Genomic DNA, 115,343 nt, shown 5'->3' with positions numbered 1-115,343 from the left:
CTGGAGGTACATATAATTATGAATTGCCAATCTCAGGATTCAAAGCAACTCAATATGGTAATGTAAATGTTACCTTGGGGATGATGGCAGGAGAGGGAGATCGTATGATTTCAGGAGATTATTTTGAAATTAAGAGAGGAACTGAGTTTGACAGATTAAGTCACAGTGGTAACACAACGGGCAACTTCTTTAATTCTTCAATTGCGGTTGGTAATACACCTAGGAATCCTAATTTAGTCAATAACACAGGATTTGATATTGCTAAATTTGATTTAACTAACACCAACAATAAGTATATTGCTAACAATGCAACAAACGCAACTTTCCGTTATGGAAGTACACAAGATACTTATGTAATTTACAATATGGTATTTGCTGTAGATGCGTATGTACCCGAAATTGTCGGAGAAAATAAAGCCACTAGTTTTGGAGGAAATACTCCTTTAAATAATGGTATTATTACGCCAGGTCAGGAATTTGAGTTCGAATTGGATGTTTATAATAAAGGAACAGAGGCGGTAAATAGTTCAAAAATTGAAATACCAGTACCCTCTAATTTACATTATTCAGGTTCTACTGTTATTGGAGGTTTACCAGCAGGTGGTACGGTTGCTTGGATACCACCAGTTGGAGCACCAGCAGGAACAACTTCTGCAGTTACACCAGGAGGAACTATTGTATGGAATATCGGTACTTTACCGTTAGATGCAACCAAAACAAAACTATTAGCTAAATTGAAATATCGATTTAAAGTATCGGATAATTGCATTTTATTAACTACCAATGTATGTGGTTTAGAGGTGAGAATCAACGGTAAAATTTCAGGTACAGGTGCTACTTCACAAACACCAGTGGGGTCTGATTTAGTGAGAGACTATGGAAATGATGCTTGCGCTGGACCTGTATATGATGATTTTATGTCAACGATTACAGTAAGTGCAGATTTCTTGCAAAATTGTAATCCACCTGTTGAAAATGGAGTGATGCAATTTAGAGCTTTTTGTTCTGTACCAACCGGTGGTTTTTCTAGAGCAGAAGTGGTTGCTAAATATCCTTCAGGGACAAAGTTTTTCAATGTTGTGCCAACATCGTATAATTCAAATGTAGGACTAGTAACGGGTAATTTCCCAGTGAATGCAGACGGAAGTAAAAAGATGTACTATGTGATGGTGCCTGGTATGGAGGCTAACTGCTATGCGAAACTAGAAATTAGTGTTGAAATAGTGACTACATCTCCTACAACTAAAAATGTTACTTTATGTTATGGGGAAACCATCAGTTTAGAAAATAAGCTTTCTCAAACGGGTGTAAATAAACAATATGAATTAGTTTATTTTGATGCAGCTAATAACCCAATAACAGGGACTCCTAATCCTACAGCAGTAGGTACACATCGCTATTTTGTAGCAGAAGGAAAAGATGGATGTGTAGGGCCTAAAAAGGAATTTACGATTACAATTAATGCATTGCCTGAGTTGGCTATTGGAGTACAGAATATTGAAGTTTGTACAAACTTCGATTATTCTACAACGTTAGTAGCATCAACAGGAGCAGGTTTTAGTTATACTTGGGAATATTCCACAACAGGGGGAGCAACATGGGAAACCCTAAATAATACTACTTTTTCAAATAAGGTAGCCCTTACAAATAATAAAATAGAAGTTAAACACGCTGAAAGCCAATTAAACGGTACTAAAGTGCGTTTGAGTGTAAGTAACGGTCAGTGTACAGTTACGTCTAATGTATTTGAAATTATAGTGAAAGATTGTCCTGCTATGACAAACCCAATGTTATTAAATCCAGCTATCCAATAATTAAAAACGAAGTAATATGAAAAATATATATAGTAACCGTTTACTTTTTCTAAGTTTTTTAGGAATTAGTGGTGCAGTATGGGCTCAAGAGAATCAAGCGTCTTTTGTGAATCAAGGTCAAATATCTGTAGCCAATGGGGGAGTACTCTCTACGCTTTATAGTTTTGATAATCAAAATAAGGCATCTGTGCTTAATGATGGTACAGCGTATTACTACCGCGATTTTAATAACGATGGAGATTATACATTTACGATGCAAAATAAAAATAGTGCAAGTACGGCTGTTTTTATGCGTTATGAAAATGAAACAGGTCCTCAAGTAATTAGCGGGGTTTCTATTTCGGAGTTTAAAAATGTAGAATTAAATAACAAGACGGATAAAGTTGCTTTCGATTTAAAAAACAACATGGATATCCATGGAATCATGGATTTTCAAGACGGTATTGTAAAAATTGATTCGCTAATTAATCCACGTACAGATTTATCTAATGGGATGTTGAGCTTCCAAAAAGGAGCGACAGCAACTAGTGTAAGCGATCGTTCTCATGCGGAAGGTTTAGTTGAGAAAAAAGGAAATGAAAGTTTTCAATTCCCTAAAGGTGATAAACAAAAATACCGCTATGCGCGTATTTCTGCACCAAAAGATCAAAACGATATTTTTGTAGGTCAGTATGTAGAAGCAGATCATCGATTCTTCAAAGCTCGCCCTACAGCAGCAGGCGTTATCAAAGAATTAGATAGAAATGAATATTGGTTGATTGATAAAAGCAACAATACACAAAGCGATATCCTATTGACGTTAAGTTGGGATGAACGCACTACACCAGCAGAATTGTTGAAAGATCCTGAAAATGAACTACATATTGTTCGTTGGGATGCCAAGCAACAATTATGGGTAGATGAAGGTGGAGTAGTAGACATGTCTGCCAAAGAAATTACAACGATTTCTACGGTAAAAGGCTACGGATTTTTTACCTTAGCGACAGTGAAAAAAGATTGGTTATTAGATGGCGATGTTGTGATTTACAACTTAGTTACGCCTGATGGGGATGGCAAGAATGATTATTTTATCATTGACAACATCCGCAAATATCCAAACAATACCGTAGAAATTTACAACCGTTGGGGTGTAAAAGTATATGAAACGAAGGGGTACGATCCGCTTGGAGATGGAAGTTCAAATGTGTTCAAAGGGTATTCAGAAGGTCGTGTAACTGTAGATAAAAGCAAGAAGTTGCCAAGTGGTACCTATTACTACGTAGTTACCTATGAATACAAAGATGACAACGGAAGTCGAATGATTAAGAAAGCTGCAAATTTACATTTGGAGACGAATTAAATCTAAAAATTAGATGAAACTAAAAAGCACAATAAAGACAATCGTTCTTGGGGGCATAGGTTTGCTAAGTATAACGCAAACCTATGGGCAACAAGATCCACAATATACCCAATACATGTACAACCACTCGAATATTAACCCCGCTTATGCAGGGAGTAGAGAGGGTTTAAATATTTTTGGACTTTATCGCACCCAATGGGTCGGATTAGAAGGGGCACCTAAAACCGCTACTTTATCTGTAAATACTCCTTTGGGAGATTCAGGTTTAGGTTTAGGTGTAAATTTTGTCAATGACCACTTAGGGGTAATGGATGACAATACGCTATCGATTGATTTATCCTATGCTATCGACCTGAATTATACCTATAAATTGGCATTTGGATTAAAAGGATCTGCTAATTTACTCGATGTGAGTTATAGTAAATTGCGCATTTATAATCCCTCAGACCCAGTTGCAGAGGATGATGTGAAAAATAAATTTACGCCAAATATTGGTGCGGGATTATTTTTGTATTCAGATAAAGCGTATGTAGGTTTATCTGTACCTACATTATTGAAGCATTCTCGGTATGATGACAACAGTATAAAAACACTTCGTGAGAAAATGCATGTATATGTAACCGGAGGTTATGTATTTGATGTGAATACCAATGTGAAGTTCAAACCTGCAGCCATGGTAAAAATGGAACAAGGTTCTCCTTTGCAAGTAGACTTAACAGCAAACTTTATGTTTGTAGATAAATTTACTATTGGAGCTGCATATCGTTGGGATGCCTCAGTGAGTGGACTTGTAGGCTTCCAAGTTTCGGATAATGTTTTTGTAGGGTATAGTTACGATGCAGAAACTACAAAACTAGCGAATTACAACTCTGGTTCACACGAGATTTTTATGCGATTCACTTTGTTTAATAGCTACACGCGTGTCACTGCGCCTAGGTTCTTCTAATAGTAAAAGTACTATGATAAAACAATTTATACAACTGGGAATACTGAGTATTGCTTTGAGCTTTAGTGTTTCGGGATACAGTCAGATAAAAAAAGAAAAACAAGCCGATAAAAGCTTTGATCGTTTAGCGTATGTAGATGCCATTAAAGTGTATGAACGCATCGCTAAAAAGGGATACGTGAATACCTCTATTTTGCAAAACTTAGCCGATGCTTATTATTTCAATGGTAAGCTAGTCGAAGCCAATACTTGGTATACCGAATTATTTGAAGGAGATTATGAAGATAAAAATCTATCCGAATTGCCTTCAGAATATTATTACCGCTATGCGCAAACCTTAAAAGCAGTTGAAGATTATAAAAAATCACAACAACTGATGGATCAGTTTGCAACCTTAGAACAAGCAGATTCAAGAACCGATTTGTATGCAAAGAATCGCGACTATTTGGCGCATATTGAAAATCATTCGGATCGTTATGATATTAAATTGTTAGACTTGAATACGGCGTATTCAGACTATGGTGGAACAATGCTCAAAGATCAATTTATTTTCACCTCTGCAAGAGCTACGGATCACCAAAGCGGAAAAAAGATTCACACTTGGACCAATGAGAGCTATACGAGTTTGTACAGCTCGACAATTAGTCAAGATGGATTTGGAGAACCCGTGCTTTTTGCACCAGAGATCAATTCGAAAGTCAATGATGCAACTGCGGTTTTTACCCAAGATGGTACTACGATGTATTTCACGCGAAATAACTCTAAAACCAGCGGAAGTAGTAAACAAAATAAAGACAAAACCTCTTTATTAAAATTATACAAGACAGTAAAGCAATCGGATGGGAAGTGGGGACTGGTAGAGGAATTGCCTTTTAATTCAGACAATTTCAATACAGCCCATCCTGCTTTAACTCCTGATGATAAATGGTTGTACTTTGCATCTGATCGCAAAGGTACCTTAGGTCAATCAGATTTATTTCGAGTAGCCTTATATGAAAATGGAGGATATGGAGAAGTAGAGAATTTAGGAAAAGAAATCAATACCGAAGGTAGAGAGAGTTTTCCATTTATTTCTTCGGATCATCAGTTGTATTTTTCATCGGATGGACATCCAGGATTAGGAGGAATTGATATCTTTGTAACTAAGATGTATCCAAATGGAAGTTTTGGCCCTGTGGTTAATATGGGAACGCCAATAAACAGTAGTTTGGATGATTTTGGTTTCTATTTGGACCCAAAACAAGGCAAAGGATTTATCAGTTCAAATCGCGCGGGAGGGAAAGGATCAGATGATATTTATTTCTTAGCTGAAAAACCGTGTAAACAAAGTATAGAAGGAACGGTATACGACAAGGATACCAACGAAGTATTAGTAAATGCACGAGTAGTTATCTCAGATGCTTTATATCAAAAATCAGATACAATTTATACCAACAACAAAGGATACTATATTACGTCTCTATTAGACTGTGGACATAAATACCGCATCAAAGCAGAGAAAGAATTATACAATACCGTTGAAGTTGCGTTTAATGTAAATAGCGAGCCTGGTGTTAAAACCGTGAATATCGGATTAGAGAAAACAGAAAAACCATTAGGCGTAAATGATGATTTATTTAAGAAACTAAAACTCCAACCGATTTACTTTGACTTTGATAAATCGAATATTCGCAGAGATGCTTCGATTGAATTGATGAAAGTTGTGGAAGTAATGAAGGAATACCCAACCCTAAAAATCGATGTTCGCTCACATACGGATAGTAGAGGTAATGATGCTTACAACTTGAGTTTATCTGATCGACGCGTAAAAGCAACGATTAAATGGATGATTGAACAAGGTATCGACCCAAGTCGTTTGACAGGTAGAGGCTATGGTGAAACACAATTGCTAAATAAATGCAGTAATGGAGTACCATGTACGGTCGAAGAACACCAATTGAACAGACGTAGTGAGTTTATTATTTTAGATATATAATTCAAAAATATAACAAACAACAAAACAATTTTTTTTCGATAATCCTGCTGTAGGATTCTAAACTAGCAGCACCAAGCCCAGAAGAGCACTCGATTTCGAGTGCTCTTTTTTTATTGATAATACATAAAAGAAGTCATACTTAAAGAACCTCCAACATAAGCATCATTAAAGAAAATTAATTCGTCTTTTGCCTCCTTTAATCCCATATTGTATACCATTGGAATATAATGTTCTAAAGTGGGCACAGCCAACTGGATTTGAGAATGGAGAGTCTCATAGGCTAGTAAACTTTTGTAATCGTAATCGGTGATCGCCTTCTGAAGTATTGCATTAATCTCTAAAGCCCAATCAAAACCATAATTGTCGTTCATCTTATCCCAAGAAAGTAAACGAAGGTTGTGAATCATATTGCCACTTCCTAAAATCAAAACACCCTTCCTTCTCAATTCATGCAATTGTAATGCCAATCGATAGTGATAATCCAAAGGCTTATAATAATCAATACTCAACTGTAAAACGGGAATATCAGCTTTTGGAAACATATGTTTGGTAACAGACCAAGTACCGTGATCTAAACCCCATTCATGATCCAAATGCAGATCAAACGGCTTGACTAAGTTTTGTGTTTCTAAGGCTAAATTAGGATGGCCAGGAGCAGGGTATTCTACATCAAATAGCGGTTGTGGAAAACCTCGGAAATCGTGTATCGTCTCTGGAAAATCCATAGCCGTAATATAGCTCCCTTTCGTAAGCCAATGGGCAGATACAACCAGAATAGCTTTTGGTGTTGGAATGGACTGACCAATGCTATGCCAATTCATAGAGAATACAGTATCTTCAATGGCATTCATAGGCGAACCGTGTCCGATGAATAGCGTTGGCATGATTTGATCGCTGTATTGTAGGGTTTGAGAAAAACGATAAAGATCTTGTAGTGAATGCATAACACAGTATTTTAGATTGAAGTAAAGTTCATGTATTTATTTCTTAAAATAGATACAGATCCACGTATTTTAACTTCTTTTCTTTTAACTTCTCTTTTTTTTATTTCCTTCTATGATGTAAATAAAAATTCTAACCGCTCTGTGCTATCGAGGTTGAAATGCAAAAATTAACAAAAGACTTAAGTGTACATCACTACATCTTATACTTTAATTAAACAAATAAAACAAAGGAATTGTTGTTTTTTTAAATATTATTCTTAAAATTTAATCGTAAAATTAGCTTAAAACAGTGGTGTTTTTTACTCACACATAGATTATTCAAGAACTATATTATTTTATAATTATAGTTTTTCTATTCTTATATTTCATTCTTTTCTTTTTTGATTTTTAGATAGATAGGCTTATTTGTTTTGTTTATTTTTCGTTGAAAACCTTGAATTAATTTTGATTCATCAACTAATCAATTTTAAGAATGAATTCAAAATTAAGGTGTATCTATTTAAGTGTATTTTGCTTGTTGTTTCAATTGGTACATGCACAAGAGAAGGAACTCTCCGGAGTTGTAACAGAAAGTGGAATGCCTTTACCAGGTGTTACTATACGCATTCAAGGGACTCAACAAGGAACCCAAACAGATTTGGATGGGAAGTATACGGTAAAAGCAAAAAAAGGAGATGCCCTTGTATTTTCTTTTATTAGCATGAAAGAGGTGCATTATACGATGGCAAATCAAACGGTATTTAATGTACAAATGCATCCCATCGAAGAAATGCTGGACGAAGTAGTAGTTACTGCTTTGGGCATTAAAAGAGACAAAAAAAAGTTAGGCTATTCTTCTCAAGAAGTTAAAGGAGAGGATCTGTCAAGCGCCGGGAAAAACAATGCAGTGAATGCCTTATCCGGAAATATAGCGGGCTTACAAGTTACTGCACCATCCTCTATGGGAGGGTCATCGCGCATTGTATTGCGAGGAGTGAAGTCTGTGGTAGGAAATAATCAACCGTTAATTGTTATTGACGGAATACCCCTAGACAATAGCAATTTCGCTGATATAAACATGCAACGAGGAGCTGGGGGACGCGATTACGGAGATGGTTCGGCCGATATTAATCCCGATGACATTGAATCGGTAACCGTGTTAAAAGGAGGACCCGCTTCTGCTTTATATGGGAACAGAGGAGGAAATGGCGTAATTATTTATACTACGAAAGCAGCAAAAAACGGAAGAACAGAGATTGAATTAAATTCAGGTATCGCATTTGAATCCGTTAATATTATGCCCAAATTACAGAATAAGTATGGTGGAGGTTCTTCAGATTCATTTACACAGCAAGAGATTAAGGGTAAAATCTATAATATTCCCCAATATATTGTCGATGAAAGCTGGGGCCCAAAATTAGATGGTTCTTTATATTTACCTTGGTATGCATTTGACCCAGAATTTGAAAGTGACTACCTCAAAGAAGTACCTTGGGTCAAATCCAAACACGATGTCAGATCTTTCTTTCAAACAGGTGTTTCTTACAATCAATCCGTATCTATTGCAAAATCTTTCAAAGAAAGCAATGTGAGAATGGCCTTTAATAATAATGTAACGGAGGGAATTGTTCCCAATTCGAAATTACAACGCAACAATTTTACTGTTAATGCAGCTACTCAACTCAGTACAAACCTAAAAGCCGAAACAAATATTAATTTCGTTCGCACCAAAGGATTTAATCGACCCGAAATTGGCTATGGTGATAATTCAGTAGCTGAGCGATTCTTCCAATGGGGACAAAGACAGGTCGACTACCAGACCTTAAAAGACTACAAATTACCGAATGGCAATCAACGCTCATGGAATAGAACGTCTTGGGATAATGGAATGCCAGCCTATTCGGATAATCCATATTGGGTTATTCATGAAAATACTTCCGAAGATATTCGAAATAGATTCTTTGGAAATGCAAAACTAACGTATAATTTTTCGGATAACCTCTATGCGGTAGGAACCGTATATGGCGATCAATACAGTTTGAGTATTGCAGAACAAATAGCAGTAGGTTCTCAAACGACGTCTTCTTACAAATTGATGAAGCGAAATGTTTCAGAATACAATTACGAAGGACGCTTGCACTATGATGATACGTTTGAAAATATTGGATTAAATGCTTTTGTTGGGGTTAATAGAAGTGAAAAACGCAACGACTTTCTTCAGGGAGAATCTGTAGGAGGATTAAACTTGCCTGGCTTGTACAATTTAGGTAATAGTGTTTCTCCTGCCAAAGCAACCAATAAAATGGTGCATTCACGTACTAATTCCGTATTTGCCTCAGTAAGTTTAAATTATAAGGAATTCCTGTTTTTAGAAGGAACCACACGTACCGATTGGTTCTCAACCGTGAAAAAATCAGTCACCTATCCTTCTGTAACTGGAACATTTATCTTTTCCAATGTATTACCTCCAATCGATTGGTTGAGTTTTGGTAAAATTAGACTGGGTTGGGCTCAAGTGGGGAATGATACTGAAGCCTATCGAACCGCAAATTACTACACCGTCAATGGTGCCTTTTTAGGTGATCCCACCTATTCACTCGACGATACCGCGAATAATCCAGACTTAAAACCCGAAAGAATGACAACCAAAGAAATTGGCTTAGAAGCCGCTTTCTTAAATAATCGACTTGGTTTTGAAGTGTCTTACTACGAAATTAAAACCCAAGACCTAATCACACGCGTCCAATATGATGCGGCTACTGGATTTGCCTATCGTTGGATGAATGCTGGAGATATGCAAAACAAAGGAATTGAAGCAACGGTAAACGCAACACCAATTAAGACCCCAGATTTTTCTTGGCAAATTACCTGGAATATCTCTCATAATAAAAATACATTAACCCGTTTGGCAGAAGGCGTAGAATCGGTCGAAATCGCTAAAGCTCCTTTCAGAGTATCCTTACAAGGAAAAATAGGAGAAACCTACGGGCAAATCTATGGAACCGATTATGTATACGACAAAAACGGCAATAAAGTGATTGGCGATGATGGACTCTATAAAGCAACAGATGTCAAAGCGCTAGGTTCTTATTTACCAGATTATAATATGGGAATTCGCAATAGTTTTCGATACAAAAACCTTACGATAGGCGTATTACTTGATATTCAAAAAGGAGGAAAATACTTTTCTACAACCCATATGTATGGCATGTACTCCGGGATGCTTGAAGAAACCGTAAATGGAGATATTCGAGAAACAGGATTGATTTTAGATGGTGTAAAAGAGGATGGAACGAAAAACGATCAAGTCGTTACCGCTATTGATTGGGCAAAAGGACATAATTCATCCGTAGATGCACAAAATGTCTTTGATGCGGACTATATGAAGCTAAGAGAAGTAACCTTAGCCTATGATTTGCCAATGAAATGGCTAGGCCCTTTTAAAGGAATAACGATTTCCTTATTTGCGCGTAATTTATTTACTTGGAATTTAGCATGGAAGGGTATGGATCCAGAAATGGCGTCGTACGGAAGTGGAAATATTCAAGCCATCGAAGGGGCTTCGTTGCCTTCTACGAGATCATACGGAATGAATGTTAAATTTAAAATCTAATCTAATGAAAAATTATATAAGCCAAGTAGTGTTGATACTCAGTTTTATTACCTTAACCAGTTGTGATCGTGATTTAGAACAGATAAATACTAACCCAAATCAACCTTCAACGGTTACAACTAGTGGGTTATTTAACAACACCAACAAGACCTTGATGACTAAAACAAGAGGTGGTTTTCCCTCTGGACGAATGGCTCTACCTTGGATTCAATACTCGGCACAAAGAAACTATACGGCTGAAGACCGTTATCAATTTAGAGTGGAAGTGAATAATACACTATACAGTGCTCTTTTTTTAGCCGTAAAAGGATATAAAGAAATTATTGACCTTGTTGAAGATCCTGCGAATGCAACAAAAATAGTGACCTATGGAGATCCCGTTAATCAACTCGCAGCAGCGCGTATTATGATTGCCTATACCCAATTGCAATTGGTAGATGCCTATGGAGATGTTCCCTATTTTTCCTACGGAGCGAAGGATCCCGATTTTCAAGCGATGACTTTGGGTACAAAAAATGAAATAACAACACCTAAATTTGCTCCCCAAGATAAAATCTATACAGATCTTATGAAGGAATTAAAAGAAGCTGCGGAATCCATAAATACAAACACAGGTACCGTATTCACCTCTGGAGATTTCTTATTTAAAACACCTGAGAAACTAAAGAGATTTGCCAATTCTCTGCGCCTGAGAATTGCTAATCGCGTAAAAAAGGTAATTCCTGTTGCCAATCAGCATATCGCAGAACTAACGGCACATGTAGATGATTTAATGCAATCCAATGCGGATAATGTAGGGCAACAATTTCAAAATGATAGAGTAAATCCAGCTCCCTTTTATAACGATGCTATTATTGGAAAAAGAAATGACTTTTCCCCAACAAATACATTTGTAGAGTTATTAAAAGGAGAGAGTCAAATCGGTCATGCAAATCCATTTGCCGGAAATATTGATCCGCGGTTGTACAAGATGGTAGCTCCTATAAGCCAACTCGAAAAAAATGAGGCAGGAGATGAGGTTGAAGTTACACTTGCTTTTTTCTATAATGCATCAAAAAATTCGCCAAGTATTGAAAGGGGCGATTACATCGATCGAACAGCGGAGCATTATCGAGGTATGCCGCTGGGAATTGAAGATGCTTATACAGGAAGTCAAGCGGGCTATGCTTCACAATTTAGCGCTCTGATCTATAAAGCAGATTATACAGAGATGCTGATGGAATATTCAGAAGTAGCCTTTATTTTAGCCGAATTAGACATTAACCCACAAGAAAATTACAAAAATGGAATTAAAGCTTCTATGGAAAAATGGAAAGTAGAAGCAAGAGATATTGAGGCATATTTAACAAAAGTAAACACCGTAAATCAAGAAACCATACTGACTCAAAAATACATTGCTTTGTATTTACAACCCTATGAAGCTTGGGCTGATTATAGACGAACAAAATTTCCTAAAACAGTATTACTACCAGGGCAAACACACCAATTAATTGCTCCAGGTCCTCAAAAGCAAACGGAGTATACATTCACCCCTTTGAATGGATTGAATGATTTACCAGAGCGAATCACCTATCCTTCGGATCTTAATTTGATTAACAAATCCAATAAAGAGGAAGCTTCAGCAAGAATGGGAGGAGATTTGATGAATACTAAATTAATTTGGGCGAACTAAGAAGCTGTACCAACAAAAAAGGCTATCTCTTAGAAAGAGATAGCCTTTTTCATCGTAAGAAATAGACCACCAATACCACATAGCATGTCTACCGTGAGGCACGAAGTGTCGCATCCTATAATCCTACTTACTTATGCCCAGTATGTCCCTGAAAATAAAAAAGCATTTCAACAACTATCCTGAGGAACGAAGGATCGCATCCTAACGTATTTTTTGTGATTTGATAGAGCGGAAAATCAATTAAACTTTCTTTAAAAGGAAAGTTTAATAATACGATCTAATTGCTTTTTATTAATAGCTGTAGGAGCTAATTTGTAAAGTTCTAATTTTAGAAGAGATACGATAGCAAAAACATCCGTAGCCACAACGTTATAGTATATTTCAAAATCTTGTTCTGATTTGTTTTCTATACTTTTAATTCGTTTGCTTTCTTCCATTAAATTACCCACAGATTCAAGGATTTTTTCAAAAGTGTCTGCGGAAGTGTGCATTTGTAAAAAACCAAATTCAAACAGTAAATCTTGTAAACTATTTACTTCTCTTTCCAATGTTTTATCACGACTTAAGTGAAGCGTAAGCTTTTCCTTCTGCAAAATAGTGTTCAATTGAGTTAGAAAGTGAAAAAATACCGCTTGTTTTTTTTCGAAAACCATTAAATTTCGCTCTCTAGATTCTTCGCTTTTTGTTTGTCCTTGTAAAAGTAAAACCGTTATAATAGCTGTAATAACAACGCCTAATAAGGTACCGAAAAATTGGGCGGGTAAAGAACTGAGTTCAAAAATTTCAAAAGTAACGGCTGTAAGTAAAAACACAATAGTCAATAGGAGTACGGCTGCACGATATAAATTGGATCTTAACTTCATTATCAAAGGATTGAATACTAAAATAAATGTGAATTGTTTCAGGTTTAAGGTACAACTTATTTTAATTCTTATGCGAACTTTGTAGAAGTAAGCGCATATGAAAAGCTTAAATTAGTTGATTCTCAAAAATAGAGACTTGTTTTTATACTTCATATAATAAGATAGAATTTTTTACGTTTAATATGGGTAATTACCTAAAAGTATGAAGTATTAAAAAAATATTAAAATATAGACCTGAAACTTGATTTGAATAAAAAAAGAAGTATGTTTATATGGAAGTAAGATTTTAAATTATAGAGTTATGAAAACAAGAATAATGTTGAGCTATGCAAAAACGGTTCTCGAAAGCGTTAGTTTTGATTCAAAATTGTTTTATAAAGAGTTACAAAAAGCATTAAATCATTTAGTGCCTTATGATGTTGAACAGCTAGGTAAATGGGTGAATAGTTTTGTACAAGAAAAACCAGAACTAAGCGAATCACTGCATTTGTTAAACGTATAAAAAAAAGCCATCTGTCAGATGGCTTTTTTTATGGCCACTTCTGAGATAGTAGAAGAGAAGCATTCGATTGTTAAACACATTGTGCTATCTTTGAGTGTAAAATAAAAGTTATGGTAAAAATACGCTCGTATAAAGAAACAGATAAAGATGCCTTAATACAATTGCTTGAAGCAAATGTGCCTCTCTATTTTTCAGTAGAAGAAATAGCGGATTATAAACAATATCTAGAAACAGAAATAGAGCAATACTTTGTGGCTGAAGAAGATGGAGTGCTTCTAGGAGGAGGAGGAATTAATATTTTAGAAAACCAAAACGAGGGAAGAATAAGTTGGGACGTTATTGCTCCTTCATCTCAAGGAAAGGGGATTGGTAGAGACTTGCTTTTATATCGATTAACTATTTTAAAAAACACACCTGCTGTACAACAGATACGTGTACGTACTTCTCAAGTTGTATATCCATTCTATGAAAAAAACGGTTTTGTACTTAAGGAAATTCAAAAAGACTTTTGGGCAGAGGGATTGGATTTATATGATATGTACTATGAACCAAAAAAAGAATAATAGCATGAAACTGTTTGTAAAAAATATGGTTTGTCACCGGTGTATATTAGCTGTAGAACAGATTTTGAAAAACATGCAGTATACGCCCCTTTCTATTCAATTAGGAGAAGTTGAATTGCAACAAGTAGTAGGTGTTGATGAATTACAAAAAATTAGTCAAAAACTAGAAGAAATAGGATTTGAATTACTCAATGACAAAGAGCATCAGTTGGTTACTCAAATAAAATCCCTACTTATCGAACTACTTCAAGCTGAACAACTGGCATTAGAAACTCCCTTATCCCTGTACTTAGCAACGCAATTGCAAAAAGATTATTTGTATTTGACTCAGCTTTTTTCACAAATCGAATCAACTACGATTGAGCAGTATTTTATTGCCCTCAAAATAGAGAAAGTAAAAGAACTGTTGCTATATGATGAATTGAGTTTAAAAGAAATTGCGTTTAGATTAAACTATAGTAGTATAGCGCATTTAAGTACGCAGTTTAAAAAAATAACAGGAATGACTCCTACTGCTTTTAAACAGCTTACATCACCCCATAGAAAGCAAATTGATCACTTATAAAAATACAAAAGCCCTATTAATTAGGGCTTTGTTATATCTAGTAGTTTTACTTTATCGGTATAATTGACCATTTTAATCGTAATGGGATCATTATTAGCTGTACGTCCACTAATAACGTATAACTTGCCATTTTCAAAATTTACATTACTTTGATCAAAATCTATTTTGCCATATTGTAAAGATTTTCGAATATCATCCTCAATAACCCAACCTTCTTTTAGTTTGGTTTCAGCATCGGAACTATATTGAACAGGTTTACTTCTCAATTCTTTTAGAACTCTACAATTGGGTAAATAACAAAACTCTGTTTTCTTTTCTCCAAAAAAGTAAAATAAAAACATACCACCTATTAAGAGGCCAAATAAATAATATGCAAGTCTTTGTATAAAACTCATCTTTTTAAAATTTGTACAAAAATAGCAATATAGCGTTGTAAAACTAAATAATTGGCAAAAAATTAGAACGCAAAAAGTCGAATGTCTCTGTAATCTAAATTAAACCAGTCAGCTACCACTTTATTTGTAATTAAGCCTTTATAGGTATAGATACCTGATTTTAGAATATTATCCGTAAATACAGTTCCCTCTAAACACCCACTATCAGCAAAATTTAAAAGAAAAGGAGTTATCACATTGCTAATAGCCATTGAGGCTGTTTTACAATAACGAGATGTGATATTGGGCACTCCATAATGGATAACCTCATATTTTCGTTTAGTTGGATGTTCATGTGTAGTGAGTTCAGAAGTTTCAAAACATCCCCCATTATCAATGGCTACATCAATAATAACAGCATCTTTTTTCATGTGCTCTACCATGGTTTGAGTCACCACAATAGGAGATCTATTTTTTCCTCGAATAGCACCAATAGCTACATCACAACGCATCAACGCTTTCAAAAGAATTTTATCCTGAATGGTAGAAGTCGATACTGGAAAAGGAAGATTATTCTGCAAACGTCTTAATTTCTGAATCGAATTATCGAAAATTCGAACATTAGCTCCCATACTAATCGCTGTTTTTGCAGCGTATTCTGAAACAATACCCGCTCCTAAAATTACAACTTCGGTCGGCATAACACCTGTTATATTTCCCATCAATAATCCCTTGCCCTGATTGGTAGTAGTCATTAATTCTGACGCAATTTGTATAGAGGCAATCCCCGCAATTTCACTTAAAATACTAGTAGCTGGGAAGGATCCGTTTTTATCTTGAATAAATTCAAAACCAATAGCTGATATTTTTTTCTTAGCTAACGCTTTAAAATAAGCAGGCTCTAAGGTCTTCAATTGAATGGTTGACCACAATACACTGTATGGAGCCATAAGCTTTATTTCTTCTAACGTAGGCGGAACTGCCTTAACGACAATGGGACAGCCTAATACTTTTTTTGTATCTGTGGTAATTTCAGCTCCTGCCTTACTGTATTCTAAATCGCTATAACTCGCTGCTTCGCCAGCCCCTTTTTCAATCAATACCCGATGTCCATACGCATAGAGCGTTTGCACGGCCTCTGGTGTAATGCAAATTCTCTTCTCAAGGGTAAAGTTTTCTTTGGGAACTCCAATAAACAATTCACCTTTACGCGGCTCTACAAGTAAACACTCTTCTTGAGGAATCAGTGTTTTTTTTGAAAAAGGAGACAATTTAGCCATAGGTTACTGTTTATATAGAGGTGATAATTAATTTTCTTGTATTGCTATCTAAGCTAACAATTTCTATTGTTGTATGCGGATCAGGAATTAAGTTTGGCACTTTGTCTGGCCATTCTATAAAGCACCAATTACCACTGTAAAGATATTCTTCAAATCCAAAATCATACGCTTCTTCTTCTTCTTTTAATCGGTACAAATCAAAATGATACAAAGCATCCTTTGAATCGGGAATTTGATAGGCATTTACAATAGAAAAAGTAGGACTACTAGTCATTGCTGTTATATGTAGTTGCTTGGCTAAAGCTTTAATAAAAGTGGTTTTTCCAGCTCCCATAGGCGCATGAAACAAAACAATCTTATGGGATAATAAAGGTAAAACTTGAGCTGCTATAGTATCTATTTCTTCTAGTTGATACGTGAATTCCATTTATTTAGGATTTAAAATTATAAAAGGAACAATCATTTCTTCTAGCGAAATACCACCATGTTGATAGGTATTTCTAAAATAGGATACATAATAGTTGTAATTATTTTGATACGCCAAGAAACAATCGTTCTTTGCAAAAATATATGAACTACTTAGATTTATAGAAGGAAGCTGAATCTTTTTTGGATCTTTAACTAAATAGACATCCTTTTTCTCAAAGGTTAAACTCTTACCTGTTTTATAACGTAGATTTAAACTTGTGTTTTTATCGCCAATTACTTTAGAAGGCGTATTGCAGTTGATAGTACCGTGATCCGTAGTAATAATAAGTTTAAAACCTGCTTGTTGAGCGAGTTGAATCACATCCAATAACGTAGAATTTTTAAACCAACTAGTCGTTAGCGAGCGATACGCTTTGTCATTGGAAGCTAATTCTTTGATAACTTCCATTTCAGTTTTTGAATGAGAAAGCATATCAACAAAGTTGTACACAATCGTAATTAATTGATTGTGTTTTATCGCATTGAAATTATCAACTAATTTCCGACCCTCTTTCTGGCCTACAATTTTAAAATATTCATTGGGAATACTTAAGCGCAAGCGCTGTAGTTGGGCTTGTAAAAAATCGTTTTCATGTAAGTTTTTCCCACCTTCTTCTACATCATTTTTCCACCAATTCGGATGCATTTGCTCCATTTGCAAAGGAGTTAAACCCGAAAAAATAGCATTTCTAGAATATTGAGTTGTAGTGGGTAAGATAGAGAAAAAGGTGTGTTCTGTTTCTATTTTATAGTGATTAGACACAATAGGTTCAAAGGAACGCCATTGATCATATCGCATATTGTCAATCACGAGAAATAGAATTTTATTGTTTTCTTTCTTTAATTCTGGAACAACCCATTTTTTAAAAATCTCATGTGAAAAAGTAGGCTTATCTGTGGTTGAATTAATCCATGTTTCATATTTTTTCTCAATAAACTTGCCAAATAAACTATTGGCTTCGCTCTTTTGACCTTCCAATATATTAATCAAATTTTGATCTTCAATGTCTTCGAGTTTGCTTTCCCAAAAAAGAAGCTTTCTATAAAGAGAAATCCAGTCTTCATAAGTATTAATAGCCATTAAATCCATAGCAATATTGCGAAACTCTTTTTGATAGCTCAAAGAAGATTTCTCCGATACAATTCGCGAATCATCTAGGTTCTTTTTTAAACATAAAAGGATCTGATTCGGATTGACCGGTTTTATTAAATAATCCGCTATCTTGGCACCAATAGCTTCTTCCATAATGTATTCTTCCTCACTTTTTGTAATCATTACAATGGGAAGACTATTTTTGATGCTTTTGATCTCATTAAGTGTTTCTAAACCACTTAATCCGGGCATATTTTCATCGAGAAAGACAATGTCAAAATGCTGTTGATTGACTAATTCTATGGCATCAGTTCCATTTGTAGTAGTGGTTACCGCATAGCCCTTTTTTTCTAAAAAAATAATATGAGGTTTTAATAAATCAATTTCATCATCAACCCAAAGTATATTAATTGCATTCATATAATAAAAATTCAAATTTTTAAATCATTTATAATCGGCTGTTGTGCTTTTTTTTATAAAGCTCACAGTTTATAACGCAAAAATTATAAATAATGTATATAAATATAAGGAGTAAATTTTGTAATCCAATTTAGGAAGCAATATTTTTGTGGCTATATTAAGAAGATCATGTATTATTCGTTTATTATACCTGTTTACAATCGACCAGATGAAACAGATGAATTGTTGGCTAGTTTAGCGAAGCAAACTTACCAAGGCGAGTTTGAGGTCGTGTTGGTAGAAGATGGATCAACAATAGATTCTAGATCTGTGGTTGAGAAGTATCAAGATCAATTGGATATAGCGTATTACTATAAAGCAAACTCTGGTCCTGGGGATTCTAGAAATTACGGTATGAGAAAGGCCAAAGGCGATTATTTTATCATCTTGGATTCGGATTGTATTATCCCCGAAGATTATTTGCGTATCGTAGATCAATATCTACACGAAGGGTATGTAGATTGTTTTGGTGGACCTGACCAGGCTTTAGCGAGTTTTTCTGAAGTGCAAAAGGCAATTAATTTTTCGATGACTTCTTTTTTAACAACAGGAGGAATACGAGGAGGGTCTGAGCGATTGAGTAAATTCCAACCCCGCAGTTTCAATATGGGGATTTCAAAAAAAGCCTTTTTAGCGTCTCAGGGCTTTGGAAAGATACATCCAGGTGAAGATCCCGATTTGACGATTAGACTTTGGAACCTGGGGTTTGATACAGAGCTCTTTCCGAAAGCCTATGTCTACCATAAACGAAGAATTGACTGGAGAAAATTCTACGTTCAAGTAAATAAATTTGGCAAGGCAAGGCCAATCCTCAATCAAAGGTACCCGCAATATGCCAAAATGACGTATTGGTTTCCGTCTTTATTTATATTGGGGCTGATAGGAAGTGTTTTGCTTGTTTTTTTAGGAATTAATTTACCTTTTTCTCTTTATTTAGTGTATTTTTTATTGGTTTTTGTGATATCTTTGAGTAAAGAAAAGAACTTTAAGGTGTCAATTTTGTCAATTTGTGCTGTTTTTGTACAATTTTATGGATATGGTATAGGTTTTGTTAAATCTAACTATATCTTGCATATTTTAAAACAAAATCCTGAAGAGGGAATGCCAGAAATGTTTTTTAAATAAAAAGAAGAATGAGTATTATTGTTGGTTTAACAGGTGGAATTGGAAGTGGAAAAACAACCGTAGCCAAATTGTTTGAAAAACATGGAATTCCAATTTATATTGCAGATGATAAAGCGCGATTACTCATGGATCAACCCGAGGTAATAGAAGCCGTACAACAAATATTTGCAACTTCCGTTATAAATGAATATGGAAAGTTAGATCGAACGAAAATCAAACAATTGGTTTTTGAGGATAAAGAACAGTTAGAAAAACTAAATCAAGTCGTCCATCCCAGGGTAAAAAAAGATTTTGATCAATGGGTAGAACAACATAAAGAATCGCCCATTGTCATCAAAGAAAGTGCTATCTTATTTGAAAATGGATTGGATAAAGCCTGTGATCTAGTTCTTTTAGTTGTTGCACCAGAAGAAGTTAGAATTAATAGGGTGATGATGCGAGATGGAGTCTCTAAAGAACAAGTACGAAAAATTATAGATAATCAAATGAAAGATGAAGAAAAGGCCAAAAGAAGTCAATATATAATTGAAAATAATAACAATAAATCACTAGAAAGTAATATTATTGCTATAATACGTGATATTAATTTAAAAAATCATTTAATTTAATCGGTTAATTTTATGTTAACTACTAGGGAATGTATATTATTAATCATAATTTTGAATTGCGATGAATAAGTTACGATTTAGAGTACTTGTCGGTATAATGAGTTTTTCATTAATTGGAATCATCATCGTACAATTATATTGGATTGTTAGCTCATATAGAAATAATGACGAACAGTTCAAATACCACGTCCAACAAGTTATTGGAAATGTGTCAAATGCCATCGAACAAAATGAAGCGATGGAGTTTTACAAATTGTATAATAATTTAAAAGACAGTATTGGCGAACCGCCAAAAGAAAGTGAATTAAAAGAGATAGTCATTGTAGAACGTGATCCACGGACGAATGAATCTATATTTTATTCGAACACATTAGTGCTGGAAGATTTTAATTTGCGAAGCTCGTTCTTTGATAAGAGAGCCGATAGCACAAATATTAAAAATTTTGTTGCAAGGCGAAAAACAGAGATTCATAGAGGTAACTCTTTTGATCGAGGTTCGGATAATTTACACCAAAATTATCCAGATGAGGTGATTGAGAAGTCAGGTAATTTAGATGTGCTTGATAAAGCGCAGTTTGAAATTTACTTTAAAGATATCGTAGCCTTAAAACGAGTAGATGAAAGAATATCGAAAGAAAAATTAAAGGAATTGCTAGAAAATGAACTCCATCAATATGGAGTAAATGCAAAATTTGAATTCGGTGTTTACAATAAGGGATTGGCAACTAAAATTAAGTCAGATGATTTCGAATACAATGAGGGATCGACTTACGGTGTGCCTATTCTAAAGAATAATGATGGAAAGAGTAAGTATCATTTATATGTTACTTTTCCTGAAAAAAGTAAGTATTTATTTTCCTCATTAATCGGTATTACCTTTTTGTCTATTTTGTTTACGATAGTCATTATTGCAGCTTATTTAAATGCAATTAATCAGCTGATTAAGCAGAAGCAAATTTCAGAAATGAAAACGGACTTTATCAATAATATGACGCATGAGTTTAAGACGCCAATTGCAACAATTAACCTCGCCTTGGATGCCATTAAGAATCCAAAGGTAATCGGAAATGCCGAGATGGTCGAAAGGTATCTTAATATGATCCGGGAGGAAAATAAACGCATGCATGCGCAAGTAGAAAATGTTCTTCGAATTTCTAAATTAGAAAGAAAAGAGTTCGAATCAGACAAGGAAGCAGTAGATATTCATGAAATTATTGAATCTGCAGTTGACCATGTGGGGCTAATCATACTAGATAGAGGCGGAGAAATCAACCTACATCTCGATGCTAGGCGATCGGATATCTTAGGGAATGATTTTCATCTAACAAGCGTGATGGTAAATATGTTAGACAATGCGATTAAATACTCTAAAGAACACCCTATAATTGATGTGTATACAGAAAATATCAAAGATTTTATCTTGATAAAAGTAGTAGATCAAGGAGTGGGAATGAGTAAAAATGCACAAAAAAGAATTTTCGATAAATTTTATCGTGAACATACAGGAGATTTACATGATGTAAAAGGACACGGATTAGGGCTGGCTTATGTACAACAAATTATAGAAGACCATAATGCGCAAGTATATGTTGAAAGTGAAAAAGGTAAAGGAAGTACGTTCATTATTAAAATGCCATTAATAAATTAATCAATATATGGAAACAACAAACAACAAAAAGATTTTATTAGTAGAGGATGATCCAAATTTTGGTGCAATCCTAAAAGATTACTTAGCAATTAACGATTTTGAAGTTACTTTAGCTAAAAATGGAATGGAAGGATTTGAAAAGTTCAAACGCGATACTTTTGACCTTTGTATTCTAGATGTTATGATGCCTTATAAAGACGGATTTACTTTAGCTAAAGAGATTCGTGATAAAAACAAGGAAGTGCCTATTATTTTCTTAACTGCAAAATCAATGAAAGAGGATGTGTTAAGAGGATATAAAGTAGGAGCAGATGACTATTTAAATAAACCTTTTGATTCAGAGGTTTTATTAATGAAAATCAAAGCTATTATTCATAGAAAAACATCTGAAGTAAAAACGGATAATACTAAATTTGAATTCCAAATCGGTAAGTTTCATTTAAATTCTAAATTGAGATTCTTGACTTTCCAAGATCAGGAACCAATTAAGTTATCCCCAAAAGAAAATGAATTACTGAAATTATTGGCAATTTATGAAAATGATTTAATGCCAAGAGAAGTTGCTTTAACAAAAATATGGAGAGATGATAATTATTTTACTTCTCGTAGTATGGACGTTTATATTGCAAAATTGAGAAAATATTTAAAACTAGACGAAGCAGTTGAAATTTTAAATATTCACGGAGAAGGATTCCGTTTAGTAGTAAAAGTAGAAGGAGAAGATTAATTTTTTCCAAACAAAATAAAAAGGAGCAAGATTTTTTCTTGCTCCTTTTTTTGTATCATGGCTACTCTTCCTCGTTTTATAAATCAAGTATCAAAGTAAGGAGAAACTCCTGAAATTTCAAGTACAATGCCAATCCCAAGGTAGTGACGGGGTATATGGAATACGCCCATCTACTGGCTTTGTACAGCAGATAAATACAGCGAGGTTATTTTTTTTTAGGACTAATTATTTTTACATCTTGAAAAGCAATCGCACCGCGAATGATACTTAATATTGTTTCATGTAAAGCCTGGATAATTTGCAATTTTAAATCATTGGTTGTATGAATTAAACTGATTTCTCTAGCAGGTTGAGGTGATTCAAATTGGATAAGATTTTTTTGATCTTCACTATTGAGTTGTAACGTATGTAAGTAAGGTAAAAGAGTATAGCCTAATCCTTCTTTTGACAGTTGAATTAACGTTTCAAAACTACCACTTTCTAAAGAAAAAGGACGTTCTGTATCTGTATTTGTACTCTTGTTTTGACAAATATTAATAATGCCATCTCTAAAACAATGCCCATCTTGTAGAAGCAATAGCTTTTTTAAATCCAGTTGTTCGGTTTTTAATTTGCCCTCAAAATTGCTTTGAAAGCTTTTGGGAATATAACCCACGAAAGGTTCGTAGTATAGTACTTTTTCAGTAATGTCTTCAAGGTCTAAAGGAGTTGCAGCAATGGCTGCATCTAAATAGCCTCCGCGTAAACGCGTGATTATTTCTTCGGTTGTATATTCCTCTATAATTAAATGGACTTTTGGAAATCGGGTTACAAACGTTTTAATAAACATAGGAAGCAAGGTTGGCGTAACGGTTGGTATAATACCTAATTTAAATTCTCCACCTACAAAACCCTTTTCTTGATCAATAATATCTTTGATTCGATTTGATTCGTTGACTATTTTCTGCGCTTGCTGAATAATTACCTTACCAAGGGTCGTTAATTGAATCGGTTTGGTAGTACGATCAAAAATTTGCACCCCTAATTCCTCTTCTAATTTTTGAATTTGCATACTCAAGGTCGGCTGAGTTACAAATGATTTTTCTGCTGCTAAAGTGAAATTTTTGTGTTCCGCAACAGCTAAGGCATATAATAATTGTGTGATTGTCATAGTTTGAGCATGAAAAGTAAAATGAGTATCAAGATACAAATTTAATCTTCTATCTGCTCTAGATCTTTGTAATTTTTCATTAAACGCTTAATTAGAATGCCATATACAATTCTGTAATACAACCAAATAATTCCAAAAAATACCAAGCAAACCAAAAAGAATAAACCAATGGCAACTAGAAAGAATTGTAACCCATGGGTAGGATCAGAATCCATGCTCAGAATGCTGGTAATAGCAAAGACAAATAAACATAAAATCAAAGAAATATTAATAGCGATGTAGTAGTTTACTGTTTTTTTAGTTTGCAGAATCTGTTTCATGAGATTTTTAGTATTATCCGCAACACATATTTTTCTGTATTTCATGTAGAAGAGAATAATAAATACAACAGAGATTAATCCACTGAAGTAATCAATATTATTTACAATATACTCAAAAACCTCACTATTGTTTGTTTTTAGATCGCTATCTTCATTAAAAAGAAAAAAACTAGCGAGATTCAAACATAAAAATTCAATGATACTGATGATGAATATCCACATAACGATAGAAGATGATTTTTTGTGAATCATCTCTTTAATTTCGTCCTTTGAAACTTTCGGAAAGTTATGGTTGGCGTTCCAATGCTTTTTTAGTAAGTCAAGTTCATTCATGGTATATGGGATCCTTACGGATTTAATATTTTTTTTAATTTATTTTTAATTCGATTCATTTTTACCCGAGCATTTACTTCACTTATCCCTAGCGTTTCGGCTATCTCTTCATAGGTTTTGCTTTCGAGGTACATAAAAACTAGCGCCTTGTCAATGTCATTTAATTGATGAAGAGATCGGTACATTAATTTGAGTTGTTGTTCTTCCTCTTCATTGTATTCTTGGTATTCAAAGTGATGAATGATAGGATTAAAGCTAGTTGTATTAATCTGTCTATTTTTCTTTCGAAACAAAGAAATCGCAGTATTCAGTCCAATCCGGTAGGCCCAAGTGGTAAACTTCGATTCACCCCTAAAACTGGGATAGGCTTTCCAAAGTTGTATGGATATTTCTTGGAAAAGATCTTTGTGAGCCGATTCCTCATCCGTATAAAGACGACAAATTTTATGAATGAGATTTTGGTTCTCTTCCAATAGATTAACAAAATCTAGCTCTAAATTCTTTTGGTTCATAATTAATTAGAGATTCAAATATGATATTTGTTACATTTTTTTGCAAATATTTTTTTTAATTTCAATTTTTCAAGATAATCTTTTTACCCGAAACAAAATACTTTTTGCACAGGGATTTAAAAGGTAATTTATAATCATTATGTATTGTTTTTTTATTACTTAAAATAATTTAATTTTTTAATAAATAATTAAATTAATTGGTAATTTTAATGCTATATAAAAATATTTTAAGTTATAAGCTTCGAAACTTTGCCTATATGGTATTTTGTTTATAAAATCAAATAAACCTAAAACAAAGTTTTTTTGGTACTATTTATGTTGTTGCTATAGAAGAACATGAAAGTAAGGATATTACGCAATTTGAATTAATTATTAAAACAAAAATAAGATGAATACACTCTCAAGAAAGATTGTAATGGCGGGGACTGGGTTGTTTCTGTGTTTCTTTTTACTTATTCACTTTTTAGGTAATACACAGTTGTTTCTAGAACCTGAACATGCGCAGCTAAGCTTTAATGCTTATTCTCAATTTTTGACCGGTAATCCCTTGGTCAAAGCGGTATCCTATGTGCTTTATTTATCCATACTAGGGCATGCCATTTATGCACTTATTATTACTTCCAAGAATCAAAAAGCGGGCGGAAGTTACAAACGTGACAATAGAGGTAGAGCTAGTAAATGGTATAGCAGAAATATGGGCGTTTTAGGGGTTATCATTTTAATTTTTCTCGTACTGCATTTTCAAAATTTTTGGTATGTCTATAAATTTGGAGAAATTGGAATTGATCCGCAAGGGAATAAGGATTTGTATACTGTAGTTGTTACTGCTTTTCAAGAGTTGTGGTTGGTTGTAGTTTACGTGATTGCTATGATAGCGCTGTTGTATCACTTAATTCACGGAATAACAAGTGGCGTTAGAACACTAGGGCTATTTCATCCTAAATATGTAAGATGGATTAATGTATTCGGTATTGCATACGCTGTTATTTTATGCGTAGGCTTTGCGCTTATGCCTATTTATATTTATATCACCCATTAATAAACGTTGTTATGAAATTAGATGCGAAAATTCCTACAGGACCATTAGAAGATAAATGGTTTAACTATAAAAAGAACGCTCGTTTGGTTAATCCAGCGAACAGAAAAAAACTAGATGTTATTGTAATTGGAACTGGATTAGCAGGTAGTTCTTTAGCAGCCTCTTTAGGGGAAATGGGATATAATGTGAAATCTTTTTGCTTTCAAGATACGCCTCGTCGGGCACACTCTGTTGCCGCACAAGGAGGGGTAAATGCAGCGAAAAATTATAAAAATGATGGAGATAGTATTTACCGAATGTTTGTAGATACATTAAAAGGAGGTGACTTTAGAGCGAGAGAAGCCAATGTGTACCGTTTAGCCGAATGTTCCGTTAATTTAATTGATCAGGCTGTTGCACAAGGTGTTCCGTTTGGAAGAGAATATGGAGGCTACTTGAACAATAGATCTTTTGGAGGCGTTCAAGTAAGTAGAACTTTTTATGCGCGCGGACAAACAGGACAACAATTGTTATTGGGTACGTATCAAGCGTTAATGCGTCAAGTAAGCAAGAAAACCGTTGCGTTGTATTCCTCCCATGAGATGCTAGATGTCGTTTTGATTGACGGAAAAGCACGTGGGGTAATTGTTCGAAATTTAGAAACAGGTGAAATTGAAAGACATGCTGCTCATGCAGTAGTTTTGGCAACAGGAGGTTTTGGTAAAATATATTATTTATCAACGCTAGCTATGGGATGTAACGGTTCTGCAATCTGGAGAGCACATAAAAAAGGAGCCTTTTTTGCCTCGCCAAGTTGGACGCAAATTCACCCAACTTCTTTACCTCAATCGGGAGATTATCAATCGAAACTGACGTTGATGTCAGAATCATTGCGTAACGATGGCCGTATTTGGGTACCTAAAAACTTGAACGAAACAAGAGAAGCAAATGCAATTCCTGAAGAAGAAAGAGATTATTACTTAGAGAGACGTTATCCTGCCTTTGGAAATTTAGCCCCCCGAGATATCTCTTCTCGTGCCGCTAAAGAACGAATTGATGCAGGTTATGGTGTAGGTCCTCTGAAAAATGCCGTATACCTAGATTTTTCTAAAGCAATTAGAGAACAAGGACAACCTAAGATTGCTGAAAAATATGGCAACTTGTTTACGATGTATGAGAAAATTACCGGTATAAATGCCTATAAAGAACCTATGATGATTTCACCGGCAGCTCACTTTTCAATGGGTGGATTATGGGTGGATTATGAATTGATGACTACTATTCCTGGCTTGTTCGCTTTAGGAGAGGCTAATTTTGCAGATCACGGCGCGAATAGATTAGGTGCCAACTCTTTATTGCAAGCTTCAGTAGATGGCTATTTTATAGCGCCTTATACTATCGCTAACTATTTGGCAGATCAAATTAGAGTGGGTAAAATCGAAACGAGCCATCCTGAATTTGAAAAAACGGAGCGTGAAGTAAAAGAAAAATTAGAAAATCTTTTAAAAATTAAAGGAGATAAAACCGTCGATTATTTCCATAAGAAGCTGGGGAAATTACTTTACGATTATTGTGGTTTGGCACGAACTAAAGAAGGATTAGAATTTGCTATAGAAGAAATTAAAAAATTACGAGCAGAATTTTATCAGAATGTACATGTTCCAGGTACGAATGCAACGATTAATTCCGAATTGGAAAAAGCAGGACGTGTAGCGGATTATTTGGAAATAGGAACCTTAATGTGTTATGATGCCTTAACGCGTGATGAATCCTGCGGAGCTCACTTTAGAGAGGAATATCAAACAGAAGAGGGTGAGGCCGCTCGTAATGACGAAAAATTCCAGTTTATTTCCGCTTGGGAATGGCCAGGGTCGCTAGATCAAGAACCTATTTTGAACAAAGAAGAGTTAACATTTGAATATATAAAACCAACTATCCGTAGTTATAAATAATAAGGGCTATGAAATTGAATCTTAAAATATGGAGACAAAAAGATCGTAAATCGGAAGGTAAACTTGTTGATTATGCGATAGATAATGTAAATACACATATGTCTTTTTTAGAAATGTTGGATACTTTAAATGAAGCGTTAATTTCTAAAAAAGAGGAACCTGTTGAATTTGATCACGACTGTAGAGAAGGCATTTGTGGACAATGTGGAATTGTGATTAATGGAAATGCACATGGCCCTTTAGAGAATACTACAACTTGTCAGCTGCATATGCGGGAATTTAAAGACGGAGAAACGATTTTGATTGAGCCTTTCCAAGCGGCAGGTTTTCCCGTTAAAAAAGATTTAAAGGTGGATCGCAGTGCCTTTGACCGAATTATTTCGGCGGGAGGTTATGTTTCTGTGAATACAGGACAAGCACCAGAGGCTAATACAATTCCTGTATCACATGAAACAGCAGAAGCTGCTTTCGATTCGGCCGCATGTATTGGTTGTGGAGCCTGCGTAGCGACTTGTAAAAATGGTAGTGCGGCTTTATTTACTTCTGCTAAAATCACCCAATTAGCGCTATTGCCTCAATCACAACAAGAGCGCAAAGAACGTGCGTTGCATATGATTATGCAAATGGATGAAGAAGGCTTTGGTCACTGTTCGAATACGGAAGCATGTGAAGTGGAATGTCCACAAGGTATTTCAGTACTGAATATTGCACGCATGAATTACGAATACAATCGAGCGAGCCTTCTCAAGTTTAAAAAGAAGTGAAAATGAAAAAGAATATAAAGGTCATGAAATGCCTATTCCTCTGTGGAATAGGCTTGCTAACTGCATTTAGTAGTTTTGCCCAAGACCAAACAATTGCTCAAGACACTATTCGGGTGTTTGAAGATAAAATTATTTTACATGATGCAACACAAAAATATCCGCAGTTTAAAGTAGGCGGTATGTTTCAAATGCGCTATCTGGATAATTTTAAAAGAGGTGTGAATATTGATGGACTACATTATGGCGATGGAGAAGGAACGAATAATTCCTTTGAAATTAAGCGAATGCGGGTTTCTATGAATGCAAAGGTAACTGAGAATTTGGAAGTGGTTGCTTTGGTAAATCTCGCAGATTTTAAATCAGATCCCAAAACAAAAGTACTTGAAAATGCGTATGCAAAATATACCTTAAATCGCTATTTTCAATTTACTGTTGGACAGTTTAGACCTTTATTTGGAATGGAGGAAACGTATCCTGTGGATATTGTGAAATCGATTGATTATTCGAATTCGTACTATTTATTTGGGGATAATGGATGGACGAGCTTTCAAATTGGAGCAGCGATTACAGGTAGTGTTGACCTAGGTAAAATTCCAATGAGTTACGGGGTTTCTGTAACGAATGGAAATGGAAAAAACAAAACGGATAATGATGATGGAAAACATTATTCCAGTAGATTATTGTTCAATGTAGATCCCAAACATAAAATTAATTTGGGAATTAGTGGAGGTGTTGGAGAAGTGCAAAAACAAACCGTTTATGCTGTAGGAGCTGAAGCTTCTGCTTTTTTCTCTTTGGCAGATCGCTGGAGTATAGATTTTTATTTAGAAGCTAAACAAGGGATAAATCATCAATTGTATTATACCCAACCCATCGATCAACGAATAGGAGACGTAGATGATTATAAAATCAAGAGTTTTTACATCTTGCCTAATATTCGATATGAATTAGGCAAACAGCGACTTCGAGCGATTGAATTTGCGTGTCGTTATGAATACCTAGATGGCAATGCTCATCTGAATTCAAATGGTAGACAAACTTGGGTTCCCATGGTAAGCTTAGAGTTTTTAAAGGACTATGGAGCTAGATTACAAGTTGGTATGCAAATTGACAATTTTAAGACAAATATCGAACATACAAAGTCTTATAATTCAAACCTTGCTTTTATCCAATTTCAATGCAGATTGCAATAATTAATTCAAACTTATTCTTACTATGAAAGAAGTGAATTTAAAAAATTTCGGAATAACTGTAGTAGTAGGAATAATACTGTGGTTTTGCCCCATTCCTGAGGGAGTAACACCAGAAGCCTGGCATTTGTTTGCTATTTTTGTTAGTACAATTTTGGGTATTATCCTAAAAGCAGCTCCCATGGGAACGATGTGTATGATTGCTGTAGGACTTACTGCTTTTTTCCAATTGTTAGCTCCTGGAAATGCGGGGCAATCTATTACCTTGAGTTTAAAGGGATTTGGTGATAAAGTGATCTGGTTAATAGGAATTTCATTTTTTATTGCCAGAGGATTTATCAAAACGGGTTTAGGCAATCGAATTGCCTATTTGTTTATTCGTGCTTTTGGTAAAAGTACATTAGGACTTGCCTATGGATTGGGACTCGCTGACTTGGTTTTAGCACCCGCAATTCCAAGTAATACAGCACGTGGAGGAGGAATTATTTACCCCATCATGAAATCTATGGCGATGAATTTTGGATCAGATCCTTCGAAAGAAGAAACAAAAAAGAAAGTAGGGTCTTTCTTGACACTCAATTGTTATTATCTGAATTTAATTACTTCGGCTATGTTTTTGACCGGGACAGCTAGTAATCCGATGTGCCAGAAATTTGCAGCTGATATTGGAATTAATATTAGTTGGATGAATTGGGCTATTGGAGGCTTTGTACCTGGAGTAATTGCTTTTATTGTTACCCCGTTTGTTTTATATAAAATTTACCCCCCTGAATTAAAAAAAACAGGAGATGCACCTAAAATTGCAGCACAAAAATTAAAAGAAATGGGGAAATTAACAGTACCAGAAAAGTTGATGTTACTGACCTTTTTTATTTTATTGTTTTTGTGGATTACGGGGGATTTATTTACAATCGACGCGACAACGACTGCCTTTCTCGGCTTGTCTATTTTATTGTTGACTTCCGTTTTAACTTGGAATGATATTAAATCAGAAAAGGGAGCTTGGGATACGATTGTATGGTTTGCTGTACTGGTTATGATGGCTAGTTCACTAAATACCCTTGGTTTTATAGGTTGGTTTAGCGATTTAGTAAAAACACAGATGGGAGGAATTGATTGGCATTATGCTTATCCGTTAATTGTTGTAGTTTACTTTTTGAGTCATTATATATTTGCGAGTGCAACGGCTCATGTAGCTGCTATGTATGCGGCCTTATTAGGTGTAGGTGTTTCACTAGGTGTGCCTCCGATGTTATTAGCTTTAACTTTGGGGTTTACGGGATCTATTTATGGTACTTTAACCCATTATGGACATGGTCCAGCTCCTGTATTCTTCGGAAGTGGGTATGTTGAGCTGAAATCTTGGTGGACCTATGGTTTAATTATTGGCTTATTACTTTTAGCGATTTATTTGATTGTTGGCACAACATGGCTGCATATTATAGGCTATTTTTAAAATAAAAAAAGCTATATTTAAAGACCTTTTATTAACACTAATAAAAGGTCTTTTTTATGAGATTTACTGTTATGAAAGAAATTGTACTATTCTGGTTTAGAAGAGATATCCGTTTAACGGATACTGTAGGTTTGCATCAGGCCATACAATCAGGCTACGAAGTTTTACCTGTTTTTATTTTTGATACAGCAATTTTAGAGCAATTCCCAGATAAAAAAGACAAACGAGTATCGTATTTATATCAAGCTTTACAAGCGATTGATCAACAGTTACAACTCTATAACAGTGGGATATGCTTTTTTCACGATACTGTTTTACAGGCTTTTGATACGCTCGTAAAAACGTACAAGATTAAAGCCGTTTATACCAATGCGGACTATGAACCTTCAGCAATACAAAGAGATACTGAAGTATACCATTTTCTGGCTTCTAAAAATATTGATTTTTATGCCTATAAAGATCAGGTTATTTTTCAAGGAGATGAAATTTTGAAGAGCGACCAAACGCCTTATAAAGTTTATACGCCTTATGCTAAAATATGGAGAAGTAAACTTGTGGAACAAGATTTACAAGATTGGTCTGTCCCGCTAAAAGAAGCGTACTTTGTTGGGAGACAAGAGGTATTTAAGCGTCCTACTTTAGAACAGTTAGGCTATAGGGAATCAGAAGATTTATATTTTACTCCCCCTGTATTTGATGCAACTATTATCCAAGAATATACACAAAATAGGGATTATCCCGCTTTAGATGCAACAACCCGTTTGGGCATTGCGTTGCGATTTGGAACGGTATCAGTTAGAACTTGTGTGAAACAAGCACTTACATTTAATGATACCTGGTTGAGCCAATTAATTTGGCGTGAATTTTTCACTTCAATTCTGTATCATTATCCACATAGCGCAAGGGAATGTTTTAAAAAACAATATGAAAATATAATTTGGCGAAATAACGAAGCGGAATTTGATGCCTGGTGTAAGGGAGAAACGGGATATCCTATGGTGGATGCTGGAATGAGAGAGCTAAATCAAACGGGGTATATGCACAATCGCGTGCGAATGGTTGTAGCTAGTTTTTTGGTGAAACACTTGTTGATTGATTGGCGTTGGGGAGAAGGGTATTTCGCCCAAAAATTGAATGATTACGATTTGGCCTTGAATGTAGGAAATTGGCAATGGGCCGCGGGTTGTGGTTGTGATGCCGCTCCCTATTTTCGAATTTTTAATCCTTCGGAACAACAAAAAAAGTTTGATAAGGATTTGAAATATATCAAACGATGGATTCCCAAGTATGAGGAATCTACCTATATCACGCCTATCGTAGAGCATAAGTTCGCTAGAGAACGCGCTTTATTAGCTTTTAAACGTGCCTTAAAATAAAAAACACATAAAAATCTCTAACTATGAAAAAATGGAAAATTTGGGTAGCTAATTTAGCTTTAGCAGCATTTTTGTTACCCTTTGCATCAGAGGCTTATGCTTGTACACGTATAGTGTATAAAGGCCCTAATAATACAATTATCACGGCGCGTTCGATGGATTGGAAAGATGCCATGTATTCTAATATTTGGGTGTTTCCAAGAGGAATGGAACGCACAGGAGAGGTAGGTAAGGCTTCAGCTAAGTGGAAATCAAAATACGGAAGTGTGATTGTATCGGCTTTTGATATTGCTACCTCAGACGGTATGAATGAGAAGGGACTTGTATCTAATATTTTGTGGTTGATTGAATCCCAATACCCAGATTATGACCCTAATGGAAGTGTAAAGCAAAAAGGAATGAGTTTGGCTTTATGGGCACAGTATGTTTTGGATAACTATGCGACGGTACAAGAAGCAGTTGCTGATTTACAAAAAAATCCCATTACTATTGTGACGGCGAATACGCCTGGTAGGAATTCATTGGCAACCGTGCATTTATCTATTTCAGATGCAAAAGGGGATAATGCTATTTTAGAATATATTGATGGAAAATTAATGGTGTACCACGATCCTTCCTATACCGTATTAACAAATTCACCTACATACGATAAGCAATTAGCTATTAGAAATTATTGGGAATTTTTACCAGGAAACTTAGTATTACCTGGAACAGGAAGATCAGAAGATCGCTTTGCAAGAGCGTCTTATTATGCAACAGCTGTTGAACAAAGCGATGATACAGTAATTGCGGTAGGATCAGCGTTTAGTGTAATTCGAAACTGTTCTGTTCCTTATGGTGTACATATCGAAAACCAACCCAACTTATCTACAACAAGATGGAGAACGGTTTCAGATCAAAAAAACTTAGTGTATTATTATGAAGATCCTTTGACTTTAGCTCCTTTATGGTTGGATTTGAAAACCTTGGATTTTAGCGAAAAAGCATCGGTAAAAAAATTAGATGTTTCAAACAAACAACAATATTTTGGTTTAGCTAATGCGCATTTGGCAAATACTAAACCTTTCCAATTTATGGGAATTTAGTTTTTATTTGATTCGATATAGAAGAAGCAATGCTTAACCGGCATTGCTTTTTTTATTGCCATTGATGAAAAATGGAAATAGAATAGAAATGCTTAACTTTGAGAGAAGTAATACAAACAGAGTTATGAAGAATTATAAAATACTTTGTGTAGTAGGAGTCATGGCTATGCTGACGAGTTGTTCATATAAACATGCCTATCAACCGATAGTATTCTCAGAATTAGATACACAAGAAAATTACCAAACCTTATACGAAAGCTATGCTGGCGGAGAGGAAAAAAAGGAATCACCAAGTACAAAACAAAAGGAATTATTTCTAGCAGCCAATAAAGACGTAGCCATTAAGGATGTTTCCAATGTTCGTGAATTAGGGGGAATTATGACCAAAGATGGACGGGTCATTAAATCCGGACAATTTTACCGCAGTGGGCACTTAGGGAAATTGAAAAAAAAGAACTTTGCTACATTAGAACAATATTCCATTTCTCAAGTTATTGATTTGAGAACGGATAAAGAAATTAAAAAACACCCCGATCATTTACCAAAATCAATTCAATATTTTAATTATCAAGCTTTTGATGATTCAGAAGATAGATTTAGCAAAGCAAAAACTGAGGTGTTAAAAGGTAGAGTCACCGTAGAAGAATCCAATGCGGGAGTAGAAGAATTTTATGGCATTTACGTATTGGATGATCCGATGAAGATTCGAGAAATTATCGTGTCTATTTTGGATAATGAACAAGCAACCTTGGTTCATTGTTCTGCTGGAAAAGATCGTACGGGGATGATTAGTGCTTTAATTCTAAGTATTTTAAATGTAGATCGTCAAACTATTTTGGAGGAGTACTTAGTCTCTAATAATGAACGTATTGCCGATGTATCCAGTCGGATGAAATTGGCGAAATTTGGAAAGATTTTATACCCTAAAATAAACTATGAGGTGATTGAAAACTTTACGTGGATTAAACCCAATTATTTAGAAGCTATGTTTACTGCTATCGACGCAAAGTATGGATCAATTGATGAGTATATTAAAAATGGCTTAGCAATATCAGACGAACAACGACAAGCGTATGTTGAGAAACATACCAATTTTTTAAAGTAAATTTGTAATTCACTAGTTTGAAAATAAAGGATATGAATTTTTTAAAACAGGAACACCTAGCCCTTTTAAAACAGATAGATAAAAACAACAATAAACCTTGGTTCGCAGAAAATAAACCGCAGGTAGATGCTGTTTTTACGGAAGTAAAAGGCTTTTTTAAAAACGTATTTGATCAAATGGCAGTTGTCGATGAGGTAGATTTATTTCACGTACATCGTTTATATAGAGACGTGCGTTTTTCAAAAGATAAAACCCCTTATAAAACGTATTTTGGTTTGCATATCGGTAGGAAGAAACCTTTGTTGAGAGGAGGATACTATATTAGTATAGAACCAGGAAAGAGTTTTGTAGGCGGTGGTTTTTGGGAACCTAATAAAGACGATTTACTGCGAATCCGAAAAGAGATTGAGCTAGATGATTCGGAATTGCGTGCTATTATCGCGAATCCCGTGTTTGTAAAAGCTTTTGGTGAATTAACAGGAGAGGAGCTAAAAACAGCACCCAAAGGGTTTGATAAAGAACATCCAGCCATTGATTTATTGCGTAAAAAACAGTTTTTAGTGATGCGTTCTTTTACAGATAAAGAGGTGCTACAGCCTAATTTTATAACGGAAGTTATTCAAACATTTGAAGCAATGAAACCCTTTTTTGATTATATGTCAGATATTCTAACTACAGATGTAAATGGGGTTAGCTTATATGAATAATATTCAATAAATAGAAATGTATAGGACTGATTCAGTCCCAAAAGGAAAGTTAAAAAAAACGTGATGCCATTTAGTAGTATCACGTTTTTTATGTTTTATATTTTGTTATTTAAGCAGTTTAATTTCAAACATTTTATCCCAGTTTTTACCAGTTACAAAAAAAGTATCCGTCTTAGCATTATAAGCAATGCCGTTTAACACATCTAAATCGGGATGTTGATCTACAAAATCATAAAGCTGAGAAAGATCAATAACACCTTCTACCGCTCCAGTTGTAGGGTCAATGATAGCAACGCCATTATATCCATAGAAATTAGCATAGATTTTACCCTTTACCCATTCTAATTCATTGATATTTGGGAATGTAGCTTTTTGATTTGCAACAACTATTTCATCGAGTTTTTCAAATGTATCTGGATTGAGTTTATATATTTTTTCTGAACCATCGGTCATGTACAAGTATTGCCCATCATTACACAAGCCCCAGCCTTCGGTTTTTTTAAAGTAAGGAATCGTCGCTATTTTTTCGAAAGTATCTGGATTGTATACATAAGCCTCATTGTTTTTATAGGTCAATTGATATAACTTATTGTTTAGAATGGTACAGCCTTCACCAAATATTTCCATTGGAAGTTCCTTTATTTTGATAACTTCACCTGTTTTTGGATTAATTTGACGTACACTCGATACGCCTTTGCTATGGGTTCCTACTCCCTCACCATTACCTGTACTTTCAAATAAAATTCCGTTGTGAAATTCCAACCCTTGGGTATACGCTTTTTTATCGTGTGGAATTGTATTGACAATGGTGTAATTAACTAGCTGTGGCGTAATAGAAGAAAGTAAGCTAATATGTGAAGAAACGTCTTTGCTCTCTTGGTTGAGATAAGCCGTCCCCTTGAGTGTATAGGCGCCATATTTTTGACCTTTTAGAGGGACTGTTAGTATTTCATTGCCTTTTACCGCCCCTAGGCGAATATCGTTTAAATGGTATACAACAGAGTCTAGCTCGGTGTTTGGAGCAAGGTTTAAGCTTAATTTTATAGTCTCTTTATCGTTATAAACCTGCTTTAATTCAGAAGTATTTAAAGAAATTACATTTTTTTCTAAATTATTTTTCTCAGAACAACTGAAAATAGCTAGTGATAAGGCTAAGGGTATAAGCATGTTAGATTTTTTCATCGGTAATTTTAATTTTATTACAATATACAAAAGATATTATAATAGTACGAAACACTTGGAAAAATATAAAATCGTTGTATATTTGCAACGGCAAGTCCTACACGACCAGCTCCCTCAGAATCCTCCAGGGTGGGAACGCAGCAAAGGTATGTGGTTGTAGCGGTGCGATGTAGGTAGCTTGCCATTTTTTTCTTCAATCTCCTAGTTAGGGGATTTTTTTTTGCCTTTAATTGAAGTATAGGAAATGAGAGAGAATAGTGAAATTTCACTCTTCACCCTTTCACTCTTCGCTATTTACAAAAAACGCAAGCGATGTTTCGGTAAATTCAGTGCATTTTGCGTTTGTGTTGGTTTTATCTTTTCCTCCAAATTATATCTAGGGTCTGGCATAAAAGGAAGTTTAGCCATTTTAAGTATATGTAGGGTAGGAACATCGTATTCAATCTGGATCGTTCCCAACAACAAATAGCAACCACTCCCTTGAAAAGGATACTGTTGTAAACTAGAAGGAAAATGTACACTGTCAAAATAATCGCCTTGAGCATCAATCCACGTGCCAAAATACATCAAACCACTTTTGATTTGAATAGGCTTTAAAGCGATTAAATAGCCCACTAAGCGCGTATTTTGGTCTTTGTGATAGCAGAAGTCTTTAGTTGTGATTTCTCCTCTAAATTTCGTTTGTAATAAGCTAAAAGGGCTACAAGTAACCGGAAAACCTAAATATTCCAATTCATCAAAAGCATCTTCTTCAACGGTTCGCTTCAATTGTGGAAATTGAAAGGTTTTAATTGGTTCCTGTAACAACTGTAACGTAGGTCTAGCTTTCGCTTTATTGAATAGCAGTTTCGCTTGAATTAAAAGTTCATTTTTTTGAAGACCTGTAAATTGAAAAGAACCAATAAAAATAAGCGTTTCCAGTGCATCTAAAGGGATGCGAACGCGTTGAATAAAATCAGCAAGGGAGGTATAATTGCCATTTTGTTGTCGTTCAGTAAGGATAGTATCAATTAGAGCAGAATTTAAGTTCTTTACCAATTGAAAACCTAAAAATATATCTCGTTTTCTCAAGGTTGCTTTTTGACTGCTTCGGTTGATGCAAGGAGGGAAGACACGTGCGCCAGACATTTTAGCTTCGTGAACATATACTTCTGTACGATAAAATCCCCCTTGATTATTGATAACCGCTACAATGAATTCCAAAGGATAATGTGCTTTTAAATACAAACTTTGGTAACTTTCAATTGCATAAGAAGCGGAATGCGCTTTACAAAAGGAATAACCTGCAAAAGATTCTATTTGGCGGTAGATTTCCTCACTGAGAGCTTGGGGATGTCCTTTTTCTTGACACAAGGCAAGAAAACGTTGACGAACCGCTTGTAGTCCTTCTTTTGAACGACTCTTTCCGCTCATCGCGCGACGGAGTATATCTCCATCTTCAGCAGGTAAGCCTCCATAATGCAAGGCAATTTTAATCACGTCTTCTTGGTAAACCATGATTCCGTACGTTTCCCCTAATTGATCTTTGAAAACCTCATGAAAGTAGTCAAATTGATTGGGGTTGTTGTGTCTAAAAATATATTCTTGCATCATACCGCTTTGGGCAACTCCAGGTCTGATAATAGAAGAAGCTGCAACTAATGTTTTGTAATTATTACACTTTAATTTTCTCAATAAACCGCGCATAGCGGGGCTTTCAATATAAAAACAGCCTATGGTGTTTCCTGCCTGTAAATAGGTGTTCGATTTGCTTTCATTTTTAGAAAGGGAGATATCTTGTATATCCAGAGAGATGTTTTGATTTTGTTGAATCAACTCCACGGCTTCATTGATATGTCCAATGCCGCGTTGACTTAAAATGTCGAATTTTTCAAAGCCAATATCTTCTGCAAGATGCATGTCAAATTGAGCTACAGCATACCCTTTAGGGGGATAATCCAAAGCCGTAACGCGGGTTAGTTTTTCTTGTGAAATAATAATTCCGCAAGCGTGCATGGTGCGTTGATTTGGGAAACCTTCTAGCATCTGTCCATAGTGATAAATGAGCTGTACAATAGAATTGGTATCTGTTTTTTCTGCGGAATAGCGATTGGTCAGCTGATCGAGTTCTTCTTTGGCTAAACCATACACTTTGCCAATTTCTCTGACAATTGAACGAGATTTGAACGTTGACATGGCGCCACAAAATGCGACGTGATCTTCGCCATACTTGGCAAAGATATAAGCAATGATTGCATCGCGATCCGTCCAGGACCAGTCAATATCAAAATCAGGCGGTGATTTTCGATTGACATTTAAAAAGCGTTCAAAATACAAATCAAGTTCTAGCGGGCAAACATTGGTAATACCGATGCAATAGCCAACTAGACTATTGGCTCCACTGCCGCGACCAATATGCATAAAACCGCGTTGGGTACTATAGACAATAATATCCCAAATAATTAAAAAATAACTGGCAAAAGACAGTTTTTCAATGACGTCTAACTCTTTTTGCAAGCGTATTTTTGCCTGCTCGTGGGTTGCTCCATATAGACGATGTAAGCCTTCATGTGCTAGTTTGGAAAGCAATTCTAAATCCTGAGATTTGCTAGTTGTAAAATGGGTTTTGTTTCTACTTTTTTTAAATTCAAAAGAAAAATTAGCCGCTTGTACGATGTGTTTTGTATTGGCAATTAGCGACGGAAATAGTTCGAAATGCTGTAGAAGTTCATCTTCAGTTACAAGAATTTCATTCGGTGAAGCACAGGTTTGAGCCTCTAATTTGCTCAATAGTGTATTTTGATCAATGGCTTGTAATATGCGGTGTAATTCGTATTCTTCAGGATGTTGAATTGTTACAGGGTGTAGGATTACCATTTTAGGCAACAACTGTTTCCATTGCTCTTGAAACAAGAGATTGCGTTGATGCATTTTAATACCAATGTATTCATTATCCGCCAGGGTTTGCGGACAGTTTTCAAGGGGATAGATGATAAAAGTATCGCTAAAAGCAGGTGCTTTTTTGGGAAAAGGTTGTTTGGTTTTATTGTGTTGCGTAATGTATTGATTCATCGCTGTAAATCCCACTTCACTTTGGGCGATACCAATATACTGCACTTGGTTATTGGTGCGAAATTCAGCACCTATTAGCGGTTTAATACCTGCTTTTTGACATAAGCGCATAAAGTCATACACCCCATAAAAAGTATGTATATCTGTGAGAGCCAAAGCTGAAATATGCAATTCTTGAGCTGTAGAAACTAATTGCGCTAACGGAATTGTGCCGAAGCGCAAACTATAATAGGAATGACAATTTAACAACATATTTATTTCTTTTTGGGTTTGAGTATGGCACTGGAACAACGGTGAACTGCATGCATGCCGTATTGTTTTTTAATTCGATCCATAGCCTCGTATAAGGCCATTATTTCCTGTGAGTCTTCAAATAAATTAATTTGATAATTTCCGCGTACTAATCCACTGAAATTAATGCCAATCAAACGCAGACGCATACGACGCTGGTATTGTTTTTCAAACAAGTCAAAGACATAGGCATTGAGTACGTGATCCGCTGAGGTGTAGGCAATTTTACATTGTTTGGTTTCTGTATCGAAATTTGTATAGCGTATTTTAACAGAAACAATAGAAGTAAGCCAGCCTTCCGTGCGCAATTGAAATGCTAATTTTTCAATCATACCTAATAATGTGGTTCTTAATACAGTCAAATCGATGGTATCTTGTGAAAAGGTATGTTCCGCAGATATCGATTTGCGTTCTCGGTACGGTTCAACGGAGGAGTTATCAATTCCATTGGCCTTTTTCCAAATATCTAACCCATTTTTACCTAGCAATTGAAACAGAATGTCAGAAGGCATATGTGATAGCGTTTCAATGGTTCGAATGCCCAAACGCGCAAGTGAATCATAAGTAGCTGGTCCGAGCATGGGAATTTTTCGAATCGATAGGGGATTGAGAAAAGGTTGTACCTCTTTTTCAGAAATAATAATTGTCCCTGAAGGTTTGGCTTCATTAGTACCCATTTTGGAAACCGTTTTATTAACGGATAATGCATAACTCAGAGGTAAATGCGTTTCTTTTTTTATTTTAGTTGCTAATTCCGACGCCCATTGATGCGTACTGAAAAAACGATCCATACCTGTTAGGTCAAGATAGAATTCATCAATACTCGCTTTTTCCATAACAGGGGCTTTTTCGGCTATAATTTCAGTTACTTCCGCAGACATTTTACTGTACAGTTCCATATCTCCTTTAATAATTTTTGCTTGCGGACACAAACGCATAGCCATGCGAATAGGCATAGCAGAACGCACGCCGAAAGCACGCGCTTCATACGAACAACTTGCTACAACACCGCGATCTCCTCCACCTATAATAAGTGGAATTCCAGTGAGTTGTCGATTCGTTAATCGCTCACAAGAAACAAAAAAACTGTCTAAATCTAAATGTACTATTGCGCGTTGCATCTTTTTGAATTACAAATTATTTAAACAAAATTACTACGTATGTTAGCAAAAAGTATTATGTTTGATGCTATAAATAATAGCAAATGTCATACTTATCAGATAACATCAGGTATTTGCGAGCACAGAAAGAATTGTCTCAGCAAAAAGTAGCCGATTCGTTACTTATTACACGGGCTCGTTATTCGAAATACGAAGAAGGAGCTTCAGAACCTCCTTTGGAGATTTTGTTGAAAATTTCGCGCTATTTCCATGTTAGCGTAGATTTACTCATTTCAGTTGATTTGAGGAAAGTGCCCATGCAAGACTTGTTAAAATTGGAAGATAATCGCATTTTATTGCCTATTATGGTGGATCCCAATGGGAATAATTTTATTGAGATTATTCCACATAAAGCTCGCGCAGGGTATTTATCAGGATATGCCGATCCAGAGTTTATTCAAAATTTAGATCAAATCTCTTTGCCTTTTTTGCGAGAAGGCAAATACAGAGCTTTTCCTATAGAGGGTGATTCTATGCCTCCACATCAAGAGGGTTCTTTTATTATTGGCAGTTATATTGAACAGTTGAGTTATATTCGAAATGGACATACCTATATTGTGATGACCGCCAGTGAGGGGGTAGTCTACAAACGCGTATATCGCCTGGATGAAGAAACCTATGAATTGCATTCAGACAATACCTTTTATGAACCTTATCGCATTAAGGCTTATGATATCTTAGAAATATGGGAATATGCTTGTAGTATAGCTACCGAAGAGTTTAAGCCCGAAGATTTAGGTGAAGCAGATACGAAAGCGATGTTTCAAGAAATACGACATATGTTGAAAGACGTGATGAAGAAAGTGAATTAGATACAGCGGGCTTTCATACAGCGGATTTCAATAAAAAAAGAGCTAAAAAAACACTTTTTTAGCTCTTTTTTTTGATTATTCTTCTTGTTGTCCCATCATCATTAAATAGGCTTTTAAGAAAGCGTCAATTTCACCATCCATAACCGAATCAACATCCGTTGTTTCGTGGCTAGTTCTAACATCTTTGACTAATTTATAAGGGTGCATCACGTAATTGCGAATCTGCGACCCCCATTCAATTTTTTTCTTATTGGCTTCAATCTCATCGCGCATGGCTTGTTTTTTCTTCAACTCAATTTCGTAAAGTTGAGATTTTAAGAGCTGCATGGCTTTGGTTTTATTGTCTAATTGAGAACGCGTTTCAGAATTTTCAATAATAATACCCGTAGGATGGTGTCGTAAACGAACCGCAGTTTCTACTTTATTTACGTTTTGTCCACCCGCACCACTAGAACGCATCGTTTCCCAAGAGATATCTGAAGGGTTGATTTCAATTTCAATGGTGTCATCCGCTAAAGGATATACGTAAACAGAAGCAAAAGAAGTATGGCGTTTCCCGTTACTGTCAAAAGGAGAAATACGAACGAGGCGATGTACCCCATTTTCTCCCTTTAAATAACCAAAGGCAAATTCCCCTTCAATTTCTAACGTTACGGTTTTTACCCCTGCAACCTCACCTGCTTGGTAGTTGAGTTCTTTTATTTTATAACCACTATTTTCTGACCACATGATGTACATTCGCATTAACATCGCGGCCCAATCACAGCTTTCTGTTCCTCCAGCACCCGCAGTAATTTGCAATACAGCACTCATGTTGTCTCCTTCGTCAGACAGCATGTTTTTGAACTCTAAATTCTCAATTAGTTCAAGTGTGTTTTTGTATTGTTCAATAACTTCATCCTCTGTTACTTCTTTCGCATTGTAAAATTCAATGAGTATCTGAAGTTCTTCCAAATAATCTTTCGCTTGCTCATACTCTTCAATCCATTTCTTTTTGGATTTTAGATTTTTTACAAGGATTTCAGCTTCTTTTGAATTATTCCAAAAGTCTGGGGCAAACGTTTTTTCTTCTTCGTTTGCAATTTCAATTAACTTCTTATCGACGTCAAAGATACCTCCTTAACGCACCAAGGCGATCAATAATGTCCTTCTGTTGTTCTGTGGTTACCATAATTTTTAATACTTTTACATGCAAAAATACTTATTCCTGCGGATTTATGGAAATTAATTTAATTAGCGATACAATTACAAAACCTTCTCCTGAAATGTTGAACTATATGTTAAAGGCGAGAGTAGGGGATGATGTTTATAAACAAGATGGCAGTACCAATGAATTGGAAACGGCTGTAGCTGAATTATTTGGAATGGAAGCTGCGTTGTTTTTTCCTTCAGGAACCATGGCTAATCAAGTTGCTATCAAATTACATACACAACCTGGAGATCAATTAATTTGTGATCGAAGTTCACATATTTATCAGTTTGAAGGTGGAGGAGCGGCCGTTAATCATGGGGTGAGTAGTGCCTTGATTGATGGTGATCGCGGGCGAATTACGGCTGAAGATGTAATTTATCATTATACAGATCCAACCAATATACACTTGCCTGTTACAAAATTAGTGTGTTTAGAAAATACAACGAATATGGGTGGAGGTGCTTGTTATGAATTGAATGAAATCGAACGGATTAAAGAAGTATGTGAGGCTCGAAATATTAAAATGCACTTAGATGGTGCACGTTTGTGGAACGCTTTAGTTGCGAAATCACAACACCCTACTCAATTTGGAGCTTTATTTGATACGATTTCGGTTTGTTTTTCAAAAAGTTTAGGTGCGCCCGTAGGTTCAGTGTTATTAGGGTCAAAAGAATTGATTCAACGCGCCATTCGCTTGCGAAAAGTGATGGGAGGCGGAATGCGTCAAACCGGATATTTAACTGCTGCGGCATTATTCGCTTTAAAAAATAATGTAAGTCGTTTGCAACGCGATCATTATCGCGCCAAGCAAATCGAAATGTTGTTGAATAAAAAAGCATGGGTTAAAGAAGTACTGCCTGTACAAACGAATATTTTAGTTTTTCGTTTGGAAAAGGAGGCCAATATCAAGCTGTTTTTAGACCGATTAAAACAAAAAAATATTCTTATTAGCGAAATAGGAAAAGGGTGGTTGCGAATTGTAACGCATTTGGATTATCGCGAAGTTATGCATGAATATGTATTGGAAACGCTAAATCAAATTGAATTATAAAAAATAAAAATTAGTTTTTTACTACTCAAAAAAAGCACTACTTTTGTTTAGATTTAAAATAAATAAATGGAAAAGTTAAAGCAACGTTGGGGACTCAAATCTAACTTTCAAGTTGGGATAATACTAGTTGTATTTGCAATTACAGGGTCAACAGCAGCATTTATTTCAAAACCAATTTTAACCTACTTGGGAATAGAAAGAGGATTAACACATCCTTTGTTGTATTGGGTGCTGTATGTTTTAATTATCTTTCCCATGTATAAAGTGATTCTGATTTGTATCGGAACAATATTTGGTCAGCGTGAGTTTTTTTGGAATTTTGTAAAAAAGATGTTGACAAGAATGGGACTAGGATTTATTTATCCCAAACAAAAAATAGACAAATAAAAAGAAGGATTCGTTCTTTTATAAAATAAGACAAAGAAGGTAGAGTAGTGTACTCTACCTTTTTTTTGTGCTAATAAGTTAGAATTCACCATGGTGTTTGTTGAATTTTTAGAGGAGTGAAAAAGATAAAACTTTATATTTGTTATTGACGAAAGTAGTATTTCAATTTAAAAAGTATGATAAAACAGGTATTGATCATTCTAGTAGTGCTAGTTACATGGAGCTGCAAAAAGGGAGAAACCCAAAAAGAGGCCTTTGCTTTAGAAGGGGTTATAGAAGATTATCACGTGCTTTTAGAAGCCGTAAACCAACAAGATGACAAGTTGTATGTCGTTAATTTTTGGGCTACTTGGTGTGTTCCTTGTGTCAAAGAATTACCCGATTTTGTAAATGTTTACAATGAAAATAAAGACAAAGTAAATTTTGAAATGGTTTTGGTTAGTTTAGATCGCTCTAGTGATTTCGAAACTAAGGTGAAACCTTTTATTGCAGAACACCAATTGACTCCCCCCGTTGTTTTGTTAACTGATGTTAAGCGAATGAACGAATGGATTCCCGCAATTAATAAAGCTTGGAGTGGCGCAATTCCTGCCACAGCTCTCTATAAAAACGGCAAACAAGTTTATTTTCACGAGGGCATTTTATCCTATGAAGAATTAAAAAAATTAATCCAATAAAAAAGTAGAATTATGTTGAAAAATGTAGGTTTAGCACTGGTGTGTAGTATTGCCTTTATCGCTTGTAAGAAAGATGGAAAGGCCACAGAGGTAAGAGAACCTTTAGAAGAGGTGATAGAGCCTGTAAATGACTTTAAAGAGGTATCAGGCTATAAAATAGGAGATGCGGCTACTGATTTTAGTCTTCTTGGTACAGATGATCAAAAACACAGTTTAGCAGCGTTGCCAAATGCGAAAGGATATATTGTTATTTTTACCTGTAATCACTGCCCTTATGCACAAGCGTATGAAGAGCGCATTGTGGCTTTAGATAAAAAATACAAAGAGCTAGGATATCCTGTAATTGCTATTAACCCAAATGATCCAGCAGCTCAACCTGAAGATAGTTTTGAATTAATGAAACTAAGAGCGAAAGAAAAAGGGTTTACCTTTCCATATTTGTTAGATGAAGGGCAAAAGATTTACCCGCAATATGGCGCAACAAAAACACCCCATGTTTTCATCTTACAAAAAGAAGAAGGTAAAAATAGAGTAAAGTACATTGGAGCTATCGATGACAATTATGAAGATGCAACTAAAGTATCTGTAAAATATGTTGAAAAAGCTGTCGATGCTTTATTAGCTGGTAAAGCCATTGAACAAAAGGAAACAGTAGCGATTGGGTGTTCGATTAAGGTGAAAAACTGATAAGTGAGAGGGGATGTCTTTATCATAATCCCTTACAATCATAAAAAAAGCCCTTAAAAAGGGCTTTTTTTATGATTGTATTTATCTTTATTATACTAAAAGTTAAAAGCGCTGATGCAGGCCAATTCGATTTCCTTCCGAATCCTGAAATTCAGCAACTGCAAAACCTGCTTTTTCGTGTCGATGGATTGGAAAAAGAACAAGGGATCCTTGATCTATAGTGCGTTGCAAAGTTTGGGCAATATCATCGGTATGGAGATAGAGTATAATTCCCTTATGCGTAGGGATGTATATTTCTCCACAAACAAGGGTACCTGTACTACCAGTAGCATTTTCATTGCAAGGAAAATAAGCCATTTCTAAACCATCAAAAATCTCCTCTTCAAAAGAGATATCAAAAACATAACTATAAAAATGAATAGCCCGTTGCATATTGACTACAGGAATCTCAAAATATGAAGCTGGATTAATCAATGTATTTAGTTTTTATGAATAATAAAGATACACGGTCTTTTGTGTAAATCAATTGTTGTTCTTTTCCAAGCTGAGATTGGTTTAGTTTGAATAAACTCACTTTCTAAAGTAATATCGCAAGCAATACAAAGTTGGGTATTTGGGTGTAGGGTTTGAATGATATCTTGTAGCAGTTGGTTATTTCGATACGGTGTTTCGATAAAAATTTGCGATTGACTTTGTTCAAATGACAAGCGTTCAAACGTTTTTAACGCATTCTTTTTTTCATTTTTATCGATAGGTAAGTACCCATTAAAAGCAAAACTCTGCCCATTCATTCCAGAAGCCATCAGTGCTAATAAAATAGAAGAAGGACCAACTAAAGGGAGTACTCTAATATTTTGTTTGTGCGCCAATTCAACAATAGCAGCACCCGGATCGGCAATACCAGGACATCCAGCTTCACTAATAACACCTACGTTTTTACCTTCTAGTAAAGGTTGGATGTATTGTTTGTATGTGGCGGGTTCAGTATGCTTATTTAAGGGAAATAAAATTAATTCCGATTGCTTTTTATCAGGTGCAATTCGCTTGATGAATTTGCGGACTGTTTTTTCATTTTCAACAATAAAGATAGTCAATTGATCAATCGTATCTTTTACAGTCTGTGGAAGCACTTGTAGAGGGTCATTCTCTCCAAGTGTAGTGGGAATCATGTATAAGACTCCAGTTTTAGTTGCTTTATCCATAATAGGTTGAAACAGTTTTAAACGACAAAGGTAAGTAAAGCGGATTAAAAAAATAAAAGGAAGAAATACAATTCCTTCCTTTTTATAATTATATAATTTCTAAGATTTTAATTTTTTTGCGATAAGCGTACATGCTTGATCGATTAATTGATACACCTGTTCAAATCCATCTGCTCCTCCAAAATAAGGATCGGGAACTTCTGTTTTCTTACCTGGATCAATGGCATCTAAAAGTAAGTGAACTTTTTGTATATCTTCTGTTTTTTCTGCCAATTGAATTACATTGGTGTAATTGGATTGATCCATGACATAGATATGGTCAAAAGTGGTAAAATCATCTTTGATAAACTGCCTTGCCCTTTGTGTAGTTAAGTCAATCCCATATTTATTTGCGATGTCAATCGAACGTTGATCAGGTAATTCTCCAATGTGCCAGTTTCCTGTACCCGCAGAATCGATTAAAAAGTCATCTTGAGGAAGCTTAGCTCGTAAAATACCTTCGGCCAAAGGAGACCGGCAAATATTTCCTAAACAAACCAGGAGTACTTTTGTTTTCATTACATGTTGAACTTTTGATTAATTTCATCGTGAAACTTCTTGAATTCTTTATCCGTTTCCAATAAGTTATCTATGGTTTTACAAGCGTGTAATACCGTTGCATGATCTCTCTTTCCTATTTGAGAACCGATATTGGCCAAGGAAGCTTTCGTGTACTTTTTAGCAAAGAACATCGCCAATTGTCTTGCTTGAACAATATTGCGTTTACGCGTTTTTGATTTTAAGGTTTCAATATCCATTTCAAAGTAATCAGAAACGACTTTTTGAATGTAATCAATTGAAATTTCTTTTTGCGTATGCTTGATGAATTTCTCAATAACTTGACGGGCTAAATCAATGGTCACTTCTTGTTTGTTGAACGAAGATTGAGCAATCAATGAAATAATAGCACCTTCTAATTCACGTACATTGGTTGAAACATTTTTAGCCATATACTCGATGATGTTTTCAGGCATTGTAACCCCATCACGGTATAAAATATGTTTAACAATCTTAACTCTTGTTTCAAAATCAGGTGTTTGAATTTCAGCAGATAAGCCCCATTTAAAACGAGACAATAAGCGTTGTTCAATATCCTGCATATCAACAGGTGCTTTATCTGATGTTAAGATAACTTGTTTTCCATTTTGGTGTAAGTGGTTAAAGATGTGGAAAAATACATCTTGTGTTCCTGACTTACCCGATAAGAATTGAATATCATCGACAATTAATACATCGATTAATTGATAAAAATAGATGAAATCATTTCTAGTTTGTTTGCGAACCGAATCTACGTATTGTTGTGTAAATACCTCCGCAGAGATATACAAAACCGTTTTGTCGGGAAAATATTCTTTAATTTCTACACCAATAGCATGCGCTAAATGGGTTTTACCTAATCCAACACCACCAAAAATTAATAAAGGATTGAATGAAGTTCCCCCTGGTTTTTTAGAAACAGCCATACCTGCAGAACGCGCTAAGCGGTTTGCATCTCCTTCTAGGAAATTGTCAAAAGAATAATTAGAGTTTAATTGAGACTCAATTTTTACATTTCTAATTCCCGGTATGATAAAAGGATTTTTAAGTTCAGGATTTTTATTCTGAATAGGAACATCCAATTCTTGAGGTTTTACAGGACCTCTTTGAGAACTAGGTAACTGCTCTGTAAATGGCTGCTTGTTGCCAGATACATTCTCCATTTGTATTTTATATAGTAACTTTGCACTACCACCTAAGACTTTCGTCAATGCAACTTTCAAAATACTTACATAATGCTCTTCTAGCCATTCGTAAAAGAATTTACTAGGCACTTGGATATAAAGCTTATTTTCGGTTAACTCAATGGCCTTAATAGGCATGAACCAAGTCTTGAAGGCTTGTTCTCCTATATTGTCCTTTATGAATTCAAGACAAGCATTCCAAGCAGATTGCGCTGTCATGTCTTTGTATTCGTGCATTTTTGGTTAGATTTTTAAAAAAACAGTTACTATTTTTGAATGTTTTTTGGATTGATATCGGTGGTCGATTCAGATGGCAAATATGTGAACAATTTTTTGGATAAAAAAACGGTTTGGTCATTGTAATTTTCAAAAAAAAATGGTAAGTACAATTATAATTTAATTAGTCAAATAAAATTTAAGATTAATATGAGAAATTTTGATTACACAGTACGTGTACGTTATGCAGAAACGGATCAAATGGGCGTGGTCTATCATGGTAATTATGCGCAATACTTTGAAATTGGGCGAGTTGAATGGCTGCGCAACTTAGGGCTGTCCTACAAACGCATGGAAGAATTGGGAATTATGCTTCCTGTGGTTTCACTAACAATGAACTATAAGAAACCTGCAAAATACGATGAAGATTTGTGTATTCGCACCATTTTTAAAGCATGCAAAGGCGTGAAGATAGAATTTGATTATGAATTGTATAATCAAGCGAATGAATTATTAACAAAAGGCTATTCTATGTTAGTATTTGTGGATATGAAAACAGGTCGTCCTACGGTACCACCTGCGTATGTAGTTGAAAAAATAAATAGTATGCTAGCGGAATAATTTTTTTTATTCTTTGAAGTAATTATATCTTTATCCAAACAAACTACAAAACCATGAAAAATTTATTTGCTCTATTGAGTATCCTTTGTATCGGATTTAGTTCTTATGCACAACGAGCAACTTTAATAGACGGACGAGTTCGATTGTATAATGGACAAATTATTCCAGTTAAAATCGAAAACCTCAATACACAAGAAAAAACCCAAGCAGATCAAACAGGGTATTTCTTGATTTCAACGCATTTAGGGGATACGCTGCGTTTTTCTAGTGATTACAGTGCCACAATGCGATATATTATTGACGAGGGAGATTTGAAAAACAAACGAATTACCCCCGTTTTAATTAAACCAGGACAAAGTTTAGAAGAAATTGTCATCCTAAAAAAGGAGTTTGGCGAAGGTGCTATGGATTTTGGCGGAAAGAAATTAACACCTGCTGAAAAGCGATACAATAAAAATAACCGCTTGATTGGCGCTACAGAAAATCTAAAAGTAGGAATTAGTATTGATGCAATTATCAATCGTATTACAGGAAAGAGAAAAGAAGATCTAAAGATGATTGAATATGAAAAGATCGAAAATAATATGACCTCTTTTTATAAGCAATATCCTAGAGAAGAAGTGATGAAAGATTTAGGTATTCCAGCCTATCATATAGATGCTTTTGTCATCTATTTCGTTACTCAACCTGATACGGATAAAATTAAAGTCGAACGAAATGAAGGCTATCAATTGTTATTAGCCCAGTATTATGATGAGTTTTTGACTTTTATAAAAGAAGAATAAAGAGAAAAATAATAGAAGATTGAAAAGGAGAATTAGACAGCTAATTCTCCTTTTTTTATAGAGCACACAAGCTGCAATAGGCGTTGTTTTTTTTAATAATCGCCGATGTGCTCCGCATTTAGAACAAGTGAAATATAGCTGATAATAGGGATTGCCTTAGTCTTCAAAAGTCTTTATTATTGAATAGTAAGACGAATCAAATTTTGAAACATGAGAATAACAATGCTAAGTATTCTTTGTATGTTAACTTCAGTAACCGCTTGTACCCAAGAAAAAACAGGTCATTTTTCCGCGGTTTCCTCCAAAACTAAGCAGATTAATAGGATCCCTTTTTTTACCAAACAGCAGCTTTTTATTTATGTAGATAAAGAGACTTTGGAACCCTTCTCGAATCAGAAATTTAAAAGTGCATCAGTATATACGCCGACAGGTTTTGCCATTGTTGAAAATGAAAAAGGAGAATATGCAGTAGTAGATGATCAAGAAAAAATTGTTTTGGATTTTTCCGAGAGTATCCTTAATTTAGAGGTAGTTCAGGGACTTACTTTTTATAGAAAAGACCTCGAATATGAAAAGAAAATGCCCATTTGGAAGTGGGATTGGAACCTCATGGGGGGAGGAATTAAGAAAGAACAAACCTATCATAAAATTGAGATAGGCGTTTTAGAAACCAAACAACTTTTGCTTGAAAGGGATTTACCCTATCTGAACGATAATTTGTACTTGAATTTTAGTGTTGTTGATGACAATCACCTTTTTTGGGAGGGTACGATTTATGAAATTAAAAAAAAGCGCTTGTATAAAGTTGAACAAAATATCGCAGAATTACTGGATAATAATCGTTTTATCAAAGCTTCAGGTCAGGTGTTTCAACTTTGTGAAATGAATCAAAAAAAGGCGCTTCACAACGCATTAACTGGGACGGATCAAATTTCAATTGAATTTGAAGAAGGAACCCTTCTTTTAACTGAAATAAATAAGGATCGTTATGCCCCGGAAGTCCCTAAACTTTTACTGAATACCAAGACCCAGGATATTTATCCTTTTCCAAATTATGACAAGGCATTTCCAAAGAAAATTAATCAAGCAACTGCTTCGCAAATTGATTTTATAAAAAAGACTTCCTTGATCTATTCTATTGCTAATTCACCTTATTTTTTATTGGGCGTATTTAATTACAATCATACCATTTGGGCTTATGATTGGCTTTATATCGATACCCAAGGACAGGTTGTAGATGCTATTGATACTTATAATTTTAAGGTTGTGGATCAGGTAGGAAATCTAGTTTGGCCCGATAGAAAAATGATCTTACCCGATCAGTTTATAGCGGATACTTGGAAAATCGGAAAAATCAACTCCTATACAGGTATGCAAGATGTTTACTTCATTCGAATAGAAGACGAAAATCAGAAGACGAAAATGGGGTTGTGGAATAGTAAAACAAAGCGCTGGGAAATAAAACCCGAATATTATGCAATCTCAGTTTTGGATGCAGAAAAGCAACTATATGCCCTTCAAAAAGAGGAAGAAGGTTTGTATCAACTGTATGATAATGCGAGCCAAAAAAACATCGGATTACATGTTTATCAGGCAATTAATTCGGATGGTTTAGTGCGGGTTAAGCAAAGCGAAGAAACCGCAATTTATTATTATATTGATATTTATTCTGGTAAGGAATACAAAGAATAGTAAAACCGTAAATTAAAAAGAAAATAAGGATGATTTTTAGAAAACTAGTACTTGTTATTGCTTGTGTTTTTAGTGTGTCTACGTGGGCACAAATCCAAACGGGTGTTTATTTTGCTTCGGATAAAAGGTACACTGAAATTCTGGAAGATGTAGGCAATCCATTAATGGGTAGCCCAGTAATGATTGCAAAAGTATTTGTTCCTAAACACGGAAGTTATGTTTGGTTTTTAAACGAAAGTAAGGCAAAAAATGAGGCTTTTCTAGATGATAACCCCAAAGATTTGCATGCAGGTATTTTTATAGAAGATCACGGTGGATTACTCCAACAAATAACATTTAAAGATTTTGCAAAGGGCTTGGCACAGCCCAACTATTTAATTAATTACTGTGAAGTTGGAGATGCCAATCAGGATGGTTTTCCAGAGTTTTATCTTACGTATTTTGAGGAATCAGACGGATTAGATGCTAAACCATTGAAAGTGATTGTGTATACGCGGTTGAAGGGAGAAGCATTTTCAAAATCAAAAATTACAGCTTGGCTTCCTTTTCAGGAAGAAGATTCTTATCGAGAAGAAAAGGATGTAAATTTTAAATTATTACCCCAAGAAATAAGAGTAAAAGCAGAAAAGCTAGTGAAAGAAGCTCAAAACGCAATAAACTAGAGGATATAAAATAGAACGATATGATAAAACACATACTGACCATACTTTTTTTAACTTGGAGTACGGCTCTGCTTTTCGCTCAGGAAGAGGCAAGGTCAACTTCTCAAAAATGGAATGAAATGGAACAAGTTACCCCAAATTTAAGAGAAACCAATCAAATTCACATTTTTGACGATCCTAAACCCGTGTACCAATTAGAACTCAGAGACAACCATCCCTTTAATGGTTATGAGATTAGTGAGGAAAAATTGTTAGGGGAGTTTAATTTTGTTAATTTTTATAAAAATGGTGAATTGGTTGCGAAATATGCCATCGATTATTTGAATACAGATGGCACTTTTCTTCCTGTTGAATATACCTTGAAAACGACGTATCAAAATGGAAAAATTCACGAGGGCTATGAATATCATGAATTGCCTCAAGGTAGGGTGATTGTCGATCAATATAAAAATGAAACGCGCAACGCTTTTTATATTGATTTGTTTGCCATGCATTATTTTAATCGATTAAGTTTTCAGTTGAAAGATAATAGCATCATCATTCACAATATGGAAACGAATAATGAACTACACATTTATAAAATAGAAAATGTACTGCAAGCCGATTTTTATGAAGATAAAAAACGAATAGTCACTTCTAAAAAGAACAGACAACAAATAGATAAAATAGCACCAAATGCATCAACTATTTATTATTTAGGAAAAGATAAAACCTTAAAGGAGTTTACTTTCATTGCGAGTGAGCAAGTTGATTTGGAAAAGATAGAAGACGAATTCTTACGACCTATATTTTGGCAATTCTCCTTTGAATTTTCTGGTGATATGAACCAAGCTTTAGAAATCGCACGCATGACAATAGAGGGTTTTGGGAAATTTAAAAAAGCAGACCTGGCTTATTTATTTCAATCCACCAGTATTCCTTACAATGAGGAAAACTTTTTAGCCCTTGTACATTATGATGCCCAAGGGAAACCAGAAGAAGGTAAAGTAATCCAACGTTTGAAAACAGGCGAATATGAAGTAATGACTTATGAAAACGGAGAATTAAAAGCGAAAAACGAAATCCTTGATTTGATTTTGCTTCAACCAAACAAATAAATAAAAGAACACAGGCACTTAGTCTGCTATCAAACCACCAAGTGAATGGATGACGAAAAATAATTGTACTTGATAATTTATAGCTGCCTTCTATTATTTGAACTGCTTGTGTTTTTTACATTTTTTTTTACTTACGAAAAGGAAGATTCAGTTAGAGAGCTTCCTTTTTTTGTGGTTTCTATTGCTTTCTTCTATAGGCTTTCTTAGCTTTTCTTCGGAGATCCTTTGAGGATTGTTCGAGAGTGCTTCGGTAAAACGTCATTTTTCCGAAGCACTCTCGAAGGATTATGGACGTATGCTTGGTGAATCTTATTTCAAGCAAGAAAAAACCCCCCTGTTAGCTTTAGAAAGTCATAAGAAAAAAATACATTATGAAGCAACTTTTACTATTGGATTATAGAAGTAAAAAAGACCCCATCATGTGCTATTCTACTTGATTTTTTAGGTCTAATCGAAGGAGTTTTATATTGAATATGTAATATGTTTTTTTAAAATTAATTTGGTTTTTTAAAATATTTTATTGCTTAATTTGGATTAATAATTTATTTTTAACATAATATTTTAATTTTTAAAACTAAATTATTATGAAAAACTACTACTTACTCTTGGTTTCTGTCTTGACAACTTCTGTGTTCGGACAGTCGTTAAAACCTCCTGTTTTCTCAGCCGAAAGTGGTTTTTATGAGCAAGGATTTGCTTTAAATCTCAGCCATGAAACCCCAACGATGACCATTATTTACACGCTTGATGGTTCGGAACCTTCTATCGAAAATATCAATGGAAAAGTGTACAATTACAAAACTAAATACCCGCAATTTGGGGGACAACTTCCTTTTGAACTTCATCAGGATACCCTGTTTTCTTTTGTTTACAATACACCGATTCAAGTGTATGATCGAACGGGTGAACCCAATAGAGTAGCCAGGATATCGACGACCTATGAATTTAATCAATACTTTCCTTCCAATGCTATTGATAAAAGTTTTGTCGTGAGAGCCAAAGCTTATGTAGATGCTAATACCTACTCTGAAACTAGTACAAAAGTGTACTTTATTAATAAATCCTATTCCTTTCCCGTAGTCAATGTCAGTGTGAATGACGATTTGTTTTTTGGGTATGAAAAGGGTTTATGGGTGGCAGGGCAAACGTTTGATACTTGGCGCTTGGCTAATCCTTTAGTCAATGACTATGAAACCACAGTTACGGCTAATTATTGGGCCAGTGGCTCCGCTTCAGAAGTGCCTATTAATTTTATTTATTTGGATGATGGAGCTGAAAAAATCAATCAAACCGTTGGTGTGAGGAATCACGGCAATGGCTCGCGTTTTTTCAAAAATAGATCCTATCGCTTTTATGCGAAATCGGATTATGGTAAAAAAGAGATGAAACATGCGTTTTTCCCAGAGTATCCCTTTGATTCTTTTAAGCGAATCATCATCCGAAATTCTGGAAATGATACGTATAGAACCATGTTTAGGGATGCGTTTATTCAAAAGTTAAATGAGCATTTAAACTTTAATACACAAAAATATCAACCCGTTGTCACCTTTGTCAATGGAGAATATTACGGTTTAATGAACCTAAGAGAACGCTACGATGAAAAGTATTTTGAAAGAGTTTATAACATCAAAGAAAATCAATTGGATTTTCTAGAAAATGCTGGGCTAGCAGATGTAGGGGATAATGTAAAGTATTTGGAAGTAGTGGATTTTTTTACTACTCAAAATTTAAGTAATACCACCAAATACAACGAAGCACTGACGTATATTGATGAAATTAATTTTACGGATTTTCAAATTGCTGAAATCTACGCTGCAAATTTTGATTGGCCACATAATAACAATACCTATTTTAGAAAACGTGTGAATTACACCCCGAATGCCGCTTATGGTCATGATGGTAGATTCCGCTGGGTATTTAAAGACCTTGATGCTGGTTTTAATGGTATCGATGAATGGATTAACAATTCGTATAGTCACAATACGTTAGCATCCGCTATCTCTAGTGGAGATCATATTCTAAATGGACTTTTGACGAATACAACCTATAAAAACTATTTCTTAAATCGCTTTGCGGATTTAATGAATACGGCGTATAAAGAGCAGCATGTAATTGATTTAATCAATACAATGCAAGATAATATTCGAGATGAAATGCCGCGATATATTGCCCGTTGGAACTTAATTCCATCGATGCAAGCTTGGGAAAATCGCGTGGAACAAATGCGTGAGTTTGCGCGTTTGCGAACGAATTATCAATACCAACACATCCATACTCAATTTAATTTGGTAGGCAATTACCAATTAACAGCGGAAATAAATGACAAGGAAAGAGGGTTTGTAAAAGTGAATACCATTGAGATTAACGCGAGTACGGTAGGTATTGATGTAGATTATGAAAGTTGGGAAGGGGCATATTTTAAAGGTATTCCCGTTACGTTAGAGGCAATTGCTCTGCCTGGATACAAATTTTCTCATTGGACCGGGGATGTACTTTCAAGAAATAAAACCATCGTTATTAACCCTCGATTTAGAGCAAACTTTCAAGTAAAAGCAAACTTTAAAAGAGAATCGGGAACGAGAGAGTTGGGTAGTGCTGAATTTATTCTTTATCCAAATCCAGTAGAAACGAGTTTAAATGTGATCTCAGCATCGGATACTCCAATTGCGTATCGCATTTTTGGAAATCTAGGTCAAGTAGTACAACAAAGTACAACGACAGACCAAACGATTGATGTCAGCCATTTGAATAAGGGAATTTATTTGATTGAGCTGAATCAGGATAATAAAAAGGTAGTGAAGAAATTTGTGAAGAAGTAAAAATAAGTATGCCCCAAAAAGTAGATGCTTTTTGGGGCTTTTTTGATTGGGTATAGATAAGTTTGTCAATCAATAGACCAACAAAACTCAAAAACACAACCTCAAGCTGTAGAAAATTAAATTAGGTATGTAGAACAGCATATAATTGTATTGACAAATAAAAAAAGTATTTTTGTTGCAGGAGTGTTTTAACAAAGGACAACGCTTTCAAGAAATAACTCCAGATTCTATTTGGAAAGACTATCCAGGAATTTAGGGTCATTTAATGCCAGTAGAAAATAATGGAGGAGGGATGGATTCGTTAAGTTCAGAAAGTAGAAGTTAGTAATTGGTAAATTATGAAAAAAGCAGTATTATTTTTAGTTTTTTTATTTGTAGGTAATATTTATTCACAGGAAAGGGTTTCTTTGAAGTTAGATATAGAAGATGCAAAAATGCGTAATGAAGAAAATGCTATCGATTTGCAGGAGTATATTGAAAGTATTTATTTAAATTCTACAAAATTTTTTAATTATGGAGCATTGCCACTAGTTAAGAAAGGAGAATTCTCTGTTATATTAATAGATTCTAATTCTAGTAAAATACTTAAGAAGTCTTCTGACTTTAAAGGAATAGCTGTTGATAAAATAGAAAGTTTTGAGTATAAGAAAACACCTTCTGAGGATTTTATAAATGGTACTTTTGCTACTAGTTTTGGAATTATAAGTATAAAAATAAAGAAAGACTAGTTTTGAATTTTTATAATAACCATAAAGTTTTGGAGATATCCAAAACTTTATTTATTGAAACGTATCCTGAATCTGAGTGTTTTGTTCTTACAGGAAGTCAATTGGAAGAGGAGTTTATATCCGTAGTAAGTGATATAGATATTTTAATCGTACCATATAGGAATTGAAAGAATATTTGGATCAAGTAAAAAATGGGAGGAGAAATAGTAGAGTACGTTTTTTGTGTTTGATCCATCTTTCAGATTAACAACGCATGATGTAAAATAAAAAAGGACATAATCATATGACTATGTCCTTTTACCTTGTAGCCCCAACCGAACAAATCTCGAACCATTTTTTGGAGGATTTGGAACGTTTGGCAAATATTGAAAGCAATTAAACAATTACTTTCAATATCTCCCTATTTTGAGAAATCAAATAAAAGATGATGTATCGTAAATTCCTTATCAAATCTTTTATGAATGCTATCAAATGTAAAATTATTTTCTTCGATAGAGTTGTCTGTAATTTTTATTAAATCGCCTTCGGGGGTTGTGTTTAGGTTTTCTTTCAGTTTTCTCACAAGACTATTCTTAATCGTAAGACTATCTCCTGTCAATATGAATCCAATCATTCCGCCAAAAGTTGAATTTTGAGCGTATTTCCCATTGAAGTATCTTAACACCCCACCGTCAAAAATATTCTCACCATTACCATCCTTTTTGTATGTATTACAGCACACATATTTATTTACCAAATCCTGACTACCGTCCAAGTTTTTACACTCAAAGAAAAGATCTTTTTTTTTCCAATACGTGTTATGAATGGTAATATCATAGTTTCCTTCTACATTCTCATCATTCGTTTCTTCTCCCTTTACAGAAAAATTCAATCCAAATTCCCTATTTGCTTTTAATTTCAGGCGAATAAATTTTGCGATTTCTCGCTCAACTCTAGCAGGTTTATTCTTCCTCTCGGCTTCTATCTTTTCTTTTAATTCTTCACTATCATAATTCTTATAGAAAGACAATAAATGATAAAATATCCATTTTTTCCAAAACACATCGTCTAAAGACTTTAATTGACGAGTATCAAATGGTAATGGAGCAGGTTTTTCAGTTCTAATGTATTCTCTCTCCATTTTCATTTGGTATTAGATGTTTTAAAATATCTTGTCCATCTTCAAAAGCTTTTGTTTCCGTCCAGTTTTTATTTATATCTTCTTTAATGATATATACGCAGTCTTTTCCAAAAATTTTTTCTTGGCTTGCTAAAAAGTTTGCATTCGAATTTTGTTCAAATATTTCGTTAAGCAAATACTTTTTAGTTTTATCCGCTTGAGGATTATTAGCATTAGCTCCAAAGGATATTTTTACAACAATTAAATTGAATCCTACAGAATCTTTATGTACGCTTATAGGTGATTCAAAATAAAATCCCATAACCTCCTTTATCGTATCTGTATAACTATCTAAAGCCTTTTTCTTCTTTCCAATTCTTGATTTTGGAAGAAAATAATCTTTAATCCTTTGTTTTTCCCAATACGATAATCCGTATAAGTCGAAAATTAGCTCATTTAGTAGCGGTTCTTTTTCTGAGTATTGATACTGTCCTTCCGACAAGCCCTTACTTATATCTGATATTTTTTTTGTTATATTTTCATCTAAATCTTTAGGAATAGGAAGACTAAGTATATCGTCATTACCTATTTTAGGATAAGATCCAGCTAATCGTTTTCTAAAAAACAGATCAATATAGTAATTAATGAAATGAGAATTTAAAATAGCGGTAATTAAACCATATAGATTCTGGCTATTTAGTTTGATTACATGTAAATCAAAGTCAAAATAAATTTTGGAACTTGAATAAAGGGCTTTTATCTCACTACCTGTTCTATTAAAAATAATTTTATCTCCCAAATATATTTGTGGATCCCTCCCTCTTTCGAAATTTGAAATATCTCCTCTTAAAAACAGATTTACTTTATATTTCTTAAAGTTGTCAATGTTTTTTGGTTTTAAAAGTTCAAATGAAAACTCGTTAGTAAGAGAATTAGATGTATTATCTTCTTTAAATTTATGGTAATAATCTAACTGTTCATTTCTTCTTAACTTTTTCCATTCTTCTTTGCGAATATTATATTCTTTGCATATTGCTTTTTCTCCTACTATCTTTAATCCCTCTCTTATGAAAGGTTTTCCATCTATATGAAGGATAAAATCAGACAATTTTTTTTCTGTATTTAATTTTTGATAAAGATCAAAATCGAAATTATTCCCTGCTAATAAATCTCTTAATCCAAGTTGTTTATTTTTTAATTTAATTTGTTTTATTGAGATTGATTTATCTTCTTGTATTACAAGTAATTCAAAAGGCTTTTCGGAAAATAACCCTAACTCAACGGGATAATAATCCAATATGCCGTTTTCTTTAAAATTGTTCGTAAAAATAATTGATACAACACTTTCATTTGCTTTCTCAAATAGTATTTTTTTTACTCTTGATAACTCATAAACTTTCTCAATTCCATAGTTAGAATAAAAATAATTTTGAAAATCTTCCGAATGATCATTGTAAAAATTAGAGCTGTTGGAAACAAATCCAAATCTTGTGTTCTCGTCGCTCCAATCTTTAATTTTTAAAAAGAAGCATTGAGATATTTGAGATCGTCCAACAATATTTTTAGCAACTTTTTTGGCTTCTTCAGAAATGTTAATTTGATAAAAGTTCAAAAACGATATTTCATTTTGAAATTCCTCTGTATTTGGTATTTCAAAGAATGGTGGATTTCCAACTATATAAGAAAATACTTTGTTTTCAAAAGGTTCGTTTGATGTATCAAGAGTATTAGCTCGTTTTATATTCTGAAAAAACGGAAACTCTGAAAATAAATTAATTTTTTCATTGTCTTTTAGTTGTTTAGCTATATATTCTTTTATTTCTACAGGATCGATACCATTAAATATCTGTAATGAAAGTGAAAAAATAGTAAAGCGTTGAGCAACTAACTGCTTTTCAATACCAAATATATTTTCATATAAAAGTTGTGTTCTAAATCGGATTTTTTCAATATTATCTTCAGGCTCTAAATTCTGTTTTCGAGCTATTTCCAAAAGCTTTTGATATCCTGTAATCAAAAACATCCCTGAACCACTCGAAGGGTCTAAAATCGAGCCTATTTTATCCTCTTTTATTACGTCATCTACAATTAACTGTGCTAATTTCTTCGGGGTGTAAAATATTCCATTTGTCTTCTGCTTTTCAGACAAAAAGACTTCATAAATGTAGCTTATAAATTCAATTGGCAGAACATCAAATCTGAAATCAAATAATCTTAATTGACCACTTTTTAGGTTTGATTTGAAAGAGTTGGAGATAAGATCACAAACATCCGCAGTTAAATATTCTTCATTTATTTTCGGTGTATCAAAAAGTGAATTATTGAATATTTCGTGAATGTGATTATATAATTCATTAATCTCTTTTTTCGATTTGTTGTCTAATAAGGTTTTGTAATTAAGTGTTTTATCTTGAAAATGATGACTGTAAAAATAAGAGTTAATAATGTGATTGTCCTCTAAGTACTTAATATAAAGCGTTCTATCAATTAATGCCTGAACTACTTCATTTCTTTTACTGTCCTCAGAAATTGATTGAAATAAAAGATTGCTTAATTGCTCTTTTAATTCGCTCAATGTAGCAACTAATTCTTTATCTATTCCTTTGTATTTAGATTTAGACAGAAACTTTTTATAATTTAGCCAGAATGCACCACTATCAAATTGCCAATGTTTGATTTTTTCAATTGTATCTAAATCTTTTGAAGTGGCTGAAAAGACCTCTAAAACACTATCCTTATTTGAAGCTTTTGGAGAATATTTGGCATATAGCATTTTGACTTCATCCGTTTCAATCGAATAATAGAAAATAATGTTTGCATCGTTCTTATTCCAAACATATTTTCTAAACTGCTTAAGTTCTGAATCTTCTAAAGAACAAGTAATAAGGTAAAACGAGGTGTTGGTATTATTCGGGCTTTTATAGAAGAAAACTGAATTTTTAAGCTTTTGAGATAAAGTAGTTTCTATCTCAACAGCAATAGCTTTTGGCTTCAAATCAACATTGAAGTCAAACCCTAAATTAGAAAAGAAATCTACATAAGTCATTGATTTATATTTTTATATTAAAGATATGACTAAGTATAAAACAATTATATATTTTTACACTTAGCTTATTGTGCATTTTCACTTAGTTGTATGACAGCTTGTTAAGCCTCTTTGTTTGTGATTATCCTTCTCAGAAAAAAGCTGATTACATATTGTAAAGCACAAAAAACGTTATTTGTCTACTGGGTAAAGATACTAATTATAATAGCTGAATTCTATTAGACCACTTGATTAATTTAATATGATTTAAGTTCTTCTAAACTTCTACCAGAAATATTTTTGAAAACGATAGACATGTCTGCTTCTTTCAAACATTGTTCTCCAACCCGAGCTTCTAAAGCGGTTATTGTTTCCTCATATAGCTCGTTTAAAGTTTTATTCCTGCAGATTGGCTGTGGATTAAAAATATCTGATTTGCCATTATGTGACATTCCAATAACTGCATATATTCTTCTATCGTTAACACAATAAAAAGATTCAGCATTAATTGTTGGTTCAAGATATAAACAAATATCATCCAACGTTTTAAAGGTGTATATGTATTCTTCTCCTGAATTGGAGTAAATTGATAATTGAATCAAGGAGTTTTTTTCTATAACTGTATCAAATCTATATTTTTTCAATTCATTGATTATCTCAAAAGTATCTTGTAGTTCCTTTTTGAAGTAATTTGACTTTGGGTTATAATGAGACGTTTGATTCAAAGCTCTTTCCCGATATCTGTCTAACTTTTCTAAAAGTATGACATTAAACCCCAAGTGGTTGAAAAAATCGGTACACTTTACAATTAATGTACCTAAAGTTTGAGAAGTTACAGCTATAGGTTGTCCATCCTCTTGGCGAAGAAATTTAGATGGTATAATTTCTTTAAGAACTTCTTCTAAAGCAGATCTTAAATTATTACCACAAGCATTGTAGTCAATATTTTCAACATCATTAAAATAGTACAACGCTTTTTGCAAGTATGATTTGTGTGTGGTTATTGATGGAATTCTTTTTCCATCAATCAGAGTTGCTTCATAAAGTTCAAAAATCTTCCAATGATCTAAATATGCATCATCTAGTGTCGCTTTATTTTGCTCTCCTTTTCTCTTTAGTGCCGCTGCATGAGTAACCTTAATATAGCTAAGGGCAGATTGAAAGAAAACCCTGTCATGAGTTAGTATTATTAATTGATAATCATTTAAATATTCTTCAAGAATGATGGATAATACTATTTCACGATTACCCATATCTAAACTCAAAAGTAAATCATCTAGAATAAGAATTTTTGGTAATTCCTTAATGAATTTTTCTTTTAAGATAGCCATTCTAATCGCTAAGGCTATTGAAGATAGCCTTGCTTCATTCAGAAAAGTATGAACTCTTGTTATTTTTCGAGATGTTTCATCAAGATTCGAATCAATAAGCCAAGCATCTAAAAAAATTTCCGGAGGCAATGTTTTTTTATTACGCCCTTTATTATATGTATTGAAGTCATTGTAGGTGCAATTCTGATAAACAAATTCTATTTGGAAATCTTCCTTAAATCTATACTTCAAATAATTATTGGCTGTTTCAGTGATTTTCATTAGGTAAAAATCAAAGTCTGTATTGAATATAGATATTAAATTTTGAAAATGTATATATTCCAGATCATAAATACCTGGATATGGATCCAATCCTATTTTCAAATGATCCCACCAGACTTCAAGATTTGTAGAAATAACTGTTCCATCATGTTTTGTCAATGGTGTTCTAAGATTTACAAATGGCAAAAGATGTTTTTCAAAATATCCAAAAAGCTTCACTTTGCTCTTATTGGTAAAATTATAAATATTAAAAATTGATTTATAATCAATAAGATCGCTTGTGAGTGTAATCTCTTTGATAAAATTGTCTGTTCTGGTATTAACAGTCGTATTTGAAATTCTTTTTAAGCGTGGATCGGAAGGTTCATTTTCAAATAAGATTTCAATATATGAATCCTCAGCATCTCCTGCATAACGGTTTTTAAGACTTTCTTCATTTCTTGTGATTGGTAAAAAATACTTTTGAACTTGTCTTACATCTGATTTAAATACACTTTGAAAAAAAGTGTAAAGAGCCCAGTATATGGAACTTTTCCCACTACCATTTTCACCATACAATAGGATATGTTTACGATCGAAGTCAATTACCCTATTGCCATAGAAAAATTTAAAATTATGTAAGGTTATTTCTTTTATTCTATACATTACTTAGCGGTTTTTATAGGCATTACAATATCTGCCAGTTTAATGTCCATCAACTTTAAATTGTTGCGGATTTCATTCTCTTTCTCACGAAGTTTTTGATAAGCATTGTGTATGATTTCTATCTGATTACGCTCTTCTTTTCCTCCTATATGCTCAAAATCCCTTTCTGCATATTTTATAAATTCGATGCCTACTTTTTCAAAATCCTCTTTAAAATACAACTCCATCACCATTGCATTTACCACTTCTTTAAATAGTTGTGCGATATGGTTATTAGGAACATGGGGGTTTATTTTTTTGTCTTCAGAAAGAGTAAGGATAAAAATTATTTTGTCTATTAATAAATTAAAAACCTCAATCGACTCGGTCTTCTTTATCGGGAATTGTTTACAATTAGCAATCAAAATTTTGGCGAAAGTTACTTTTTCAATATCAAGGAACTTAACTCGATGATAAAAGGACATCAGAGAGGAATTTAGAATCGCTGTCAGGAACTTAAGCTTATTAATATCTTTTTTTGCAATAAGGGAAAATCCAATCTGAGTAAAATACCTTGGTTTTTCTGAGTAGGCTGCAATAATATTTAAATTAGAGCCTTCTAATATTTGACGTACAATTATTTTCTTCCCTTCAAAAAATTTTTTCTCTCTTGGTGCCCCTAGCCAACTCCCATACTTCAAGTATTCCTTTACTTGATTTGAAACATAGTAGTGGTGAATATTCTTACCAGATATTAATGGTACGTAGTCGTCCGTTAACTTCTTATCAGCATGAAATGCTCGAGTTTCAATAATTTCTTTCGAATGTCCCCTATGTTTATCATAAGGAGTGATTCCTAAAGAGAAGTCAACTAGATCTATAAGCGGAATCGATCCTTTCTCAATTTTATCTATAATATTAATTGTTTGTGGATTATTGAAAATATTAAATCGACTCGTACTATCTGATTTCCATGCCTTTTTATTGAATTTGATAAATTCTAAATTGTTAAATATTATTTTTTCTTGACTTTTAAAATAGGCTGCTTCTACATAATCTATCTCATTACCCTTTGATAGAAAAAGCAACATAGTTTCAACCGTTGCCGTCGTAAAAACAGAATCAGGAAGCTTAACAATCCTACTTAAATCAGGCAAAATAAAATCTCTTATTTTTTGATAAGAATCATTTACCAAAAGTGAATTTGGATGAATATATGCTAAAACACCATTACTAGAAACGAAATATATTCCCCGCTCAATAAAAATTGAGTATAAATTAATTCTATTTGAAGTTGTTTCAAATCGTTTAAAATAATCTTTAACAGCTTCTTTTGGTAAAGCCTTAATATCAACGTAGGGCGGATTCCCTATCACTACATCAAATTTCTCTACGCCAAACATCCATTTAGGATCAAACCAATCACTTTTATCATTACCAAAAGGGTTCCAGTTTCCTAATTTGTATGCTTTACTATTAACATCAGCAAATAGGCTACTTTGGTCTTTGGCTATCTTTTGTTGTACTTTTAGAAATTGCTCTTTTACACGTACTTTAGCCTTTCCAGAGCTTTGTATATATTCGTTTCTAAGATCTTCTAATTGTTGTAATTCTTCAAAATTATCAAACATACTACGCTGTTTTTCTTCAGGAAGATTTATCAGCGTATCAGCCGTAACAAATTTAAACTCCAAATTTGGAAGTGGTTCTATCCCTCTGTTTGGTTTTGTTTCATCTATATTCTCATCAACAATTAAAGATAAAAAACAACGCAGTTTACTTATTTCTGCGGCAATGGGTTGTATATCTACTCCGTATAATGAATTTTGTATTACACCAATTTTACGAGCGTATTCCACCCCCGAAGCTTGTAGTTTTTCTTTCAGTTGCTTTTTTACAATTGGATTATTAATACGGTCTATTTGGCGTTTTTTCCACTTGTCAGCATGAGGATCTATTTTCTGTAAAGCCTGTACAATTTTTTGTAAAACACCCATTGGGAAAGCCCCCGAACCACAGGCAGGATCCAGTATCTTTACTTGGTCTAAAGCATCTAAAATTTGATTTCCCTCTTTCTCCGAAAAATGAATTTCTTCTTTTTCCAGCATTTTGAAAATTGGTTGTAGTCTATCCGTTTCTATTGATGTTTTATTATGGATATACTGTACTAAACTTTCAGTAGCCATATAGTCCACAATTTCCCGTGGTGTATAAAAACTACCTGTTGCCTTGCGTGCCGTTTCACCGCTGTCTGGGTCAATTTCTGCTAAGAGATTTTCGAAAATACGCCCTAACATTTCAGGATCGACACTCACTTCAATTTCGGTAACTGAGTTTTCATCAATGGTAAAGTTGTATTTCTCTAATTCTTCAAAGAATTTTAAAAACCAATCATCCGTAATTCCAAAATCATTTTGATTATTTCCTTTGCTATTCGGTTTGTAATAATCCTCGTTATTAGCTTCAAACAATCCTCCATTCAGAAAAGGAATCGCCTCAGCTCCTGTTGGAAGATTGTCCATACGTTCGTCTATTGGAGTATTCAAAGTTTGGAAAAACAAGCGCTCTAAAATGCTATGGTAATAATTATTGTAATGTTTTGCAGCATTTGATGAAAGCAAATTCTCAGGCAACAAAGCAATGCCAGCATCTGATTTTTTCACTTTTAAAAACCAACAAAATACCGTTCTCCCTATTAAACGAACAGCGAATTCTTGTCGAACATTTCGGTCGGTATTTGGTAATTGTAAAATACCATCTCCATATTCTGTGACTTTTTTTCCTTTGCCAATTTTTCCTCCCACCAATTCATAGAAAAACGACTGAACAATTTTATAAAATTCTTCGTTTAACGCTTCTACACTAAAGGCATTTAGGATGTCTTGTAAGGATGTGGATTTGCCTATCAGCTTGCTTAAGCGATCAGATGGTGTTTTTACTTTTTCACCCTCACCTAATAAATAGGTGAAACGTTTAGGTTCAGTTGCCTGTTCAATGATCTCGCCTTCATCGTTCAGTACTTTTATTTCCGAAATGAATGATAATCTCCATTTTTCATTTTGAACAAAAACAACAATAGCACCGTCCACATCGTATTTGTAAACGTTTCTAAGCAATTCACGAAGACTGACTTTATTGCGTTCTAACCAAACATTTGATTTAACATTAATACGATACAAACCAATAATTCGATCGTCAGAAGTTGTGAAACTACCTAATTCAAAAGCTTCAGTCGCACGCTCATTATTAGGCAATAAAATTGGTTTGGGTTGTGCATACAATTGTCTTGCACCAAAAACAGATTGCAGTGCTTTGATCCAATCTTGGTGATTATATGCTTTTTCAAATATCTTATGTAGGGTCATTCTGTCCATTAGTCAATAAATGTTTCAGTGATTACTATTTCAGGAGTGATATTCAGGTCTATACCTTCGGCTGAAGACTGGTCATCTTCACCCTCACTAAATATATCATATTTTTTGGCAAGGGCAATAATTAAGTTGTCAGCTTGTCCGTATGATGTCTCCTTCTTATCTAATCTTCGTTTCAATTTTCTTATTTCATTAGGCAAAGGGGTAAACGTCCCTTTATCTATAGAGTCGACTAATACTTCACAGGCTTTTTTGGTATCAGCTTTTCTTGTAATCGATTTAAAATCACGCAAAAATTTCTTTGCCTGTGCAGATATAGCATCCGCTTTATCTGTTGTAGTAACCGTATCTGTTGTGGCTCCTAAAAAGTTTTTATCAAATTCTGCTAATGCTGCCTGTACATTGTCATAATGGCTTGAGGGGACATCATACCCTTGCTCACTTACCTTTGCTTCAAATCTTTCGGCAGCTTCCAAAAAGGTCAAAGGTGTTACCTCGTTATCTTTAGTAACAGAATAAAACTCCATTTTATAGGGCGATTTCAGGAAAATTAACGTTCCTTCTTTTGTTTGTTCCGTTTTATTGTCTTCTTGTTTTCGAGCAGTACGTGCTTTTAGCGGAAAGTTTTTTATACGCTTAAACTCACGAGGATTATTGTCTTTAAACTCCCTGATAAATCTTAAATACAGTAATCGTTTATCCTCTTCGTCTGGCACCCCTTCTTTGAAAAGCTCAAATTGCTCGACCAATTCTTCATGTGTAAACACCTGTGCGTCCTCGCCAAAAGCTGAATGGAATCCTTGTAACTTTAATAATGCATTTTTATACAACTTAATCTCCTCATCTCCCTGCTGTGATGGATAAAATATATAGTTATATACCACACCTGCGACACTTCCGATTCGGTTAATTCTCCCAATTCGTTGCATCAATCTTGTTGCATTCCATGGAGTATCATAGTTAACCAAAACATTGGCTCGATGTAAATTTACCCCTTCAGCTAAAACATCGGTTGTTATCAAAATTTGATAGTCATCTTTTCTTTTGCCAATGTAATTTGCGTCAAAATTCTCTTGAATAGTTTCAAATATTTTGTTTCTATTCACAGAAGATACTTTTAATACACCTTTCCCAATGCGGTTTTCTAATTTTTCCGCTAGATAATCTGCTGTGTCATTACTTTCCGTAAATAAAATAAGTTGTCCTGTTGGATTACTTTCTTTATTTAGCAATTCATTTTCAAGTGTTTGAAATAACTCCTCAATCTTCGGGTCTTCTTCTACTTTTGCCCATTCATTACTCAACTCTTGCAATAAGATTTCATCTTTTCTTAAGCCTGCTAATAACTCTGGTTCGAAATCTTCTGCTCGGAAAATGTTATTCTTTGGTTTCTCTGTACCTAATTCTATAATCAAACTTTCTATTTCTTCCATAGAGAAGCCCTTTTCTATCAATTCATTAATATTCAAGTCTGGGGCAATCAAAACCTTGTCATTCTCAAACATTTTAATCATTCTTTGAGTAGATACTAAAAGGTTGTTAAGGGTGATTTGGAATGCATGAAAACTACTCTCCAATCGTTTAACCATTAATGTTTTCATGATTCCAGCCAAGGATTTAGAAATCAATATTGCTTGATCGTAATAAGCATCTTGTAAATCTTCTCTCAAAAACCGAATAGCCTGATAGCGATAATAATTAACCTTATCGTCATCAGTCAAATAGAATATGGTGTGATAAAAAAGCTTACTCAATTTGGTATTCAGGTTGTAACCAACAGTACGTAAAGGAGCTATTTCAGGGAAAACAATTCCTTGTTCTTTTAAATCATCTAAATATTTTGGGTAATTTGCTAAATCTCGTCTTGTCCTTCTAACCGTAATTTGAGAAATTACCTTTTCACGAATTGCATTGTACAACTCGCGAATCTTTTCCACATTGGGGTCGTCTTCTCGCATCACATCTTTATATTCCCGAATGATGGGCCCAAAAAACGATTGTAGATTAGTAACGGGAAGAGTACTTCTTCTCGCATCCTGAAACAATAGTAATTGATAATAGAGATCCTGTGGTCTGTTATTAAGTGGAGTAGCTGAAATTAGTATTACTTTTTTATTCTTTCCTGCCACCAATCCTTCGCCATTTCTTGGAGATTTACAAATACGTTGCAACAGCCCAAAAGCTTGCGAAGTATGATTTCTATACTTGTGTGCCTCATCAACCAATATCAAATCATAGTCTTCTTTAGCCCAATAGTTCATGTCCTCACCATTTACTATTTTCTCCAAACTTCCATTAGTGACGAATTTAGTATGTCTGTCAATTCCAAACATTCTAAATGTAGACTTCCAATTTTTTTCCAAGGCAGGCGGGTACACCACCAATATTTTAGTGTTTAAAGAGCCATTAGCAACTAGAAATCGCTTAGCAATCATAGAAGCGATTATTGTCTTCCCGAGACCAACAACATCAGCTAAAAAGAAACCATTATGATCCATTAACATTTGAAATCCCTGATTAACAGCATCTACCTGGTAGCTTAGCTTTTTATAGCTCTTAGGTAAATCGCCAACAGTGTCAGGGTCATAATCAATATTGTTTCCGAAATATTCGATTAATAATTTAAGATAAATTTCAAATGGTGTAAACACCTGTCCAATATGGGTTTTCTTCTTAAACTCTAAAATATCAGCAGGCAAGATCGTTGTTGATTGTTGCCAAAGTCTTTGGAATTCTAATTTGGTGAATTCAACATCACCGAAATCCTTTAATGCAATATTCAATTCGTAATTAGGTGATTTTTTAATCCCTAAACCCGCTTCCGTTAGGTTTGAAGACCCCATAATCACCCAGCCATCTGAATGTTCAGAATGTAGTTCAGGTAGAAATAAATAGAATTTCGCATGGATCGCTTTGGAGTTATGCGCTCGTACTTCTATTCTACCGTCTATAATATCTTGGATAAACTGTAAGATACCTTCTTCTACATCTTTAGAATATTTAGCATCCTTCAAATCCTGTATGAACCAGCTTAAAAATTCGTCTTTTGTTTTTTGCTCGTCACCAAAATACAATAGCCCCTTTTTTTGAGCATCAGCAAACATTTGATCAACATTAATACCAACCAATATTTTTATATCCTTGATATTCTTTAAATACGGCTGTAATGCAAAATATCCTGAAGAACGAAAATAACCTACCACAGCATGAAAGGCAAAGACGTCTTTCATGTTTTCGAGTATGCCTTTGAACTTATGAAAAACTGTATTTTCTTCTGTATTTGTGAAAAATTTTGTACTCATTAATCAGTTATTTTCATCTTTAATTTCAGTCAATAATTCTTTTACTGGAACATCTAATATTTTTGCAATATCGTATAAAACTTCCAAACGAGGTTGTTGTCTATTCTGTACATAGCCATTAACGATGTTATAACTCTTTCCGAGTCGCTCTGCAAGCCAGGTTTGTTTAATGCCCTTTTGTTCTAAGATTTCTTTTATCCTATTCATTTTGATGAATTAAAGATAGTAATTTGATTTTTTTTATGTTTAAAAAACATTTTGCAATATACTGTATTTCGGTGTAATAAAACACTGTTTTTATGTGTAAATTTAACTTGTGTTTTTTCCGAATAACGTTTTCAAAATCACATATCAACGCTCTTTTTCCAAATACTTCCTATCAAACTCCTCTGTTAATTTCACTACGCTTTCAAATATCTGCACCATTTCAACCGTTTGTTTTTCTAATTTATAGAGATAAGCAGATGCTTTTTTCTCTGAAAACCTGCTGTATAAAAGCTTTACAATTTGATTATAGTTGACTCCAACGGACCGAAACTGACTGTGAAACGAAGTCAATCGCATATAAAAATCAACCGTTCCTTTGTCAATTTTTATGGATTTGAATTCTTTTTCAAATACCATGGAGACAACGAATTTGGCTTTATTGTCCATTCCTGATTGATCACATATCGCTAAAAACTTAGCATTTTCTTCATTTGTAAGACGAAAAACATAACGATTTGCTTTGAGGTTTACTTTTAGTTTTTGCCCAACTTTGTTCTGTTTTCTGATTTTCTCTTCCATAATAAATCCATTTTAAAAACTTCAACTATTCGACTCCGGAGAAATGGTTTAGCTCCCTGCGTAAGGGTAAGTCGTTTTGATGGCACGAATCTCAATTTCGAGTGCCTCAAAACATAACTTGCTGTTATCTTTTCGATAACTTTTTCAACATATTTACAATATGTTTTTTCTAATGTAAACACTGTGTATAAACATATTAGTTAACGCCAATTACGCCAACTAAGTACCTTTTTATCTATTGTTTGTCTGTATCTCTATTTCTTTGTCAAAGCAATTAATGCTTTGATTAGACAATCGTAAAATTGTAGCTACGACTTTACAGAGCTCCCAACGATTAAACGTACAAATAGATTGGTGATAAAACCTTTATACAGTTTAATATCTGAAACTTTGGAGTTAGCACTAAACAGACAAAATTGCGATTGGTTAACAACATAGCTAAATGAATAGAATTATAAACAGATAAAAGAACTAGAAATTATGGAAGAAGAATTTAAAAAGAAACAGAGAATTGATGAAGAAGCGATGATGGCACTAATGGTTGATGGACTAAGACCTAATGGATTTACAGAGGCTGAACTCAATGCTCCTGGTATAAGAGATGAAGAGGAAGAAACTAAAGAGATACCAAAGAAGCAAAAGCGTGTAAAAAAAGAACAAACCTCTAGTAATAAAGAGTATAATTCAACGGAGTATGAAGAACTCTTTTTTAAAGATGTCAAAAGCACAGCACGTCATGGTAAGTCAGTTTACATAGATCCCGAACACCACAAAATCCTTTCTCGTATTGTTCAGGTCATTGCGGATGATAAATTGACTATCTATGCTTATCTCTATAATCTACTAGAGCATCATTTCAACGAATTCGAACAACAGATAACTACAAGCTTTGGACTTGCTAACTTTGTCCAGACTAAGTTAGCAAGTCCATTACCCCTTTTAGACATTACTCAACAAGCTATAAAATTAGCTCCTAATGCTCCTAAACTGTATAAAGAAGATGGAACCTTAAATTGGCAAGATGGAACTTTTGAAAATCCCCTTGCTCAATTAGGCGAAAATTACCAATACAATACCAACACACTACTATTAAATGCCAATTTATCCTACAATATCCTACCTAATACTTTTATCAAAGTAAACGCAGGTTTGACTAACAATAACTTTGAAGAGTGGAAAATTAGTCCGTATACCATTAATAATCCTGCCTATGGATTGACAAGTGATGATTCATCAAGTAATAAAGCTGATCAAAAATTCACCTCTTATCTAATAGAACCTCAATTAGAATATAGCAAAACTATAAAGAACCATTCGTTTAGTGTTCTTTTAGGTAGTACCTATCATCTCCCAAAATGCAAACCAGAGCAAGGAGATAGTCATGGACTTTTAGCACGACTTAAAATCCCTTCAAGCCGTCCTATTTGTTGTTTTGTTTAAATGCTCACTAAGGACTAAGCTTACATTAATCAACCTAAGTTTAAACCAAGTAGCAAGCGGTTTTCTTTCATAATTAAAAGTGTTTTTAAAAATTGATTAATAAATAGCACAATGGGAAATCTGATTTTCATAGCTTTTTTCCTTACTAACTAATCAATACTGCCTTTATTTATAGAAATGAACATGAGTATAAAAAAGGCAATAGTTGTCCTGTACGCATCTAAAAACTGTTTTTAGACTTAGCGTAAAATGTGTTATAACTCTAACTAAATAGGTAAAAGGGTAGCCATCCAACATTAAAGAGTTAATGTCAAATCAATCTACGTCGATAAGATTTAGTTAAACTAAAGTTTAATCATAGGCTAAATGTGAGTTTAGTTACTGATTGATTGTGATAAATAAATAATAATTGAAAAAATCTCGAATAGAACATTCGATAAGTCCATTAAGGATAGATAAGGTATTGCAAGCATTCAAAAAACGAATACTAAACAAATCCACCTTGTTTGTTTTAAAACCTCTATATACCTAACTGGGAGACGGTATGAATAAAGGCTTATTGTATGTTTAGCAATGAATTGGTAATTCTATTGCTTTGATTTCTTGGATAGTCCAGTACATACATACCAGACTATCGCATTTTGTAACCTTTACTTTTGGAAAACAGTAAGAAAGGATTTACTTTTAGAGTGCGAATCAAAAAAGAAAAAACCTAAGTAGTTTAAAAGTTAACTATTAAGTAAAGGTAATAGTACTGTATAATCGGGAATATCCCTTTTCTACTTACTATTAATACGAGAGTGGTAATTGTTTTAATGTAAAAACAAAAAATCGCTCACATATATTATATGAACGATGTCTAAGTATGATAATCAAACCTTGTAAAAAAAGCAAGGAGCGGTTGCATACTTTCAAGCCAAAGGGATCCTAAACCCTCTTGAGTTTAACTCAATGCTTTTGAAAGTATACGTGAGTACCGCTCACATGCAAAGACAAAAGTATGAAACTTTTTTGCATGGAGCGACTGCACGGTTACTCTCGCAAGCAATTTTAGGATTTTATGGCGCGAGATAACATCGTTTGTTAAGCACATAGCTTAATCAGTCTATTACTATAGACAAATATAAACAAATAACTAATAAACACAAAAAAATTTTACAAATGTACTATTTAGTGTTTTGAAAAATAATACAATATGCCTTATAAATTGACAATTGGCTTAAAGCTTAAGAAGAAAAGGGAAGAGTTAGATCTTACTGTTGAAAATATTGTTAGTATTACAGGTGTTTCAAAAGGAAGTGTATATAGAGTTGAAAGTGGTACTGCGGAAGATATTGATTTTTATGTAAAATACGCTATAGCTGTTAAATACCCATTAAAACAATTAATGGATGTGGATTTAAGTATGGTAGTAATGAATAATTTGGTTGTTCTAAAAAATAGAACTCTTTCTTTAACTAAAAATATTAGAGATTTGATAAAGAATGGTTTTTTTTCAGAATATCGATCTACAAATGGCATAAGAGAAAAATTGCTTGAGATGAAGTTAATAGACAATTCTGTAGAGAGTAGTGTTATATCTAACGTATTAATAAATTTGAAAAAAGATGGTTCTTTAACTGCAAGGAAAGAAGGGAATAAAAACTATTATAAAGTTTAATTCTTCGTATTTATCACTAACCGTCAAATCATACCATACAAGGACATCTTATAAATTAAGGAGTATCCCTTCTTAGATTTAGTTATTAACTAAACGGGGGATATCATGAAAACTATAAATTTAAAGCGACTTAGCGTAGAAGAATCGTTAGATTATTTTCAAAAAAAAGGATTAGATGTAACTAAAGAGGAAGCATCAGAAATTCTTGAATTTATATACACTTTAATTACTATAGTTTTTCGTGAATACTTTGACAAAGAGTAAGTTATTATTATATTTGTAACATCTCCCAATTTAATTTATCGTCTAATATTTAAAATGGTTAGCTTATGAAAACAGCTGATTTGTATATTCGTGTGTCTACTGATGAACAGGCAGACAAAGGATATTCTCAAAGAGATCAAGAAGAACGCTTACGTCGTTATTGTGATCAACAAGGAATTACAGTTAGAAATGTAATTTACGAGGATCATTCTGCTAAAAATTTCAATCGTCCTGCTTGGAATAATTTACTTCAATTAATAAAGAAAAATAAAGGAAAAACAGATTTAGTATTATTTACTAAATGGGATCGTTTTAGCCGTAACGCTGGGGATGCCTATCAAATGATAAATCTGTTAACCAAACTTGGGGCTAATCCTCAAGCTATAGAACAACCCTTAGATTTAACTATCCCTGAAAATAAGATGATGTTAGCTATTTACTTAGCTGCTCCAGAAGTTGAAAATGATAGAAGAGCTCTTAATACTTTTTATGGAATGCGTAGAGCTAAGAAAGAGGGAAGAGTTATGGGCTCAGCTCCATTTGGTTATGCGAATAAAAGTAAAGAAGATGGAAAGAAGTATGTTGCTATAATTCCAGAACAAGGAAAAGCAATGAAATGGGCTTTTACTGAATTAGCAAAAGGTGTTCTCTCTGCTAATCAAATTAGATTAGAGATGAATAGAATGAATGCAGGTAAACTAAGTAGCACAGCGTTTCATGTAGCAATACGCAATCCAATTTATTGTGGTAAAATTTTTATTCCAAAATATAAAGATGAAGAGGCGTATTTCGTTAAGGGATTACACGAAGCGTTAATAAGTGAAACTTTATTTGACCAAGTACAATTTGTTATAGATGGTAATGTACGCAAAGAGAGACCTAACACAAAGATATTATCAGATATTAATCTACCTCTTAGAGGGTTCTTAGTATGCCCTAGATGTAAACGAAATTTGACTGGTAGTGCATCGACTGGGCGTAATAATAAGTATTACTACTATCATTGTTTAGCAAGTTGTGGATTTCGAGAAAAAGCAAACTTAGCAAATGATATGTTTGGCAATGGAATAGGTCAGCTTCAAATTAATGAAGTTGTTCAAGAATGTATTAAGGAGTTTTTTATTGGAATTTATAACCAAACAATTAGTAATCCAAAAAGTAAAAAGAAAAGTATATTAGAGAGTATTGATAAAGTTAATCAAAACTTAGCGATTGCTCGGACTAAATTGATAGAAGGTGTTTTTAAGGATGATGATTATTTAGAAGAAAAGAAAATATCTGTAAAACAACTTGAAGTCTTAGAAAAGCAATTATTAAATGAAAAAACAAGTAAAGAAGTAGATATAAAAAGTATGCTTGATAGGGCATTAGATAAAGTTGTAAACCTTGGTGAACTCTACGCTGAGGGGAGTATTCAAACCAAAAGAGAAATTATTGGTTCGATATTTCCAGATAAATTAGAGTTTGATGGAAAAATTTATCGAACCACTCGAGTTAATACTATTGTAGGAAAAATCTTTCTGAATAACAATGAGTTAGGTGTAAATAAAAACAGGATATATGAGAATTTTCTCGATATATCCTGTGTAGTAGCGAAGACGGGAGTTGAACCCGTGACCTCAGGGTTATGAATCCTGCGCTCTAACCGACTGAGCTACCTCGCCAAATATCGGTTTACCTTATTTTGGTAATGCGAGTGCAAAGTTACTATTATTTTTAGATTAAGCAAATAGGAGGGTTCTTAAAAAATATTTTTTTATTACTAAAATATGTTTATATTCGGGAATTATAACTTTTTTAAGTACAGCTATGAAAGAAAAATATGAATTAGAATTCTCGATAAATTCATCCCCTCAACTGTTATATCAGTACGTTTCGGATCCTTCAGGACTAAGCGAATGGTTTGCTGATAACGTAAATTCAAGAGGAGAAGTTTATTCTTTTATATGGGGGGATTCAGAAGAAAAGGCACGAGTAGTTACGCGAAAAACAGACGAAAGAGTTCGATATAGATGGTTAGATGAAGACGGAGAGGATACAGACTATTACTTTGAGATAAAAATAATTCGCGATGAATTGACCAAAGACGTGACCATTATTGTGACTGATTTTGCAGAAGTGGGTGAAGTAGATGAATCAAAACAACTGTGGGAAAATCAAATTATGGATTTAAAACAAGTGTTGGGTTCTGCCTAAACTCAGTAAAATATAACTTATATTTGCCGTTAATAGTAATCACAAAATAAAAATATGATTAATGTTAACGGCAAACTTGTTTCTACTACAGACCTTGCAATAGAAAATAACCGCGGATTTTTATATGGAGATGCTGTTTTTGAAACAGTGAGAGTATTAGACAGAAAAGTACTATTTGCAGAGGATCACTACTTTCGTTTAATGTCTTCGATGCGAATTATGCGTATGGAAATTCCCATGCATTTTACTTTAGAATTCTTTCAAGAAGAAATAGTACGAACCGTAGATGCTTGCTCTGGTGGAGCCGCATTTCGCGTGCGTTTAACCGTTTTTCGCGAGGCAGAAGGTAAGTACTTACCCCAAGAAAATAAAACCATAGGATTTGTTGCAACAGCTGAAATTCTTGAAAATACCGTGTATTCCTTCCAAGATGGAGGATATGAAGTTGAATTGTACAAAGATTTTTATGTGGCAGCTAATTTGTTGTCAACCGTAAAAACAACCAATAGAGCAGTCAATGTATTAGCCAGTATTTTTGCAGCAGAAAATGATTTCCAAAATTGCTTGTTGGTCAATGATAAAAAGAATATTATTGAAGCGGTGAATGGAAATTTATTTGTGGTAAGCCAGAACACAATTAAAACCCCTCCCTTAGACGAAGGTTGCATAAAAGGAGTAATGCGCAAGCAAATGATAGAACTGATCGGAAAACACCCTGATTACACGTTAGAAGAGAGTCCTGTCTCACCTTTTGAATTGCAAAAAGCAGATGAAATCTTTATTACGAATGTTATTGTGGGGGTTCAACCCGTAACCAAATACAGAAAAAAAACATTTACAAGCCAAGTTGCTAAAGATTTGAATGATCGCCTTAATGCGAAAATTAGATTGATGTAGTTTTTTGGTGAAGGGTGAGGAGAAATGAGTGAAGAGTGAGTGTCCCTGAATAGGGGTGATCGTTTTTACATACTAATTTCATTAAATGATATACCTAATTGGTTTGTATAAACTATTTTATGCAAACCAATTAGATTCACATTCAACAGTAGTTAGTACATGGTTTATAATTCTCCGTTCCCCAATCATCTTCGCTATCTGTTCACTAAGTCCCAATTCTCCGTTTACAGCTCATCTTCGCTACCTGTTCCCTGTTTCCCAATCATCCTCGCTACCCATTCCCCAAAAAAAACTAGTTCAAATTCGGATTTTCAGGAGCATTTAACCAAACACTAAACTCCGTTCCCAAGGTTTGTATCGCTTGTTTCCAATAGGTTTTCGTAGGCTGTTCAAAAGGGTTGAGGTGAATTGCATCTGTTTTAATCCAGTGTTGACTAGATAACTCCATGTCCAACTGCCCATTGTCCCAACCTGCGTATCCCATAAAGAAGCGCAAATCAAGGTGGGTGAGTAGACCCTTTTCAATATGATTAAAAATGGTAGTAAAATCACCACCCCAATATAACTGATCCGTTATTGCGATACTATCAGGAATCAGATCCGGACATTTGTGAATACAAAATAGGCGATCAGATTCAACGGGACCACCGTGATACACGGTAAATGCACCATTGCTTTCAGGTACCAGTTCGCTGAGTAAATAAGCGGTAGGTTTATTTAAAATAAAGCCCATACAGCCATCGATATTGTGATCGGTCAATAAGATAACAGATTGATTAAATTCTACATCATTTGGATTGTATGCAGAGGGAAGTGCGATCAGATAATCCCCTTTGTTGATCTCGTGGTTTGTCATAGAAATTAAGCATAAAAAAAAGTCTCATTATACAATATAATAAGACTTTTTAAATTTTTTACTATTTTGATATGTTTATCTTACATAAACAAATGCAGTAATTACTTGTTTACAGATCCTTCTAATTCAGATCCAGCTTTAAATTTAACTACTTTTTTAGCAGCAATTTTAATTGTTTTTCCAGTTTGAGGGTTTCTTCCTTCTCTGGCAGCTCTTTCAGAAACTGACCATGAACCGAAACCTACTAATGAAATTTTGTCTCCTTTAGCTAATGTAGACTCAACGTTAGATAAGAAAGATTCTAAAGCTTTTTTAGCGGCAACTTTACTGATCTCTGCATCTTTTGCGATAGCATCAATTAATTCTGTTTTGTTCATAATAATTTTTTTTAAAGGTTAACTTTATTAACGTTCTTATTACAAATTTAGGGTTATAAAGTTATAAAACAAGCTTTTTGTAAAAAAAAAACAAAGTCTCATAATTTTTTTTGTGTTAACGTTCTGTATGAAGTTTTTCTTTAATATGAAATGTATTAAAAAACGATAGTGTTTTCGCTAAATCGTTGTCCATTTAATACTTCTGTTGCCAACATCATTTTCTTCCCTGGAAACTGCACTTTTACTAGGTTTAAGAAGCCATTTTTAACAGCAATTTTAATAGTTTTTTTAGATGTAATCACTTGTCCTGTAGGTAGTTGGTGGTCTTCTTTTTCAAAGTGTACTTCGTGTATTTTGACCATCCATTCTTGTTGTAATTCACGGTCTTCAAGCATGCACCAAGCAGTAGGATAAGGGCTTAATCCACGGACTAATTGTTCGATTTCAACGCCTGTTTTAACAAAATCAATTTTACAATTTTCGCGGTTTAGTTTATACGCTGTTTTGGTGTCTTCTGCGGGTTGATGGGTTACTTTTACCTCTTCTTTTTGAATGAGTTGGAGTGTTTCAACCACGGTTTCTGCCCCTAAAAGCATCAAGCGGTCATGAAGCTCACCTGCATTTTCTTGGGCGCCAATTTCGGTTTCTTTCTGTAAAATAATTGCCCCAGTATCAATCTTTTCATCGATAAAAAAAGTGGTTACTCCAGTTTTCGTTTCACCATTGATAATCGCCCAGTTGATAGGCGCAGCTCCTCTGTAATCGGGCAATAAAGAGGCGTGTAAATTGAACGTACCTAAAACAGGCATTTGCCAAACCGCGGCAGGTAACATTCGAAAGGCTACCACTACTTGTAAATTGGCTTGGTAAGAAGCTAGTTCTTCTAAAAAGGCCTCTTCTTTCAAATTGGTAGGTTGTAAAATGGGTAGATTTTTTTCTAAAGCATATTCTTTTACTGCGGAATACTTTAATTTCTGTCCTCTACCAGCTGGTCGGTCGGGAGCTGTGATAACAGCAACGATATTGAATTTATTTTGATACATAGCATCAAGAATCCCAACAGCAAAATCCGGAGTCCCCATGAAAATGATACGCAAGTCTTTCATTATAATAAGATATATTGATTTTTAGTATTTAATTTAATCCTTTGTTGTTCTAGTAACACTTGCAAAACTAAAATAATTTCTGCCGGTGTAAGGGCAAGGTCAGCTTCTAAATCAGCGGTTGATGCCGCTTGCTTTCGTTGTATATACAGCAAAATCAGCGCTTTGTTTTGCGACAAGTTTGTTTCTAGCTTCGTTTGATTCGCTTTTAGACAGGTAGAGCAACTACCGCAATTTTGTTCTAAAGTTTCATCAAAGTAGTGTAAGATGATTTTATTTTTGCAAATATCGTCATTTTGAGCGTAAAAATACATCGCTCGATATTGCTCGAGTTTTAAATTGTTTTGTTGTTCTAGAAAGGGAAAGGTGCGATAAATGGTTTTATCTTCCTCCCAAGCTTCGTGAAACGTAAGTTCTAAATCGTGTTCTTCAGGCGTGAAAAGGCATAAATTTTCTTGATGCCAAGTTTGTAAACACGCTTGAATGAATAAAATAGGTTCATTGGTTTGTTCACTGATAAAAGCCAAGTTAATCGGTGTGTTATATTCGTGAATACCTGGATAATGGCGAATGATTTGCAATAAAACATGTTCTTGTCGTTCATTGTCATAGACAAAGTCTAATAATTCACTACTACTGACAATAAACTGTACCTGTGTTTTATTCGTTGAATTAGGAGTTAGTTTACAAATGCCTTGACGATCTAGAAATTGTAACGCATTGTAAGTTAGCGTGTACGAAAATTTATAGTGCAAACAAAATTGATTAAAACTAAAAGAATAGGTGGTGTTGTACCCTTCTCCCAATCCTATACTCAGGTAATTGTTGAGTTTTCGGTATACGAGTTTTAAAAATGTTTTGTCAAAGAGATTTTCTTCTGTCCACTCTTCTACAGCTTTCGGCTCAGAAGGTGATAGAAGTAAAGAAGCAAAAGCTTTTGCCTCATCACGTCCTGCACGTCCTGCTTCTTGATAGTAACTTTCTATGTTTTCAGGAAGCTGTAGATGAATAACATTGCGTACATTCTTTTTGTCAATGCCCATACCAAAGGCGTTTGTGGCCACCATAATAGGCGTTTTTTCCGCCACCCAATCCTCTAATTTTTTCTTTTTCTCAAACGTATTGAGCCCGCCATGAAAAAAGCTAGCTTTAAAGCCTTTCTCATTTAATTGTTGAGCCAAACGTTGAGTTTCTCTGCGATTGCGCACATAAATAATCGAGGGGAAAGGATTTTTTTGAAGGATTCGTTCAATAATTGCTTCTTTATTTTCTACTTTGTACACCCCATAGATGAGGTTATGACGAAAAAAACTCTTGGTAAAGAGGGCAACGTCTTTTAAGGCTAAATTGGTGCAAATATCCTCGATAACTCGTTGATTGGCAGATCCTGTCAAAGCAATGAAAGGAACCTTTGGAAAAAGTTTGCGCAGTTGGTTAATTTTTAGATAAGCAGGGCGAAAATCATTGCCCCATTGAGAAATACAATGCGCTTCATCTATGGCGATTAAGCTTACTTTTAAGTTCTCAATGCGCTCTAATAACCAAGTTTGTTCCAAGCGTTCTGGAGATAGATACAATAATTTATATTCTCCATAGAGGCAATTATCTAAAATAGCATCAATATCGGTTAAAGAGGTTCCTCCAACAATCGCAGCAGCCTTGATACCCAGCAGATTTAAGTTGGCAACTTGATCTTGCATTAAGGCAACCAAAGGCGAGATAACAAGGCAAGTGCCAGGTAGGAGTAAGGCTGGAATTTGAAAGCAAACACTTTTTCCGCCACCCGTTGGCAAAAGAGCAAACGTGTCTCTTTGTTGTAAAACAGCTTCGATTATTTCTTCTTGTGGTTCACGAAAAGAAGTGTGTTTCCAGTATTGTTGAAGTAAATCGATGGGTTTTTTAGTCATTGAAACGTTGGTTTTGCTTTGGACTAAGGTAGTCAAAAATGGAAAAAGGATTGTCATGACAATCCTTTTTTATATTATATTCTCTCTAAGATAAAATCTACGCGTTTAGCAATGGTTTCTCTAGGTACTTCTATTAAATCATAGCCATAATTTTTATAAGTATCTACCAGGTAACGGTGAATGATATTTGCCTGTTCAAAGGATTCATAGCGTTGTTCATCGCTGATATAGATATTTTCCCAAGGAGGGAGTAAGAAAATTTGGTGGTACAAATGATTTTTACAAGCCAAATCAAAACTTGCGGGATAGGTATCTCCTTTGTAGTGCATATACGCTAATACATCTGGAATTCCTCTATCTATAAAAACAAGAGCTGTATTCTCTGAAGCGGCGCTTTTATGTTGATCAATTCTACCTTCTAGTAAAAGTTGACTAAATAGCAAAGGATCAGTTAAAAAAAGTTGGTCCACTCCTTTTTCTTGTGCTTTCTTTGTAACTTCTCTTGATATTTCTGGGTAACAAGTATAACCTTTTGCAAGTAATTCATTGATTACTGTAGTTTTACCAGACCCTGGACCACCGATTATTAAAACAAGTTTTGTATTCATTTCTACTTAAAAATAAGAAAGGGGCAAAAGTATAATAAAAAGTCGGGGATAGCATACCTTTTCTGAGATTCTTTGTATTAAGATAAGGTTAAAACGCACATTTATAGAAAAAGGAAGCAATTTTACGTTCCATTTACCCCTTGTTATTCTCTGTTAATAGATAGCAATTTAAGGGGGAAAAATGATTATATTTGCAACAAAATATTTTATGGATACGAAGACGAAAGAATTTTACGAAAGCTTGAAAGAAAAACTTGAGTTGGAAAGAGCTTGGCCGAACGAATATTTATTCAAATTTATTGTTCCGGCTGATGAAAGTAAAATTGCTAGAATTGAACGCTCTTTTGATGACATGAATGCAGTAATTAACTTTAGAGATTCAAGTAAAGGCACTTTTACCAGTGTATCAATAAAAGTGCACATGATAAGTGCACAAGCTATTGTTGATAAGTATATTGAACTATCAACTATTGAAGGGTTATTGTCCTTCTAAAAATTGCTTTATCCTAGAAAGTTTAGTATTTTTATAGCTTAGGCCAAATAGGCAAACCTCATAAACACAGATTAGATGAAATTTAACTCCGCAGAAGCCGTAGCACATTTAGGCTATAATACAGCTAATAACAAATTAGTAATTCCTGATTATGGTCGTCATCTTCAGATAATGATTGAACAAATAACAGCAATTGAAGATACAGTGGAACGCAATAAAGCGGCAAATTCTGCTATTCGTGTCATGGGGGATATGAATCCTCATTTGAGAGATGTGCCTGATTTTCAACATAAATTATGGGATCAGCTGTTTATGATTTCTGATTTTAAATTAGTTGTTGATTGTCCTTTTCCTATTGCGACAAGAGAAACGGTGTATGCGAAACCAGAAGTTTTACCTTATCCTAAAAAGCAATTGAGTTACCGTTATTACGGTAATAATATTAAAACCATGATTGAAAAAGCCTTGCAATTTGAAGATGGTGAAATGAAAGATGCTTTGATTATTGTGATTGCGAATCACATGAAAAAAAGTTACCTAAGTTGGAATAAAGACAATGTAAAAGATGAGGTTATTTTTGAACATTTGAGCGAGCTTTCTGGAGGGAAAATAAATCTATCTAAACAAGAAGAAGAATTGTCAACGACTGCTAATTTGATTCAAGTGAATCGAAAACAGTCGAACAAAAGTAATTACTCAAATACAACGACTAACGCAAATAGCAACCAAAAGAGCAATACCAATACGAATAAAAAGTATACCAAGCACAATTATCAAGCAAAAGGTAAAAAGTAATGAGTACATTTAGAATTGAAGGAGGTCATCAACTAAAAGGTGAAGTATATGCACAAGGCGCTAAGAATGAGGCTTTACAAGTACTTTGTGCGGTGTTGTTAACCAATGAAAAAGTAGTGATTTCCAATATCCCAGATATTATTGATGTCAATAAACTGATTGAATTATTGGAGTCTCTAGGGGTGAAAACGGAGAAATTGGCACCTAATAAGATGTCTTTTCAAGCGGATAATTTAAATATGGATTATCTAACTTCTGACGATTTTAAAAAAGACGGAAAAGCACTGAGAGGGTCAATTATGATGGTTGGTCCCCTTTTGGGAAGATTTGGTAAAGGATATATTCCGAAACCAGGGGGAGATAAAATTGGAAGACGTAGATTAGATACGCATTTTGAAGGTTTTATCAAGTTAGGTGCAACATTTAGATATAATAAAGAAGAGCATTTTTATGGCGTTGAAGCAAGCCATTTGATTGGTGCGGATATGCTATTAGAAGAAGCTTCGGTTACTGGTACAGCCAATATTATCATGGCTGCGGTGCTCGCAAAAGGAACAACAACTATTTACAATGCGGCTTGTGAGCCCTATTTACAACAGCTTTGCAAGATGTTAAATAGCATGGGAGCAAAGATTACAGGTGTAGGTTCTAATTTCTTAACCATTGAAGGGGTAGAGCAATTAAAAGGATGTGAACATAGCATTTTACCTGATATGATTGAAATCGGTTCTTGGATTGGATTAGCCGCTATGACTAAGAGCGAATTGACAATCAAAAATGTTGGTTGGGAGCATTTAGGTGTTATTCCAAATACATTTAAAAGATTGGGTATTCAATTGGAAAAAAGAGGCGATGACATCTATATTCCTGCTCATACCCAAGGATACGAAATACAAAGTTTTATAGACGGTTCTATTTTGACGATTGCTGATGCACCTTGGCCAGGATTAACACCCGATTTGTTGAGTGTGATTCTTGTGGTAGCCACGCAAGCAAGAGGAGAGGTTTTGATTCATCAGAAAATGTTTGAAAGCCGTTTGTTCTTCGTGGATAAATTAATTGATATGGGAGCTAAAATTATTTTGTGTGATCCACATAGAGCCGTTGTAATTGGGCACGATTTTAAATCACAACTCAAAGCAACGCGTATGTCTTCACCGGATATTAGAGCAGGAATCTCACTTTTAATTGCTGCTTTATCAGCACAAGGAACAAGTGTTATTCAAAATATTGATCAAATTGATCGCGGATATGAAAGAATTGATGAACGTTTACGTGCGCTTGGTGCGAAAATTGAACGCGTAGACGAATAGTTCTGATACGAAAATACAGAAGCAGGAAAGGATAAAACCTAACCGCATACGGATATAAAAAAAGGCAGTTAACGATGAAGTTAACTGCCTTTTTTACTTATTTATTTTTTAGGTATTTTTCTAAAAATTGATCTTGTTCCCACAGCAAGTGCAAGATGTTTTCTTTGGCAACATAACCGTGACTTTCTTTGGGTAGGATAACCATTCTAACAGGTGCACCTAATCCTTTTAAAGCTTGGAAATAACGCTCTGTTTGCAGGGTGAATGTACCCGGATTATTATCCGCCTCACCGTGTACTAACAACATAGGTGTTTTCATTTTATCTGCATTCATAAAAGGAGACATGGTGTTGTATACTTGAGGTACTTCCCAATAGTTTCTCTGTTCGGTTTGGAAGCCAAAAGGAGTTAACGTTCGGTTGTACGCACCACTTCTTGCAATACCAACTGCAAATAAATCAGAGTGAGACAATAAGTTTGCCGTCATAAACGCACCATACGAATGTCCACCAACACCTACTTTTGTACGATCAATATAGCCTAAAGCATCTACAGCATCAATCGCTGCTTTTCCATTGGCTACCAATTGCTCAATATACGTATCGTTTGGTTCTTCTGTTCCTTCACCTACAATAGGGAAAGCAGCATCATCCAATACAGCGTATCCTTTCGTTACCCAGTATACAAATGACCCATAGTAAGGGAATGTAAACTCACTAGAATTTGAAGTTACCTGACCCGCACTGTTTTTATCTTTATATTCTGTTGGATAAGCCCAAATTAATAAAGGCAATTTCTGCGTTTTATTTTTTCGGTCATAGTTAGCTGGTAAATACAAAGTACCTGACAGCTCTAAGCCATCTTCTCTTTTATAGGTAATCACTTCTTTATACACGCCATTTAAACTCTCAAAAGGGTTTTTAAAAGTGGTAATCGGTGTGATATCATTTTTCTTTTTGATATTTCTGAAGTAATAGTTTGGATATTCTGTTGGCGATTGAATCGAAACTAATACTAGCCCTTTTTTAATATCCTCAATCGATTGAATGCTTTCTTTTTTAGTTGTATAAGCGGATTGGTACAGTCTTTTTGTTTGTAAAGAAGTTAAATCAAATGCATCAATAAAAGGAAATTGACCTTTTGGGGTATACCCTTCGCCGATTAAAAATAGTTGGTTGTTGTCAATCGCTAGTGTATAACGGCCATATTCATTTCTCTTTGTTTCAAATGTTCCAGGATCACTGTATACATCTTGTGAGTTTCTATCTTCAATTTTGATTGGATTTTCATTGTATATAGAAGGATTAATCAAGAATTGTCTAATATTACGTGTATCGTACCATTGGTCAGTTACAAGAGCTACTTGCTCATTTCCCCACGTAATTCCCGCATAGCGTTGCGTCAATTTTACAAGAGATTTAGGGGCAGCTGTAAAAGGAGCTTCCCAAGTAAAAACTTCATCTCTGTAGTTGATTTCTTTAGCAGGATCTCCACCGTCTAAAGCTTCTACATACGATAGGGTTGCAGGTCGGTCTGTTCTCCATTGCATGCTTCTTTTCCCTTCTCTAACCGCCATAAATCCCTTAGGCATAATTTCGCTTAAAGCTACATCGTTCACTTCTTTAACCAAGGTTCCGTCCATGGTGTAAATAACCGTTTTCATAGGAAAGCGATTTAAGGGAACAAGGTATGAAAAAGGTCTCTCAAGCGTAGTAAGCATAAGGTAGTTTCCGTCTGGTGAGAGGGATTCACTTGCATACATATCCGCTTTTTTGAATAGCTTTTTTTTGCCTTTCAAATCGATGAGATATAATTCTGATGTTACTAAAGTTTCGAAGTTTGCTTCATCGGTTTTGTTTTTCAAAAGATCTTGATATGTTCTGTTTTGAGAAACAACGCCTTCTTCACTAACGGAAACAATAGGGCCCGTAGGTAAATTCTTTTTCGTGTCAATTAAAGCAGCTCTGTTTGCTGGAATAACAGTAATCAACATTTGTTGGTTATCTTTTAGCCAAGTAATAGGATTCCCTAAATTAGCATTTAAATTGGCTTCTGTTAGCTTTTGGGCTTCTGCAGTTTTAAAATCAACCACCCATAATTCAACACCTGTAGAAATAGTATGGGTAAATGCTATTTTCGTTTGATCTGGTGAAAGTGTGATATTGGAGATTCTTGGATTCGTTGGTAATCCTTTGACTTGAATTTCCTGCTTGTCCTTTACTTTTCTAACTTTTAAGTTGTTAATGTAGGTAAGCGTACTTGAAATGTTCGTATTTACATCGATGCGTAGACCGCCTAAGCGCATTTCTTCTACATTCAAATCATCCAGTGTTTTGTAAGTACTTCTGTAGCTCAAAAGCATGTATTCCATTTTACTATCCATAAAGATAGAAGGTGCGCGTTCAAATTCAGCTAGTTGCAAAATTTCTTGCGAAGGCTTTTGATACGTTACATTTTCTTGTGCGAACATAGAGGTTATTAAAAAAAGAGAGAATAAAGAAGTTTTTAAAAGCTTCATTTTTTGTTTGTTTTAGTTTATCAGAGCAAGATACGTGGAATATTTATAAAATAAATCGTTTTTGTAGTAGATGTTTTTTAAAATACACAAAAAACCTACCTTTGCTTCAACAAATTAAATCAGATGAATATGTTTAGATCAAAGATTTCAGGTCTAGGTTATTATGTGCCAGATAACGTAGTAACTAATGATGATTTATCGAAAGTAATGGATACGAATAGTGAATGGATTGTTGAAAGAACGGGAATACATGAACGTAGACATAAAGTTTTAGCCGAAGATACTACTTCGGGAATGGGAGTAAAAGCCGCTAAAATAGCAATGGAAAGAGCTGGAGTGGAAGCTAAAGACATTGATTTTGTTGTATTCGCTACTTTAAGTCCAGATTACTATTTTCCTGGTCCAGGCGTTTTATTACAAAAGGAATTAGGTTTAGCTACTGTAGCTGCTTTAGATATTAGAGCGCAGTGTTCTGGTTTTATTTATGCCTTGTCTATTGCGGATCAATACATAAAAACAGGGATGTATAAAACGGTTTTGGTTGTCGGTTCAGAGGTGCATTCTGCTGGATTAGATATGACTACTAGAGGAAGATCAGTGTCTGTTATTTTTGGAGATGGAGCAGGAGCAGCAATTTTAAAGCGCTCTGAGGATGAAACGGGAATTTTATCTACACATATCCACTCCCAAGGAGAACATGCTGAAGAACTAGCTTTACTTGCGCCAGGTATGGGAGGAAGATGGGTTTCTGATATTTTGAAAGACAATGATCCGGATGATTTGAGCTATATGCCTCATATGAATGGACAATTTGTATTTAAAAATGCAGTAGTTCGCTTTAGTGAAGTGATTATGGAGGGATTAGAGGCGAATCAATTGCAAGTTTCAGATATTGATATGTTGATTCCGCACCAGGCCAATTTGAGAATTTCTCAGTTTATACAACAGAAGTTCGGTTTGTCTGATAATCAGGTGCACAATAACATTCAAAAATATGGGAATACAACTGCTGCCTCTGTGCCAATTGCTTTAACAGAAGCATGGGAACAAGGTAAAATTAAAGCAGGAGATGTAGTGGTATTAGCCGCTTTTGGAAGTGGTTTTACCTGGGGAAGTGTTGTGTTAAAGTGGTAAATTTTTATATATTAGCTAGAAAAGTAGTTAAGATATATGAAATTTAATAAAATAAATAACAAAGGACAAGCAAAACTATTTGAGAATCCCTATTTAGAAATGTTGACAAAAGGGCATCCTGCAATTATTTGGGGGATGTATATTCCCGTGTTAACCTATCTTATCTATTTGGGATATACCACCTATAATTTATCCGTTCAGAGCCTCATTTTACTTTTTTTAGGTGGCGTGTTGTTCTGGACGTTTTTTGAATATTTGGCTCATCGCTATTTATTTCATCTTCTAAGTGAAAAGCCAAGTTTACAGCGAGTAGCTTATATTATGCATGGTAACCATCATCATTATCCAAGGGATAGGCAACGTTTGTTCATGCCACCTGTTCCCAGTATTATTTTAGCAGCTCTCCTTTTTGCTTTGCATTATTTGCTTTTGGGTAAATTTACTTTTAGTTTCTATCCTGGGTTTATGATGGGGTATTTGCTTTATGCTTCAATGCATTATGCAATCCATGCTTTTGCTCCACCTTTTAAATTTATGAAACCGCTTTGGAGCAATCATCATTTGCATCATTACAAGGATGAAGCATTGGGTTTTGGTGTAAGTAATACGATTTGGGATCGAATTTTTGGAACAATGTTCGATTTGACTAAAGAGAAAGAAGATAAAGAAAAAATCAAAGAGTTGATGTTTGAAAAAAAGAAGAAGTGATTTTATGTTTATCCGTTTGCACGATACAAAAAAGCAGGAGTGAAAAATTCGCTCCTGCTTTTTTTATAGCTTGTATTTTCTATTGAAAATTTATAGGATATATTATTTACTCCATTTGTTTTCAGCAGCAGCACCTCCCCAAAGTTGGGTTGCTAGATAGGGATTATCAATAAAAGGATTTCTATTTCCTTGAATGGCTGCTTTACCTAAATATTCATTTCGCTGTATTTCAAGAGGTGAAACAGGATCTTCTGCATTCCACTGCAAAAGCAGATTAATCATGCGAACATCTTTTGCATTTCTTTCTCCCACAGCAACATTAGAAGGTAAACATTGTTCTTGATATCTGATATACATATACATCATCATACGTGCTACATCGCCTTTCCATTCATCTCCAGGATACCATCCACCACTAACATTTCCAGAAGCGCCAGAACCTTGAGCAAATTTCTTATTTCCTCTTGCGGCATTCCACTGTACATCAGCAGGTCGGATATGATGTGCATCTTCATTAGCACCTGTACCTGATTGCTCTAAATTTGGCGTACCTAAAGAACGAGCATAAGTATGTTCTCTATTCCATTCCCCATTGCGTCCACCATATGTGTTTTTCCCTCTGGTATAGGCTGTTTGTCCTGTGAGTATCCCTTTTTGTCCATAGAGTAAATAAACTTCATTTCCAGCAGGTGTCAAATCAGTAGCTTGTAATACTTCCCACAAATCGTTATAAGAGAGTCTATGTGTATGTTTTTCTTTCGTTAACTTCGTTAAAGCCGTATGTACCGTTTGACTATCTTTTGAAAAGTCAATGCTGCTATAGTAAGAAGCAATAGCACTTGGTATTTTATACGGTGCCTCTGGATCCGGTTTCTCTGGATCCGGTTTTTCAGGATCTGGTTTTTCAGGATCTGGTTTCTCTGGATCCGGTTTTGGAACTTCTACTTTATCATCAACATCAAGGTATGAAATTGCTTTTTCGTTCGTACATCCAGTTAATAGAAGCAGAGAAGTTAAAAATACAAATACAAATTCTTTTTTCATTTGATTAGTCTATTTGCTATAACTCAGTATCAGATATGAGTTATATCGATTTATTTAATTCTTTCTAATAGAGCCATATAAAAACCATCAAAACCGGTTTGGTGTGCCAATACTTTATGATCTTTGATGAATTTAAAGTTTTGTCCTTGTTCAGAAGCCAAGAATTTTTCAATTTGCTTTTCATTTTCAGAAGGTAAAATCGAACAAGTTGCATAAACAACATTTCCACCTACTTTGACAATTTTAGAATAATCTTGTAGAATTTGTTGTTGAACTAGTTTTATTTCTTCAATAAATTCAGGTTGTAATTTCCATTTTGTATCTGGATTTCTCTTGATTACTCCCAAACCGCTACAAGGGGCATCAATCAATACACGATCTGCTTTTTCGTGTAGTTTCTTGATGGTTTTTGTTCCTTCAATGATGCGGTATTCAATATTAAAAGCACTATTTCTTTTAGCTCTAATTTTTAATTGTCTTTGCTTGCTTTCATAAATATCCATCGCAATAATCTGCCCTTTATTTTCCATTAAAGAAGCCATGTGCAATGTTTTTCCGCCTGCACCTGCACACGTATCAACGACGCGCATTCCAGGTTGGATACCTAAGAAAGGAGCTACTAATTGAGAAGAAGCATCCTGTACTTCGAATAATCCCTCTTTGAAGGCATCCGTTAAAAACACATTAGCTCTTTCTTTGAGAATTAAAGCATCTGGATAGTCTTCAGGTATACTTGTTTCAATGTCTAAATCCATTAAAATAGCATGAAGTTTTTTGCGTGTAGTTTTGAGTCTATTAACACGTAAAATAACTTGTGCTTGTTGATTTTGAGCCGCTATTTCTTTAGACCAAAGTTCTTCGCCAAGTTCTTGTATTCCAAGTTCATCCATCCAATCTGGGATAGCTTCTTTGAATTTTCTAATTTTACTTAGTTCATCAAATTTACCTTTGATTCTGCGAAGTGGAGTATTTTCAAAATACTTCCAATCCGGTAATTGATACCCTCTTAATACGGCCCAAACGGTGAAAACACGCCATGCATCATCTCGGGTAAAAGGTTCTTTTACTTCTGCAATTTCGGTATACAGCCTTTTCCAACGCACAATTTCGTAAATCGTTTCAGCAACGAATTTGCGATCGGCACTTCCCCAGCGTTTGTCTTTTTTCAATGCTTTCGCAACTACTTTGTCTGCGTATTCTCCTTCGTTGAAAATTAATAAGATAGAGTCAATAACGGTAAAAACTAAGTTTCTGTGTAATCTCATTATATAAATAAATAAAATAGCCTACAAATATAGGTCTTTTGTAGGCTAGGTGGAGTAGATTTTGCTATTTTTTATTAAATAGCTTATTTTTTGTCTTTATATTTTTTAAGTAGCTTTCTATTAAAATCATCTTCTGCTTTTTTTAATAAGAGAATCTGTTTGTTGGAAAGGATTTTCTTGCAATCGAGAATGAATTGATTTCTAAGCGAACAATAATCATCTTCGAAGGTAAGTAAAGCTTGCATCTTTTCAGTTGCTTGCTTTTCAGTAAGTCCTTCAATGTCTTGAGTTTCATTCGATTTTAGGTATTTCATAATATCTGAATGTCTCAATTTGAATAGCTTATTGTCATACACGTTGTAAATAGGCCAAAATTTTTCAGCTTCATCACTGCTCAAATTCAAAACAGAAGATAAGTGGGCTACTTTTAATGATTTAATTTGATCGGACGAGGGGTGTTGAGCCTGGCTGTGTGTCGAAAAGCTTAATATGATAAACAGCAATAGAAATCTTTTCATAATATAATTAGTAGTTTAAGTAATAATCAAGATCGATATTAGTTTGAACATATTCATTGATGTCCTTTTGATTGACATGAATGGTTTGTTCAAGTTCTTGAAGGTCGCTTTCATCCAAGGTTTGTATAAATTCATTGGACAGAGTATAAGAAGGGTTGTATTCGAAGTAGTTTTCCAAAGCCTCATTGCTTAGGGATGAGGTGGTTTGTGTTTTAAAAAATAGCCCCAAACCAATAAATAGCGCTACAGCCGCTGCAATAGAAATAATTTTTTTCCTTGGCGTGAATAGAACGATGCGTTTGGTTTGTTTTACATTGCCATCTAAGCGTTTAAAAAAACGCGCATCAAAGGATTCAAAGTACCCTTCTGGAACTTCAAAGCCGTCTTTTCTTTTGTGCTTAGAATTGTGATTCGTTATCATTTTGTATGTACTTCTATTAGTTAGACTGAATTTTAGTTCAAAGGTTTAATCTTCTTTTAAAAAATGTTCTACTTTTTTTACTGCATGGTGATACGAGGCTTTCAATGCACCAATGGAAGTATCTAGAATAGATGAAATTTGCTTGTAATCTAGTTCTTGAAAATAGCGCATTTTGAATACGAGTTGTTGCTTTTCAGGTAAGGTGTCAAGGGCTTTATGCAATAACACGATTGCTTCATCCCCATTAAAAAAAGAATCAGCTTCTAATTGCTCGATGCCCTGTTGTTTGTATTCATCAAGGGTTATTTGTTGTATTTTACTTTTTTGTTTTAAAAAGTCTAAAGATTGGTTCGTCGCAATGCGGTACAGCCAAGAAGAAAGTTTGCTATTTCCTTTAAAGGATGCTATATTCTCATAGGCTTTGATAAAAGTTTCTTGCAAAATATCATCTGCATCTTCGTGATACAAAACAAGCGAACGAATGTGATAATACAACTTCGTTTTGTTTTGCGCTACAAGCTGGTGAAATGCTCTATCTTTTGTAGTTGCATTTTGCAGTTGTTGCACGAATAATTCTTCTTCAGATGCTGACAAGGCGATAGTGTTTTTTTATTTTTGGTAAGGCGTAAATGTAAAAATACTAAAAAGCGGGGAGGCAAAACCAAAAACAGCTAGTTTATTTTGTTGACTGCGCTTGATATTGTAGGTGGTTTACTACTAGATGAATAAAATCCTCTTACCTTTGTAGAAAAATAAAAAATATGTTACGCACGGTTATTTTTGATATGGATGGGGTAATTGTTGATACAGAACCCGTTCATCGGTATGCTTATTACGCGCATTTTGATGAATTAGGTATTGCGGTTTCTGAAAAGGTGTATACCTCTTTTACGGGATTTTCAACAAAAAATACCTATCAAAAAGTAAAGGAATTATTTCATATCAAAGAGGAGGTTGAGGATTTGGTACTGCGTAAACGCACTTTATTTAATGAATCTTTTGATACCAAACCGGATTTGGAACTCATAGAAGGTGTGCGGAACTTAATTGTAGAATTGCATCGTCAAGATATTGAATTGATTTTAGGGTCATCTGCTTCTAAGAGTACCATTCAACGCGTTTTTAATCGATTTGAATTATTTCCCTATTTTTCTCATATCGTCAGTGGAGAAGATTTTCCTCAATCTAAACCTGACCCCGCTATCTTTAATCAAGCAGCATCCTTAGCCAAAATTAGTGCAAAAGAACATTGTTTAGTAATAGAAGATAGTACAAATGGCATAAAAGCAGCCAATGCAGCGGGTATTAAAGTACTGGGCTATAAAAGTCAAAATTCTAAGAAACAAGACTATAGCACGGCGGATTTCGTTATTGAGTCGTTCACAACATTAGATCCAACTCATTTATTGCAATTGTTTCAATCCAAATAGAATACAAAAGAAAAGAAATAGGTGAGAGGTTTATTCGGAATAATTTTTATACTACGCTTATTTTTTTAATTTTGCATTCTTAATGAAGTTAATTATAGCATATGTTTCATAGATATATTAAATTAGGTATCGCAGCACTTATATTAGCAACGGCTGTTTGGCAATTTTCAGAAGGAAATATTGGAAATGGAATTTTCTTATTGTTTTTAATGGGACTTATAATACTCTTGTATTTCAAAAATGAGTTTATTCTATTGTCTTTTTTAAAATTGAGAAAACAAGATTTTGAAGGAGCAGAAAAATGGCTGAAGCGAATTAAAAACCCTGAAACAGCTTTAGTAAGAAAGCAAAATGGATATTATAATTACTTGATGGGGATTATGACTTCTCAAACTAATTTGAATGCTTCTGAAAAGTACATGAAAAAAGCCATCGAATTAGGGTTGAATATGGATCAAGATTTGGCAATGGCTAAATTGCAATTGGCGGGAATCTCGATGACTAAACGCAGAAAATTAGAAGCGACGAAGTTGTTAGGAGAAGCACAAAAATTGGATAAACAAGGCATGCTGAAGGATCAGATTAAAATGATGAAAGAGCAAATGAAGCGTTTGTAAACGCAAAAAGTATAAAGAAAGCCGCATGAAAAACTCATGCGGCTTTTTTATTGGACAATACAATCACTTGAATTGCATTTTCTTTTTTGAAAATAAAATTCATAAAAGGAGAAATTAAAGCCAAGATTGAGAGGAATATTTGAAAAGTTTTATATTTTTGATTTCTTAATAAAACATTAAAACTATGAAGCTATATCTATCGGTCTTTTTACTTTTTTTAAGTATTATCAAGATTCATGCACAATGTTTAGATGAAAAGAAAGTAAAAATAGGAGGAGGTTATCAAAGTGATTTATTTATAGATGCTTGTCCTACTTACAATTATTTTGTTAATGCAGAAAAATCATCTACAGGATACTACTACAATAATAGACCGATTGAATTAGCACCTGAAGGGTTTTCTACAGTAAAAAAGAATTTAGAAGACCTTCTTGTTACTAAAGTTGGTGCGGATATGGTGAGTAAATTAAAATTTAAAGGAGTTAGCATTAGTGCTTATGATAGTATTCGTAAATTTGAGTCTAGGTATCCGAGGGTTGATATGAGTCAATGTTTGACCAAATATTTTTTTTATTATGATTTTGAACCAGCAGAAGGCATAAGTTATTGTGTGGGAATTGCTTTAAATGACTATCAACAAATTATTTCTCCGTTACTATTGCCTGAAACAGGGGAGAAATTGGCGTTAGATTATTCACTTAACTTGTGTGAAGTTTTAAAGATTGCCAAAAAAACAGAAACAAAATTTGAGCCTGTAGATTTTGTGTCTTTTGAATTTGACTCAGATAAAAAAGAATTTTTTTGGGTCGTTCGTCAGCAAATTGTAAAGCCTAAGAAAGGATTAAATGAATACAATCAAATATTAATAGAAGCTAGAGATGCCACACAAGTTGTCTCTTATCGAAGAACCGTTTATATCGACTAATGAGTTTTACCATACAAAATAAAAGTTGGAATGAGGTATTGAAAGCAGAGTTTGAGGAACCTTATTTTAAAGATTTAGAAGTATTTGTAGCAGATGAAAGGCAAAAAAAAACGATTTATCCTCCAGAAAATCAAGTTTTTGCTGCTTTTGAATGCATTGATTTTTCTAAAATTAAAGTTGTCATTTTAGGGCAAGACCCTTACCATGGAGAATTTCAAGCCAATGGGTTGGCTTTTTCAGTTCGTCAAGGTGTGAAATTTCCACCGAGTTTAAAAAATATTTTTAAAGAGTTAGAAACAGATTTAGGCATCAAGAATATTCATAATGGAGATTTATCTAGTTGGGCCAAACAAGGGGTTCTCTTACTCAATGCAACTTTGACTGTTGAAGCCTCTAAGGCAGGTTCTCACCAAAAAAAAGGTTGGGAGACCTTTACAGATAAGGTAATTGAAAGAGTAGCCACAGAGCGGGAACACATTGTCTTTGTATTATGGGGGAGTTACGCACAAAAGAAAGGCAAGATGATTGATAAAGACAAGCACTTCGTGATTGAAACTGCGCATCCTTCTCCTTTATCCGTTTATAGAGGATTTTATGGAAGTAAACCATTCTCAAAAATTAATACATATTTAGTTAGCCAAAATCAAAAACCAATTGATTGGCAAATCTAAGTCTAAGTAAGGGATAGCATAAAAAAAACCGCCTTTAAGGCGGTTTTTTTTGTTATTATATTTAAATAGCTTTTGTTTTCTCTCTTAACCAAAGCGCTTCATCCGTAGATATTAAATCTCTTAAGCTGGTATAGACCCATTCGTTGTATTGGTTTAACCAATCAATATGCGTTTGTTCTAACCATTTTTTATCTACTAAATTCGTAGCGATATAACAGATAGTTAAGGTCTCAAAGTCCATAAAATCACCAAATTGATTCGAATCCAAGTCTTTCGCTAATACTAAGTTTTCAATTCGAATACCGTGTTTTCCTTCTCTATATAAACCAGGTTCGATAGAAGTAATCATTCCTTTTTCAATTGCAATATCAGTAGGTGTCGGATTAAATATATGAGGTCCTTCATGTACATTTAAGAAAAATCCAACGCCGTGCCCTGTGCCATGTCCATAATTTCTTAAGGTAGCCCAAATAGGTCTTCTTGTTATGGCATCAATTTGATACCCACGAGTTCCTTTGGTATAAATAGCCATTGAGCCTTCAATTGTACCTCTTAAAACAATCGTATAGTCGTCTTTTTCTTCTTGAGTAGGGGTGCCTAAAGCAACAACACGGGTGATATCTGTTGTACCTGTTTCATATTGTCCTCCTGAATCAACCAATAGTAGACCTTCCGTTTTTATGTCATAGCTACTTTTTTCATCTGCTGAATAATGAGGTAAAGCACCGTGATCTTTATAACCCGCAATCGTGTTAAAACTAATGTCTTTAAAACCAGGTTGAGCGGCGCGCAAACCAAGTAGATGATCTGCAATATTTAGTTCAGTAAGTGTTCCGGTAGCCACATTTTCTTCAATCCATTTGAAGAATTTAGTCATAGCCACTCCATCATTGATCATCGCTTGTCTTTCGTGGGCAATCTCAACCTCATTCTTTATTGATTTCAACAGCGTAGAAGGGTTCATATCTTCCTTAATCGACACTGTTTTAGGCATGCTGTCATAGGTTGCAAAACACGTGCGTTTAGGATCTAATAAAATAGTGCTTCCTGTGGGAATAGCTGCAATAGCTTGCGGTAAGCTCGTGTAGGCAGCAAGCGTAATTCCAAATCCATTTAATTCTTGTACTGTTGCTGTATCTAGTTTTGCTCTATCAATAAATAAAGTTACCTGATGTGCATCAATATAAACAAAGCTTAAAGTAACTGGATTACAAGGAACATCAGTACCTCTAATATTCAATAACCAAGCAATATCATCAAGTGAAGATATTAAATGACAAGTAACTCTTTTTTGTTTGAGTTGTTCACGTACGAGTGTTAATTTATCTGCAGTACTTTTTCCTGTAATAGAAACGGGAAGAGTATAAGCGCTTTCTGTTGGTAGTGCAGGTCTATTATTCCAGTTGGGAGATAATAAATCAACATGCCCATTAATTTTAAATCCAATAGGCGATAAAGTGGATTGAATAGCGGTAGCAACAGCAATTGAAGCTAAATTTCCATCAAATGCAATAACTCCTCCTGTGGTAAATTGATCTGCGATCCAATTTACATATTCAGGCATATGTTGCACTTTTAGTTTTACTAATTCAAATCCAGAATTTGCTAATTGATCATTGGCTTGAACAAAATAGCGAGAGTCTGTCCATAGACCTGCAAATTTTTGTGTGATAACCAACGTTCCAGCAGATCCTGTAAATCCTGAAGTCCAAGCAATACACTTGTAATATTCGGGTAAGTATTCACTAATATGAGGGTCCGATGAAGGAATAATATAGGCATCTATATTTTGTTCTTTCATTAAAGAACGTATCGCATGAAGCTTTTCTATATGTGTCATAATATGTGTAATTTCAGTTAAAGGTACGAAATGCAATTTTTATAGCTAGTAAATTAGCGCGTTATTACTAAAATAAATACAAGGTTCGCAAAGCTTTTTTTATTGAAAAGACTTGATATTTACTGGTTTTTTACCTTGGTGTTTCCAGCGTTTATGCGTCCAAAAATAATAGGCAGGTGCCTGGTTAATTTGTTTTTCAACTTCTTGTAAAAAGCGATTAGTCAATTCGTAATTGGGTACTTCTTTGACCTTTTCACCTTCTTTTAAAAGGGGAACAAAAGTAGCTTGATAGTGGCCTCTTTTCACGTAGTCCACTTTGAGAAACATGGGTTCCATATTAAATTTTTTACACAAGGCTTCTCCACCAGTAAAGACTGGTACCTCAATGCCCATGAAGTTTTGCCAGTAATTGGCATCGCCAATCATAGGCGATTGATCGCTGATAAAGGCATAAATTCCATGATTTTTGTTGACTTCATTTTGGCGAATCACACGTATGGTCTCTTTCATTTCAACCAAACGCGTATTAAATCGCGTTCTTATTTTTAGAAATAAGTCATTGAAATGGGGATTCCCCAATTTTTTATAAACGGCATATCCTTGAAAACTAATGAATTTATCCAAAATAATCAGCCATTCCCAATTGGCATAGTGCGCACAAAATAACAAGACACTTTTTTCTTGTTTTTCTACAGCTAAAATGGTTTCTAGGTTGGTAAATTGAAAGCGTTTTTTGAGTTCTTCTTCAGAAATAGTAAAGGTTTTTATCATTTCTAAGAAAATATCACAGAGGTGTTTATAGAACTGTTTAACCACTTTTTTTACCTCTTGATCCGATAAATGAGGCATGGCTAATTTTATATTTTCTGTTACCGTTTTACGTCTGTATCGCACCACATAATAGAGAAGCACAAAAAAGCAATCCGATATAAAGTAAAAGATTGAAAAAGGTACTTTAGAAATAAGCCATAAAAGAGGATAGGCGATATAATAAACTAATAACTTCATTATTTAGGTTTAATTTACTAGCAAAGATACTGGATTTAGACTATTTTTAGCCTGTAAATAAAAACAGAAATTTCATTTATTGAAGTTTATACCGCGTAAAGAATATGGATATAGCACCTGTTATTTTAATGATACTTGTTTTGTCAGGACTTGTAACTTATAAAGGATTAAGTGATTATGCTTTTTTTTCAAAATATAATTTTGACTTAGACCGCATTCGAAAAGGAGAAATACATCGTTTAATTACTTCTGGTTTTTTGCATGTTGATTGGATGCATTTTGCTTTTAATATGTTTACGCTCTATATGTTTGCCGGTATTGTTGTGGCAATCAGTGGGAGTTTTTATTTCATTTTGATTTATTTGTTGAGTATTGTCATAGGCAATGTTTTAACGTACCAATTGTATAGTAAACAGCAGCAATACTATGCGGTAGGGGCATCGGGAGGGGTAACTGGCATTGTATATGCCTCTATTTTACTTTATCCCGATTTGAAACTGTATTTGTTTTTTATCCCCATTGGCATTAAGGGCTATATCTTTGCTATAGGCTATTTGCTTTATAGCTTGTATGGGATGCGAAAGAACCTTGGCAATATTGGCCATGCTGCTCATTTTGGGGGCGCAATAGGCGGTCTAGTTTTAACGTTAATTCGCTATCCACAGCTTTTTGAACAACAATTATTTTTAATTGGTTTGTTGTTGATTCCCATCGTTTTGCTTTTGCTTTTGGCCAAGAATAATAAAATTTAATAGTTAAAATTTTATTATATTTTAGATGGTTTTCTTTTAGTATTAGTGAATGGAATATATTTGTCTGTATTGATTAAGAAAAAAGATAAAATATGAAAAAGACTATTTTAATAGGAAGTGCACTTGTAGCGATGAGCGTTTCAAGTTATGCACAAGGTACAATAGCAACTCATGTTCCTCAGATTCAAGTACAAGGAGAAGGAAAAGTAAACGCTGTACCAGATCAAGCTATTATTCGATTAGGTATCGAAAATAAAGGTAAAACAGCAGAGGAAGTTAAAAAAGCCAATGATGTTGTGGTGACGAGTGTTTTAAAATTTTTGAAAGAGGCAAAAATACCAGAAAAAAATATTCAGACCCAACGCGTTAGTTTTTATCCATTTAAAGATTATACTGATAAGAAAGACTACTATCAGGCAAGTCAAACTATTACCCTTACTTTAGAAGATTTAGCAAAATATGAGAGCGTCATTGCAGGTGTTATGGCGAAAGGAGTAAATCGAATTGATGGAGTAGAATATAAGTCTTCTCAATTAGCTATGTACCAGTCTGAAGCTCGAAAATTAGCTATTCAAGAAGCCCAGAAAAAGGCAAAAGATTTTGCAGAGGCTTTGGGGCAGAGTATAGGGAAAGTATTGATTGTAACTGATGGTGGGGGTGGAGCTCAACCTATATTTAGACCCATGTATGCTTTAAAAACAGCAGGTCTAGCTGATACAGAATCTTCTGATCAAACACTTTCAGTTGGAGAAATTGAAGTAAATACATCGGTATCAGTGAGTTTTGAATTGAAATAAACCGATTATCACTCCCTTATATAAGCATCATGCGATACAACGTATGATGCTTTTTTTTTGCGCCTATTTGCTCTCCTACTTGCTTTGTTTCAGGGAGTTGTGGATAATAAAAAATAAATTGAATGGAAAATTTATTTTTTTTGGGTTTTAAGGTAAATTTCCTTCTTGTTGCTCTCCTTTTAATGAATTTAGTTATTAAAAGTATTTTTTATTCGATTTTCGAAATTGTTTTTTTTTCAAATAGTTTAAAATCGCTCTTTTATGACTAATAGTGAATTTATTCACCAAATGCTTGTTTAAAAAACATAAAAACGCATTATGAGATTATATTTATTATTTACATCAATTAATGAGAATTTTTATAAATACCCTAAATTATTATTTTAAATAGTTTTTAATAATTTATGTTTAATTAATGCTTTATTTTTATAAATAAAAGGTTTTTTGTGTAAAAAACTCATATATAATTTGTTTAAAATAATAATTGTTTATATTTGAATTTAGTTCATTTGCTATGAATTAATGAAAACCCTTAGGGGAAAAGTCATTCTTATTCTTTTTAGAAGATTGATTTTGTTCAATTTAATTGTAAGCATTTTGATATTTACAAAATGTAGTGTGAAAAGATAATAAAGTGTCTTTATACGCAATTTGTAAAGCAATTAAGATTCACTTTTTTCACCTTTTTAGAGATTTTAATTGTTGTTGAGCTAATTGTTTAGTCAATAATCAATTTTTTTTGTTAAGTAGTTGTTAAACGGCTGAATTTTATTTGGTTGTTTTACAGATACTTATGTTTTGTTATAACAATTATTTATATGTTTTGGCGTTGTGTGCAAATATTGCGAATATAATGGCAAGGTAATTGGTGATTCGGGAATAGAAAAAGAGTTTATACACGGAAAAGAAAAAGTTATGTTACAAGCAAATGAAGTAATTAAAAGATTGAAGCAACTGCTGGGGTACAAGAATGACCTGGAGTTGGCAAAATTATTAGGAATAAAACCAAATACATTGTCGTCATGGAAGGTTCGAGAAACACTGCGCTATGATAAAATCATTGAAATATGTAAGAAACATAAGATTGATTTAAATGATTTGTTTTTAGCACATCCCAATTCGGTTCTAAATGTTGATTTGGAAAAAAGAAGGGTAAAGATGATATCGGTGGATCATCACATTGAATATTTTCTAAACCCTGAGAAATGTTATGGAACATCTCCTTCTTGTGTTTTTCCAACAGAAGAAGAAATTGATATGGCTTTTCAAATTGGCGTTGAGAATATGAATCCTACCATTCGAATTAGTTCGTATGTTTTAACAAAGAAAATTGAGTTGGCAGAGATTAAACCCTGGCATATTTATTTATTAGTAGTGGAAGGCAAAGGTATTTTATGTTATCGTTTTAAGCGTTATACAACAGAGGGGGAATTACTTCTAATTAGCGACAACCCTGCTTTTGATAGTCTATTGGTTAAATCAAGTGATATTAGAGAAGTGTTTTGTATTCGTGGCGCATTTTTACCTAATATTAAAAACGTATCAGAATATTAGTGCTACTTTACTTACTGAATTAATATTCAGCTATTTATTACATTTTTAAATTGTTTTAAGAAGATAAGATAACCTCTTATCTTCTTTTTTTATTAAAAAAAGATTAATAAAAAGCAAAAATAGGCAAAGCGGTTAAAACCGTTACTATACAGCGGTTTTTAAAATTGTAGTCTAAAGTTGGAGGTCGGTGTACGGTAGGTTTTGGGCTTAAAATGACATGGTTAGGTTACTAAATCATTACCTGTTTAGCTTGGCAATGATTGGTGTAAATAGTTATAATTCAGCAATTTGCATTATTTTTCATATTTCCTTGTAACTCATTGATAGTTAATTTTAAACATTAAACAATTGAGTTATGGAAACAGTGAAAAGATCTACCTTCAAGCTATTATTTTACTTGAAGAAAAACGAACCAAAGAAAAACGGTAATGTCCCTATTATGGGTAGGATTACCATTGACGGAACCCCTAAAACATTTGGTGCCAAACTGGAAATTGATCCCAATAGCTGGGATTTGAAACATGGGCGTGTATTGGGCAAGAGCAACCAGGCATTAAGCACCAACCAGAAATTGGATAAAATCCGAGTACGTATCAATAAGATTTATGATGATATGTTGAAAGACGAAGGTTTTGCAACTTCACAGAAAGTTAAGCTTTCGTTTCTCGGCGTAGGTGTTATGGACGATGCCATCCTTAAAGTGTTTAGGGAACAGAATACAGATTTTGAAAAAATGGTTAGCAAAGGCAAACGTTCGCAGAACACCTATAACAAGTACAAGACTGTTTACAGCCACCTTAGCATATTTATCAGGGAACGTTATCATAGGGATGATATGGCCTTTAGGGAATTAACAGCAGATTTTATCAGAGAGTTTGACTTCTTCCTACGCATCGACCAGGATTGCACCCACAATACTGTTTGGGTTTATACCATGCCGGTTATTGCCCTTGCCGACCTTGCCATCAAAAAAGGACTGATACGTCAAAATCCTTTTGAGGATTATGAAATAAGCATGGAAGAAACAGATCGTAGCTATCTTCTCAAAGAGGGAGTTGAAAAGTTGATGTTTCTAAAAACTTCAGACCCAAAGTTCGAACTTGTAAAAGACCTGTTTATTTTCAGTTGCTTCACAGGGCTTTCATACATTGATATTAAAAAGCTGAGATCAGGCAATATCCAGTCATTCTTTGACGGTCACCAATGGATCATAAGCAGGAGAAAGAAATCGGATGTTGCTTCCAACGTCAGGTTAATGGAAATTCCAAAACTGCTGATAGAAAAATATCAGGGAACCACACGTAATGAATTTATATTTCCCGTTCCAGCAAATGCAACCTGTAACAACCACGTTAAAAAACTGATTGGCGAAGCGGAGATTATTACTGAAAATAAGGTGACCTTTCACACGGCAAGGCATACTTTCGCCACAATGTTCCTGACGGAAGGTGTACCCCTTGAAAGCCTTAGTAAAATGATGGGACACAAGAATATTTCGACCACCCAGATATATGCGAAAATAACCAGTCAAAAAATAAGTAAGGATATGGACTTGGTATCGCCAAAGTTTGCGGCTCTAGAAAGTGCTTTTGTAAATATGCAGCAAGAAAATATTATTACAGGTGGAGTTGTTACCGATGAAAAGGAATTTGAACTTGTCACCTTATAATTTTTAGTGTTTACATCAAAGCAGGATTTAACGATCCTGCTTTTTTTATGCCCATACCTGAGAGCCCAAAAAACATACTACAAACATCTTTTTAGCATTTAGCAATCTCCATTACGTGGCCAACGGCGGCCACCCTGAGGGAAAACAGGGCACTTAAAAGTGCTTTTAAAATTCAGCCTCGATGGCTGCATGCTTTCTGACCACATCGGGCCATTTCCCCAATGCCATTTTCACCACCTTCCACATAGTTTTTATCCAAGAACCGGTATGCTGTTTTTGTCCCATTTCAAGAGCAAAGGTATGATCGTGTTCTTAACGCAACAGCAAGGTCATGCCCTCCGGGTTTGCAAAATAATCTCCACCCAAGGGTAGTATTTTTTTGGCAAAACCTTGCTGCTGCTAAACACTAACCTTTTATGCTCGTGAAACGATACAAAGCATACTCCGGCTCTTTACACGAATAAAAAAAATGTCAGAATTGAAAATTATCAGCATTGGAAATGGAAAAAGTGAAACGAAAACAAGCACCTCCTCTCATTGCCGAATAAATCAAATCAAAAAAATCAAACAGGAATTTAACAACGTAAAATCGAAAATTATGAACATCACAGGTAGATTGACAAGAGATGCGGAAGTACGCACAACGTCACAGGAAAAACAGGTAGTAAACTTTTCAGTAGCGACAAACGACAGCTACCGTAACAAGCAGGGCGAACGCATTGAGCAGACAACCTATTTCGACTGCTCCTATTGGATAACGCCAAACGTAGCAAGGCTACTCAAAAAAGGGACTTTGGTAGAACTATCTGGCAGGGTAAGCACGAGAGCTTGGACTGGGAATGACGGAGAACCGAGAGCAGGATTAAATTTCCATACCTCTAACATCAAACTGCACGGAGGTAGCAGAAAAACGGAAACAGTACAAGCTACTGCACAAGCCGAAAACAACAAAGCTACAGCACAGGAAACAGAGGACGACCTCCCATTCTAAAACAACTATTCATTCAATTTTTTAACATCAAAATTTAGCATTATGGCACATAATATCAATTTCAACGAGAGAACAGGACGTTATTCATTTTTTAGCGTACAACAAAAAGCGTGGCACGGTTTGGGGCAAATCGTGGAGCAATACCCGACAAGTGAGGAAGCTATCCAACACGCAGGGTTAGATTACGAGGTAGTTAAATCCCCACTGTTTACCAAAGGATCGGGCATTATCGAAACTTCGAGCGGTATTGAGATAGGCAGTAGCGAATTGGAAGTACCCAACTATTTCGCCAACATACGCACCGATAACAATGCAGTATTGGGCGTAGTCGGTAAAGATTACCATATCGTTCAAAATAGAGAAGCCTTTAATTTCTTTGATGCTATCGTAGGCGGTGGCGAGGGTATTCTGTACGAAACCGCAGGAGCATTGGGCAACGGAGAACGCATTTTTATCACAGCCAAACTGCCCGACTATATCCGTGTAGGCAATGGCGATGACGTGACCGAAAAGTACATTTTCCTGACCACTTCGCACGATGGTAGCGGAAGTATCACAGCCGCATTTACGCCCATTAGGATTGTATGCCAAAACACGCTGAATGCCTCACTACGCAGCATGACCAATGTAGTCCGTATAAAACATACTTCGGGAGCGAAACAGCGTATCGAGAATGCCCACAAGATTTTGGGATTGGCTAACACATTGAGCAATCAGTTAGAGGGCATTTTCAACGAGTGGGCAAAAGTAAAGGTATCAGACCGAGAGGTAAGAAAGCTAATACAGTTGGCACTTTGCCCGAACAAAGAAACGCTTGACCTTATCAAAAAAGGTGCAGAGGATGAAATCTCCACCGTGTTCAAAAACACCGTTGATGATGCGTTTAGCTATGCGATGATAAGCGATACCCAACAAATGGACACCACCAAAGGCACATTGTTCGGAGCGTACAATGCCGTGACAGGTTACTATCAGAACGTAAGAAATTACAAGAATGATGAAGCCAAATTACAGAGCATTGTATTGGGTGGAACGGCTCAAATCAAATCACAGAAAGCATTTGAATTGTGTACCGCATTTGCTTTGGACGGTGCGGAAATCCTAAACCTTAATTAAATAACCACAGGCTACCGCCTTAATCGGTGGTAGCCTACTATAAACCAAAGCAATGACAATAGGGATATATAAGGCAACGCTGAAACACGATACAGGCACAACAACGCTCAGAGTAGTATCACTAAGCGGAAAGCAGGGAGCGATACAGCAGATAACAACCGCAGAGGGTTGTCCCGAATGTGCCATTGTGGACATAGTAGAAATTTTTAACGATACAAGACGGCAGGATATGAAAGCAAAAACAATCGAGGAAGCGAAAAGTCTGGCGAAGACAAAGAGCCTTGAAAAGAAGCATAAGGACGATAGCATATTTATTATTTACTGCAATCGTACAGCGTATTTCTATATCGACACGGACGGTTTAATACGCCTTTGGGAAAAGTCGCACGGTTACTATGTAAATGGTATTTATACCGCTGATAAATCACACGCATAACTATTAATATTAAAACATTTGATTATGGCAAATTGGTGTAGCAATGCGGTTGTTTTCGAGGGAGAACCCGAAGCAATCGAACAGATACAACAGCTATTCAAGGCAATGGCTAAAAAACAGGAAAAAGAAGAATGCGGTCAACTGCCCGACTTCGTAGAGGATAGCAATGGCGGTTATTTCTTCAACATCTATTGGAACGAGGGAGATACAGGGATTTTTCAGTACGAAACAAAATGGTCGCCCAATACCGAAGTGCTGAAAAAGATAGCAGAACACTATAACGTGAGTTTCTCACAGGACTATGAGGAAATGGGCAACCTTGTATATGGCAGTGCAAACTATTCTGACAAGCTACTCACGGATATTTATTTGGAATACGAGGACTTTGAAAAGTTTCAGTTTGAAGAAGAAACCGATACCTACCATTTTGAGGGCGAACAACACGAAAGTGATTGCGACATACTGGAAACTCTATTGGAACGGAAAATTGAAAATCATCAACATTAAACCCAAGTACAATGAAAACGGAAACAATAGCCACAAAGTTTGTACGCCACGATGTACCCGAACTGCAATCCCTGCAATACGCTAAAGTATACCTGCTAAGGGAGAAATTGAACAAGGGCGAAAAGATGAACCGAGCCGAGAAAAATTGGCTTGCGGAAGCCGTAAACCGAAATGCCTTTTTCAAAAGAGCCGTTCCATTGCAGGGTTATCGGTTTGGGTTTGAAGATGTGCTGAAAACCTATTTGGTAAAGCAGTACGACAGTTGGCACGAATACAATGCCCCCGACAAAACAAGCCTTAGAACCATTGTTTACGGCAGGATTGACCAAATCGCAGAAATCACAAATTAATAGGATAGAAATGTACATCACAGATTTAAACGGTTGCCTAATTGAAGTAACAGACCTTGACGAAGCCATTAAAATAACGGCAGATTACAAGGAATACAGGCACAGGGACAAAAGTCTTTCCGACTTCGACAAAAAGCAAATAGCCTATTGGACGGATATGTATGAGAAACTGACAGCAATCAAAGAACAAGTAACAACACATTAAAATTTTAGAACGATGAATACCAATTTTTTTAATCAGATACAGCAGTTGGACTTTACAGGAGTATTGCAACTGAACATTTCCAAAGGGATAGAAAGCAACCTAATTGTAACGGTATTACTCAACAACGAGCAATGCGGAGATAATGCCAAAAACCTAATTCCCCCATTAACATTTAATGCCACACCGCAGGAGTTTGACGACGGCTTTTTTGAGCAGATAACTACGCCTATCCAAACCATTTCGGGCGTAATGGTAGATATGGAAAAATTCCTAAAGCAAATGGAGGAAGTCAAAAAACAATCGGCAATGGAAAAGGAAAAATCCGATAAGGAAAAGAAAGAAAAGGAAGCCAAAGACAAGAAGTACAAAGAAGCAATGGCAAAGGCTGATGAACTGGAGGTAGCCGGCAAATTCCGTGAAGCGTGGATGAAAGTGCCGAACCTTGCCGATTTTCCCGAATATGCAGAAGCCATACGCAAACGTAAAACTTCCCTATCTGACAAATTCGCTACACCGAGCCTTTTCGGTGCAACGGAAGAAGCAACACCCGAAGCACCGCAAGCGGAAGAAGTTACAGACGATTATCCGATAGACGACACGGACGAAGAAGAATAGTGTTAACCTAAAAATCAAAGAATATGTTATTAGCAACGCAACTACAGAGAGTTTTTATAGTGAACGACAAGGGGCAGGAAATCAAGCTGACCGACCCCGAACCAAAATGGAGCGTACAGGCGGTATTGAATTTCTATTCCAATACATACCCCATATTGACCACCGCAAAAGTATCAGCACCACAAATCAAGGACGATACGGTACAGTACCGTTTTGAGAGTGCTATGGGAACAAAAGGTTAAACCAAAACAGTAAAACAATGACTTATGCAACGACATACCATATCGGGAACATTCAAAATGCCCCAAGAAACCAAGCAACGGCAATTGCACCGCCAGTTAAACGAGTTCGCAAACTGGATGCAAAGACCCAAGGACGCAAACGAAATCAAAAAGGACAAACAGCAGTCCGTACCGAAAGCTATGTTGCCAATGGTTTTCTAAAGACTTCCTTTCTGCAAAGATTGGAAGAAACGGAAACCGTACAGGCTTGCAGGGACAATGCCAAAATGGAACGGGATTTTTATACCTCCCTTTCCCAACTCGCAGAGCATTACGGTATCACTCCCAAACCCACGCAATCTTTGGGTTATCCCTACAATATTGCACTGGCTTTAAAAGATGCGGAAGAACAGCTAAAGCAGAAAGTGAAGGATTGGGAAGAAATCAGACTGGTACAGGATAGCAAGAAAACCTTTTTCACAACCGAAGAACGATACAGTACAGGTTCAACGCTTTACTATATTCCAGTATTACCGCTGTATCGTTGGCTGAAAGACCCCAAGCGAAAACATACCGCCCAATTGCTTCTATCGGTTTGCAGTTACCTGTACCACCTTGCCGATATTCCGTATTACAGGCAGGAAAGCAGTTACCTATATTGGATGTACGAAATGCAAAAGGATTGGGTAACAGAGGACGATTACGGAGAGGATACAGAAAACAATCTCGGTGAATTTGCACAAGCCGAATGGATTGGCGACTGCATGGAAAAGAAGATATATCACAATGCCAATCTAAAGCATTTTAAAGAGCGTTTAGACCGTTTTAAAGCCAAAGATACCATAGATAAGGATTGCTTGAAAGTAGCACAGGAAGCCTACGCCATTTATCAGCAGTACCCAAGTGAAAGCATATTACGCAACGCCAAACCAAATGGCGAAGCAAACGAAGAAGACATGGAAAATATCATATCAATGGAAAAATATATTTCTTTCTGTGCCGATGGCAAAGGATGGCTGATGGATAATCTTGTCGAATCGGTAAACAACGAATTGCAGGAATACGGACAGATGGAAGAACCCATGATTATCAAACGATTTGACGGAAGCGACATCACCGCAAATACATTGGAATTTGAGAACCGCCTGTTACCGATGATTGACGAACTGACCTACATATTAAACAATTTTTAAAACAGAAGCTATGAACGACATAACACAGGATTTCGGAACGCTTTACTATCCTAAATCGGCATTGGTTTTTTATCAAACCACAGGAAAGGGCAACGATACGTATGTAGAGCATTTTGATATGGACAAAAACGGTACGCCTATAAATGCACACCCTTTGACCGTACAGGAAGCAAACCGACTTGCAAAGGCATTGAAGACCGCAAAAGAGGAAAAAGACCCTTTATTGAAACCGCAGGGAATTATTGGAAGCCATATTTTACATTTTGACCCGAGTGGCAATAAGGTGGTTTGGTTTACAAAAGCCATGCAGAGGGAATTGCATTTTACAGAAAGTTTGGGTATCCCAAAAGGCAGGGCAAATGTACCGCCTATGTTGTGGATAGCGAACCGCAACGGTTTGGCGGTATTTGCTCTGACAGGCGACCGCAGACCGACCGAAAAAACAACTTTATACAATGCTCCCTTTTTTAACGTGTACGAGGATGGAAATGTATGTATGGGAACGGTAGATGTGAGGATTAAAAAAACGGCATCGTTGGAAGAATTCATAAGCGAATGGGAAGGTTTTTTCTTCAATAGCTATTTCAGCCACCTCATGCACGATTTTAACCCGATAAAAGGAAATTGCGTAAGCCTTTGGGAAAACCTTATCGCCACAGGCGAAGCCTTTCCAATGGAAGTTTTGACCAAAAGTAAGCTAACCTTAAAAAATATATTGCGATGAACACAGAAAAAATAAAAGTCCATTTTACGGACAATAGTTTGATAAATCCTACCAATCCCATATCGGTAAACCTTATCGGTGCAGGTGGCACAGGTTCAAAGGTTTTGACCGCCCTAATGGAAATGAACCACAGTTTCATTGCATTGGGACACGCAGGATTGTCCGTTCGCCTTTGGGACGATGATGTTATTACAGAAGCAAATTTGGGCAGACAGCGTTTTGCAGAATGTGAGGTCGGATTATATAAATCCGTTGCACTCATCAACCGAGCCAACCGTTTTTCGGGTACGAACTGGAAAGCCGAAACACAGAAGTTTGAAAAAGACACTATCGGTAAACTTGAAAACGTACAGGCTACTATCTTTATAACCTGTGTGGATAGCGTACAGGCGAGGTTTGGTATTGCCGAAATACTTAATGAAATGAATAACGGAAAATATCATCACAACAAACCCAAATACTGGTTAGATTATGGCAACAGTCAGCATACAGGGCAGGTATTGTTATCTACCATAGGCGATGTTCCGCAACCGAGTTCAGACCGATTTGAAACAATCGCCAATCTGCCAATGGTAACGGAAGAATTTGGCGACCTGCTGAAACAGTCCGAGCAGGAAGATGATACGCCAAGTTGCTCACTGGCAGAAGCATTGGAGAAGCAGGATTTGTTTATCAATTCCGCATTGGCTCAAATGGGTTGCTCCTTATTGTGGGGATTGTTCCGCAACGGATTGACCGAAAACAGGGGTTTTTTCCTAAATCTGAAAGATTTCCGCTCACAGCCCATTTCAGTCGCCAGATAGCAAAATCGGGCGGCAAAAATGCAATTCCTTACTACGGTCGGAAACGCATTTTTGCATCCAAAAAAGGTGCAGCCACTTTGCTAAAAATCTTCCATTTCATTCTTCCATTTCCCTATTTTTCTCAAATAGGTTGCGTTCAGGTTTCAGGGATATTCGTTATCCCTTTTGTTATTATAGCGAACTTCTTTTCTTTCCACATCTGCGACCAAAGAAAAGAAGCAAAAGAACGTCGCTTAATTATAATAGATATTTTAGGCTATTAAGGTTGCAAGATTATTAGTTACTAAAATATTCCTTTGCAATTTTCGACACTCCCACACTAAAATATCTTTCGCCGTTATAAACCACCTCAATAGCTTTTTTAAGTTCGTCTGGGTCTGCACCTTTTAACACATAGCCGTCAGCTCCGCATTCAAGCATTTTCAAAACATCTTTTTCTTCATCGTTCACACTGAATGCAATAATTTTGATAGCTGGATATTTTTTACTTAATATTTCAGTCAATTCAAATCCGTTCATCACAGGCATATTAACATCCACAATGCAAACATCAGGAATAAGGTGGCTTCTTTCTATTTTTTCTAAAGCTAATACGCCATTTTCTACTTCAAACATCATAGCAAAACCAAAGCTATCCAGAAATTGGCAGATACCATTTCTAAGCATATCGTGGTCGTCAATAATGGCGACCCTAATTATTTGTTCTTTTTTCATTTTCTATTATTTCGTTTAAATAGGTTAAAAAATCCGAGATTGGATTTAGATAAATCAGTGGTTCTATCATTATGAGGCATGCCATCGTCAAACGCAATATCCCTAATCTTAAATCTGGAAAGCCATTTCTTGAAATGAGCTATATCATCAGGTTTAAAACGTACGATTTCACCATTTTTGAGGGAGATAATAAAAATATCTATACAGAAGGAGAATGCTGATAGCTGTGACGCAGGATGGTCAAAATCAGGGTATAAAATATGCTCGTTATCCATAGCCTTAATGTTTTTTAGGTTGTGGAAGCCTTGCACAAAAAAGAAGCGCAGGCAACTACACTTACCGCACATTGAGGTACTGGTATACCCGACAACGAATAAGCGAGCGCCCACGCCTTTGGCATGAGCGTTCTTCCTTATCGTCCCGTTGTCTAAAAATTACCAGTTTTCAATGTGGGACTTAAAGCAAAAACACTTTAAGATTTTCTATATTTTCGACAACAAATGTACGAATGTTGTTTGTTATATTCAATTATTAGGTACGTTAAGAAAGGTAGTTTTGTAAATTTGTGATAAAGAAATTTTATATGTTTAGACATAAAGGGAAAGGACGTACTTATTCCCACAATCTCAAATTAGCCTCAATTCTATCTGGTGTAGCAGGCGTAGTGAATATCGTAGGGGTATTAGAATTAAATATGTTAACCACTAATGTAACAGGACATTTTGCATTCTTTTCCGAAGAACTGGTATTGAAGAATTACAGTATGGCTTTTATTTATCTTTTCTATATTATTTTCTTTCTGTTCGGAGCTTTTATGTCAAGCCTGATTATGGAATGGGTCTCAAAATACAAACCGCAGACTTCTTATGTGATACCTATAATTATTGAAATAGCACTATTACTTGGTGTTGGTTTCTCTGCCTTTCTGTTACCGAAAGAACATCACTCAATTGCTATCCTTTTGTCCTCCGCTTTACTTTTTTCTATGGGTTTGCAAAATGCACTGGTAACCCGTGTATCTCAGTCGGTGGTACGAACCACACATCTTACAGGACTTTTTACAGACTTGGGAATAGAATTATCCCAATTGTTTTTCTATAGAGAAAAGCTGGAACGGTTACGATTAAGAAAAAGCATTTTTTTGAAGTTAGCGATCATTTCCTGTTTCTTTCTCGGTGGTATCATAGGCGGGTTTACTTACCCGTATTTTGGATCAAAAACACTATTATTTCCTGTTACCTTATTGTTGTTCACCCTGTGGTATGACCGCTTATTATTTCGATATTATTATTTGAGAAGGAAATTCAGAAGTCAGCACTAAGCTTATTTCCAGTATAATTTTGCTCCAGTACAGATAGAATGTCTGACTGCTTATAAATTATCTTGCCTCCAATCTGTACGAATGGCAGGATATTATCATCACGGTATTGCTGTAAAGTCCTCTTGCTGATATGTAACAACCTACAAACATCTTCACCCGACAAGTAGATTTCTCCGTTCATTACAGGACGGTAGTTCTTCAGTATTTCTTCAATACGGTATCTCAACCGTGTTATCATTTCCTGATGGGCTATGATTTCTTCGGCTTCATTCGTCAATAAATCCATTGTGATTTGTATTGTAAGGCTGTCCGGCTTCGAGCAAAGCCTGTACATCCGAGAGTTTATAATAATTCTTGCGGTTCAGTTTTGAATACGGGAGTAAGCCTTTGTCCTTATAGGTCTGCAAAGTCCGTTTGGTAATATTCATCATCAAGCACACCTCCTGATTATCAAGCCACTTTTCCTCTTTAAAAATCGGGGTGTATTTTTGGGTAGCATTTTCGGTCAGTTCCAAAAGCTCCCTTATATCATTCTTCATTCCGTCCAATGCGGATTTTTGTACTGCGATAACTTCCATTGTTTGCTCAATTTTTATGTGGAAGTTGAATTTATAAAGGCTTTTTGCAGGGTTGGCAAAGGTTGCACCCGTTGGCTTTGAAAGGCAGTATTTGTCGTTATGCTATAAGTTTTCAGAGACTTTTATTTTGTAAATTTGAAAAGATAAATTCTACTGACGGTCATTCTAGCGAGCGATACCACAAAAACCGATGAAGTACAAGAAAATTAATCCTTGCAAAGAGTTAGATCCCCTTATTCATTTCTATTGGGAACTGAAAGGGAACGAGACTGAAAGGCAATGGGAACGGGTTTTTCCAGATGGTTGTGCTGGTATAGTAATGAATGCAGGAAATACTTGTTTGACAGATAACGGTTCTGTTTCTATGGACTTCGGGAAGACTTATGTAGTTGGTGCAATGAACTCTTTTAAAGATAGCTTTATTGACAGCGATACACATTTGTTAGGTGTGTGCCTGAAACCTGGAACTTTTGATAATTTCTATAGCTTTGCTTCACAAAATGAGCTAACCAACGACACTATTGAATTTGAAAAACCTAATTCATTTAATGTTGACAAGATATTTGACAACCCATTCGATTATTTTGACCAATTCTTTTCGAAAAGAATAAAGAGTAAAAACAATCAGCTACAATCAGTTATCAATGATATATATTTAACAAACGGTCAAATCAGCATTTACGAACTATCAAAAAGGAATTTCATAACCGTAAGACAGTTGGAACGAAATTTTAAAAAATTCATTGGATTATCACCAAAAGAATATTCAAATATTATTCGTTTTCAAAATGCTTTAAGATTAATCAAAAACTCAAATCAAACACGGAGCTTGTTAGATATAGCATTTGAATGCGGCTATTATGACCATTCGCATCTTAGTAATGAAATCAAGCGAAATACCGGACTTTCACCATCGCTATTATAATTTGTCGCATTTTTACAAAGTGCAACTGGTTTTCGAAAAGTAATTTTGTCAAAACATTTAAACTGAAATCACATGCGAAAAATATCACTTTTCATTGCAATGAGTTTAGACGGTTACATTGCACAACCAAATGACGACCTAAGCTTTTTGAAACTTGTAGAAAAAGAGGGTGAAGATTATGGCTATGCTGAATTTACGTCCACAATAGACACGATAATTATTGGTCGAAAAACCTATGACTATGTAGTTAACGAAATCGGAGCATCTCATTATGACAACGGTCAGCGGGATATTTATGTCATCACAAGAACTGAAAGACCGAAATTAGGCAGGACTACTTTTTATACAGGAGACATCACGGAATTAATCAAACGGTTAAAATCGGAAAATGGAAAGAATATTTATTGTGACGGCGGTGCTGAAGTAATCAATGAGCTATTGAAACATGACTTAATAGACGAGTTTGTA

Annotated in this window: 108 protein-coding genes, 1 tRNA gene and 1 other RNA gene (2 of these 110 cut by a window edge); 68 read left to right on the top strand and 42 right to left on the bottom strand. The window is 34.8% G+C overall.

The annotated features are described in order from the left end of the window. The 4 genes in view from ACMHJ2_RS08805 to ACMHJ2_RS08790 are tightly spaced (at most 16 nt apart) and all read left to right on the top strand, a layout consistent with a single transcriptional unit that may run on beyond the window. Window positions 1-1,814 carry the 3' portion of a hypothetical protein gene (locus ACMHJ2_RS08805; RefSeq protein ID WP_413512525.1) on the top strand. Its footprint begins 1,174 nt before the window's first position, so the window shows 1,814 of its 2,988 coding nt (coding positions 1,175-2,988); its start codon lies off the left edge, out of view; it ends in the stop codon at window positions 1,812-1,814. 16 nt (window positions 1,815-1,830) lie between these two features. Beyond that, window positions 1,831-3,153 (top strand): gliding motility-associated C-terminal domain-containing protein, encoded by a 1,323-nt coding sequence (locus tag ACMHJ2_RS08800; protein ID WP_413512524.1) that lies wholly within the window; start codon window positions 1,831-1,833, stop codon window positions 3,151-3,153. A 13-nt stretch (window positions 3,154-3,166) separates the two neighbouring features. After that, entirely contained in the window at window positions 3,167-4,099 is a 933-nt protein-coding gene (locus ACMHJ2_RS08795; protein ID WP_413512523.1) for a type IX secretion system membrane protein PorP/SprF, read from the top strand. Between the two features lie 13 nt (window positions 4,100-4,112). After that, entirely contained in the window at window positions 4,113-6,074 is a 1,962-nt protein-coding gene (locus ACMHJ2_RS08790; RefSeq protein WP_413512522.1) for an OmpA family protein, read from the top strand. A 110-nt stretch (window positions 6,075-6,184) separates the two neighbouring features. On the opposite strand, the gene ygiD is transcribed toward ACMHJ2_RS08790, so the two are convergent. Then, on the bottom strand, window positions 6,185-7,018 hold the full coding sequence (gene ygiD / locus ACMHJ2_RS08785; RefSeq protein ID WP_413512521.1) for a 4,5-DOPA dioxygenase extradiol: 834 nt from the start codon (window positions 7,016-7,018) through the stop codon (window positions 6,185-6,187). Window positions 7,019-7,490: 472 nt separating this feature from the next. Between ygiD and ACMHJ2_RS08780 the strand changes: the two genes are divergently transcribed. Both ACMHJ2_RS08780 and ACMHJ2_RS08775 read left to right on the top strand, forming a co-directional pair. Continuing rightward, entirely contained in the window at window positions 7,491-10,610 is a 3,120-nt protein-coding gene (locus ACMHJ2_RS08780; RefSeq protein ID WP_413512520.1) for a SusC/RagA family TonB-linked outer membrane protein, read from the top strand. A gap of 4 nt (window positions 10,611-10,614) precedes the next feature. Then, entirely contained in the window at window positions 10,615-12,282 is a 1,668-nt protein-coding gene (locus ACMHJ2_RS08775) for a SusD/RagB family nutrient-binding outer membrane lipoprotein (protein ID WP_413512519.1), read from the top strand. Window positions 12,283-12,533: 251 nt separating this feature from the next. Here the strand turns inward: ACMHJ2_RS08775 and ACMHJ2_RS08770 are convergent, their stop codons facing one another. After that, entirely contained in the window at window positions 12,534-13,145 is a 612-nt protein-coding gene (locus ACMHJ2_RS08770) for a hypothetical protein (RefSeq protein WP_413512518.1), read from the bottom strand. Window positions 13,146-13,446: 301 nt separating this feature from the next. Here ACMHJ2_RS08770 and ACMHJ2_RS08765 point away from each other — a divergent pair, with 301 nt between their 5' ends. The 3 genes from ACMHJ2_RS08765 to ACMHJ2_RS08755 all read left to right on the top strand — a co-directional run bounded on the left by ACMHJ2_RS08765 (window position 13,447) and on the right by ACMHJ2_RS08755 (window position 14,775). After that, a complete protein-coding gene (locus tag ACMHJ2_RS08765) occupies window positions 13,447-13,647 on the top strand; it encodes a hypothetical protein (protein WP_413512517.1) in 201 nt (66 codons plus the stop codon). Window positions 13,648-13,757: 110 nt separating this feature from the next. Continuing rightward, window positions 13,758-14,210: a GNAT family N-acetyltransferase gene (locus ACMHJ2_RS08760; protein ID WP_413512516.1), complete on the top strand. Its 453-nt coding sequence runs from the start codon at window positions 13,758-13,760 to the stop codon at window positions 14,208-14,210. A gap of 4 nt (window positions 14,211-14,214) precedes the next feature. Next, a complete protein-coding gene (locus tag ACMHJ2_RS08755) occupies window positions 14,215-14,775 on the top strand; it encodes a helix-turn-helix domain-containing protein (protein WP_413512515.1) in 561 nt (186 codons plus the stop codon). A gap of 20 nt (window positions 14,776-14,795) precedes the next feature. Here the strand turns inward: ACMHJ2_RS08755 and ACMHJ2_RS08750 are convergent, their stop codons facing one another. The 4 genes from ACMHJ2_RS08750 to ACMHJ2_RS08735 all read right to left on the bottom strand — a co-directional run bounded on the left by ACMHJ2_RS08750 (window position 14,796) and on the right by ACMHJ2_RS08735 (window position 18,410). Beyond that, window positions 14,796-15,170, bottom strand: coding sequence for a DUF4258 domain-containing protein (locus ACMHJ2_RS08750; protein ID WP_413512514.1), 375 nt, complete (start codon window positions 15,168-15,170; stop codon window positions 14,796-14,798). A gap of 62 nt (window positions 15,171-15,232) precedes the next feature. Continuing rightward, window positions 15,233-16,429: an alanine dehydrogenase gene (locus ACMHJ2_RS08745; RefSeq protein WP_413512513.1), complete on the bottom strand. Its 1,197-nt coding sequence runs from the start codon at window positions 16,427-16,429 to the stop codon at window positions 15,233-15,235. 10 nt (window positions 16,430-16,439) lie between these two features. Beyond that, complete coding sequence (gene tsaE, locus ACMHJ2_RS08740) at window positions 16,440-16,856, bottom strand: tRNA (adenosine(37)-N6)-threonylcarbamoyltransferase complex ATPase subunit type 1 TsaE (RefSeq protein WP_413512512.1); 417 nt, start codon at window positions 16,854-16,856, stop codon at window positions 16,440-16,442. Then, on the bottom strand, window positions 16,857-18,410 hold the full coding sequence (locus tag ACMHJ2_RS08735; RefSeq protein ID WP_413512511.1) for a PglZ domain-containing protein: 1,554 nt from the start codon (window positions 18,408-18,410) through the stop codon (window positions 16,857-16,859). Window positions 18,411-18,578: 168 nt separating this feature from the next. Here ACMHJ2_RS08735 and ACMHJ2_RS08730 point away from each other — a divergent pair, with 168 nt between their 5' ends. From ACMHJ2_RS08730 to ACMHJ2_RS08715, 4 genes are all read left to right on the top strand, one after another. Then, on the top strand, window positions 18,579-19,574 hold the full coding sequence (locus tag ACMHJ2_RS08730) for a glycosyltransferase (RefSeq protein WP_413512510.1): 996 nt from the start codon (window positions 18,579-18,581) through the stop codon (window positions 19,572-19,574). Between the two features lie 8 nt (window positions 19,575-19,582). After that, the gene (coaE, locus tag ACMHJ2_RS08725; RefSeq protein WP_413512509.1) at window positions 19,583-20,182 is read left to right on the top strand and encodes a dephospho-CoA kinase; all 600 of its coding nucleotides are present in this window, start codon (window positions 19,583-19,585) and stop codon (window positions 20,180-20,182) included. A 61-nt stretch (window positions 20,183-20,243) separates the two neighbouring features. Next, entirely contained in the window at window positions 20,244-21,830 is a 1,587-nt protein-coding gene (locus ACMHJ2_RS08720) for a sensor histidine kinase (RefSeq protein ID WP_413512508.1), read from the top strand. A gap of 7 nt (window positions 21,831-21,837) precedes the next feature. Beyond that, on the top strand, window positions 21,838-22,557 hold the full coding sequence (locus tag ACMHJ2_RS08715; protein ID WP_413512507.1) for a response regulator transcription factor: 720 nt from the start codon (window positions 21,838-21,840) through the stop codon (window positions 22,555-22,557). A 205-nt stretch (window positions 22,558-22,762) separates the two neighbouring features. Here the strand turns inward: ACMHJ2_RS08715 and ACMHJ2_RS08710 are convergent, their stop codons facing one another. The 3 genes from ACMHJ2_RS08710 to ACMHJ2_RS08700 are packed head-to-tail and all read right to left on the bottom strand — an operon-like array spanning window position 22,763 to window position 24,872. After that, entirely contained in the window at window positions 22,763-23,707 is a 945-nt protein-coding gene (locus tag ACMHJ2_RS08710; RefSeq protein WP_413512506.1) for a LysR family transcriptional regulator, read from the bottom strand. A gap of 41 nt (window positions 23,708-23,748) precedes the next feature. Continuing rightward, a complete protein-coding gene (locus ACMHJ2_RS08705) occupies window positions 23,749-24,360 on the bottom strand; it encodes a hypothetical protein (protein ID WP_413512505.1) in 612 nt (203 codons plus the stop codon). Window positions 24,361-24,374: 14 nt separating this feature from the next. Further along, window positions 24,375-24,872: an RNA polymerase sigma factor gene (locus ACMHJ2_RS08700; protein WP_413512504.1), complete on the bottom strand. Its 498-nt coding sequence runs from the start codon at window positions 24,870-24,872 to the stop codon at window positions 24,375-24,377. Between the two features lie 388 nt (window positions 24,873-25,260). On the opposite strand from ACMHJ2_RS08700, the gene ACMHJ2_RS08695 reads away from it, so the two are divergent. The 9 genes from ACMHJ2_RS08695 (at window position 25,261) to ACMHJ2_RS08655 (ending at window position 35,525) form a co-directional block, all read left to right on the top strand. Continuing rightward, on the top strand, window positions 25,261-25,911 hold the full coding sequence (locus ACMHJ2_RS08695) for a succinate dehydrogenase cytochrome b subunit (protein ID WP_413512503.1): 651 nt from the start codon (window positions 25,261-25,263) through the stop codon (window positions 25,909-25,911). A gap of 11 nt (window positions 25,912-25,922) precedes the next feature. Then, entirely contained in the window at window positions 25,923-27,842 is a 1,920-nt protein-coding gene (locus ACMHJ2_RS08690; RefSeq protein ID WP_413512502.1) for a fumarate reductase/succinate dehydrogenase flavoprotein subunit, read from the top strand. Between the two features lie 8 nt (window positions 27,843-27,850). Continuing rightward, window positions 27,851-28,606, top strand: coding sequence for a succinate dehydrogenase/fumarate reductase iron-sulfur subunit (locus ACMHJ2_RS08685; RefSeq protein WP_413512501.1), 756 nt, complete (start codon window positions 27,851-27,853; stop codon window positions 28,604-28,606). Window positions 28,607-28,608: 2 nt separating this feature from the next. Then, window positions 28,609-29,799: a porin gene (locus ACMHJ2_RS08680; protein WP_413512500.1), complete on the top strand. Its 1,191-nt coding sequence runs from the start codon at window positions 28,609-28,611 to the stop codon at window positions 29,797-29,799. A gap of 22 nt (window positions 29,800-29,821) precedes the next feature. Beyond that, entirely contained in the window at window positions 29,822-31,252 is a 1,431-nt protein-coding gene (locus ACMHJ2_RS08675; RefSeq protein WP_413512499.1) for an anion permease, read from the top strand. 56 nt (window positions 31,253-31,308) lie between these two features. Continuing rightward, window positions 31,309-32,628 carry a cryptochrome/photolyase family protein gene (locus tag ACMHJ2_RS08670; RefSeq protein ID WP_413512498.1) on the top strand — a complete coding sequence of 440 codons (1,320 nt, stop codon included), beginning with the start codon at window positions 31,309-31,311 and terminating at the stop codon, window positions 32,626-32,628. A 23-nt stretch (window positions 32,629-32,651) separates the two neighbouring features. Further along, window positions 32,652-33,713: a linear amide C-N hydrolase gene (locus ACMHJ2_RS08665; RefSeq protein WP_413512497.1), complete on the top strand. Its 1,062-nt coding sequence runs from the start codon at window positions 32,652-32,654 to the stop codon at window positions 33,711-33,713. A gap of 124 nt (window positions 33,714-33,837) precedes the next feature. Further along, window positions 33,838-34,818: a tyrosine-protein phosphatase gene (locus ACMHJ2_RS08660; protein ID WP_413512496.1), complete on the top strand. Its 981-nt coding sequence runs from the start codon at window positions 33,838-33,840 to the stop codon at window positions 34,816-34,818. Between the two features lie 32 nt (window positions 34,819-34,850). Continuing rightward, window positions 34,851-35,525: a DUF2461 domain-containing protein gene (locus tag ACMHJ2_RS08655; RefSeq protein ID WP_413512495.1), complete on the top strand. Its 675-nt coding sequence runs from the start codon at window positions 34,851-34,853 to the stop codon at window positions 35,523-35,525. Window positions 35,526-35,630: 105 nt separating this feature from the next. Here the strand turns inward: ACMHJ2_RS08655 and ACMHJ2_RS08650 are convergent, their stop codons facing one another. Further along, the gene (locus tag ACMHJ2_RS08650) at window positions 35,631-36,707 is read right to left on the bottom strand and encodes a glutaminyl-peptide cyclotransferase (protein ID WP_413512494.1); all 1,077 of its coding nucleotides are present in this window, start codon (window positions 36,705-36,707) and stop codon (window positions 35,631-35,633) included. Window positions 36,708-36,795: 88 nt separating this feature from the next. On the opposite strand from ACMHJ2_RS08650, the gene ffs reads away from it, so the two are divergent. Further along, an RNA gene (gene ffs, locus ACMHJ2_RS08645) (signal recognition particle sRNA small type) lies at window positions 36,796-36,894 on the top strand. 107 nt (window positions 36,895-37,001) lie between these two features. On the opposite strand, the gene ACMHJ2_RS08640 is transcribed toward ffs, so the two are convergent. Next, window positions 37,002-40,010: a DNA polymerase III subunit alpha gene (locus ACMHJ2_RS08640; protein WP_413512493.1), complete on the bottom strand. Its 3,009-nt coding sequence runs from the start codon at window positions 40,008-40,010 to the stop codon at window positions 37,002-37,004. Window positions 40,011-40,012: 2 nt separating this feature from the next. Next, window positions 40,013-41,170 (bottom strand): DNA polymerase IV, encoded by a 1,158-nt coding sequence (gene dinB, locus ACMHJ2_RS08635; RefSeq protein ID WP_413512492.1) that lies wholly within the window; start codon window positions 41,168-41,170, stop codon window positions 40,013-40,015. Window positions 41,171-41,253: 83 nt separating this feature from the next. Between dinB and ACMHJ2_RS08630 the strand changes: the two genes are divergently transcribed. Further along, on the top strand, window positions 41,254-42,021 hold the full coding sequence (locus ACMHJ2_RS08630) for an XRE family transcriptional regulator (RefSeq protein WP_413512491.1): 768 nt from the start codon (window positions 41,254-41,256) through the stop codon (window positions 42,019-42,021). Window positions 42,022-42,096: 75 nt separating this feature from the next. Here ACMHJ2_RS08630 and prfB read toward each other — a convergent pair. Continuing rightward, window positions 42,097-43,192 (bottom strand): peptide chain release factor 2 gene (prfB, locus tag ACMHJ2_RS08625; protein WP_413512490.1). Its coding sequence is split into 2 segments (ribosomal slippage): window positions 42,097-43,128 and window positions 43,130-43,192, totalling 1,095 coding nucleotides; the frame shifts between segments, so codons are not numbered across the junction. Between the two features lie 46 nt (window positions 43,193-43,238). Here prfB and ACMHJ2_RS08620 point away from each other — a divergent pair. The 4 genes from ACMHJ2_RS08620 (at window position 43,239) to ACMHJ2_RS08605 (ending at window position 46,015) form a co-directional block, all read left to right on the top strand. Then, window positions 43,239-44,264 carry a threonine aldolase family protein gene (locus ACMHJ2_RS08620; RefSeq protein WP_413512489.1) on the top strand — a complete coding sequence of 342 codons (1,026 nt, stop codon included), beginning with the start codon at window positions 43,239-43,241 and terminating at the stop codon, window positions 44,262-44,264. A gap of 66 nt (window positions 44,265-44,330) precedes the next feature. After that, window positions 44,331-44,651 (top strand): DUF6787 family protein, encoded by a 321-nt coding sequence (locus tag ACMHJ2_RS08615; RefSeq protein WP_413512488.1) that lies wholly within the window; start codon window positions 44,331-44,333, stop codon window positions 44,649-44,651. A 176-nt stretch (window positions 44,652-44,827) separates the two neighbouring features. Further along, the gene (locus ACMHJ2_RS08610; RefSeq protein ID WP_413512487.1) at window positions 44,828-45,328 is read left to right on the top strand and encodes a TlpA family protein disulfide reductase; all 501 of its coding nucleotides are present in this window, start codon (window positions 44,828-44,830) and stop codon (window positions 45,326-45,328) included. A 12-nt stretch (window positions 45,329-45,340) separates the two neighbouring features. Further along, window positions 45,341-46,015 (top strand): thioredoxin family protein, encoded by a 675-nt coding sequence (locus ACMHJ2_RS08605; protein ID WP_413512486.1) that lies wholly within the window; start codon window positions 45,341-45,343, stop codon window positions 46,013-46,015. A 102-nt stretch (window positions 46,016-46,117) separates the two neighbouring features. On the opposite strand, the gene ACMHJ2_RS08600 is transcribed toward ACMHJ2_RS08605, so the two are convergent. The 4 genes from ACMHJ2_RS08600 to dnaA all read right to left on the bottom strand — a co-directional run bounded on the left by ACMHJ2_RS08600 (window position 46,118) and on the right by dnaA (window position 49,214). Then, window positions 46,118-46,489 (bottom strand): VOC family protein, encoded by a 372-nt coding sequence (locus ACMHJ2_RS08600; protein ID WP_413512485.1) that lies wholly within the window; start codon window positions 46,487-46,489, stop codon window positions 46,118-46,120. A 5-nt stretch (window positions 46,490-46,494) separates the two neighbouring features. Then, window positions 46,495-47,217 (bottom strand): SAM-dependent methyltransferase, encoded by a 723-nt coding sequence (locus ACMHJ2_RS08595; RefSeq protein WP_413512484.1) that lies wholly within the window; start codon window positions 47,215-47,217, stop codon window positions 46,495-46,497. Window positions 47,218-47,316: 99 nt separating this feature from the next. Beyond that, entirely contained in the window at window positions 47,317-47,775 is a 459-nt protein-coding gene (locus tag ACMHJ2_RS08590) for a low molecular weight protein-tyrosine-phosphatase (protein WP_413512483.1), read from the bottom strand. Further along, window positions 47,775-49,214 carry a chromosomal replication initiator protein DnaA gene (gene dnaA, locus ACMHJ2_RS08585; protein WP_413512482.1) on the bottom strand — a complete coding sequence of 480 codons (1,440 nt, stop codon included), beginning with the start codon at window positions 49,212-49,214 and terminating at the stop codon, window positions 47,775-47,777. The genes ACMHJ2_RS08590 and dnaA overlap by 1 nt, the downstream gene beginning before the upstream one ends. Before the next feature lie 189 nt (window positions 49,215-49,403). Between dnaA and ACMHJ2_RS08580 the strand changes: the two genes are divergently transcribed. From ACMHJ2_RS08580 to ACMHJ2_RS08550, 7 genes are all read left to right on the top strand, one after another. Next, window positions 49,404-49,814 carry an acyl-CoA thioesterase gene (locus tag ACMHJ2_RS08580; protein ID WP_413512481.1) on the top strand — a complete coding sequence of 137 codons (411 nt, stop codon included), beginning with the start codon at window positions 49,404-49,406 and terminating at the stop codon, window positions 49,812-49,814. A 53-nt stretch (window positions 49,815-49,867) separates the two neighbouring features. After that, complete coding sequence (locus ACMHJ2_RS08575) at window positions 49,868-50,599, top strand: hypothetical protein (protein ID WP_413512480.1); 732 nt, start codon at window positions 49,868-49,870, stop codon at window positions 50,597-50,599. A 240-nt stretch (window positions 50,600-50,839) separates the two neighbouring features. Further along, entirely contained in the window at window positions 50,840-52,291 is a 1,452-nt protein-coding gene (locus ACMHJ2_RS08570; RefSeq protein WP_413512479.1) for a hypothetical protein, read from the top strand. Between the two features lie 29 nt (window positions 52,292-52,320). Beyond that, window positions 52,321-52,953, top strand: a complete 633-nt coding sequence (locus ACMHJ2_RS08565; protein ID WP_413512478.1) for a hypothetical protein — start codon at window positions 52,321-52,323, stop codon at window positions 52,951-52,953. A gap of 20 nt (window positions 52,954-52,973) precedes the next feature. Continuing rightward, window positions 52,974-54,050, top strand: coding sequence for a hypothetical protein (locus ACMHJ2_RS08560; protein WP_413512477.1), 1,077 nt, complete (start codon window positions 52,974-52,976; stop codon window positions 54,048-54,050). A gap of 584 nt (window positions 54,051-54,634) precedes the next feature. Next, window positions 54,635-56,869, top strand: a complete 2,235-nt coding sequence (locus ACMHJ2_RS08555; protein WP_413512476.1) for a CotH kinase family protein — start codon at window positions 54,635-54,637, stop codon at window positions 56,867-56,869. Between the two features lie 338 nt (window positions 56,870-57,207). Continuing rightward, window positions 57,208-57,597, top strand: coding sequence for a hypothetical protein (locus ACMHJ2_RS08550; RefSeq protein WP_413512475.1), 390 nt, complete (start codon window positions 57,208-57,210; stop codon window positions 57,595-57,597). Between the two features lie 400 nt (window positions 57,598-57,997). On the opposite strand, the gene ACMHJ2_RS08545 is transcribed toward ACMHJ2_RS08550, so the two are convergent. The 7 genes from ACMHJ2_RS08545 to mobA form a co-directional block, all read right to left on the bottom strand. Then, entirely contained in the window at window positions 57,998-58,717 is a 720-nt protein-coding gene (locus ACMHJ2_RS08545) for a hypothetical protein (RefSeq protein ID WP_413512474.1), read from the bottom strand. Beyond that, window positions 58,698-61,742 (bottom strand): N-6 DNA methylase, encoded by a 3,045-nt coding sequence (locus ACMHJ2_RS08540; protein ID WP_413512473.1) that lies wholly within the window; start codon window positions 61,740-61,742, stop codon window positions 58,698-58,700. Before ACMHJ2_RS08540 ends, ACMHJ2_RS08545 begins: the two co-directional genes overlap by 20 nt. 236 nt (window positions 61,743-61,978) lie before the next feature. Then, window positions 61,979-63,958: an AAA family ATPase gene (locus tag ACMHJ2_RS08535; protein ID WP_413512472.1), complete on the bottom strand. Its 1,980-nt coding sequence runs from the start codon at window positions 63,956-63,958 to the stop codon at window positions 61,979-61,981. After that, window positions 63,958-67,191 carry an Eco57I restriction-modification methylase domain-containing protein gene (locus ACMHJ2_RS08530; protein ID WP_413512471.1) on the bottom strand — a complete coding sequence of 1,078 codons (3,234 nt, stop codon included), beginning with the start codon at window positions 67,189-67,191 and terminating at the stop codon, window positions 63,958-63,960. The genes ACMHJ2_RS08535 and ACMHJ2_RS08530 overlap by 1 nt, the downstream gene beginning before the upstream one ends. Window positions 67,192-67,310: 119 nt before the next feature. Next, on the bottom strand, window positions 67,311-70,538 hold the full coding sequence (locus ACMHJ2_RS08525) for a helicase-related protein (protein ID WP_413512470.1): 3,228 nt from the start codon (window positions 70,536-70,538) through the stop codon (window positions 67,311-67,313). 75 nt (window positions 70,539-70,613) lie between these two features. Next, the gene (locus ACMHJ2_RS08520) at window positions 70,614-70,817 is read right to left on the bottom strand and encodes a helix-turn-helix domain-containing protein (RefSeq protein ID WP_413512469.1); all 204 of its coding nucleotides are present in this window, start codon (window positions 70,815-70,817) and stop codon (window positions 70,614-70,616) included. 144 nt (window positions 70,818-70,961) lie between these two features. Beyond that, a complete protein-coding gene (mobA, locus tag ACMHJ2_RS08515) occupies window positions 70,962-71,396 on the bottom strand; it encodes a conjugal transfer protein MobA (RefSeq protein ID WP_413512468.1) in 435 nt (144 codons plus the stop codon). 480 nt (window positions 71,397-71,876) lie between these two features. Here mobA and ACMHJ2_RS08510 point away from each other — a divergent pair, with 480 nt between their 5' ends. From ACMHJ2_RS08510 to ACMHJ2_RS08495, 4 genes are all read left to right on the top strand, one after another. Then, window positions 71,877-72,836, top strand: coding sequence for a DUF3408 domain-containing protein (locus ACMHJ2_RS08510; RefSeq protein ID WP_413512467.1), 960 nt, complete (start codon window positions 71,877-71,879; stop codon window positions 72,834-72,836). A 1,195-nt stretch (window positions 72,837-74,031) separates the two neighbouring features. Further along, window positions 74,032-74,496, top strand: a complete 465-nt coding sequence (locus tag ACMHJ2_RS08505; RefSeq protein ID WP_413512466.1) for a hypothetical protein — start codon at window positions 74,032-74,034, stop codon at window positions 74,494-74,496. Window positions 74,497-74,601: 105 nt separating this feature from the next. Further along, on the top strand, window positions 74,602-74,760 hold the full coding sequence (locus ACMHJ2_RS08500) for a hypothetical protein (RefSeq protein WP_413512465.1): 159 nt from the start codon (window positions 74,602-74,604) through the stop codon (window positions 74,758-74,760). Window positions 74,761-74,825: 65 nt separating this feature from the next. After that, a complete protein-coding gene (locus ACMHJ2_RS08495; RefSeq protein WP_413512530.1) occupies window positions 74,826-76,391 on the top strand; it encodes a recombinase family protein in 1,566 nt (521 codons plus the stop codon). Here the strand turns inward: ACMHJ2_RS08495 and ACMHJ2_RS08490 are convergent. Next, window positions 76,351-76,424, bottom strand: a tRNA-Met gene (locus ACMHJ2_RS08490). The two genes, ACMHJ2_RS08495 and ACMHJ2_RS08490, sit on opposite strands and share 41 nt — an antisense overlap. A gap of 145 nt (window positions 76,425-76,569) precedes the next feature. Between ACMHJ2_RS08490 and ACMHJ2_RS08485 the strand changes: the two genes are divergently transcribed. Beyond that, on the top strand, window positions 76,570-76,956 hold the full coding sequence (locus ACMHJ2_RS08485) for an START-like domain-containing protein (protein ID WP_413512464.1): 387 nt from the start codon (window positions 76,570-76,572) through the stop codon (window positions 76,954-76,956). Between the two features lie 54 nt (window positions 76,957-77,010). After that, window positions 77,011-77,853, top strand: coding sequence for an aminotransferase class IV (locus ACMHJ2_RS08480; protein WP_413512463.1), 843 nt, complete (start codon window positions 77,011-77,013; stop codon window positions 77,851-77,853). A 292-nt stretch (window positions 77,854-78,145) separates the two neighbouring features. On the opposite strand, the gene ACMHJ2_RS08475 is transcribed toward ACMHJ2_RS08480, so the two are convergent. From ACMHJ2_RS08475 to ACMHJ2_RS08455, 5 genes are all read right to left on the bottom strand, one after another. Further along, window positions 78,146-78,709, bottom strand: coding sequence for a YqgE/AlgH family protein (locus ACMHJ2_RS08475; protein ID WP_413512462.1), 564 nt, complete (start codon window positions 78,707-78,709; stop codon window positions 78,146-78,148). A 101-nt stretch (window positions 78,710-78,810) separates the two neighbouring features. After that, window positions 78,811-79,086: an HU family DNA-binding protein gene (locus ACMHJ2_RS08470; RefSeq protein WP_002986040.1), complete on the bottom strand. Its 276-nt coding sequence runs from the start codon at window positions 79,084-79,086 to the stop codon at window positions 78,811-78,813. Window positions 79,087-79,241: 155 nt separating this feature from the next. Continuing rightward, window positions 79,242-80,192: a methionyl-tRNA formyltransferase gene (gene fmt, locus ACMHJ2_RS08465; protein ID WP_413512461.1), complete on the bottom strand. Its 951-nt coding sequence runs from the start codon at window positions 80,190-80,192 to the stop codon at window positions 79,242-79,244. Further along, the gene (locus ACMHJ2_RS08460) at window positions 80,192-82,096 is read right to left on the bottom strand and encodes an ATP-dependent DNA helicase RecQ (RefSeq protein ID WP_413512460.1); all 1,905 of its coding nucleotides are present in this window, start codon (window positions 82,094-82,096) and stop codon (window positions 80,192-80,194) included. Before ACMHJ2_RS08460 ends, fmt begins: the two co-directional genes overlap by 1 nt. Before the next feature lie 74 nt (window positions 82,097-82,170). Further along, window positions 82,171-82,704 (bottom strand): AAA family ATPase, encoded by a 534-nt coding sequence (locus tag ACMHJ2_RS08455; protein WP_413512459.1) that lies wholly within the window; start codon window positions 82,702-82,704, stop codon window positions 82,171-82,173. A gap of 208 nt (window positions 82,705-82,912) precedes the next feature. Here ACMHJ2_RS08455 and ACMHJ2_RS08450 point away from each other — a divergent pair, with 208 nt between their 5' ends. The 3 genes from ACMHJ2_RS08450 (at window position 82,913) to murA (ending at window position 85,305) form a co-directional block, all read left to right on the top strand. Continuing rightward, the gene (locus ACMHJ2_RS08450; RefSeq protein WP_413512458.1) at window positions 82,913-83,197 is read left to right on the top strand and encodes a DUF493 family protein; all 285 of its coding nucleotides are present in this window, start codon (window positions 82,913-82,915) and stop codon (window positions 83,195-83,197) included. A gap of 75 nt (window positions 83,198-83,272) precedes the next feature. Next, on the top strand, window positions 83,273-83,992 hold the full coding sequence (locus ACMHJ2_RS08445) for a DUF4290 domain-containing protein (protein ID WP_413512457.1): 720 nt from the start codon (window positions 83,273-83,275) through the stop codon (window positions 83,990-83,992). Further along, entirely contained in the window at window positions 83,992-85,305 is a 1,314-nt protein-coding gene (murA, locus tag ACMHJ2_RS08440) for a UDP-N-acetylglucosamine 1-carboxyvinyltransferase (protein WP_413512456.1), read from the top strand. The genes ACMHJ2_RS08445 and murA overlap by 1 nt, the downstream gene beginning before the upstream one ends. A gap of 97 nt (window positions 85,306-85,402) precedes the next feature. Here the strand turns inward: murA and ACMHJ2_RS08435 are convergent, their stop codons facing one another. Then, window positions 85,403-87,823 carry an alpha/beta hydrolase family protein gene (locus tag ACMHJ2_RS08435; protein ID WP_413512455.1) on the bottom strand — a complete coding sequence of 807 codons (2,421 nt, stop codon included), beginning with the start codon at window positions 87,821-87,823 and terminating at the stop codon, window positions 85,403-85,405. A 129-nt stretch (window positions 87,824-87,952) separates the two neighbouring features. On the opposite strand from ACMHJ2_RS08435, the gene ACMHJ2_RS08430 reads away from it, so the two are divergent. Together ACMHJ2_RS08430 and ACMHJ2_RS08425 are read left to right on the top strand one after the other, a co-directional pair. Then, the gene (locus ACMHJ2_RS08430; protein WP_413512454.1) at window positions 87,953-88,957 is read left to right on the top strand and encodes a 3-oxoacyl-ACP synthase III family protein; all 1,005 of its coding nucleotides are present in this window, start codon (window positions 87,953-87,955) and stop codon (window positions 88,955-88,957) included. Between the two features lie 36 nt (window positions 88,958-88,993). Continuing rightward, window positions 88,994-89,665 (top strand): sterol desaturase family protein, encoded by a 672-nt coding sequence (locus ACMHJ2_RS08425; protein WP_413512453.1) that lies wholly within the window; start codon window positions 88,994-88,996, stop codon window positions 89,663-89,665. 102 nt (window positions 89,666-89,767) lie between these two features. On the opposite strand, the gene ACMHJ2_RS08420 is transcribed toward ACMHJ2_RS08425, so the two are convergent. The 5 genes from ACMHJ2_RS08420 to ACMHJ2_RS08400 all read right to left on the bottom strand — a co-directional run bounded on the left by ACMHJ2_RS08420 (window position 89,768) and on the right by ACMHJ2_RS08400 (window position 93,507). Further along, window positions 89,768-90,709, bottom strand: coding sequence for an endonuclease I family protein (locus ACMHJ2_RS08420; RefSeq protein ID WP_413512452.1), 942 nt, complete (start codon window positions 90,707-90,709; stop codon window positions 89,768-89,770). A gap of 50 nt (window positions 90,710-90,759) precedes the next feature. After that, complete coding sequence (locus ACMHJ2_RS08415) at window positions 90,760-91,974, bottom strand: RsmB/NOP family class I SAM-dependent RNA methyltransferase (protein ID WP_413512451.1); 1,215 nt, start codon at window positions 91,972-91,974, stop codon at window positions 90,760-90,762. A gap of 83 nt (window positions 91,975-92,057) precedes the next feature. Beyond that, window positions 92,058-92,492 (bottom strand): hypothetical protein, encoded by a 435-nt coding sequence (locus ACMHJ2_RS08410; RefSeq protein ID WP_413512450.1) that lies wholly within the window; start codon window positions 92,490-92,492, stop codon window positions 92,058-92,060. Window positions 92,493-92,499: 7 nt separating this feature from the next. Beyond that, window positions 92,500-92,913, bottom strand: coding sequence for a hypothetical protein (locus tag ACMHJ2_RS08405; RefSeq protein WP_413512449.1), 414 nt, complete (start codon window positions 92,911-92,913; stop codon window positions 92,500-92,502). Between the two features lie 45 nt (window positions 92,914-92,958). Beyond that, a complete protein-coding gene (locus ACMHJ2_RS08400) occupies window positions 92,959-93,507 on the bottom strand; it encodes an RNA polymerase sigma factor (protein ID WP_413512448.1) in 549 nt (182 codons plus the stop codon). Between the two features lie 167 nt (window positions 93,508-93,674). On the opposite strand from ACMHJ2_RS08400, the gene ACMHJ2_RS08395 reads away from it, so the two are divergent. From ACMHJ2_RS08395 to ung, 4 genes are all read left to right on the top strand, one after another. Next, window positions 93,675-94,343, top strand: a complete 669-nt coding sequence (locus ACMHJ2_RS08395; protein WP_413512447.1) for an HAD family hydrolase — start codon at window positions 93,675-93,677, stop codon at window positions 94,341-94,343. A 101-nt stretch (window positions 94,344-94,444) separates the two neighbouring features. Continuing rightward, window positions 94,445-94,960 (top strand): DUF2892 domain-containing protein, encoded by a 516-nt coding sequence (locus ACMHJ2_RS08390; protein ID WP_413512446.1) that lies wholly within the window; start codon window positions 94,445-94,447, stop codon window positions 94,958-94,960. Window positions 94,961-95,144: 184 nt separating this feature from the next. Then, window positions 95,145-95,885, top strand: a complete 741-nt coding sequence (locus ACMHJ2_RS08385; RefSeq protein ID WP_413512445.1) for a hypothetical protein — start codon at window positions 95,145-95,147, stop codon at window positions 95,883-95,885. Beyond that, on the top strand, window positions 95,885-96,556 hold the full coding sequence (gene ung / locus ACMHJ2_RS08380) for a uracil-DNA glycosylase (protein WP_413512444.1): 672 nt from the start codon (window positions 95,885-95,887) through the stop codon (window positions 96,554-96,556). The genes ACMHJ2_RS08385 and ung overlap by 1 nt, the downstream gene beginning before the upstream one ends. A gap of 61 nt (window positions 96,557-96,617) precedes the next feature. Here the strand turns inward: ung and ACMHJ2_RS08375 are convergent, their stop codons facing one another. Beyond that, the gene (locus tag ACMHJ2_RS08375; protein WP_413512443.1) at window positions 96,618-98,396 is read right to left on the bottom strand and encodes an aminopeptidase P family protein; all 1,779 of its coding nucleotides are present in this window, start codon (window positions 98,394-98,396) and stop codon (window positions 96,618-96,620) included. Window positions 98,397-98,495: 99 nt separating this feature from the next. Next, entirely contained in the window at window positions 98,496-99,404 is a 909-nt protein-coding gene (locus tag ACMHJ2_RS08370) for a lysophospholipid acyltransferase family protein (RefSeq protein ID WP_413512442.1), read from the bottom strand. 104 nt (window positions 99,405-99,508) lie between these two features. On the opposite strand from ACMHJ2_RS08370, the gene ACMHJ2_RS08365 reads away from it, so the two are divergent. The 15 genes from ACMHJ2_RS08365 (at window position 99,509) to ACMHJ2_RS08295 (ending at window position 111,337) form a co-directional block, all read left to right on the top strand. Next, the gene (locus ACMHJ2_RS08365) at window positions 99,509-100,156 is read left to right on the top strand and encodes a rhomboid family intramembrane serine protease (protein WP_413512441.1); all 648 of its coding nucleotides are present in this window, start codon (window positions 99,509-99,511) and stop codon (window positions 100,154-100,156) included. Window positions 100,157-100,248: 92 nt separating this feature from the next. Next, window positions 100,249-100,953, top strand: a complete 705-nt coding sequence (locus ACMHJ2_RS08360) for an SIMPL domain-containing protein (protein ID WP_413512440.1) — start codon at window positions 100,249-100,251, stop codon at window positions 100,951-100,953. A 915-nt stretch (window positions 100,954-101,868) separates the two neighbouring features. Next, window positions 101,869-102,507 (top strand): helix-turn-helix domain-containing protein, encoded by a 639-nt coding sequence (locus tag ACMHJ2_RS08355; RefSeq protein ID WP_413512529.1) that lies wholly within the window; start codon window positions 101,869-101,871, stop codon window positions 102,505-102,507. 355 nt (window positions 102,508-102,862) lie between these two features. Further along, window positions 102,863-104,176 (top strand): site-specific integrase, encoded by a 1,314-nt coding sequence (locus ACMHJ2_RS08350; protein WP_378170109.1) that lies wholly within the window; start codon window positions 102,863-102,865, stop codon window positions 104,174-104,176. A 598-nt stretch (window positions 104,177-104,774) separates the two neighbouring features. Next, on the top strand, window positions 104,775-105,167 hold the full coding sequence (locus tag ACMHJ2_RS08345) for a single-stranded DNA-binding protein (RefSeq protein ID WP_378171020.1): 393 nt from the start codon (window positions 104,775-104,777) through the stop codon (window positions 105,165-105,167). A 42-nt stretch (window positions 105,168-105,209) separates the two neighbouring features. Beyond that, window positions 105,210-106,283, top strand: a complete 1,074-nt coding sequence (locus ACMHJ2_RS08340; RefSeq protein WP_378170108.1) for a DUF932 domain-containing protein — start codon at window positions 105,210-105,212, stop codon at window positions 106,281-106,283. Window positions 106,284-106,335: 52 nt separating this feature from the next. Then, a complete protein-coding gene (locus ACMHJ2_RS08335) occupies window positions 106,336-106,719 on the top strand; it encodes a hypothetical protein (RefSeq protein ID WP_290297217.1) in 384 nt (127 codons plus the stop codon). Window positions 106,720-106,743: 24 nt separating this feature from the next. Beyond that, window positions 106,744-107,226, top strand: a complete 483-nt coding sequence (locus ACMHJ2_RS08330; protein WP_290297214.1) for a hypothetical protein — start codon at window positions 106,744-106,746, stop codon at window positions 107,224-107,226. Window positions 107,227-107,237: 11 nt separating this feature from the next. Then, window positions 107,238-107,576: a molybdenum ABC transporter ATP-binding protein gene (locus tag ACMHJ2_RS08325; RefSeq protein ID WP_290297212.1), complete on the top strand. Its 339-nt coding sequence runs from the start codon at window positions 107,238-107,240 to the stop codon at window positions 107,574-107,576. Between the two features lie 10 nt (window positions 107,577-107,586). Then, window positions 107,587-107,781 carry a hypothetical protein gene (locus tag ACMHJ2_RS08320; RefSeq protein ID WP_290297210.1) on the top strand — a complete coding sequence of 65 codons (195 nt, stop codon included), beginning with the start codon at window positions 107,587-107,589 and terminating at the stop codon, window positions 107,779-107,781. A 12-nt stretch (window positions 107,782-107,793) separates the two neighbouring features. Then, window positions 107,794-108,396: a PRTRC system protein E gene (locus ACMHJ2_RS08315; RefSeq protein WP_290297207.1), complete on the top strand. Its 603-nt coding sequence runs from the start codon at window positions 107,794-107,796 to the stop codon at window positions 108,394-108,396. A 23-nt stretch (window positions 108,397-108,419) separates the two neighbouring features. Further along, a complete protein-coding gene (locus ACMHJ2_RS08310) occupies window positions 108,420-108,638 on the top strand; it encodes a PRTRC system protein C (protein ID WP_290297206.1) in 219 nt (72 codons plus the stop codon). 17 nt (window positions 108,639-108,655) lie between these two features. Next, the gene (locus ACMHJ2_RS08305; RefSeq protein ID WP_290297204.1) at window positions 108,656-109,810 is read left to right on the top strand and encodes a hypothetical protein; all 1,155 of its coding nucleotides are present in this window, start codon (window positions 108,656-108,658) and stop codon (window positions 109,808-109,810) included. Window positions 109,811-109,820: 10 nt separating this feature from the next. Then, window positions 109,821-110,534 (top strand): PRTRC system protein B, encoded by a 714-nt coding sequence (locus tag ACMHJ2_RS08300; RefSeq protein WP_290297203.1) that lies wholly within the window; start codon window positions 109,821-109,823, stop codon window positions 110,532-110,534. Continuing rightward, window positions 110,531-111,337, top strand: a complete 807-nt coding sequence (locus ACMHJ2_RS08295) for a PRTRC system ThiF family protein (RefSeq protein ID WP_290297201.1) — start codon at window positions 110,531-110,533, stop codon at window positions 111,335-111,337. Before ACMHJ2_RS08300 ends, ACMHJ2_RS08295 begins: the two co-directional genes overlap by 4 nt. Window positions 111,338-111,613: 276 nt before the next feature. Here ACMHJ2_RS08295 and ACMHJ2_RS08290 read toward each other — a convergent pair whose 3' ends face one another. Both ACMHJ2_RS08290 and ACMHJ2_RS08285 read right to left on the bottom strand, forming a co-directional pair. Next, entirely contained in the window at window positions 111,614-112,051 is a 438-nt protein-coding gene (locus ACMHJ2_RS08290) for a response regulator transcription factor (protein ID WP_290297199.1), read from the bottom strand. After that, window positions 112,048-112,326 carry a hypothetical protein gene (locus ACMHJ2_RS08285; RefSeq protein WP_290297197.1) on the bottom strand — a complete coding sequence of 93 codons (279 nt, stop codon included), beginning with the start codon at window positions 112,324-112,326 and terminating at the stop codon, window positions 112,048-112,050. Before ACMHJ2_RS08285 ends, ACMHJ2_RS08290 begins: the two co-directional genes overlap by 4 nt. A 308-nt stretch (window positions 112,327-112,634) precedes the next feature. Between ACMHJ2_RS08285 and ACMHJ2_RS08280 the strand changes: the two genes are divergently transcribed. Beyond that, a complete protein-coding gene (locus tag ACMHJ2_RS08280) occupies window positions 112,635-113,372 on the top strand; it encodes a YoaK family protein (protein WP_290297195.1) in 738 nt (245 codons plus the stop codon). On the opposite strand, the gene ACMHJ2_RS08275 is transcribed toward ACMHJ2_RS08280, so the two are convergent. Then, the gene (locus tag ACMHJ2_RS08275) at window positions 113,356-113,658 is read right to left on the bottom strand and encodes a helix-turn-helix domain-containing protein (RefSeq protein WP_290297193.1); all 303 of its coding nucleotides are present in this window, start codon (window positions 113,656-113,658) and stop codon (window positions 113,356-113,358) included. The two genes, ACMHJ2_RS08280 and ACMHJ2_RS08275, sit on opposite strands and share 17 nt — an antisense overlap. Beyond that, window positions 113,639-113,950: a helix-turn-helix domain-containing protein gene (locus ACMHJ2_RS08270; RefSeq protein WP_290297191.1), complete on the bottom strand. Its 312-nt coding sequence runs from the start codon at window positions 113,948-113,950 to the stop codon at window positions 113,639-113,641. The genes ACMHJ2_RS08275 and ACMHJ2_RS08270 overlap by 20 nt, the downstream gene beginning before the upstream one ends. A gap of 190 nt (window positions 113,951-114,140) precedes the next feature. Between ACMHJ2_RS08270 and ACMHJ2_RS08265 the strand changes: the two genes are divergently transcribed. Both ACMHJ2_RS08265 and ACMHJ2_RS08260 read left to right on the top strand, forming a co-directional pair. Beyond that, window positions 114,141-114,875 carry a helix-turn-helix transcriptional regulator gene (locus ACMHJ2_RS08265; protein WP_290297189.1) on the top strand — a complete coding sequence of 245 codons (735 nt, stop codon included), beginning with the start codon at window positions 114,141-114,143 and terminating at the stop codon, window positions 114,873-114,875. Between the two features lie 72 nt (window positions 114,876-114,947). Further along, a protein-coding gene (locus tag ACMHJ2_RS08260) for a dihydrofolate reductase family protein (protein WP_290297187.1) crosses the window boundary here: on the top strand, window positions 114,948-115,343 show its 5' portion. The gene runs 138 nt beyond the window's last position; only the first 396 of its 534 coding nucleotides appear in the window; it begins with the start codon at window positions 114,948-114,950; the stop codon falls past the right edge of the window.

It is taken from the genome of Myroides odoratus, assembly GCF_965118575.1.
Lineage (GTDB): Bacteria > Bacteroidota > Bacteroidia > Flavobacteriales > Flavobacteriaceae > Flavobacterium > Flavobacterium odoratum_B.
Note: the sequence above shows the minus strand (reverse complement) of the source record. Positions and strands in the feature narration are given on the sequence as shown.

What these genes read in the sequence shown, in the direction of transcription:
- ACMHJ2_RS08800 (WP_413512524.1), top strand. Translation starts at nt 1,831, where the DNA reads ATGAAAAATATATATAGTAACCGTTTACTTTTTCTAAGTTTTTTAGGA.
- ACMHJ2_RS08795 (WP_413512523.1), top strand. Translation starts at nt 3,167, where the DNA reads ATGAAACTAAAAAGCACAATAAAGACAATCGTTCTTGGGGGCATAGGT.
- ACMHJ2_RS08790 (WP_413512522.1), top strand. Translation starts at nt 4,113, where the DNA reads ATGATAAAACAATTTATACAACTGGGAATACTGAGTATTGCTTTGAGC.
- ygiD (WP_413512521.1), bottom strand. Translation starts at nt 7,018, where the DNA reads ATGCATTCACTACAAGATCTTTATCGTTTTTCTCAAACCCTACAATAC.
- ACMHJ2_RS08780 (WP_413512520.1), top strand. Translation starts at nt 7,491, where the DNA reads ATGAATTCAAAATTAAGGTGTATCTATTTAAGTGTATTTTGCTTGTTG.
- ACMHJ2_RS08775 (WP_413512519.1), top strand. Translation starts at nt 10,615, where the DNA reads ATGAAAAATTATATAAGCCAAGTAGTGTTGATACTCAGTTTTATTACC.
- ACMHJ2_RS08770 (WP_413512518.1), bottom strand. Translation starts at nt 13,145, where the DNA reads ATGAAGTTAAGATCCAATTTATATCGTGCAGCCGTACTCCTATTGACT.
- ACMHJ2_RS08765 (WP_413512517.1), top strand. Translation starts at nt 13,447, where the DNA reads ATGAAAACAAGAATAATGTTGAGCTATGCAAAAACGGTTCTCGAAAGC.
- ACMHJ2_RS08760 (WP_413512516.1), top strand. Translation starts at nt 13,758, where the DNA reads ATGGTAAAAATACGCTCGTATAAAGAAACAGATAAAGATGCCTTAATA.
- ACMHJ2_RS08755 (WP_413512515.1), top strand. Translation starts at nt 14,215, where the DNA reads ATGAAACTGTTTGTAAAAAATATGGTTTGTCACCGGTGTATATTAGCT.
- ACMHJ2_RS08750 (WP_413512514.1), bottom strand. Translation starts at nt 15,170, where the DNA reads ATGAGTTTTATACAAAGACTTGCATATTATTTATTTGGCCTCTTAATA.
- ACMHJ2_RS08745 (WP_413512513.1), bottom strand. Translation starts at nt 16,429, where the DNA reads ATGGCTAAATTGTCTCCTTTTTCAAAAAAAACACTGATTCCTCAAGAA.
- tsaE (WP_413512512.1), bottom strand. Translation starts at nt 16,856, where the DNA reads ATGGAATTCACGTATCAACTAGAAGAAATAGATACTATAGCAGCTCAA.
- ACMHJ2_RS08735 (WP_413512511.1), bottom strand. Translation starts at nt 18,410, where the DNA reads ATGAATGCAATTAATATACTTTGGGTTGATGATGAAATTGATTTATTA.
- ACMHJ2_RS08730 (WP_413512510.1), top strand. Translation starts at nt 18,579, where the DNA reads ATGTATTATTCGTTTATTATACCTGTTTACAATCGACCAGATGAAACA.
- coaE (WP_413512509.1), top strand. Translation starts at nt 19,583, where the DNA reads ATGAGTATTATTGTTGGTTTAACAGGTGGAATTGGAAGTGGAAAAACA.
- ACMHJ2_RS08720 (WP_413512508.1), top strand. Translation starts at nt 20,244, where the DNA reads ATGAATAAGTTACGATTTAGAGTACTTGTCGGTATAATGAGTTTTTCA.
- ACMHJ2_RS08715 (WP_413512507.1), top strand. Translation starts at nt 21,838, where the DNA reads ATGGAAACAACAAACAACAAAAAGATTTTATTAGTAGAGGATGATCCA.
- ACMHJ2_RS08710 (WP_413512506.1), bottom strand. Translation starts at nt 23,707, where the DNA reads ATGACAATCACACAATTATTATATGCCTTAGCTGTTGCGGAACACAAA.
- ACMHJ2_RS08705 (WP_413512505.1), bottom strand. Translation starts at nt 24,360, where the DNA reads ATGAATGAACTTGACTTACTAAAAAAGCATTGGAACGCCAACCATAAC.
- ACMHJ2_RS08700 (WP_413512504.1), bottom strand. Translation starts at nt 24,872, where the DNA reads ATGAACCAAAAGAATTTAGAGCTAGATTTTGTTAATCTATTGGAAGAG.
- ACMHJ2_RS08695 (WP_413512503.1), top strand. Translation starts at nt 25,261, where the DNA reads ATGAATACACTCTCAAGAAAGATTGTAATGGCGGGGACTGGGTTGTTT.
- ACMHJ2_RS08690 (WP_413512502.1), top strand. Translation starts at nt 25,923, where the DNA reads ATGAAATTAGATGCGAAAATTCCTACAGGACCATTAGAAGATAAATGG.
- ACMHJ2_RS08685 (WP_413512501.1), top strand. Translation starts at nt 27,851, where the DNA reads ATGAAATTGAATCTTAAAATATGGAGACAAAAAGATCGTAAATCGGAA.
- ACMHJ2_RS08680 (WP_413512500.1), top strand. Translation starts at nt 28,609, where the DNA reads ATGAAAAAGAATATAAAGGTCATGAAATGCCTATTCCTCTGTGGAATA.
- ACMHJ2_RS08675 (WP_413512499.1), top strand. Translation starts at nt 29,822, where the DNA reads ATGAAAGAAGTGAATTTAAAAAATTTCGGAATAACTGTAGTAGTAGGA.
- ACMHJ2_RS08670 (WP_413512498.1), top strand. Translation starts at nt 31,309, where the DNA reads ATGAGATTTACTGTTATGAAAGAAATTGTACTATTCTGGTTTAGAAGA.
- ACMHJ2_RS08665 (WP_413512497.1), top strand. Translation starts at nt 32,652, where the DNA reads ATGAAAAAATGGAAAATTTGGGTAGCTAATTTAGCTTTAGCAGCATTT.
- ACMHJ2_RS08660 (WP_413512496.1), top strand. Translation starts at nt 33,838, where the DNA reads ATGAAGAATTATAAAATACTTTGTGTAGTAGGAGTCATGGCTATGCTG.
- ACMHJ2_RS08655 (WP_413512495.1), top strand. Translation starts at nt 34,851, where the DNA reads ATGAATTTTTTAAAACAGGAACACCTAGCCCTTTTAAAACAGATAGAT.
- ACMHJ2_RS08650 (WP_413512494.1), bottom strand. Translation starts at nt 36,707, where the DNA reads ATGAAAAAATCTAACATGCTTATACCCTTAGCCTTATCACTAGCTATT.
- ACMHJ2_RS08640 (WP_413512493.1), bottom strand. Translation starts at nt 40,010, where the DNA reads ATGTTGTTAAATTGTCATTCCTATTATAGTTTGCGCTTCGGCACAATT.
- dinB (WP_413512492.1), bottom strand. Translation starts at nt 41,170, where the DNA reads ATGCAACGCGCAATAGTACATTTAGATTTAGACAGTTTTTTTGTTTCT.
- ACMHJ2_RS08630 (WP_413512491.1), top strand. Translation starts at nt 41,254, where the DNA reads ATGTCATACTTATCAGATAACATCAGGTATTTGCGAGCACAGAAAGAA.
- ACMHJ2_RS08620 (WP_413512489.1), top strand. Translation starts at nt 43,239, where the DNA reads ATGGAAATTAATTTAATTAGCGATACAATTACAAAACCTTCTCCTGAA.
- ACMHJ2_RS08615 (WP_413512488.1), top strand. Translation starts at nt 44,331, where the DNA reads ATGGAAAAGTTAAAGCAACGTTGGGGACTCAAATCTAACTTTCAAGTT.
- ACMHJ2_RS08610 (WP_413512487.1), top strand. Translation starts at nt 44,828, where the DNA reads ATGATAAAACAGGTATTGATCATTCTAGTAGTGCTAGTTACATGGAGC.
- ACMHJ2_RS08605 (WP_413512486.1), top strand. Translation starts at nt 45,341, where the DNA reads ATGTTGAAAAATGTAGGTTTAGCACTGGTGTGTAGTATTGCCTTTATC.
- ACMHJ2_RS08595 (WP_413512484.1), bottom strand. Translation starts at nt 47,217, where the DNA reads ATGGATAAAGCAACTAAAACTGGAGTCTTATACATGATTCCCACTACA.
- ACMHJ2_RS08590 (WP_413512483.1), bottom strand. Translation starts at nt 47,775, where the DNA reads ATGAAAACAAAAGTACTCCTGGTTTGTTTAGGAAATATTTGCCGGTCT.
- dnaA (WP_413512482.1), bottom strand. Translation starts at nt 49,214, where the DNA reads ATGCACGAATACAAAGACATGACAGCGCAATCTGCTTGGAATGCTTGT.
- ACMHJ2_RS08580 (WP_413512481.1), top strand. Translation starts at nt 49,404, where the DNA reads ATGAGAAATTTTGATTACACAGTACGTGTACGTTATGCAGAAACGGAT.
- ACMHJ2_RS08575 (WP_413512480.1), top strand. Translation starts at nt 49,868, where the DNA reads ATGAAAAATTTATTTGCTCTATTGAGTATCCTTTGTATCGGATTTAGT.
- ACMHJ2_RS08570 (WP_413512479.1), top strand. Translation starts at nt 50,840, where the DNA reads ATGTTAACTTCAGTAACCGCTTGTACCCAAGAAAAAACAGGTCATTTT.
- ACMHJ2_RS08565 (WP_413512478.1), top strand. Translation starts at nt 52,321, where the DNA reads ATGATTTTTAGAAAACTAGTACTTGTTATTGCTTGTGTTTTTAGTGTG.
- ACMHJ2_RS08560 (WP_413512477.1), top strand. Translation starts at nt 52,974, where the DNA reads ATGATAAAACACATACTGACCATACTTTTTTTAACTTGGAGTACGGCT.
- ACMHJ2_RS08555 (WP_413512476.1), top strand. Translation starts at nt 54,635, where the DNA reads ATGAAAAACTACTACTTACTCTTGGTTTCTGTCTTGACAACTTCTGTG.
- ACMHJ2_RS08550 (WP_413512475.1), top strand. Translation starts at nt 57,208, where the DNA reads ATGAAAAAAGCAGTATTATTTTTAGTTTTTTTATTTGTAGGTAATATT.
- ACMHJ2_RS08545 (WP_413512474.1), bottom strand. Translation starts at nt 58,717, where the DNA reads ATGGAGAGAGAATACATTAGAACTGAAAAACCTGCTCCATTACCATTT.
- ACMHJ2_RS08540 (WP_413512473.1), bottom strand. Translation starts at nt 61,742, where the DNA reads ATGACTTATGTAGATTTCTTTTCTAATTTAGGGTTTGACTTCAATGTT.
- ACMHJ2_RS08535 (WP_413512472.1), bottom strand. Translation starts at nt 63,958, where the DNA reads ATGTATAGAATAAAAGAAATAACCTTACATAATTTTAAATTTTTCTAT.
- ACMHJ2_RS08525 (WP_413512470.1), bottom strand. Translation starts at nt 70,538, where the DNA reads ATGAAAGACGTCTTTGCCTTTCATGCTGTGGTAGGTTATTTTCGTTCT.
- ACMHJ2_RS08520 (WP_413512469.1), bottom strand. Translation starts at nt 70,817, where the DNA reads ATGAATAGGATAAAAGAAATCTTAGAACAAAAGGGCATTAAACAAACC.
- mobA (WP_413512468.1), bottom strand. Translation starts at nt 71,396, where the DNA reads ATGGAAGAGAAAATCAGAAAACAGAACAAAGTTGGGCAAAAACTAAAA.
- ACMHJ2_RS08510 (WP_413512467.1), top strand. Translation starts at nt 71,877, where the DNA reads ATGGAAGAAGAATTTAAAAAGAAACAGAGAATTGATGAAGAAGCGATG.
- ACMHJ2_RS08505 (WP_413512466.1), top strand. Translation starts at nt 74,032, where the DNA reads ATGCCTTATAAATTGACAATTGGCTTAAAGCTTAAGAAGAAAAGGGAA.
- ACMHJ2_RS08500 (WP_413512465.1), top strand. Translation starts at nt 74,602, where the DNA reads ATGAAAACTATAAATTTAAAGCGACTTAGCGTAGAAGAATCGTTAGAT.
- ACMHJ2_RS08495 (WP_413512530.1), top strand. Translation starts at nt 74,826, where the DNA reads ATGAAAACAGCTGATTTGTATATTCGTGTGTCTACTGATGAACAGGCA.
- ACMHJ2_RS08485 (WP_413512464.1), top strand. Translation starts at nt 76,570, where the DNA reads ATGAAAGAAAAATATGAATTAGAATTCTCGATAAATTCATCCCCTCAA.
- ACMHJ2_RS08480 (WP_413512463.1), top strand. Translation starts at nt 77,011, where the DNA reads ATGATTAATGTTAACGGCAAACTTGTTTCTACTACAGACCTTGCAATA.
- ACMHJ2_RS08475 (WP_413512462.1), bottom strand. Translation starts at nt 78,709, where the DNA reads ATGACAAACCACGAGATCAACAAAGGGGATTATCTGATCGCACTTCCC.
- ACMHJ2_RS08470 (WP_002986040.1), bottom strand. Translation starts at nt 79,086, where the DNA reads ATGAACAAAACAGAATTAATTGATGCTATCGCAAAAGATGCAGAGATC.
- fmt (WP_413512461.1), bottom strand. Translation starts at nt 80,192, where the DNA reads ATGAAAGACTTGCGTATCATTTTCATGGGGACTCCGGATTTTGCTGTT.
- ACMHJ2_RS08460 (WP_413512460.1), bottom strand. Translation starts at nt 82,096, where the DNA reads ATGACTAAAAAACCCATCGATTTACTTCAACAATACTGGAAACACACT.
- ACMHJ2_RS08455 (WP_413512459.1), bottom strand. Translation starts at nt 82,704, where the DNA reads ATGAATACAAAACTTGTTTTAATAATCGGTGGTCCAGGGTCTGGTAAA.
- ACMHJ2_RS08450 (WP_413512458.1), top strand. Translation starts at nt 82,913, where the DNA reads ATGGATACGAAGACGAAAGAATTTTACGAAAGCTTGAAAGAAAAACTT.
- ACMHJ2_RS08445 (WP_413512457.1), top strand. Translation starts at nt 83,273, where the DNA reads ATGAAATTTAACTCCGCAGAAGCCGTAGCACATTTAGGCTATAATACA.
- murA (WP_413512456.1), top strand. Translation starts at nt 83,992, where the DNA reads ATGAGTACATTTAGAATTGAAGGAGGTCATCAACTAAAAGGTGAAGTA.
- ACMHJ2_RS08435 (WP_413512455.1), bottom strand. Translation starts at nt 87,823, where the DNA reads ATGAAGCTTTTAAAAACTTCTTTATTCTCTCTTTTTTTAATAACCTCT.
- ACMHJ2_RS08430 (WP_413512454.1), top strand. Translation starts at nt 87,953, where the DNA reads ATGTTTAGATCAAAGATTTCAGGTCTAGGTTATTATGTGCCAGATAAC.
- ACMHJ2_RS08425 (WP_413512453.1), top strand. Translation starts at nt 88,994, where the DNA reads ATGAAATTTAATAAAATAAATAACAAAGGACAAGCAAAACTATTTGAG.
- ACMHJ2_RS08420 (WP_413512452.1), bottom strand. Translation starts at nt 90,709, where the DNA reads ATGAAAAAAGAATTTGTATTTGTATTTTTAACTTCTCTGCTTCTATTA.
- ACMHJ2_RS08415 (WP_413512451.1), bottom strand. Translation starts at nt 91,974, where the DNA reads ATGAGATTACACAGAAACTTAGTTTTTACCGTTATTGACTCTATCTTA.
- ACMHJ2_RS08410 (WP_413512450.1), bottom strand. Translation starts at nt 92,492, where the DNA reads ATGAAAAGATTTCTATTGCTGTTTATCATATTAAGCTTTTCGACACAC.
- ACMHJ2_RS08405 (WP_413512449.1), bottom strand. Translation starts at nt 92,913, where the DNA reads ATGATAACGAATCACAATTCTAAGCACAAAAGAAAAGACGGCTTTGAA.
- ACMHJ2_RS08395 (WP_413512447.1), top strand. Translation starts at nt 93,675, where the DNA reads ATGTTACGCACGGTTATTTTTGATATGGATGGGGTAATTGTTGATACA.
- ACMHJ2_RS08390 (WP_413512446.1), top strand. Translation starts at nt 94,445, where the DNA reads ATGTTTCATAGATATATTAAATTAGGTATCGCAGCACTTATATTAGCA.
- ACMHJ2_RS08385 (WP_413512445.1), top strand. Translation starts at nt 95,145, where the DNA reads ATGAAGCTATATCTATCGGTCTTTTTACTTTTTTTAAGTATTATCAAG.
- ung (WP_413512444.1), top strand. Translation starts at nt 95,885, where the DNA reads ATGAGTTTTACCATACAAAATAAAAGTTGGAATGAGGTATTGAAAGCA.
- ACMHJ2_RS08375 (WP_413512443.1), bottom strand. Translation starts at nt 98,396, where the DNA reads ATGACACATATAGAAAAGCTTCATGCGATACGTTCTTTAATGAAAGAA.
- ACMHJ2_RS08370 (WP_413512442.1), bottom strand. Translation starts at nt 99,404, where the DNA reads ATGAAGTTATTAGTTTATTATATCGCCTATCCTCTTTTATGGCTTATT.
- ACMHJ2_RS08365 (WP_413512441.1), top strand. Translation starts at nt 99,509, where the DNA reads ATGGATATAGCACCTGTTATTTTAATGATACTTGTTTTGTCAGGACTT.
- ACMHJ2_RS08360 (WP_413512440.1), top strand. Translation starts at nt 100,249, where the DNA reads ATGAAAAAGACTATTTTAATAGGAAGTGCACTTGTAGCGATGAGCGTT.
- ACMHJ2_RS08355 (WP_413512529.1), top strand. Translation starts at nt 101,869, where the DNA reads ATGTTACAAGCAAATGAAGTAATTAAAAGATTGAAGCAACTGCTGGGG.
- ACMHJ2_RS08350 (WP_378170109.1), top strand. Translation starts at nt 102,863, where the DNA reads ATGGAAACAGTGAAAAGATCTACCTTCAAGCTATTATTTTACTTGAAG.
- ACMHJ2_RS08345 (WP_378171020.1), top strand. Translation starts at nt 104,775, where the DNA reads ATGAACATCACAGGTAGATTGACAAGAGATGCGGAAGTACGCACAACG.
- ACMHJ2_RS08340 (WP_378170108.1), top strand. Translation starts at nt 105,210, where the DNA reads ATGGCACATAATATCAATTTCAACGAGAGAACAGGACGTTATTCATTT.
- ACMHJ2_RS08335 (WP_290297217.1), top strand. Translation starts at nt 106,336, where the DNA reads ATGACAATAGGGATATATAAGGCAACGCTGAAACACGATACAGGCACA.
- ACMHJ2_RS08330 (WP_290297214.1), top strand. Translation starts at nt 106,744, where the DNA reads ATGGCAAATTGGTGTAGCAATGCGGTTGTTTTCGAGGGAGAACCCGAA.
- ACMHJ2_RS08325 (WP_290297212.1), top strand. Translation starts at nt 107,238, where the DNA reads ATGAAAACGGAAACAATAGCCACAAAGTTTGTACGCCACGATGTACCC.
- ACMHJ2_RS08320 (WP_290297210.1), top strand. Translation starts at nt 107,587, where the DNA reads ATGTACATCACAGATTTAAACGGTTGCCTAATTGAAGTAACAGACCTT.
- ACMHJ2_RS08315 (WP_290297207.1), top strand. Translation starts at nt 107,794, where the DNA reads ATGAATACCAATTTTTTTAATCAGATACAGCAGTTGGACTTTACAGGA.
- ACMHJ2_RS08310 (WP_290297206.1), top strand. Translation starts at nt 108,420, where the DNA reads ATGTTATTAGCAACGCAACTACAGAGAGTTTTTATAGTGAACGACAAG.
- ACMHJ2_RS08305 (WP_290297204.1), top strand. Translation starts at nt 108,656, where the DNA reads ATGACTTATGCAACGACATACCATATCGGGAACATTCAAAATGCCCCA.
- ACMHJ2_RS08300 (WP_290297203.1), top strand. Translation starts at nt 109,821, where the DNA reads ATGAACGACATAACACAGGATTTCGGAACGCTTTACTATCCTAAATCG.
- ACMHJ2_RS08295 (WP_290297201.1), top strand. Translation starts at nt 110,531, where the DNA reads ATGAACACAGAAAAAATAAAAGTCCATTTTACGGACAATAGTTTGATA.
- ACMHJ2_RS08290 (WP_290297199.1), bottom strand. Translation starts at nt 112,051, where the DNA reads ATGAAAAAAGAACAAATAATTAGGGTCGCCATTATTGACGACCACGAT.
- ACMHJ2_RS08285 (WP_290297197.1), bottom strand. Translation starts at nt 112,326, where the DNA reads ATGGATAACGAGCATATTTTATACCCTGATTTTGACCATCCTGCGTCA.
- ACMHJ2_RS08280 (WP_290297195.1), top strand. Translation starts at nt 112,635, where the DNA reads ATGTTTAGACATAAAGGGAAAGGACGTACTTATTCCCACAATCTCAAA.
- ACMHJ2_RS08275 (WP_290297193.1), bottom strand. Translation starts at nt 113,658, where the DNA reads ATGGATTTATTGACGAATGAAGCCGAAGAAATCATAGCCCATCAGGAA.
- ACMHJ2_RS08270 (WP_290297191.1), bottom strand. Translation starts at nt 113,950, where the DNA reads ATGGAAGTTATCGCAGTACAAAAATCCGCATTGGACGGAATGAAGAAT.
- ACMHJ2_RS08265 (WP_290297189.1), top strand. Translation starts at nt 114,141, where the DNA reads ATGAAGTACAAGAAAATTAATCCTTGCAAAGAGTTAGATCCCCTTATT.